Annotated in this window: 102 protein-coding genes, 1 riboswitch and 1 other annotated feature (1 of these 104 running past the window's edge); of the genes, 74 read left to right on the top strand and 28 right to left on the bottom strand. The window is 52.5% G+C overall.

Annotation, left to right across the window (positions count from 1 at the left end; genetic code table 11):
- Positions 1 to 150 precede the first annotated feature (150 nt).
- The 8 genes from FCN15_RS04585 (at position 151) to murI (ending at position 7038) form a co-directional block, all read left to right on the top strand.
- Positions 151 to 915 carry a MerR family transcriptional regulator gene (locus FCN15_RS04585; protein WP_138493794.1) on the top strand — a complete coding sequence of 255 codons (765 nt, stop codon included), beginning with the start codon at positions 151 to 153 and terminating at the stop codon, positions 913 to 915.
- A gap of 108 nt (positions 916 to 1023) precedes the next feature.
- Positions 1024 to 1494, top strand: coding sequence for a VOC family protein (locus tag FCN15_RS04580; protein ID WP_138493793.1), 471 nt, complete (start codon positions 1024 to 1026; stop codon positions 1492 to 1494).
- Between the two features lie 112 nt (positions 1495 to 1606).
- Positions 1607 to 2221, top strand: coding sequence for a hypothetical protein (locus FCN15_RS04575; RefSeq protein ID WP_138493792.1), 615 nt, complete (start codon positions 1607 to 1609; stop codon positions 2219 to 2221).
- 28 nt (positions 2222 to 2249) lie between these two features.
- Positions 2250 to 2738: an NUDIX hydrolase gene (locus FCN15_RS04570; protein ID WP_138493791.1), complete on the top strand. Its 489-nt coding sequence runs from the start codon at positions 2250 to 2252 to the stop codon at positions 2736 to 2738.
- A gap of 78 nt (positions 2739 to 2816) precedes the next feature.
- The gene (locus tag FCN15_RS04565) at positions 2817 to 3521 is read left to right on the top strand and encodes a YjjG family noncanonical pyrimidine nucleotidase (RefSeq protein ID WP_138493790.1); all 705 of its coding nucleotides are present in this window, start codon (positions 2817 to 2819) and stop codon (positions 3519 to 3521) included.
- A gap of 69 nt (positions 3522 to 3590) precedes the next feature.
- Entirely contained in the window at positions 3591 to 5315 is a 1725-nt protein-coding gene (poxB, locus tag FCN15_RS04560) for a ubiquinone-dependent pyruvate dehydrogenase (protein WP_138493789.1), read from the top strand.
- A gap of 279 nt (positions 5316 to 5594) precedes the next feature.
- On the top strand, positions 5595 to 6239 hold the full coding sequence (locus tag FCN15_RS04555) for an HD domain-containing protein (protein ID WP_138494031.1): 645 nt from the start codon (positions 5595 to 5597) through the stop codon (positions 6237 to 6239).
- A 25-nt stretch (positions 6240 to 6264) separates the two neighbouring features.
- The gene (gene murI, locus FCN15_RS04550; protein WP_138493788.1) at positions 6265 to 7038 is read left to right on the top strand and encodes a glutamate racemase; all 774 of its coding nucleotides are present in this window, start codon (positions 6265 to 6267) and stop codon (positions 7036 to 7038) included.
- 93 nt (positions 7039 to 7131) lie between these two features.
- Here the strand turns inward: murI and FCN15_RS04545 are convergent, their stop codons facing one another.
- Together FCN15_RS04545 and FCN15_RS04540 are read right to left on the bottom strand one after the other, a co-directional pair.
- Positions 7132 to 11589 (bottom strand): bifunctional nitrate reductase/sulfite reductase flavoprotein subunit alpha, encoded by a 4458-nt coding sequence (locus FCN15_RS04545; protein ID WP_138493787.1) that lies wholly within the window; start codon positions 11587 to 11589, stop codon positions 7132 to 7134.
- A gap of 32 nt (positions 11590 to 11621) precedes the next feature.
- Positions 11622 to 12854, bottom strand: a complete 1233-nt coding sequence (locus FCN15_RS04540) for a nitrate/nitrite transporter (protein WP_138493786.1) — start codon at positions 12852 to 12854, stop codon at positions 11622 to 11624.
- A 420-nt stretch (positions 12855 to 13274) separates the two neighbouring features.
- On the opposite strand from FCN15_RS04540, the gene FCN15_RS04535 reads away from it, so the two are divergent.
- The gene (locus FCN15_RS04535) at positions 13275 to 13457 is read left to right on the top strand and encodes a hypothetical protein (protein WP_138493785.1); all 183 of its coding nucleotides are present in this window, start codon (positions 13275 to 13277) and stop codon (positions 13455 to 13457) included.
- Between the two features lie 35 nt (positions 13458 to 13492).
- Here the strand turns inward: FCN15_RS04535 and FCN15_RS04530 are convergent, their stop codons facing one another.
- The 4 genes from FCN15_RS04530 to FCN15_RS04515 are packed head-to-tail and all read right to left on the bottom strand — an operon-like array spanning position 13493 to position 17896.
- Positions 13493 to 14458, bottom strand: coding sequence for a polysaccharide pyruvyl transferase family protein (locus FCN15_RS04530; protein WP_138493784.1), 966 nt, complete (start codon positions 14456 to 14458; stop codon positions 13493 to 13495).
- Complete coding sequence (locus FCN15_RS04525; protein ID WP_138493783.1) at positions 14442 to 15824, bottom strand: lipopolysaccharide biosynthesis protein; 1383 nt, start codon at positions 15822 to 15824, stop codon at positions 14442 to 14444. The genes FCN15_RS04530 and FCN15_RS04525 overlap by 17 nt, the downstream gene beginning before the upstream one ends.
- A 46-nt stretch (positions 15825 to 15870) precedes the next feature.
- Entirely contained in the window at positions 15871 to 16803 is a 933-nt protein-coding gene (locus FCN15_RS04520) for a glycosyltransferase family 2 protein (RefSeq protein WP_138493782.1), read from the bottom strand.
- 16 nt (positions 16804 to 16819) lie between these two features.
- Complete coding sequence (locus FCN15_RS04515; RefSeq protein WP_138493781.1) at positions 16820 to 17896, bottom strand: glycosyltransferase; 1077 nt, start codon at positions 17894 to 17896, stop codon at positions 16820 to 16822.
- Between the two features lie 229 nt (positions 17897 to 18125).
- Here FCN15_RS04515 and FCN15_RS04510 point away from each other — a divergent pair, with 229 nt between their 5' ends.
- Positions 18126 to 18527: an RDD family protein gene (locus FCN15_RS04510; RefSeq protein ID WP_138493780.1), complete on the top strand. Its 402-nt coding sequence runs from the start codon at positions 18126 to 18128 to the stop codon at positions 18525 to 18527.
- Positions 18528 to 18594: 67 nt separating this feature from the next.
- Here the strand turns inward: FCN15_RS04510 and nagZ are convergent, their stop codons facing one another.
- Positions 18595 to 19944: a beta-N-acetylhexosaminidase gene (gene nagZ / locus FCN15_RS04505; protein WP_138493779.1), complete on the bottom strand. Its 1350-nt coding sequence runs from the start codon at positions 19942 to 19944 to the stop codon at positions 18595 to 18597.
- A gap of 219 nt (positions 19945 to 20163) precedes the next feature.
- Between nagZ and FCN15_RS04500 the strand changes: the two genes are divergently transcribed.
- Complete coding sequence (locus FCN15_RS04500) at positions 20164 to 20580, top strand: GNAT family N-acetyltransferase (RefSeq protein WP_238996506.1); 417 nt, start codon at positions 20164 to 20166, stop codon at positions 20578 to 20580.
- A gap of 59 nt (positions 20581 to 20639) precedes the next feature.
- Positions 20640 to 21890, top strand: coding sequence for a multidrug effflux MFS transporter (locus FCN15_RS04495; protein ID WP_138493778.1), 1251 nt, complete (start codon positions 20640 to 20642; stop codon positions 21888 to 21890).
- 99 nt (positions 21891 to 21989) lie between these two features.
- Here FCN15_RS04495 and FCN15_RS04490 read toward each other — a convergent pair whose 3' ends face one another.
- Positions 21990 to 22559, bottom strand: a complete 570-nt coding sequence (locus FCN15_RS04490) for a nucleotidyltransferase family protein (protein ID WP_138494029.1) — start codon at positions 22557 to 22559, stop codon at positions 21990 to 21992.
- A gap of 157 nt (positions 22560 to 22716) precedes the next feature.
- On the opposite strand from FCN15_RS04490, the gene FCN15_RS04485 reads away from it, so the two are divergent.
- The 16 genes from FCN15_RS04485 (at position 22717) to thpR (ending at position 38425) form a co-directional block, all read left to right on the top strand.
- Positions 22717 to 23643: a permease gene (locus tag FCN15_RS04485; protein WP_138493777.1), complete on the top strand. Its 927-nt coding sequence runs from the start codon at positions 22717 to 22719 to the stop codon at positions 23641 to 23643.
- Positions 23640 to 24590: a TIGR03943 family putative permease subunit gene (locus FCN15_RS04480; protein ID WP_138493776.1), complete on the top strand. Its 951-nt coding sequence runs from the start codon at positions 23640 to 23642 to the stop codon at positions 24588 to 24590. Before FCN15_RS04485 ends, FCN15_RS04480 begins: the two co-directional genes overlap by 4 nt.
- 234 nt (positions 24591 to 24824) lie before the next feature.
- Positions 24825 to 26729 (top strand): LTA synthase family protein, encoded by a 1905-nt coding sequence (locus FCN15_RS04475; protein WP_138493775.1) that lies wholly within the window; start codon positions 24825 to 24827, stop codon positions 26727 to 26729.
- A 260-nt stretch (positions 26730 to 26989) separates the two neighbouring features.
- Positions 26990 to 27199, top strand: coding sequence for a hypothetical protein (locus FCN15_RS04470; RefSeq protein ID WP_138493774.1), 210 nt, complete (start codon positions 26990 to 26992; stop codon positions 27197 to 27199).
- Between the two features lie 95 nt (positions 27200 to 27294).
- A complete protein-coding gene (locus FCN15_RS04465) occupies positions 27295 to 28776 on the top strand; it encodes an amidase family protein (RefSeq protein WP_138493773.1) in 1482 nt (493 codons plus the stop codon).
- Between the two features lie 97 nt (positions 28777 to 28873).
- The gene (locus FCN15_RS04460) at positions 28874 to 29353 is read left to right on the top strand and encodes a heme-degrading domain-containing protein (RefSeq protein ID WP_138493772.1); all 480 of its coding nucleotides are present in this window, start codon (positions 28874 to 28876) and stop codon (positions 29351 to 29353) included.
- 132 nt (positions 29354 to 29485) lie between these two features.
- Entirely contained in the window at positions 29486 to 30607 is a 1122-nt protein-coding gene (locus FCN15_RS04455; RefSeq protein WP_203232079.1) for an MBL fold metallo-hydrolase, read from the top strand.
- 69 nt (positions 30608 to 30676) lie between these two features.
- Positions 30677 to 30786, top strand: a riboswitch (TPP riboswitch).
- A 151-nt stretch (positions 30787 to 30937) separates the two neighbouring features.
- Positions 30938 to 31813, top strand: a complete 876-nt coding sequence (locus FCN15_RS04450) for an ABC transporter ATP-binding protein (RefSeq protein WP_138493771.1) — start codon at positions 30938 to 30940, stop codon at positions 31811 to 31813.
- The gene (locus tag FCN15_RS04445) at positions 31810 to 32565 is read left to right on the top strand and encodes an ABC transporter permease (RefSeq protein WP_138493770.1); all 756 of its coding nucleotides are present in this window, start codon (positions 31810 to 31812) and stop codon (positions 32563 to 32565) included. The genes FCN15_RS04450 and FCN15_RS04445 overlap by 4 nt, the downstream gene beginning before the upstream one ends.
- Positions 32566 to 32666: 101 nt before the next feature.
- Positions 32667 to 33626, top strand: coding sequence for an ABC transporter substrate-binding protein (locus FCN15_RS04440; RefSeq protein WP_238996505.1), 960 nt, complete (start codon positions 32667 to 32669; stop codon positions 33624 to 33626).
- A 7-nt stretch (positions 33627 to 33633) separates the two neighbouring features.
- Complete coding sequence (locus tag FCN15_RS04435; protein ID WP_138493768.1) at positions 33634 to 34644, top strand: ThiF family adenylyltransferase; 1011 nt, start codon at positions 33634 to 33636, stop codon at positions 34642 to 34644.
- A gap of 141 nt (positions 34645 to 34785) precedes the next feature.
- Positions 34786 to 35421, top strand: a complete 636-nt coding sequence (gene thiE / locus FCN15_RS04430; RefSeq protein WP_138493767.1) for a thiamine phosphate synthase — start codon at positions 34786 to 34788, stop codon at positions 35419 to 35421.
- A complete protein-coding gene (gene thiS, locus FCN15_RS04425; protein ID WP_138493766.1) occupies positions 35412 to 35609 on the top strand; it encodes a sulfur carrier protein ThiS in 198 nt (65 codons plus the stop codon). The genes thiE and thiS overlap by 10 nt, the downstream gene beginning before the upstream one ends.
- Positions 35610 to 35612: 3 nt before the next feature.
- Positions 35613 to 36443 (top strand): thiazole synthase, encoded by an 831-nt coding sequence (locus tag FCN15_RS04420; RefSeq protein WP_138493765.1) that lies wholly within the window; start codon positions 35613 to 35615, stop codon positions 36441 to 36443.
- 27 nt (positions 36444 to 36470) lie between these two features.
- On the top strand, positions 36471 to 37592 hold the full coding sequence (gene thiO, locus FCN15_RS04415) for a glycine oxidase ThiO (protein WP_138493764.1): 1122 nt from the start codon (positions 36471 to 36473) through the stop codon (positions 37590 to 37592).
- A gap of 212 nt (positions 37593 to 37804) precedes the next feature.
- Positions 37805 to 38425 carry an RNA 2',3'-cyclic phosphodiesterase gene (thpR, locus tag FCN15_RS04410; RefSeq protein WP_238996504.1) on the top strand — a complete coding sequence of 207 codons (621 nt, stop codon included), beginning with the start codon at positions 37805 to 37807 and terminating at the stop codon, positions 38423 to 38425.
- A 30-nt stretch (positions 38426 to 38455) separates the two neighbouring features.
- On the opposite strand, the gene FCN15_RS04405 is transcribed toward thpR, so the two are convergent.
- On the bottom strand, positions 38456 to 39298 hold the full coding sequence (locus tag FCN15_RS04405) for a class I SAM-dependent methyltransferase (protein WP_238996503.1): 843 nt from the start codon (positions 39296 to 39298) through the stop codon (positions 38456 to 38458).
- Between the two features lie 135 nt (positions 39299 to 39433).
- Between FCN15_RS04405 and FCN15_RS04400 the strand changes: the two genes are divergently transcribed.
- Together FCN15_RS04400 and FCN15_RS04395 are read left to right on the top strand one after the other, a co-directional pair.
- Positions 39434 to 40681, top strand: coding sequence for a cation:proton antiporter (locus tag FCN15_RS04400; protein ID WP_138493762.1), 1248 nt, complete (start codon positions 39434 to 39436; stop codon positions 40679 to 40681).
- Positions 40682 to 40699: 18 nt separating this feature from the next.
- The gene (locus FCN15_RS04395; RefSeq protein WP_238996502.1) at positions 40700 to 42178 is read left to right on the top strand and encodes a TrkH family potassium uptake protein; all 1479 of its coding nucleotides are present in this window, start codon (positions 40700 to 40702) and stop codon (positions 42176 to 42178) included.
- 138 nt (positions 42179 to 42316) lie between these two features.
- On the opposite strand, the gene FCN15_RS04390 is transcribed toward FCN15_RS04395, so the two are convergent.
- From FCN15_RS04390 to FCN15_RS04380, 3 genes are read right to left on the bottom strand one after another with little or no spacing between them, the layout of a single operon-like run.
- Positions 42317 to 43231, bottom strand: coding sequence for a carbohydrate ABC transporter permease (locus FCN15_RS04390; RefSeq protein ID WP_238996501.1), 915 nt, complete (start codon positions 43229 to 43231; stop codon positions 42317 to 42319).
- Complete coding sequence (locus FCN15_RS04385) at positions 43231 to 44166, bottom strand: carbohydrate ABC transporter permease (protein WP_138493761.1); 936 nt, start codon at positions 44164 to 44166, stop codon at positions 43231 to 43233. The genes FCN15_RS04390 and FCN15_RS04385 overlap by 1 nt, the downstream gene beginning before the upstream one ends.
- Before the next feature lie 32 nt (positions 44167 to 44198).
- Positions 44199 to 45554 carry an ABC transporter substrate-binding protein gene (locus FCN15_RS04380; protein WP_238996500.1) on the bottom strand — a complete coding sequence of 452 codons (1356 nt, stop codon included), beginning with the start codon at positions 45552 to 45554 and terminating at the stop codon, positions 44199 to 44201.
- A 216-nt stretch (positions 45555 to 45770) separates the two neighbouring features.
- Between FCN15_RS04380 and FCN15_RS04375 the strand changes: the two genes are divergently transcribed.
- Both FCN15_RS04375 and FCN15_RS04370 read left to right on the top strand, forming a co-directional pair.
- The gene (locus FCN15_RS04375) at positions 45771 to 47372 is read left to right on the top strand and encodes an acetate--CoA ligase (RefSeq protein ID WP_138493760.1); all 1602 of its coding nucleotides are present in this window, start codon (positions 45771 to 45773) and stop codon (positions 47370 to 47372) included.
- 83 nt (positions 47373 to 47455) lie between these two features.
- Positions 47456 to 48577 (top strand): DNA alkylation repair protein, encoded by a 1122-nt coding sequence (locus FCN15_RS04370; protein ID WP_138493759.1) that lies wholly within the window; start codon positions 47456 to 47458, stop codon positions 48575 to 48577.
- A 103-nt stretch (positions 48578 to 48680) separates the two neighbouring features.
- Here the strand turns inward: FCN15_RS04370 and FCN15_RS04365 are convergent, their stop codons facing one another.
- Both FCN15_RS04365 and FCN15_RS04360 read right to left on the bottom strand, forming a co-directional pair.
- Positions 48681 to 49910 carry a sugar efflux transporter gene (locus tag FCN15_RS04365; protein WP_138493758.1) on the bottom strand — a complete coding sequence of 410 codons (1230 nt, stop codon included), beginning with the start codon at positions 49908 to 49910 and terminating at the stop codon, positions 48681 to 48683.
- Positions 49911 to 50215: 305 nt separating this feature from the next.
- Positions 50216 to 52075 carry an LTA synthase family protein gene (locus FCN15_RS04360; RefSeq protein ID WP_420819540.1) on the bottom strand — a complete coding sequence of 620 codons (1860 nt, stop codon included), beginning with the start codon at positions 52073 to 52075 and terminating at the stop codon, positions 50216 to 50218.
- 297 nt (positions 52076 to 52372) lie between these two features.
- Between FCN15_RS04360 and FCN15_RS04355 the strand changes: the two genes are divergently transcribed.
- Positions 52373 to 54211, top strand: coding sequence for an assimilatory sulfite reductase (NADPH) flavoprotein subunit (locus tag FCN15_RS04355; RefSeq protein ID WP_138493757.1), 1839 nt, complete (start codon positions 52373 to 52375; stop codon positions 54209 to 54211).
- Between the two features lie 49 nt (positions 54212 to 54260).
- Positions 54261 to 55985, top strand: coding sequence for an assimilatory sulfite reductase (NADPH) hemoprotein subunit (cysI, locus tag FCN15_RS04350; RefSeq protein ID WP_138493756.1), 1725 nt, complete (start codon positions 54261 to 54263; stop codon positions 55983 to 55985).
- Between the two features lie 121 nt (positions 55986 to 56106).
- Here cysI and FCN15_RS04345 read toward each other — a convergent pair whose 3' ends face one another.
- The 3 genes from FCN15_RS04345 to FCN15_RS04335 all read right to left on the bottom strand — a co-directional run bounded on the left by FCN15_RS04345 (position 56107) and on the right by FCN15_RS04335 (position 58416).
- Positions 56107 to 56865 (bottom strand): spermidine synthase, encoded by a 759-nt coding sequence (locus FCN15_RS04345; protein ID WP_203232078.1) that lies wholly within the window; start codon positions 56863 to 56865, stop codon positions 56107 to 56109.
- 78 nt (positions 56866 to 56943) lie between these two features.
- Positions 56944 to 57723, bottom strand: a complete 780-nt coding sequence (locus FCN15_RS04340; protein WP_138493755.1) for a Cof-type HAD-IIB family hydrolase — start codon at positions 57721 to 57723, stop codon at positions 56944 to 56946.
- 141 nt (positions 57724 to 57864) lie between these two features.
- Positions 57865 to 58416 carry an NADPH-dependent FMN reductase gene (locus tag FCN15_RS04335; protein WP_138493754.1) on the bottom strand — a complete coding sequence of 184 codons (552 nt, stop codon included), beginning with the start codon at positions 58414 to 58416 and terminating at the stop codon, positions 57865 to 57867.
- Between the two features lie 248 nt (positions 58417 to 58664).
- Here FCN15_RS04335 and tpx point away from each other — a divergent pair, with 248 nt between their 5' ends.
- A complete protein-coding gene (gene tpx / locus FCN15_RS04330) occupies positions 58665 to 59183 on the top strand; it encodes a thiol peroxidase (RefSeq protein WP_138493753.1) in 519 nt (172 codons plus the stop codon).
- Positions 59184 to 59318: 135 nt separating this feature from the next.
- On the opposite strand, the gene FCN15_RS04325 is transcribed toward tpx, so the two are convergent.
- Complete coding sequence (locus tag FCN15_RS04325; RefSeq protein ID WP_138493752.1) at positions 59319 to 60794, bottom strand: MFS transporter; 1476 nt, start codon at positions 60792 to 60794, stop codon at positions 59319 to 59321.
- A 251-nt stretch (positions 60795 to 61045) separates the two neighbouring features.
- Between FCN15_RS04325 and FCN15_RS04320 the strand changes: the two genes are divergently transcribed.
- Positions 61046 to 61504, top strand: a complete 459-nt coding sequence (locus tag FCN15_RS04320) for a MarR family winged helix-turn-helix transcriptional regulator (RefSeq protein WP_138493751.1) — start codon at positions 61046 to 61048, stop codon at positions 61502 to 61504.
- Positions 61505 to 61614: 110 nt separating this feature from the next.
- Here the strand turns inward: FCN15_RS04320 and FCN15_RS04315 are convergent, their stop codons facing one another.
- Positions 61615 to 62199 carry a P-loop nucleotide/nucleoside kinase family protein gene (locus tag FCN15_RS04315; RefSeq protein ID WP_238996499.1) on the bottom strand — a complete coding sequence of 195 codons (585 nt, stop codon included), beginning with the start codon at positions 62197 to 62199 and terminating at the stop codon, positions 61615 to 61617.
- Positions 62200 to 62439: 240 nt separating this feature from the next.
- On the opposite strand from FCN15_RS04315, the gene FCN15_RS04310 reads away from it, so the two are divergent.
- From FCN15_RS04310 to FCN15_RS04300, 3 genes are all read left to right on the top strand, one after another.
- Positions 62440 to 62862 (top strand): cell wall hydrolase, encoded by a 423-nt coding sequence (locus tag FCN15_RS04310; RefSeq protein ID WP_138493749.1) that lies wholly within the window; start codon positions 62440 to 62442, stop codon positions 62860 to 62862.
- A gap of 72 nt (positions 62863 to 62934) precedes the next feature.
- Positions 62935 to 63363, top strand: coding sequence for a spore coat protein GerQ (gene gerQ, locus FCN15_RS04305; RefSeq protein ID WP_138493748.1), 429 nt, complete (start codon positions 62935 to 62937; stop codon positions 63361 to 63363).
- A gap of 280 nt (positions 63364 to 63643) precedes the next feature.
- Positions 63644 to 64963, top strand: coding sequence for a hemolysin family protein (locus FCN15_RS04300; RefSeq protein ID WP_138493747.1), 1320 nt, complete (start codon positions 63644 to 63646; stop codon positions 64961 to 64963).
- 265 nt (positions 64964 to 65228) lie between these two features.
- Here FCN15_RS04300 and FCN15_RS04295 read toward each other — a convergent pair whose 3' ends face one another.
- Positions 65229 to 65816 (bottom strand): TraR/DksA C4-type zinc finger protein, encoded by a 588-nt coding sequence (locus FCN15_RS04295; RefSeq protein WP_138493746.1) that lies wholly within the window; start codon positions 65814 to 65816, stop codon positions 65229 to 65231.
- Between the two features lie 158 nt (positions 65817 to 65974).
- Between FCN15_RS04295 and FCN15_RS04290 the strand changes: the two genes are divergently transcribed.
- The gene (locus FCN15_RS04290) at positions 65975 to 67210 is read left to right on the top strand and encodes an MFS transporter (protein ID WP_138493745.1); all 1236 of its coding nucleotides are present in this window, start codon (positions 65975 to 65977) and stop codon (positions 67208 to 67210) included.
- A 104-nt stretch (positions 67211 to 67314) separates the two neighbouring features.
- Here the strand turns inward: FCN15_RS04290 and FCN15_RS04285 are convergent, their stop codons facing one another.
- Positions 67315 to 68547, bottom strand: a complete 1233-nt coding sequence (locus FCN15_RS04285; protein ID WP_138493743.1) for an aminopeptidase — start codon at positions 68545 to 68547, stop codon at positions 67315 to 67317.
- 70 nt (positions 68548 to 68617) lie between these two features.
- Positions 68618 to 69163, bottom strand: a complete 546-nt coding sequence (locus FCN15_RS04280; RefSeq protein WP_162515285.1) for a PadR family transcriptional regulator — start codon at positions 69161 to 69163, stop codon at positions 68618 to 68620.
- 167 nt (positions 69164 to 69330) lie between these two features.
- On the opposite strand from FCN15_RS04280, the gene FCN15_RS04275 reads away from it, so the two are divergent.
- The 8 genes from FCN15_RS04275 (at position 69331) to FCN15_RS04240 (ending at position 78649) form a co-directional block, all read left to right on the top strand.
- A complete protein-coding gene (locus FCN15_RS04275; protein ID WP_138493740.1) occupies positions 69331 to 72159 on the top strand; it encodes a CHASE3 domain-containing protein in 2829 nt (942 codons plus the stop codon).
- Between the two features lies 1 nt (position 72160).
- The gene (locus FCN15_RS04270) at positions 72161 to 72430 is read left to right on the top strand and encodes a hypothetical protein (protein WP_138493738.1); all 270 of its coding nucleotides are present in this window, start codon (positions 72161 to 72163) and stop codon (positions 72428 to 72430) included.
- 46 nt (positions 72431 to 72476) lie between these two features.
- The gene (locus FCN15_RS04265; RefSeq protein ID WP_203232077.1) at positions 72477 to 73559 is read left to right on the top strand and encodes an AI-2E family transporter; all 1083 of its coding nucleotides are present in this window, start codon (positions 72477 to 72479) and stop codon (positions 73557 to 73559) included.
- A 105-nt stretch (positions 73560 to 73664) separates the two neighbouring features.
- On the top strand, positions 73665 to 74132 hold the full coding sequence (locus tag FCN15_RS04260) for a hypothetical protein (protein ID WP_138494020.1): 468 nt from the start codon (positions 73665 to 73667) through the stop codon (positions 74130 to 74132).
- Between the two features lie 104 nt (positions 74133 to 74236).
- Positions 74237 to 75376 (top strand): zinc-dependent alcohol dehydrogenase, encoded by a 1140-nt coding sequence (locus FCN15_RS04255; protein WP_138493736.1) that lies wholly within the window; start codon positions 74237 to 74239, stop codon positions 75374 to 75376.
- 188 nt (positions 75377 to 75564) lie between these two features.
- The gene (locus FCN15_RS04250) at positions 75565 to 76212 is read left to right on the top strand and encodes a TVP38/TMEM64 family protein (RefSeq protein WP_138493734.1); all 648 of its coding nucleotides are present in this window, start codon (positions 75565 to 75567) and stop codon (positions 76210 to 76212) included.
- Positions 76213 to 76278: 66 nt separating this feature from the next.
- Complete coding sequence (locus FCN15_RS04245; RefSeq protein ID WP_138493732.1) at positions 76279 to 77187, top strand: aldo/keto reductase; 909 nt, start codon at positions 76279 to 76281, stop codon at positions 77185 to 77187.
- Between the two features lie 193 nt (positions 77188 to 77380).
- Positions 77381 to 78649, top strand: a complete 1269-nt coding sequence (locus tag FCN15_RS04240; protein WP_138493730.1) for an alkaline phosphatase — start codon at positions 77381 to 77383, stop codon at positions 78647 to 78649.
- Positions 78650 to 78731: 82 nt separating this feature from the next.
- Here the strand turns inward: FCN15_RS04240 and FCN15_RS04235 are convergent, their stop codons facing one another.
- Positions 78732 to 79100 (bottom strand): winged helix-turn-helix transcriptional regulator, encoded by a 369-nt coding sequence (locus tag FCN15_RS04235; RefSeq protein ID WP_138493728.1) that lies wholly within the window; start codon positions 79098 to 79100, stop codon positions 78732 to 78734.
- 133 nt (positions 79101 to 79233) lie between these two features.
- On the opposite strand from FCN15_RS04235, the gene FCN15_RS04230 reads away from it, so the two are divergent.
- From FCN15_RS04230 to FCN15_RS04210, 5 genes are all read left to right on the top strand, one after another.
- Positions 79234 to 80172: an aldo/keto reductase family protein gene (locus tag FCN15_RS04230; protein WP_138493726.1), complete on the top strand. Its 939-nt coding sequence runs from the start codon at positions 79234 to 79236 to the stop codon at positions 80170 to 80172.
- A 190-nt stretch (positions 80173 to 80362) separates the two neighbouring features.
- The gene (locus tag FCN15_RS04225) at positions 80363 to 81037 is read left to right on the top strand and encodes an SGNH/GDSL hydrolase family protein (RefSeq protein ID WP_138493724.1); all 675 of its coding nucleotides are present in this window, start codon (positions 80363 to 80365) and stop codon (positions 81035 to 81037) included.
- Positions 81038 to 81290: 253 nt separating this feature from the next.
- Positions 81291 to 81956, top strand: a complete 666-nt coding sequence (gene fsa / locus FCN15_RS04220; protein ID WP_068694937.1) for a fructose-6-phosphate aldolase — start codon at positions 81291 to 81293, stop codon at positions 81954 to 81956.
- Positions 81957 to 82162: 206 nt separating this feature from the next.
- Entirely contained in the window at positions 82163 to 83017 is an 855-nt protein-coding gene (locus tag FCN15_RS04215; protein WP_138493722.1) for an EAL domain-containing protein, read from the top strand.
- 20 nt (positions 83018 to 83037) lie between these two features.
- The gene (locus FCN15_RS04210) at positions 83038 to 83994 is read left to right on the top strand and encodes a GGDEF domain-containing protein (RefSeq protein ID WP_138493721.1); all 957 of its coding nucleotides are present in this window, start codon (positions 83038 to 83040) and stop codon (positions 83992 to 83994) included.
- Between the two features lie 41 nt (positions 83995 to 84035).
- Here the strand turns inward: FCN15_RS04210 and FCN15_RS04205 are convergent, their stop codons facing one another.
- Entirely contained in the window at positions 84036 to 84632 is a 597-nt protein-coding gene (locus tag FCN15_RS04205) for a GNAT family N-acetyltransferase (RefSeq protein WP_138493719.1), read from the bottom strand.
- Positions 84633 to 84860: 228 nt separating this feature from the next.
- Between FCN15_RS04205 and FCN15_RS04200 the strand changes: the two genes are divergently transcribed.
- The 12 genes from FCN15_RS04200 to FCN15_RS04145 all read left to right on the top strand — a co-directional run bounded on the left by FCN15_RS04200 (position 84861) and on the right by FCN15_RS04145 (position 96089).
- Positions 84861 to 86075, top strand: a complete 1215-nt coding sequence (locus FCN15_RS04200) for an SGNH/GDSL hydrolase family protein (RefSeq protein ID WP_238996498.1) — start codon at positions 84861 to 84863, stop codon at positions 86073 to 86075.
- A gap of 204 nt (positions 86076 to 86279) precedes the next feature.
- Positions 86280 to 87911, top strand: coding sequence for a helix-turn-helix domain-containing protein (locus FCN15_RS04195; protein ID WP_138493717.1), 1632 nt, complete (start codon positions 86280 to 86282; stop codon positions 87909 to 87911).
- Positions 87912 to 88003: 92 nt separating this feature from the next.
- Positions 88004 to 89062 carry an ABC transporter substrate-binding protein gene (locus tag FCN15_RS04190; protein ID WP_138493715.1) on the top strand — a complete coding sequence of 353 codons (1059 nt, stop codon included), beginning with the start codon at positions 88004 to 88006 and terminating at the stop codon, positions 89060 to 89062.
- A 28-nt stretch (positions 89063 to 89090) separates the two neighbouring features.
- On the top strand, positions 89091 to 90107 hold the full coding sequence (locus FCN15_RS04185) for a FecCD family ABC transporter permease (RefSeq protein ID WP_138494018.1): 1017 nt from the start codon (positions 89091 to 89093) through the stop codon (positions 90105 to 90107).
- A gap of 10 nt (positions 90108 to 90117) precedes the next feature.
- Entirely contained in the window at positions 90118 to 91152 is a 1035-nt protein-coding gene (locus tag FCN15_RS04180; RefSeq protein WP_138494017.1) for a FecCD family ABC transporter permease, read from the top strand.
- Between the two features lie 65 nt (positions 91153 to 91217).
- Positions 91218 to 92075 (top strand): alpha/beta hydrolase, encoded by an 858-nt coding sequence (locus tag FCN15_RS04175; RefSeq protein WP_138493713.1) that lies wholly within the window; start codon positions 91218 to 91220, stop codon positions 92073 to 92075.
- A gap of 13 nt (positions 92076 to 92088) precedes the next feature.
- On the top strand, positions 92089 to 92412 hold the full coding sequence (locus FCN15_RS04170) for an antibiotic biosynthesis monooxygenase (protein ID WP_138493711.1): 324 nt from the start codon (positions 92089 to 92091) through the stop codon (positions 92410 to 92412).
- 240 nt (positions 92413 to 92652) lie between these two features.
- Positions 92653 to 93720, top strand: a complete 1068-nt coding sequence (locus FCN15_RS04165) for an HD-GYP domain-containing protein (protein ID WP_138493710.1) — start codon at positions 92653 to 92655, stop codon at positions 93718 to 93720.
- Positions 93721 to 93885: 165 nt separating this feature from the next.
- Entirely contained in the window at positions 93886 to 94335 is a 450-nt protein-coding gene (locus FCN15_RS04160) for a DMT family transporter (RefSeq protein WP_138494016.1), read from the top strand.
- 24 nt (positions 94336 to 94359) lie between these two features.
- The gene (locus tag FCN15_RS04155) at positions 94360 to 95076 is read left to right on the top strand and encodes a Crp/Fnr family transcriptional regulator (RefSeq protein WP_138493708.1); all 717 of its coding nucleotides are present in this window, start codon (positions 94360 to 94362) and stop codon (positions 95074 to 95076) included.
- Positions 95073 to 95549 (top strand): DMT family transporter, encoded by a 477-nt coding sequence (locus tag FCN15_RS04150; protein WP_138493706.1) that lies wholly within the window; start codon positions 95073 to 95075, stop codon positions 95547 to 95549. Before FCN15_RS04155 ends, FCN15_RS04150 begins: the two co-directional genes overlap by 4 nt.
- Positions 95550 to 95612: 63 nt before the next feature.
- On the top strand, positions 95613 to 96089 hold the full coding sequence (locus tag FCN15_RS04145) for a GNAT family N-acetyltransferase (protein ID WP_138493704.1): 477 nt from the start codon (positions 95613 to 95615) through the stop codon (positions 96087 to 96089).
- On the opposite strand, the gene FCN15_RS04140 is transcribed toward FCN15_RS04145, so the two are convergent.
- Complete coding sequence (locus FCN15_RS04140; RefSeq protein WP_238996497.1) at positions 96073 to 97071, bottom strand: YheC/YheD family protein; 999 nt, start codon at positions 97069 to 97071, stop codon at positions 96073 to 96075. The genes FCN15_RS04145 and FCN15_RS04140 overlap by 17 nt on opposite strands.
- A gap of 37 nt (positions 97072 to 97108) precedes the next feature.
- Here FCN15_RS04140 and FCN15_RS04135 point away from each other — a divergent pair, with 37 nt between their 5' ends.
- Complete coding sequence (locus tag FCN15_RS04135; protein WP_138494014.1) at positions 97109 to 98587, top strand: amino acid permease; 1479 nt, start codon at positions 97109 to 97111, stop codon at positions 98585 to 98587.
- A gap of 42 nt (positions 98588 to 98629) precedes the next feature.
- Here the strand turns inward: FCN15_RS04135 and FCN15_RS04130 are convergent, their stop codons facing one another.
- Complete coding sequence (locus tag FCN15_RS04130) at positions 98630 to 99259, bottom strand: LysE family translocator (protein ID WP_138493702.1); 630 nt, start codon at positions 99257 to 99259, stop codon at positions 98630 to 98632.
- A gap of 229 nt (positions 99260 to 99488) precedes the next feature.
- Here FCN15_RS04130 and FCN15_RS04125 point away from each other — a divergent pair, with 229 nt between their 5' ends.
- The 5 genes from FCN15_RS04125 to FCN15_RS04105 all read left to right on the top strand — a co-directional run bounded on the left by FCN15_RS04125 (position 99489) and on the right by FCN15_RS04105 (position 109482).
- Positions 99489 to 101162: a ribonuclease J gene (locus FCN15_RS04125; protein ID WP_138493701.1), complete on the top strand. Its 1674-nt coding sequence runs from the start codon at positions 99489 to 99491 to the stop codon at positions 101160 to 101162.
- A 190-nt stretch (positions 101163 to 101352) separates the two neighbouring features.
- Positions 101353 to 104487 (top strand): copper amine oxidase N-terminal domain-containing protein, encoded by a 3135-nt coding sequence (locus FCN15_RS04120; protein WP_138493699.1) that lies wholly within the window; start codon positions 101353 to 101355, stop codon positions 104485 to 104487.
- A 114-nt stretch (positions 104488 to 104601) separates the two neighbouring features.
- Positions 104602 to 104867, top strand: a binding site (T-box leader).
- 58 nt (positions 104868 to 104925) lie between these two features.
- A complete protein-coding gene (locus FCN15_RS04115) occupies positions 104926 to 106590 on the top strand; it encodes a 2-isopropylmalate synthase (RefSeq protein WP_138493697.1) in 1665 nt (554 codons plus the stop codon).
- A 314-nt stretch (positions 106591 to 106904) separates the two neighbouring features.
- Complete coding sequence (locus FCN15_RS04110; RefSeq protein WP_138493695.1) at positions 106905 to 108530, top strand: methyl-accepting chemotaxis protein; 1626 nt, start codon at positions 106905 to 106907, stop codon at positions 108528 to 108530.
- 238 nt (positions 108531 to 108768) lie between these two features.
- Positions 108769 to 109482, top strand: a complete 714-nt coding sequence (locus tag FCN15_RS04105) for an SDR family NAD(P)-dependent oxidoreductase (protein ID WP_138493693.1) — start codon at positions 108769 to 108771, stop codon at positions 109480 to 109482.
- Positions 109483 to 109621: 139 nt separating this feature from the next.
- Here FCN15_RS04105 and FCN15_RS04100 read toward each other — a convergent pair whose 3' ends face one another.
- Entirely contained in the window at positions 109622 to 111349 is a 1728-nt protein-coding gene (locus FCN15_RS04100; protein ID WP_138493691.1) for a cellulase family glycosylhydrolase, read from the bottom strand.
- 495 nt (positions 111350 to 111844) lie between these two features.
- Here FCN15_RS04100 and FCN15_RS04095 point away from each other — a divergent pair, with 495 nt between their 5' ends.
- The 3 genes from FCN15_RS04095 to FCN15_RS04085 all read left to right on the top strand — a co-directional run bounded on the left by FCN15_RS04095 (position 111845) and on the right by FCN15_RS04085 (position 114596).
- Entirely contained in the window at positions 111845 to 112480 is a 636-nt protein-coding gene (locus FCN15_RS04095; protein WP_238996496.1) for a hypothetical protein, read from the top strand.
- Positions 112480 to 112965 carry a hypothetical protein gene (locus FCN15_RS04090; RefSeq protein ID WP_138493688.1) on the top strand — a complete coding sequence of 162 codons (486 nt, stop codon included), beginning with the start codon at positions 112480 to 112482 and terminating at the stop codon, positions 112963 to 112965. Before FCN15_RS04095 ends, FCN15_RS04090 begins: the two co-directional genes overlap by 1 nt.
- A gap of 113 nt (positions 112966 to 113078) precedes the next feature.
- On the top strand, positions 113079 to 114596 hold the full coding sequence (locus tag FCN15_RS04085) for a methyl-accepting chemotaxis protein (protein WP_138493686.1): 1518 nt from the start codon (positions 113079 to 113081) through the stop codon (positions 114594 to 114596).
- Positions 114597 to 114682: 86 nt separating this feature from the next.
- Here FCN15_RS04085 and FCN15_RS04080 read toward each other — a convergent pair whose 3' ends face one another.
- Positions 114683 to 115343 carry the 3' portion of an amino acid permease gene (locus FCN15_RS04080; protein ID WP_138493684.1) on the bottom strand. Its footprint extends 689 nt past the window's final position, so the window shows 661 of its 1350 coding nt (coding positions 690-1350); the start codon falls outside the window, past its right edge; the stop codon is at positions 114683 to 114685.

The raw sequence follows: 115343 nt of genomic DNA, 5'->3' as shown, positions 1-115343 counted from the left end.
AGAAGATAAATATATAAGATAAATATATATTTTTTCACGAAGCTAGCCCCGAAAGATAATTTTCCGAAAAATTCTCTTTGACCTTCACGCAGCGTCAAGCTGTAAGATTTGAACTGCAGGCAAGATAAGCACGATAAGGAGGTGGACTGGTTGGAATACACGGTACAGGGGCTTGGAAGGCTGGCAGGAGTCAGCACCCGGACGCTCCGCTACTATGATGAAATAGGGCTACTAAAGCCTGCGGGGCTGACAGAGTCCGGGTACCGGCTGTACGGACAAACCGAGGTCGACCGGCTGCAGCAAATTTTATTTTACAGAGAGCTGGGGGTTGGACTGGAGAGGATCAGAGCCATATTGGATGATCCGTCTTTTGACCCGGCCCGGGCGCTCAGGGAACACCGCGAGCAGCTCCTGAACCGGAGACGGCAGGTGGATCAGCTGATCACAAATGTAGAGAAGACGATTGCCCAAAGAGAGGGGAGAATGGAAATGACGGACAAGGAGAAATTTGAAGGCTTCAAGGATCAAATGATTGAGGAGAATGAGCGGAAGTTCGGCAGAGAAATCCGGGAGCAGTACGGGGATCAGGCGGTTGAGGCATCCAACGCCAAGCTGAAGGGCATGAGCCCGCAGGAGATGGGAGAAGCGGAGAGGCTGGCAAAAGAATTGGCTGGCTTACTGGCGGAAGCCGTCAAGACAGGAGACCCGGGCGGCGAGCTTGGACAGCAGGCGGCGGAGCTTCATAAGCGGTGGCTGATGTTTTACTGGCCTGAGTACAGCAGGAAAGCTCACGCCGGACTGGCTGACCTGTACGTGAATGACGAGCGTTTTACTGCTTACTACGACAAGGAGCAGCCTGGAACAGCCGCTTTTCTGCGGGATGCCATTCATATTTATACAGGAGTGAACCAATAAGCGGGCAAGCAGCGATTAAAGCAGGATTTTGCCATCCGGCCTCGAAGTAATGTAAACGCAACCATTATGCAAAATCACTCATCCATTACGCTGCGAGGAGGAAATGCAATGAGCACATCTAGTGAAACCGGGCTCCTTGGGACTCAAGTTGTAACGCAAATCGGATTCATCGTTAAAGACATCGAACAGGTATCAGCAGCCTACGCGGAATTTCTCGGGGTAGAGAAGCCAAAGTGGTTCTGGACCGACCCGGCAGAAATTGCCCAAACGGAATACAAGGGAGACAGCTGTCCGGCGCGCGCCAAGCTTGCCTTCTTCGATTGCGGCCAGCTGCAGATTGAACTGATTGAGCCGGATGAGCATCCCAGCGTCTGGCGGGATTTTCTGAATGAGCATGGCGAGGGGCCTCACCATATTGCGTTTGTCATCAAGGGGATGAAGGAGAAAGTTCTCCAGCTCGATGGCAAAGGCTTCCCGCTCCTTCAAAAAGGCGAATATACCGGCGGGCGTTACGCGTACATGGATACCTCCAAAGAACTGAAGGTTCTCGTCGAATTACTGGAGAACGATTCGGATTAATCTCTTCACCTGCAGCCTGCAGCTTTGGCTGCAGGTTTTCTTTTTTGCAGCGATATAAAAGTTCCCGGCCAAAAATGCTATAATCAGGAAAAAGGCGAAGGAGGCGTCCGGTATGCGTCAAAGCACGATTTCAATGCCTTCGGCGTGGGGGCGGAATGCCGCGCACCGTTATTTTGCAGGGGACGGGGATACGCTGGTGGTGCTATTTCCGGGACTGGCTTATTCCTGCGACCTTCCGCTGCTGCATTATGCGGCCCAATGCGCCCTTGAGCACCGGCATAGTGTGCTGCAGCTGGAGTACGGGTTTCAAAGCGCCAGAACGTCCTTTAATCCGGGAGATCTGAATATTTTACTGTATGAATGCAAGCACGCTGTGGATCAGATCCGCGATAAATACCGGCAGCTCATATTTATAAGCAAGAGCCTGGGAACGCTGGTGGCCGGGCAGATCGGCGAGATGCAGGGCGGGACAGGCGTGCGGCAGCTCTTTGTGACTCCGGTTGATGATACGCTGCCTTATATTGAATCCATGGAATGTACGGTTATTTACGGAACGGGCGACCCTTTGTTCAGCCGGGCCAGCGTTCAAGCGGCCGAAAAGGCGGGGAAAGCTCTGCTCTGCCCGGTTGAAGGCGCCGACCACGCGCTCGCGCTTGGTTCTGTTGAGGAGTCGCTGCGGGTGCTGCGTGAGACCTGTGTCCTTTACGACCGTTTTTTTGCAGGATAAATTTGATAGTGGAGAGGAAGGACAGGTTATGTTATCCAGACTGATCCGCAAACTTCCGAACCGCTGGCTGGTCTGGATGTACGTTCATTTTCCCGGTAAAGGGCTGAAAGACTGGATGGTTTATCGGTCGCAGGCCAAGTTTCTGATGGCGGTTCTGGCGGTCGTGACCAATGAGAAGGGCGAAATTTTGCTGCTGAGGCACACTTACCGGAAGGAGCCTTGGGGAATTCCCGGAGGCTGGATGCAGTATGAGAGTCCGAAGCGGGCGCTCGAACGTGAAATTTATGAGGAGACTTCCTTCAAAGTAAAGGCCCTGGGGGAGGCCATCCCCATTTATGCCGAGAAGCCGCACCGCATTGAACTCCTCTACCGGGCCCGGCTCATCTCCGGTACCTTCAAGCCGAATGAGGAAATATCGGAATGCCGCTTCTGCCGGTTCGGAGAGTGGCCGGAGGGGCTGCCGGACAGCCAGATTCAGCTGATTCGGATTGCTTTAGGGAAGCATGACCACGATTGACAACACAAGAACATAAGAACATAAGAACAGAAGAACACAAGAACAGAAGAACATAAGGAGAAGGAGACTATACTGCCCATGGGAAAATACACAACGATCTTATTTGACGCAGACGATACGCTGTTTGATTATGTCCAGTCCGAAACCTACGCTTTGGCCAAAACCTTTGAAGAGGCAGGGATTGAAGGGTCGGAGCAGCTGACTGCCAGCTACAAAATGATCAACAGCCAGCTGTGGAGAGATTTGGAGCAGGGGCTGATCAAAATCGGCGAGCTGCGGACCGAACGGTTCAGAAGGCTGATGGAGCACGAGCAGCTTGTGATTCAAATGAATGCGGACGAGCTTAGCGGAGCTTATGTGCGTTATTTGGGCGAAGGCTTCTTTCTGATTCCGGGCGCAGTAGAGCTCTGCCGGTACCTGGGGGAGAACGGTTACCGGATGGCGATTGTGACGAACGGAATCCGCGAAGTGCAGCTCAGCCGGATTGCCGGCTCGGATCTGCGGGAGACGTTTGAGGAGATCATCGTGTCCGAGGAGACGGGGTATCAGAAGCCGCAGACTGGATTTTTCGATTATGCGTTCAAGAAGCTGGGGCTTACAGAGGCAGACAAGGAATCTGTGCTGGTTGTGGGCGACTCTCTCACTTCAGACATTCAGGGCGGGATCAACTACGGAATCGACACCTGCTGGTATAACCCGAAAGGGAAGCCGAACACGCTGGCTGTTTCGCCGAAATATGAAATTAAGGAGCTGAGCGAGCTGATTCCGCTGGTGACCGGTTAACCCGGCAGGAGAATAAGCCCAGCTGCGGCAAGGAATACTATCAGCACCAAGCTAAGGAGTGGAAGGCCTATGAGAACCATTGCAGAAGCTGTTGTTGAGGTGCTGATTAAAGCAGGTGTAAAAAGAATTTATGGCATCGTCGGGGACTCCTTGAATAACATGCTCGATGCCATCCGCAAGAATGGACAGATCGAGTGGATCCATGTCCGCCATGAGGAAGTGGCTGCCTTTGCTGCCGGGGCGGAGGCCCTGCTCGAAGGCAGTCTTGCGGTGTGCGCAGGCAGCAGCGGTCCGGGCAATCTGCACTTGATCAACGGCCTTTATGACTGCAACCGGAACCGCGTGCCCGTGCTGGCCATAGCGGCGCATATCCCGAGCGACGAATTCGGCACCGAGTATTTCCAGGCGACACACCCGGAGCAGATCTTTGCCGAGTGCAGCCATTACTGCGAAGTCATTACGACGCCGCGGCAGATTCCCAGCATCGTGACTATCGCGATCCAGCAGGCGATTGCGAACAAGGGCGTGTCGGTCATCGTCCTTCCGGGGGATGTGGCCGGGCTGGCAGCGGAGAAGAATCCCATTCCGGAGCAGGTCAGCCATAACAGCCATCCCCTTGTATATCCCTCGGAAGCCGAGCTGGAGAAGCTTGCTGCTTATCTCAATAACGGGAAGCGGATTACTCTGTTCTGCGGGGCAGGCTGCAGGGATGCTCATGCCGAGCTGATGGCCTTGTGCAACCGGCTGAAATCGCCGATGGTGGCGGCGCTGCGGGGCAAGGAATTTTTAGAGTTCGACAACCCCTATTATGTTGGCTTAACCGGCCTGATCGGTTATTCCTCCGCCTACCATGCGATCATGGACTGCGATGTGCTGCTGATGCTGGGGACGGATTTTCCGTACAGGCAGTTCTATCCCGAGCACGCTGCCGTGCTTCAGGTAGATATTAATCCGTCCCATCTCGGCAGGCGGACGCATGTGGCTTACGGGGTCTGCGGCGATGTACGGTTAACGGTAGAGCGTCTGCTTCCTTATCTCACCGGAGAACGCGATCCTTCTCATCTGCAGCAATACGTGACGCAGTACGCGAAAGTTCGGGAGGACCTGGACGCGCATGCGGCAGGGAAACCTGGCAGAACGCCTATTCATCCTCAATACCTGGCGAAGCTGGTCAGCGATCTTGCCAGTGAGGATGCCATGTTCACCTGTGATGTCGGTACGCCTACCGTCTGGTCCGCCCGTTATTTGCAGATGAACGGGAAGCGGAGGCTGCTCGGTTCTTTCAACCATGGAACGATGGCGAACGCGCTGCCGCAGGCCATTGGCGTCCAGGCGGCGCAGCGCGGGAGGCAGGTCGTGTCCCTGTGCGGTGACGGCGGTCTCGCTATGCTGATGGGGGATCTGCTGACCCTGAAGCAGTACAACCTGCCGGTTAAAGTCGTTGTCTTCAACAACGGCGCGCTTGGATTTGTGGAGCTGGAGATGAAAGCGGCCGGCTTTCTCGAAACCGGCACAACGCTTGTGAATCCGAATTTTGCGGAGGTGGCAGCCGCAATGGGGATTACCGGAATACGAGTCGAGGACCCTGCCGACCTGGAGCAGGCGGTTGCAAGAGCGTTTCGGGAGGAAGGGCCGGTTCTGCTGGATGTCGTTGTGAACCGCCAGGAGCTGTCGATGCCGCCCAATATTACGTTCAAGCAGGCCCAGGGCTTTAGCTTGTGGATGATGAAGGCCGTGCTGAGCGGCCGCGGCGATGAGCTGATTGAGCTGGCCCGGACAAACCTGATTCATTAGGGCTCCGAGAAGGCGATGGCACCGACCGGGATAGACCGGGATAGACCGGGGAGCAGCGAGGGCGGTTTCTGGCATTCTGCTCTGTAAGGGCTTATTTTCTTTCATGGAAAATAAGGCCCTTTTTTCATTTTGGGCGCCGGCATAGGCGACAAAAGGTTTCTCTCTCCCTCATTTTGCGTTAATATGGATAACAGTGGTTTTCCCGTGCGTACTCTGCATGCTTTTATTAGTTTAAACAAGCCATAGAAGGGGGGATGGCGAGGCGTGGAACGGCATAAAATGATTCTGGAACAAGCCGAGCGTTTTGTACAGGATACTCTGGGCTCCGACCGGAGCGGCCATGACTGGTGGCATATTTACCGGGTTCGGAGAATGGCGCTGGAGCTCGCCGCGCTGGAAGGCGCTGACCTCTTCGTCTGCGAGCTTGCCGCCCTGCTGCATGACGTGGCGGATGAGAAGCTCAATGCCAGCAAAGAGGCCGGACTGGAGAAGGTGAGCAGCTGGCTTAAGCGTCACCTGGATGATCCCCAGGACGAACCGGTCATTTTGCATGTGATGTCGATTATCTCCACGATGTCTTATAACGGCGGCAAGAATCCGCCTGTAACAACGCTGGAGGGCAAGGTCGTGCAGGACGCAGACAGGCTGGACGCGATCGGAGCTGTCGGCATTGCGCGAACCTTCGCCTATGGCGGCTCGAAAGGGCGTTCGATTCATGAGCCCGGCCGGGATTTTTCAGAGAATGGATACCGGAGTGAGGAGAACACAACGGTGCACCATTTTTACGACAAGCTGCTGAGGCTCAAGGATTTGATGAATACCGAGCATGCCCGCAGGCTGGCTGAGAACCGGCACCGGTTTATGGAGCAGTTTCTGGATCAGTTCTACAAGGAATGGGAAGCGCTCGACGGCAGGGATGCTTAATTAATAACAGACACAGGTGATATGAGTGAGAATTGCTTTTTTTGATTCAGGCATTGGCGGCATTACCGTACTGCACGAAGCGATGAGAAAGCTGCCTGCCGAGGATTTTCTATATTTTGCAGATACGTTGCACGTTCCTTACGGTTCGAAGACCTTGGAGGAAGTGAATCATTACGTCAAGGAATCCGTTCATACGATTATGCAGGAAGAGATCAAAGCGCTTGTTGTGGCCTGCAATACCGCTACCAGTGCGGCGATTGGCGAGCTGCGGCAGATGTATTCGATTCCGATCATCGGCATGGAGCCTGCGGTCAAGCCAGCCGTAGCCAAAAGCCTCGAGGAGGGCCGCCGGGTGCTGGTGTTTGCCACTCCGCTTACTTTAAGCCAGTCCAAATATACGGATCTTGTTGCCCGGGTGGATGATCATTCGATCGTGGATTCTTTTCCGCTGCCTGAACTGGTGCAGTACTGCGAGAACCTGAACTTTGATCCGGAGGAAATCGGCCAATATTTCAAAGCCAAGCTGGCGCCTCTTGATCTCAGCCAATACGGGACGGTGGTTCTGGGCTGCACGCACTATCCTTATTATCGAAAAATCCTCCATGACCTGCTGCCCCCGCATATCGAGCTGATCGACGGAAGCCACGGCACCGTCAAGAGGCTGATTACGGTCATGAGGGAGCAGAACCTCCTGGGCAGCCAGGGAACGAATGACATTAAATTCATCTGTTCGGGCTCTCAAATGGAGTATGTAGACAAAATGAAGCAGGCACTGGCCTTTCTGCAGAACGGACAATAAAAAAATACAGGGCTGATGAGCACCCCGCAGGCCTGAATAGGCAAAAAAGTAGACGCAAACGCCGTCCGGCATTTCGTCTACTTTTTATTATTTTCAATATACATCCCTCACATAGCGCTTGCTCTGCTTAAGCTGGTTCACATAACCGGCGGCTTGATCTGCCTCCATGCTCCCGTACTGCTGAACGATCTTAAGCAGCGCCTCATCGACGGACTGCGCCATCTGGCCGGCATCCCCGCATACATAAAGGAACGCGCCTCCATCAATCCAGCTCCAAAGGTCGGCACCCTGCTCCGCCATCCGGTGCTGCACATAAACCTTCTCTTCCTGATCCCGGCTAAAGGCCGTGTCCAGCCGGTGCAGCAGGTTCCTCATCCGGTATTCTTCCAGCTCGGCCTTATAATAATAATCCGTTGCCGCATGCTGCTCCCCGAAAAATAACCAGCTGCGGCCGGCCGCGCGCACGGCCTCCCGCTCCTGCAGGAATCCCCGGAAGGGGGCAATGCCCGTTCCCGGGCCGATCATAATGATATCCTTGGAAGGATCGGCCGGCGGCCGGAAGCGGGGATTCCGCTGGATAAAGACCGGAACCTCTCCGCCCGGAGGCACCAGGTCGGCGAGATAAGTGGAGCAAACCCCTTTGCGCCATCTGCCCTTATGCTCATAGCGGACAGTGGAGACGGTAATATGCACTTCACCAGGATACCGCCTGGAGCTGGAGGATATGGAATACAGTCGGGGCTGCAGCGGACGGAGCTGCTGAACCCATTTGTCCGCAGACAGTCCGCTAGCCGGGAATTCCTGCAGCAGGTCCAGCAGCCGGGTCTCGCGCAGCCACTGAGCCTGCTCCTCCGCGTTCATGGTCCCGAGCAGCCGATCCAGGCTTTGGTCCACGGAATGGTTCACGGAATGGTTCATGGAATGGTTCACGGAATGGTTCATGGAATGAACCCTTAGCTCATCAAGCATGCCCGGCGTAATCCGGTGGATGTCACAGCGGTGAAGGAGCGCTTCGGCAAGGGTCATGGAGTGACCGTTGACTTGAACTGGGCTGAGTCCGTCTAATCTAGCCAGCCGGATCAGTTCCTCCACAAGTTCCGGGCAGTTCGACGGCCAGACGCCAAGCGCATCTCCCGCCTGGTAGGTTAACCCGCTGCCGCTCAGATCAAAGACATACTGCCGGGTTTCTTTGCGGGAACCCGGTTCGCTCAGCAGCCGGTTGAGCAGCAGGCGGGCCGGAAACGGATGGGCCCGGTCATACCCGCCGGATGGCTCGGCTTCCCTGGACAGTGCGGCAGCAGCCTGGAGGTTTCCTGGCAAGGTGCCACCGGGTTCTTGTTGCAGCGACAATTCTGCTGGCTTGGCTTCCGGTGCGGAGATAAGCGGTATAACAGCCTCCAGCCATTGTTCGACATCAGCCATATATTCGCTGTCACAGCAGGTACATTCCAGCAGCCGTGCTGCGCCAAGCTCACTTAATCTGCTGTCCAGATTCTTCCCAAATGCGCAGAAGGTTTCGTAGCTCGAATCACCGAACGCAAGCACGGCATATTTCAGAGAACCGAGAGACAGACCGACGGCAGAATGACCCGATTGAATGGATTTAATAGATTGAATGGATTTAATAGATTGAGTGGATTGAATGGAATGAATGGATTTAATAGATTGTATGGATTGAATGGCCTGGAAAAAGGCCTGCCCCTGATCCGGCGGATCTCCCGCACCAAACGTGCTGACTGCAAACAAGACAAGGGGATGCTTCGTCAATTCTTCCGGCGTGACCGCATCCATTCCGGCAAGCGTTACACTGATGCCTTTCTCCCGCAGACTGCCAGCCGAGTAGTTCGCCGCCTCTTCCGCATTGCCCGTCTGCGAGGCCCAGACGATGAGAACAGGCTGAACCGGAGCGGCGAGGGAAGCCGGGCGGGAAGCATCAGAGAAGGAAGCGGAGAGACCAGAGGAAATGGAGGAAGTGACGGAACCGCCAGAACCACCAGAACCACCAGAACCACCAGAACCACCAGAACCACCAGAACCACCAGAACCACTGGCATAACCGGCAGCGACAGAGCTGCCGGAACGATCGGAACCATCGGAACAGTCGGAATCATAGGAACCGTAAGAACCATCAGAACGAACAAAACCCTCATCATCCCCTGACGCGCCAAAATCCTTGGAGTAGATCCCGGCAAGCAGCCCGTTTACCCAAGCCCGCTTCACAGGCTCTAAATCAGCCGAATGCGGCAACACCGGAATCCTGGACGGGGAGCCATTGCTTTCAATAGCCTGCAGGAAGCCGGAGAGATAAGCCTGCTCATGCTCGGCAAGCTCGATCTTCTCAGGCAGAGAAGAGGGAAGTCCCAGCAAGCTGCTGAGGATTGCCGCTTGCTTCGCCCCGGCTGCCGCAGGAGCCGAAGGCTGCATTTTTGCTTTGGCCAGCGACACGCTGCAGTGCTTCAGCTCGGGCTGCAGGGAGATCGAGTCCACCGCATCATTGGTCACTTCGTTAATGGCAAGCTGGCTTCCGTACCTGTCATTCCAATGGATAGGTGCAAAGCAGCTGCCCGGCTGTACGCGGTCTGTAATCACAGCCGGGAGCACTGCGCGTCCTCTCCGTGATGTCAGCTCCACAGAGTCTCCCTCCTGCAGGCCGAGATGTTCAGCGTCAGCGGGATGAATTTCGAGAAAAGGGCCCGGATTCAGCTTGTTCAGCTTGGCCACTTTGCCTGTCTTGGTGAGCGTGTGCCACTGATGCTGAACCCTGCCGGTATTCAGAACGAAAGGGTATTCGTCGTCAGGCAGCTCCGCTGGCGGAAGGAAAGGACGCGCCCAGAACACGGCGCGGCCCTGTCCGGCAGGGAAGCGGAGCGATTCAGGTCTGCCGTCCCGGGACGGCTTGCGGTAACGGATGGGATTGCGCCTCTGCGGAGCTTCCGGACCGCACGGCCACTGCACCGGACCTTCCCTGAGCATGGAGTAGTCTGCGCCTCTCAAATCGTAACCCGTGGCCGGATTCCATGCCTTCTGAATTTCGGCATAGACTTCACTCGCCGAGCGGTAGCCGAACGCCTCGGTATAGCCCATGGCGCAGGCAACCCGAGCGATAATCATCCAGTCGGGCATGGCGTCGCCCGGCGGCTCAACCGCCTTTTGCATCAAGGTCATATTCCGTTCCGAATTGATCATGACGCCTTCGCCTTCCGCCCACAAAGCGGCGGGCAGCATGATGTCTGCATACGGGCTGGTTTCCGTCTCGCTGAACGCATCCTGGGTAATGACCAGCTCAGCTGCCATCAGGCTCTCGATGACCTTCCGCCGGTTGGGAACCGTTGCAGCCGGGTTCGTACAAATGATCCAGCAGGCTTTGATGTCTCCTGCACGCATTCGTTCGAACATGGAGACCGTTCCCGGCTGAAGCTCCGGACGAAGCGAGCCTTGGGGAAGGCTCCACAATTCTTCAATCCGGAAGCGGTCCTGCTCTTCCAGCAAGGAACGCTGGCCCGGCAGCCCGGGGCCCATGTAGCCCATTTCCCGGCCGCCCATGGCGTTGGGCTGGCCGGTGAGGGAAAAGGGCCCGCTGCCCGGCCGGCAGATGTCGCCGGTTGCCAGATGCAGGTTGCAGACCGCGTTGGTTTGCCAGGTCCCATGGGTGCTTTGGTTCAGACCCATGGTCCAGAGCGACATCCAGTTAGCCGAGCTGCCGATCCAATCCGCAGCTCTCCGGAGATCTTCCTCAGGTATTCCCGTCCAGGCTTCTACCTGCTCCGGACGGTAATCCTCAAGAAACTGCGGCATCGACTCGAAGCCGGTCGTGCAGCTCGCAATAAAGGCTTCGTCGATCTGCCCCTGCTGAACAAGCAGGTGAAGCAGGCCGTTCAGGAAGGCCAAATCGGTCCCGGGCTGTATCGGCAGGTAGAGATCGGCTTTGTCTGCCGTAGCCGTCCGTCTGGGGTCAACGACGATCAGCTTGGCGCCGGCTTTCACCCGGTCCATCATGCGAAGGAACAGGATCGGATGGCAGTCGGCCATATTGGCGCCCATAACGAGGAATAAATCTGCCTGATCAATGTCCTCATAGGAGCCCGGCGGCCCGTCGGCGCCCAGCGACAATTTATAGCCGCTGGCCGCGCTGGCCATGCAGAGCCTTGAATTGGCTTCGATATTGTTCGTGCGGATGAACCCTTTTGCCAGTTTGTTAATTAAATATTGAGCTTCAAGCGACATTTGGCCGGATACATAAAAAGCAATGGAGTCAGGCCCATGCTCCTGCAGGATCCGCTTCAGCCGGCTGGCTGTCTCCTGGATTGCATAGTCCATCTGGGCGGCTTCGGGCTCTGAATCCCGCGAGCGCCGGATGTAAGCGGAGGACAGGCGGTCCGGAGCTGTCAAGGGGATGGCAGCCGTGCTGCCTTTGGTACACAGCCGCCCATAGTTGGACGGATGGGCCGGATCCCCTTTTATCCGGACAACTTTATTGTCTTCCACCTCCATAAGAATTCCGCAGCCGACCCCGCAATAAGGGCATACGCTTCGCACTTGATTGGTACTCATCAGTCATCACCACCTGGAGCAAAGGTTTTGGGTTAGAGGTTGACGCCGGTCTGTGTGCGTGCCCAGGACTTTTTCCAGGAACGGGTAACAGCGAAGAAGATGAGGGTGGTTAGAAGAACGATGGAGCCGACAACCAGGAATCCTGTCTCCTGCGAACCGGTGGCCTGCTTAAGCGGCCCGAGCACGTATGAAGGCAGAAGATAGCCGCCCAGACCGCCGGCTGCGCCTACGATCCCTGTTACCACACCGATTTCGCTCGAGAAGCGCTGCGGAATAATTTGAAAGACGGAACCGTTCCCCATTCCGAGGCTGGCCATCATGACGCTGGTATAGATCAGCATTACAATAAACGAGCTGGGCATGGAAGCAATCGCAAACGCAGAGACGGTAATGACGCTGAAGAGAATAAGCAGCAGGCGGATGCCGCCAATCCGGTCAGCAATCCAGCCGCCGATCGGCCGGAAGAAGCTTCCAGCGATTACGGTAATGGTGACGAGGTAGCCGACCTGAATTTTGCTCAAACCGTCTGGGTGAACGTTATCTCCGTAGATATCGTAGAAGAAAATGTTGGCATAGTTGGCGAAACCGACAAAGCCGCCGAAAGTGATTGCGTAGAACATGGAGAACCACCAGGTGTCCGCATGCTTGAAGACGCTGAGATATTCCTTGAGCGATTTGGGAGCCGGAGCGTTAGGAGCATCTTTGACCAGAACCGCGAAGACGATCATGATGATGACCAATGGAATCAGGGCAAGGCCGAATACGCTGTGCCAGCCGTAAGCCTGGGCGATGTGCGGGCCGAAGAAGGTTGCCAGGGCGGTTCCGCTGTTGCCGGCTCCGGCGATGCCCATCGCGAGCCCTTGATACTGCGGCGGATACCAGCGGCTGGCGAGCGACAGGGCGACGGCGAAGCTTGCTCCGGCGAAGCCGAGCAGAAACCCGATCATATGAACCTGGAGAAGGCTGGTTCCGCCAAGCCATCCCCAAAGCAGCGGGATAATCGTGAGGGACATCCCCGTCAGCCCGGCTTTCTTGCAGCCGATCCGGTCAGCCAAAATGCCCATCGGGATGCGAAACACGGAGCCTCCAAGCACAGGGATCGCGACCATGGCGGCTTTCTGCGTATCGCTTAAACCAAAGTCCTTGGTAATGTAGAGGGATAGTGCCCCGCACATTACCCAAATCATAAAGCTTACATCAAAGTACAGGAAAGCTGACAATAAACTGGGAAAATGACCTGCTTTACGAAAATTTTGTGCCTTCATCTCCAAACTCCTCCTTGTTTTCTCTGTAATGGGATGTTCATTTTGCAACCGATAAAAAAAGCCGACCAATCTAACCCGTTTAGTAACGGATTTGATTCATCGGCTTCGTTGCCAAACCCAGACACGTCATTGTGACTGGCTTTTCTTATTTACTTTAGTAAATCTCCATCCTTGCGAGGCCGTACAGCATTGTACAGGGGAACCGTCGCAAACTTTGCAAGACAGCTTAAATCTTTAATGACAATATACGGGTGTTTTAATTTTGTGTCAATATTTTTAACATCAATTTTCGGAAAAAAGCTAATTTACTGAAAAATCACTCAACTGTGTAAGGTAATATGACACATAGGACGGAAGACGGGTGAGAAATTGCGTGCCTTAGGGGGCGAGAGGGCAAAAGGTGAGAGGCAAGGAGGGGGGATGAGGAAGAGGAACAGGGGCAGAAACCAGAACCAGAACCAGAACCAGAACCAGAACCAGAACAGGGCAACGACGCAAGCCGGAGCACGAATCAGAAAAATGGGGCGCTCGCGGCTTGCATCCGGCTTCTACAGTCAAAAAGCAGCCGATACCGTCACTTGCCCGGAATTGGCCGCTGTTTAGAGTCTGCTGTCTGCGCGCACTGCTCCGACCGGCACCTAGCTGCCGACCGGAATTGGTGTAATTGGCTCATCCTGCACCAGCCTGGCGTTGCCGAAGCTGTGCGTCCAGGTGCGGTAATACAGCGAATTCTTGCCGTAGGAGTTGTCGAGCAGCACATGCGGTTTGTCCATCAGGCAGGCCAGGATATGACCGTGCAGGCGGGAGGTATGCACTTCGCGGTAGGAGCCGAACAGATTGACCGCTTTGCCGATCAGGTAATCGGTATATTTGTACCAGAACAAACGGGTCGGCAGAGAGCCGCCAAGTTTCTTATCCAACCGGCACACCCGGCTGAGGTGGTGCGTTACCCGGCTTTCGGCATGAGTGAACAGCGAATCCCAGTCCCGGCAGTCGCGCGGGTCTAATTGGCCGGCATGCGGCTGAGCGTCTCCGGCTTCGATATCCGTGCGGAGGAAAAATAAAGTGTCCTTCTCGGCCTTGCGCGAGGACACAATAGGCCAAAGCTGATGGGCCATATCGGGGGACAGGTAAACGTGGTTGCGGTAAAATTTCCGCTTGGCCAGCTCATATCCGGGCTCATCGCGGACAAACAGATGCAGGTCGCTGTGCGCGTTAAAAATGGCCGCCGATTTGTCATAATTCTCCTCGCTGGTGAAATAGATCGTCTGCGGCAGGATCACGATCCGGTGATCCGGGAACTGCTGAACGACCCGCTCGCGGATTTCCTGATGGTGGACATACAAATCCCCGAAGTTGCCTCCTCCTTGCAGGACGAAAATACTGCCGGGAGCCGCCTTTAATTGATCTGGAAAATCAAACAGGTTATAGCGCCCCAGAATGCGGATGCCATAGTCTTTAAAAAATTTCTCCGTGCCTTTCATGATCAGCATGTCGCCGCCGTTATTGTACAGAGGATAATCTACATAATAGATCTCCGAGCCTGCAGGAACAGCCTGCAGAATGCCTTGGAGCTTTTCCTTTAATTCAGCCATTGGATGCATATTCCAAAACCTCCTCGTTGGTTGGTTTGCGTCTGCCTTTCCTGATCATCTGCATGACAAACTTGAAGTCGCTGGCATCAAACAGGATGCGGCCGAGCGGAACTTTGAAGAAGACGGGGAAGGACAGAACCGATACGGCAAGGCGCACAAGCGCTCCTGACAGCAGCGCCAGGGCAATGCCCGGCAGACCCAGCCATGGTGTAAAGACGAAGAACAGGGCAGCCGTAACCAGGTAAGCGGCAATCTGCCGCACCAGCACAAGCCCCGGCCGGCCCAGCGCGTTAAAGGCGGACGCCAGTATCCAGGACCCCCCGCCAATGATGCATTCAAGCGACAGCAGGTAAAATGTTGAGGAACCGGCCAGAAAAGTGCTGCCGTAGAGCAGGCCGAGCATAAAATGCCCGATGAACAGGCTCGGTACGATGATGACCGCCATTCCGAGCATGGAAATCCGGAAGGCCCGGCCGATTTTTTCAATAATCACCTCGTTGTCCATCCCCGTCACTTTAGGAAAAATGACGTTCGTTATGGCGTTCTGCACCACGTTAAACACCCGCGAGAGGGCATAGACGACGGAATACAGGCCGAAATCGGCGGGGGACAGAAGAGCAACGATTACGATTTTGTCCGTCTGGCTGCTGAGCGTTCCCATCAGCTCCATGCCGTAAACTCTCGCGCCGTAGCTGTAGAAAGGGCGGTAGCTGCTTCGGCTGACGGACCACCGGATGTCTTTGAGAAGAAGCTGCTTTCGCAGGCGGAAGGCAGCCCAGACAAGCGTTATCAGGCCGGCGCCGAAGCTGACGGCAGAAGCCCCTGCTACGTCCAGCAGGCCCAGCTGCCAAATGACCGTAAGGACGCAGAGGTTGACAAACGGGACAAAGAACAGCATGCCATTGTACACGCCAAAGCCGTCGAGGCTTTGCGCCAGGGCGATGCACAGATTGGTCAGCACGGCGAGCGGAACGGCAGCCAGTGTATAGATCTGGGCGACGGCAATGACAGAAGCGTCATAGTTGGCCAGCCAGAGCGGCATGCAGAACCAGGCAGCGGCTCCCGCCAGGAGAGAGACGGGTAGCTGGATGCGCAGGGCAAGGGAGAGGAGCTCGGGCACGCTGCCTGTTTTATTTTTCACATTGTAAATGAGGGAGGTAGGAAGCCCAAAGCCGATGAGGCTGCCCAGCAGGGCTGGCCAGAACAGGACGGCGGACAGCTCGCCCTTGCCATCCGCTCCCAGCATGCGGGCCGTTAATATCGAAGTCAGCGTTGTAATAATTAGCACGAAGAAATTGTTAAAGCTGGTACGCATAATGGTCTTCGCTAGACTATTGCCGCCAAACATTTGCTTGGCAGCCGCTATGGCATTCATCGCGGAAGAACCTCCTTTATAGGGACGTCGGTTGAGATCCGTCTGCTCAGTCGGTCAAAAATTCCCGGTACTTGTTCTTGAGCGGATTCAGCACGAAACCGATACCCTTGATGTAACCGAGCGCAGCACCCAGATTGCGTTTCAGCGCTGCTTTACCGGTCAGATAAAGCAGTGTCCACATTAAGGCCAGGTATCCGCCGGCTCCTGACTTTCTCATGTTAAGCAGGTAATAGTGATTAATAGCGGTAGCCATGGCCACTTTGGCGGCTCCGTCCCGAGAGCGGGGGGATTCGTGGTGCAGAATCTTCAGCTCGGGGTTAATCACCAGCCTGCCGTATTTCGAGGCAAGAGCGCACATATACAGATCATCGCCTACCGCATAGCTGGTCATCCACGGATAAGGGAGCATATCGCGCAGGGCTTCCCGCTTAAACGACATATTGCAGCCATGAAAAATTTCCGTATCGAACATCGTGTCCGTCTCGTTCCAGTACAGCAGCGACCCGGCCAGACTGCTTGGGGAGAGCTTCCCGGGCGATGTGGACATCTGGCAGGTCAGCACCCCGAGCAGCCGTCCAAGCGTGCTGGTCTGCAGGCCTTTAGCGATGCCGCCTACCCCCACGATGCTCTCATCCTGCTCGTAGGTGTCAATGAGTTTGCGCATGTAGAAGGGGTCGTCCAGCTCCGCATCATCGTCAAAATAAAGCGCGATATCATGATGGGCGAGCGTCAAGGCTTCGTAGCGGGAGAGCCAGACTCCCGGACGTGTCTTCTTGTAATAGACGAGTTCAGTGTGTGCCAATTGAGCGGCAATTTCATAATAATAGTCCAGCACTTCCTCCGGGATGTCCCCGTCATCGACAATAATAAGTTCAAGTCTTGTATCTTCGATCCCCTGCTGGGCGCCGATCGATTCGATGCAGCGGGTGAGATCCGGCACCCGGTTTCGGGTTGGAATAATGATCGATACATCGAACATGCTGAGCGGTCCTCCTTTAAAGCCTTGCGGCGGCCGAGCCGGCAAGCCGTTTGTATTTAAGTTCCGAGAATAGTCCCCACAGCCGGAGCATGCAGCAGACGGCAAAGAAGCGGCCAAACAGCTCGCTGGACAAGCTGCCGCCGGTTCTGGCTCTGTAATGCGCAATGGACTTGCTGAAGGCCAGCTTCCGCATATAGGCTGCAAAACGCGGGGGCTGGGAGCCGGATGTCAGCCGCAGCGCCTCGCTGATTCTGTCGCTGCCGCCGCCGGACTTATAAATCTGGGTGATACAGGCGTTGATCAGATCATATAAAAGGACTGGCAGCACTGGTTCAACCTGCGCCTCCAATCCCTGGCGCGCCGCGTACTCGCGAAACCGTTCGACCAGCGTCACATAACGCGCGCCCATCTCCGGATTCGGAATCTGCATAATGGAGCCTTCGCGCTGCAGGTAATAATAGAAGGACTGATTAACGGCTGCGATCCGTCCGGCATGGCAGAGGACATATAAGTTAAACATCAGGTCCTCAGAGAAGATTTCCTTGTTCGGTTCAAACCGGATGCCGTTTCGTTCAATCACTTCACGCCGGTACAATTTGTTCCAGACCTCATGTCCATGCTCATAGGTGAAGAGGCAGCGGTACATGTACTCGGCAATCCCGAGTTTCTTCACGTCTATAATTTCTTCCCGCAGCTTCAAATACATCCGCTCCGTATGATCGGCATACACTTTGTCGTAGTTGCAGACCACGACATCGCTGTTCTCTGCTTCGGCCGTGCGCACCATCTGCTTAATCATGTCAGGTGCGATCCAGTCATCCGAATCAATAAAGGCCAGATAGTCGCCTTCTGCAGCATCCATCCCCGCATTGCGGGCAGAGGAAAGACCGCCGTTTGCCTTCATCAGCGGGCGGATGCGCTTGTCATTGCGTGCATATTCATCAATGATAGCCTGGCTTCCGTCCCGGGTTCCGTCGTTGACGACAATGATTTCAAGCCGTGAATAGGTTTGCCCGCAGATGGAGTCGAGGCATTTACGCAAATAGGACTCCACATTGTACACAGGTACGATGACACTTACCAGCCGATCCATAGTCCACTCCCTCCGATCCTGTCCGGATTCTCCGCCCGGTTATTTTAGAGTCAGTTTACTATCAACCTATCAAAGCGTACATACCACTTTTGTGTACTTTTGGAGGCGCTGATTGGACCATCCGGAAGTCCGTTTTGCTTTGTTTTCAGGGCCAAAGACGTTGTTGCAGCCAGCATCATAACATAAAATGGAATAGCGGCAGTGAGCCGTGCCAGAAGGAGGAGATGGAATGAAGGAACCCGCAGGCTTTTGGATTCGGTTCGCGGCATCGATTGTGGACAGTCTGCTGTTATGGATCGGGGGGATGATTTTATCCTTGATTATTTACGGGGAGATTGGGGGTTCCCGGTCCAGCGTTACAGACACTCTCACGTTTCTCTACATGCTGATTGTGCCGGTTGTCTGGGGCGGGTTTACCGTCGGCAAGCGGATGCTGGGCATCCGGATTAGGAGAATGAACGGCGGCAGTCCGGGAATTCTTAACATGCTGCTCAGGACGTTGGCAGCAGGACTGGTCTACACGATAACCTTCGGTATTGGCATCATCGTCAGCGCATTCATGGTTGGCATGAGAGAAGACAAGAGGGCGATTCATGATTTCATTGCAGGCACCCAGGTCGTGTACGATTGACGGGTGCTTATGCGGATGGGCGTCTCCGCCTCACCGGAAGGTGAGGGCGGGGACGTTTATTTTTATATTAGTGTTCCAGCAGCTTCTTCACCTTCGCATTCACCGTATTTACGCTTACGGCAGAGAGGGGCTTGTCGCTCAGGCTGTATTTCTGCTTCAGCTTCAAAATGCGGCACACATGCTTGTCAATCGCGTCGGCGGACAGTGTACCCTTCACGGCTGCTTCTTTCAATGACGTGATGACTTCGGTTTCGCGGGCTGTATCGTGCCCGACCAGCACAATGTCGCTTCCGGCGAGAATAGCCTGCACAGCGGCCTGGCCGATCGGATAATGCTTGACAATGCCGCCCATGGTCAGATCGTCGGTAATCACAACCCCTTCATAGCCTAATGTGCCCCGCAATAGGCCGGAGACCATTTTCTCCGATAATGACGCAGGATGGTCCGGATCAATACCGGGAACCAGCAGATGGCCGACCATAATCATGTCCGTCCCTTGCTCTGCAGCAGATTTGAACGGCTTAAGCTCGAAGGCTTGCAGCTGCTCCAACGTTTTATCGACCACCGGGAGCTCCAGATGGGAATCGACTGACGTGTCACCATGCCCTGGAAAATGCTTCACAACCCCGGCAATGCCCTCGGATTGAAGGCCCTTCAAGACCGCCAAGCCGCTTCGGATCACCGTCTCGGCGTCTGCCCCGTAAGACCGGTCTCCAATCACCGGATTATCCGGATTGCTGTTGATGTCCATCACGGGCGCAAAGTCCAGATTAAACCCGAGCGACTTCAGCTGCTCCCCGATTGCCTGGCCTGCGCTCCGGGAATAGGACGGGCTGTCCTCCTTCCCGATCTCGGCGGCTTTCGGGATTTTGAGATAGGATTCGGGCATCCGGCTTACCCGGCCGCCTTCCTGGTCTGTGCTGAGCCAAAGCGCAGCCGGATTGGAGCTGTTGGCTGTCTTGAGCTGGTTCAGGAGCTGAAGCGTCTGCCCGGCGCTTGTAATGTTCGGTTTGTACAGAATAAAGCCGCCTACTTTATAGGCTTCAATCATTTTGCGGGTTTCTGTCTGCAGGCTTGTCCCGTCGAGACCGACGATGACCAGCTGCCCGAGCTTCTCGTCAAGCGTCATGCGGTCCAGCATATCCTGGACAGGATCGGCGGAAGCTGGCGTAAGCGGCGCCTCTGAGGCAGGCGCTGGAGAAGCGGCCCCCGCAGCGGACGAAGAAGCGGAATTCACCGGAGCGGACCCGGCGGAAGAGGAGGGGGCAGAGGCTGCAGAGGACGAGGCAGGCGGCGCCTGCGAAGCGGAAGACGCGCTTTCGTCAGAATTCGCGCAGCCGGCTGCAGTCAGGCAGAAGGCCAGAACAGCAATCAGGCCGCAGACTTTGGAATGTGATTTTACAATGCTCCGTTTCAAATATAGAACCTCCAGTTCTCCGGCAGAGTCAGGTTATTTTTTTCTATAAGGAAGCTTTATCCAGATCATTATAACCAAAAACAGCACCAGCACACAGGCAGAACCTTCAGGGCTATTCGCCGGGCGGCTGAATCTGTTCTTGTAGACAAGCTCAGCGGGGAATGCGACAATAAGAACTATTCTTTTTGCCGAGGAATTCCATAAGAAGGAGTGAGCGAAGTGTATACCTTATCAGAAATGACGATGGAGGATTATGACGGGGCATACCGGCTTTGGCAAAATACAGAGGGAATGGGCCTCAGCTCCGCCGATTCCCGGGAAGCCATTGCCGCCTATCTCCGGCGCAACGAAGGTTTAAGCTATGTCTGCAAATACGGCGGGGAGATTGTCGGCACGGTGCTGTGCGGCCATGATGGAAGGAGAGGCTTCTTGTATCATGCAGCCGTTGCGGAGAGCCACCGGGGCAGATCCCTTGCGGGCCAGCTTGTCTCTTTAAGTCTGGCGGGGCTCAGAGAGCAGGGGATTGAGAAATGTCACTTGATGGTAATTAAAGACAATGAAATCGGCAAACAATTTTGGGCGAGAGCAGGCTGGAAGCGCAGGGACCAGATTTTGCTGTATTCGCAGGATACCTAAATTTCTGCATACCTAAATTTGCTGCATATCTAAATTCGCTGCATAAGGAGGAGCTTGTCATGAATGTCCATAATTCTCAGGCAGCACCAGAGCCGTCTGCGCCGCCGGTGAGCCTCTCCAAATCCCGGAGAAGCGTGTTTGTTGTTGTGCTGGGTATGCTGTCCGCGATTGGTCCTTTCTCACTGGACATGTATCTTCCGGCACTTCCAAAAATGTCGGAAGAGCTTCAAACGGGCACGTCGGCGATCCAGCTCAGCCTGACCTTCTGCATGCTGGGTCTTGCGCTCGGCCAGCTTCTGGCCGGCCCTCTCAGCGACCGGATGGGCCGCCGGAAACCGTTGATCGTGGCGATGATCATTTACGCTTTGTCTTCCCTGCTGTGCGCGTTCAGTCCGAACATTACTGTGCTTATTCTGCTCCGGTTTGTTGAAGGCTTGTCCGGGGCGGCTGGAATCGTGATCTCCCGGGCGGTCGTAAGAGACTTGTTCTCCGGCAAGGAGCTGACGCGGTTCTTCTCTCAGCTGATGCTGATAAATGGAGCAGCTCCAATTATAGCTCCTGTGCTCGGCGGGCAGTTCCTGCGGTTTATGTCCTGGAAAGGCGTATTCGTCTTTCTCTTCTTCCTCGGAGTAGTTCTGCTGCTTGCGGTTCTGTTCGGACTGCCGGAGACGCTCCCGAAGGAGCGCCGGCACAGCGGGGGGCTTGGAAGCACGCTCCGTACGTTCGGAGCTTTTGCAGCAGACCGCCTGTTCCTTGGATACGTCTTATCGATGGGGCTGGTTTCAGCCGGGATGTTCTCTTACATTTCGGGCTCATCCTTTGTGCTGCAAAATTTATACGGGGTATCGGCACAGGGATACAGTCTGATCTTCGCCCTTAACGGGCTTGGAATTATTGTCGCTTCGCAGCTGACCGGCCGGCTCGCCCTGCACAGAGATGCCCGGAAGCTGTTTATGACCGGACTTGGCATTGCTTTAGCGGGCAGCGCCGGTCTGCTGCTGTCCATTCTGCTGGATGCCGGGTTAATTGCCGTGGTCTGCTTCTTGTTCCTGGTGGTGGCCAGCGTCGGTATTGTCAGCACGACTTCGACCTCTTTGGCTCTGCAAAATGCAGGAGCGGCCGCAGGCAGCGCGTCGGCGCTGCTGGGACTGCTCCAGTTCGTGCTCGGCGCCCTCGCTTCGCCTCTAACAGGACTTGGCGGCAGCGGAACGGCCGTGCCAATGGGGCTGACGATTTTTTCGGCAGAGGTGCTCGCTGTTCTGAGCTGCATCATTCTGGTGCGTGGCCGCAGACAGGGCACCCAGCATTAATATTCAGCACTAACAAAGACAGAAAGGAAGGCCGGCGGACCCGCCGGCCTTCCTGCCGTCTGCAAAGGAATGCCGTTCAGATTTTGATTTGAATGACGTTCAAATTCCGGTCACTTCTATCCTTGGCCACTGCGCAGGCCAGTTCTTCCTGGCGACCCTTTTGCGATAGACTTCCAGCATTTGTTCATGCTCAGCAAAATACGGAGTAGGCTTGACGAGCATATTCAGCGCGTCCTGAATCCCGCAGGGAGCTGCCAGCCGGACATGCCCGGCTGCGCCCAGGGTAACTCCAAGGGCGGTTGCTGTCTCGGGGAATTTGGAGATCGCGTCGACGGAAGAGGTGTACGGCGGATTGCCGTTAATCGCGTGCATCCGGGCCTGGTTCTTGACAGACCAGGGAACTTCTGGCCTCAGCAGGCGAAGCCGTGCTTCCAGTTCCTTCTCTGTCTCCTCGCTTGTGCAGCTTCTGTCGAAGAATACGACATCTACATCGGGCAGCGGCGTCGGCTCCTCATATCCGTGCAGGGTATCCCAAATCTTGGACCGGACGAAACCGGCGCAGATCCACCAGTCCGGCAGCCCAAGCTGCGCGGCGGTATGCAGAATGTCCATCATCCAGGCGTCCTGCTCAACAAGCCGGATGATGCCGCGTTCACTGCTTAAATGAATATTCAAAAGGGAAGCTCTCCTTTCTGCAAACATATATTCCCATTATATACGGAGCTGGAAGGGAGCACATCTTTTATTTGCATAGTATTAATTGTATGATAGATAGTTGTAAATATATTGATCTTATTCGTTCATCCTGGAAAGTGAATTTAACAAAATGAAAACATTTCTGCAATTGAATACGATTTTCCTCAGCATGATTATGGAGGCAATTCCCTTCGTCCTGCTGGGTGTCATTGTGTCCGGCGTTATTCAAATCTATCTCAAGGAACAGACTATTTCAAAAATCATGCCCAAAAACCGGCTTCTGGCTGCCTTGTTCGGCTGCGGCCTCGGGCTGTGCTTTCCGGCGTGCGAGTGCGGAATCGTGCCGATTACAAACCGGCTGCTCCGCAAAGGCGTCCCGCTGCAGGCGGGGATCGCCTTTATGCTCACAGGTCCGATCATTAATCCGGTGGTTCTCTTCGCGACCTACATCGCTTTCGGCAGCGACTGGCGGATGGCGGCCATCCGTGCGGGCGCAGCGATTGCTGTGGCGTTTGTAACCGCCGTTGTGCTGTCGCTTCTATTTCCGTCAATTCCGTTTCGGAATGGTGCTCTGACGCTTAATGAAGGTGAAGAGCAGGCAGCAGCGGCGTGCGAGATGCAGGCTTCCGAACCGCGCAGGATGACGCGGGGCCGGGAGCTGATGCGGGTGATGGAGCACGCGGTTGAAGAATTTTTCTCAGTAGGCAAATATCTGGTCATCGGCGCCTTTATCGCCGCAAGTATGCAGACCTTTCTGCCGACCTCGGCGCTCCTGCATCTGGGCAGCAATCCTGTCGCTGCTTCGCTGGTCATGATTGTGCTGGCCTTTGTCATGTCGCTCTGCTCGGAGGCCGATGCGTTTATCGCTTCGTCGTTCCGCAGCACTTTTTCCACCGGGGCTTTGTCTGCCTTTCTGGTGTTTGGGCCGATGATCGACATTAAGAACACGCTGATGCTGCTCGGCGTCTTCAAAGGCAGGTTTGTTGCGGTGCTGATCGCACTTGTGGCGGTATGCACGCTGCTGTCTTCGCTTGCTGTGGGGAGGTTGTTTGGATGACAAGGCTTTATGTGCTGCTTGGATTTATTTTTCTGTTTGTGCAGCTTCATCTGAACGGGAATTTAAACAAATACATTAATTTGAAGTATTCGTATCTGTCGGTGAGTGCCATTGTGCTGCTCAGCCTGCTTGCCTTATTTGAGCTTCTCCGGCTAGTAATTCGGGAACGCGGAGAGGGCCAGCGCCGTCATCGCCGGGTCCTTGCTCATGATTACGATCATGATAATGTTCAGGACCACGATCATGCTCAGGACCATACTCATTCTCTTAGTCATGCTCATGCTCACGCCGGTTCTGAGGAGCATGCCCACGGGCACTCCCATGGCCCATCCTCCAAGTGGGGGAAAGGCTTAACCTATCTCGTGCTGATTGTTCCGGTTCTGACGGGAGTTCTGCTGCCGGTCGCGACTCTGGACTCCAGCTTTGTCAAAGCGAAGGGATTCTCATTCCCCTCGGTCGACAACAGCGCGGACAATCCGGGCTTTCATCAGTTTCTGAAGCCTGACACCAGCGTGTTCTACGGCAAGGACAGCTACGCCAAGATTTCCCGCAAAGAGTTAGAGGAATTTGAAGGTCTTGCTTCTGTTGATCTGAACGATACAACCTATCTTAAAGGGATGGAAGCCATTTATAATTTTCCGGATCAATTTATGGACAAGACGGTCTCTTTCGACGGGTTTATCTATAAAGGGGAGCAGATCAGCGACCATGAATATTTTGTGTTTCGCTTCGGGTTCATTCACTGTGTGGCCGATTCCGGCGTGTTCGGGATGCTGGTCGATTTTCCGCAGGGGACAAAGCTGTCCGACGATCAATGGGTGCATGTCTCCGGCAAGCTGGATACCGAGCTGTACCAGCCTTTTAAACAGACGATTCCTGTGCTGAAGGCCGAGAAATGGGAGACCATTGAGGCGCCGGACGATCCGTATGTGTACCGGATTTTTTAGTTTAAAGAGACTGAACTTGTGAATTTCATGCAGGGGGCAAGTACGTAAAAGGTTTCTGCGATCGCTGTTGTTCCCGGATTTCTTTATCGAAGAAGAATTGAGGTAGAAATCCACTTACAAAGGCGAACATTACCGTTTCTTCGGAATCCTTTTCCTCCCTTGCCGGCATTACTTTCTGTAGTTCTGTCTATATCATCTTTTATTTTTAATTTTAATCACTTGAAAGGAACGATCATGAATAAGTTAACTATCCGGCCGCTGACCTCGCGGCCCGTTCTATACAACCTGATCCTGCTGCTGTTCAAGCTTCTGCTGCTGAGATATTTCCTATTTCACGACATTATGTGGAGCCGGTTAGGCGCCGACCTGTTTGCGCTGTGGATTCTGCTTGCGGTATTTGAGCTGATTACCCCGGCGAAGTGGGGGAAATACGTATTTTTCGTACTGAATATTCTGGTCTCGCTCATATTGTTTGCCTCTACCTTGTACTATGCGCACTTCGGCTCGATGCCGACTTATACGGCGCTTCAGCAGCTGCATCAGGTGCTCCAGATCAAGGCCAGTGTGCAGTCTACGATTCGCCCGGAATTCTATCTCTATTTCCTTGATCTGCCGATTCTACTGATCGTCTGGCTGATCCGCCGCAGGAAGGCTGCTCCGGCAGCGCGTAAAACGGTGATCTGGCGGGCAGGCGTTGTTGTTACTGCTATAGCGTGCTTTTTCCTGTCCGAACGGAGCATTCAGGCCAGTGATTCCATCGTGAACGAAATTGTCCAGGTGGAGCATTTAGGGTTTCTGGATTATCAGGTGGCGGCAGCGATCAAGACGAGCAAAGAGGATGCGATCATCCGGAATGGTAATATCCAGGATACGATCAAGAAGATCAGCGACCTGCAGAGCACCTATGTTTATAACGACAAAGCCTCAGGTGTATCAGCCACGGTAACTCCCGCTCATTTCGGCGAGGCCAAAGGGAAAAATCTGATCATCATTCAGATGGAGGCCTTCCAAAATTTTCCGATTAATCTAAAGGTTGACGGGCAGGAGGTTACGCCAAACCTGAACAAGCTGATCGGCACCAGCTATTATTTTCCTTATATGTATCAGCAGATCGGGCAGGGCAATACCTCCGATGCGGAGTTTATGTCCAACACCTCGATCTACCCGACCGGGACGATTCCCATGTCCACCGGGTACGGGGACCGGGCTCTCCCAAGCTTGCCGCGCCTCGTGGAGAAATACGGCTATGAGGCGGATACCTTCCACGTCAACGACGTGACATTCTGGGACCGGATCAAGCTGTACCCGGCGCTGCATTTTGACCATTATTATGATAAGCCTTATTACAATAACGATCACTTTAACGACTTTGGTGCATCCGATGAGGAGCTGTACCGGGTAGCGGTGAACCGGATGAAGGAAATTGCTGACAGCGGCAAGCCGTTTTACACCCAGCTGGTAACCGTATCCAGCCACTTCCCGTTTAAAGTGCCGGATGACCTCAAGAAAATTCAAATGCCGGATTCTCTTGAAGGAACTCAGCTTGGCGATTATCTCACCGCTGTCAATTATACGGATTACGCGGTAGGCACCCTGATCGACCGTCTGAAGAAGGAAGGCCTGTGGGACAACTCGGTGCTGGTGCTGTACGGGGATCATTTTGGACTGCAGCCTGACCAGAACGACCCGGCATGGATCGAGTCCCAGCTTGGGATCAAATATGACTCACGGATCTCCAGATTTAATATTCCGTTCATTATCCATTTGCCAGGCGAGCAGAAGGGCCAGGTCGTCGACCAGGTCGGAGGCCAGCTGGATATGATGCCGACGATTGCCAATTTGATGGGCATCTCGCTGAAGCAGGAGGGTTTTACGGCTTTCGGCCATGACCTGCTCAATATCGACCACAACGTCTTTGGCATGCGGTATTATCTGCCGACAGGCTCCTTCTTTAATAATGATATTATGTTTGTTTCTGGCACGGGCTTTGACGACGGGACGGCGATTTCCCTCAAGACCCTGGAGCCGGTGACAGACTTCCAGAAGTATCGGTCAGACTACGACTATGTGCTCAAGCTGATGAGCTTGTCGGATGAGTACGTGAAGCTGCTTCCTAAACGGCAGCCGGGGAATGAATAGTATATATGAATAGCAAACATGAATAGCATTCATGAATAGCATGAAACCGGGTAGCCTGCGCATGGAAGGGCATACCCGTTGACCAGCTGCGGATCTCCTTATGGGAGGTCCGTTTTTTTTTCGCCAAGAAGGAACAAAAGAAGGGACAACGTGCATTACATTCCGGGTGCATTACATTCTGGCGGTCGCTGCAGGGCAGTATGCATAATTTTACAGCTAAATTGGAATAATGCGGAAAATTGGGGCGGGGAGGAACTGCGGTGGAGCCGGTTGTGGAGCAATTGCAGGCTGAACGCGCGGGAAGCAAGGATGTCGTCTACCAGACCTTTCAGATCTGCGGCTGTCCGGTGCTGCTGGCTCTTATTTCTTCTATTGTCGACAATGCAGTGGTCAACCGGGGGATGATCCCGAACAACAGCAGGGGCATCCGCAGAAGCAGCCGAAGCCGCTGGCCTCCTAACGCCGGGTAAAGTCTCTTATAAACGGAATTAGCTCTTGAAGCCGAAGACTCTATCCGATACGCTAAATGAATTAATGGCGATAAAAGGCAGGAGGAAGCAGGATAATGGAGCTGAAAGAATGGGTAGTTGAAGCAGAGATTTCTTCCATGCAGGAGGCAATGGAGAAAGGGGATTTTACCTCAGAGCAGCTGACCCGGGCTTACTTGGAGCGTATTGAAGCTTATGATGCTGGCCTGAGGTCCATCCTAGAAGTCAACCCGGATGCGCTGCTCATCGCGCGGGAGCTGGACAAGGAGCGTCAATCAACCGGCAGCCGGGGGCCGCTGCACGGGATTCCGGTTCTGCTCAAGGACAACCTCGATACCGCGGACCGCATGCATACCAGTGCTGGCTCGCTTGCGCTGGCAGACTCGTCTGCGGCGGCGGACTCCTTTGTGGCTGCCCGGCTCCGGGCGGCCGGAGCCGTACTGCTCGGCAAGACAAACATGACCGAGTGGGCCAATTTCATGTCCGGGTCCATGTGGGCCGGATACAGTGCAAGGGGAGGACAGACCTTGAACCCTTATGGCGCTGGGGAAGTCTTTATCGGCGGTTCGAGTTCAGGCTCGGGGGCGGCGGCTGCTGCAAATTTTGCAGCTGCCGCAATCGGCACGGAAACGTGCGGGTCCATCATTTCCCCAGCCAGCCAGAACAACCTTGTCGGCATCAAGCCGACAGTCGGCCTGGTCAGCAGAAGCGGCATCATCCCGATTACAAATTCGCAGGATACCGCCGGTCCGCTGGCCAGAACGGTTGCAGATGCGGCGCTGCTGCTAAGCGTCATAGCCGGAGTGGACGAAGCCGACAAGGAGACTGCGGCAGCTGCTCCCCATATTGGACAAGATTATACCCGGTTCCTGGACGCTTCCAGTCTCAAGCAGGCACGGATCGGAATCCCCAGATATTATTACCGGCAGCTTGATCCTGCCCGATTGGCTGTCGCGGAACAGGCGATCCAGGTGATGAGGGAACAGGGGGCAGTTATTGTGGATCCGGTCTCCCTGTCCTGCGAAGGAACTGCGTTTAACGGCGACGTTCTCCGCTATGAATTCAAGAAATATCTTAATGAATATTTGAACAAGCTTCCTCCGCACCTCCCCGTCCATTCGCTGGAAGAGGTTATTGCTTATAACAACAAACATGCGGAAGCAGAGCTGAAATACGGCCAGGGAACTCTGATTTGGTCGGAGGAGACAAGCGGAACCTTGACCGAACTGGAATACTTGGCCGCGCTGGCGAATAACGCCAAGGCCCGGGAGGCACTCGATAAAGTGCTGGACCAGCATCAGCTGGATGCAATTATGCTGCTTGGCTGTGAGGACGGAGTTGATCTTGCCGCAATGGCCGGATATCCAAGCCTTACCGTTCCAGGCGGGTTTGCCTCTGAAGGCGTGACTGCAGCAGGGGGCTATAATACGAAAGGCCCGCAGGGCATTACGCTGATTGGGCGGGCCTTCAGCGAGCCTGTCTTGATTAAAATTGCCTACGGATTTGAACAATGCACCAGACACCGCACACCACCGGTCTTGCGGCAAAGCGCAGAATAAACCTGCCGGACACTCTTTTACATCAGCCGTTTTCTCTTTATACTGAATCTGGACTACCTACTATAAATTCCATATTTGGAGCAAAGGAGTGCAGGACATGGAGAATTACGCCCCGCTGCTGGAGAAGCTGCTTCGTCAGGAACAGGAGCTGCAGTTTACGGAGTTCAACAACAATATGGCCGTTAAGCTGGGAAACCTGATTCTGGATAAGGCTTTCCGGGAGGGAAAGCAGATTACAGTGGACATCCGGAAGAACGGGATGCTTCTGTTTCACGCCAAAATGAATGACAACGGTTTAGGCCACGACAGATGGATCACCCGGAAAATCAACACCGTTCACCACTTTGAGCACAGCTCGTATTACATGCATGTGTTGTTCAAGTCTTGGAATACAACGATTCAGGACAACGCCTTTGTTGATCCGCTTGAATATGCGGCTGAAGGAGGCTGCTTTCCGATTCTGATCAGAAATGCGGGAATGGCCGGCACGATCACAGTATCAGGCTTGGAAGGCCATGAGGATCACGAAATGGTTACGGCTTCGCTGGAGCAGCTGCTGCTGAACACACCGGTTTGATGACCTGTTGCCGGATGCGGCGCAGAAGCTCTGCTGGAGCTATCTGGTTAAAAATCCTGTGAACAGCCAATACTGGCTTAATACCATTTGACAGTGACAGGTAGAAACTACTTATCCTAAGGGGAAAATATGATGCTGGCTGCTCTCATTATTGTTGGACTGCTCGCCCTGATTGCCGTTTCGGCCGCTCTATTTATCCGGATTTATCCGGCTTTTGGAGACGGACCCGGCCAGATTAAATTCCGTAATTATGAAGAATCCGAGCATTATGCGGACGGAAAATTCCACAACCGGCTGCCGACCAAAGCGCTTGATACGTCTATGCGGAGCCTGCTGTCGCTCTTCACGGACAAGTTCAAGAACCAGTCCAAGCGCACACCGCCCGGAGAGCTGCCGGTATTCCCCCTCGATGCGGAACGCTTGGCCGCCTTAGGTCCGACATCCGTCATCTGGCTGGGTCATTCGACCTCTCTCGCTGCCATAGACGGAAAAATCCTGCTGCTTGACCCTATGCTCGGCTCCAACTGCTCACCGGTGCCCGGCTTCGGAGCCAAACGCTTCAAGTACAAGCAGACCATACATACGGAACAGCTGCCGCTTCTTCATGCGGTTCTGATCTCTCATGATCACTTCGATCATCTGGATTATACGACCGTACAGAAGCTGCAAGGCAGGGTCGGCCGCTATTTCGTGCCGCTTGGCGTCGGAAGCAGGCTGGTGCGCTTCGGGGTGGACCGGAGCCTCATACAGGAGCTTGACTGGTGGGAAGAAGTCGAATGGGAGGGCCTCCATTTGGCCTGCACGCCGGCAAGGCATTTTTCAGGACGGGCACTGACCGATAAGAATGCGACGCTGTGGTGTTCGTGGGTAATCAGAGGGAAGAACGAGCGGATATTCTTCAGCGGAGACAGCGGGTATGACAGCCATTTCAAGCGGATCGGCGAGCTGTACGGCCCCTTTGATCTGACATTGATGGAGTGCGGTCAATACGACCCCCGCTGGGAGAATATTCACATGACACCGAAGCAAACCGTGCAGGCCCAGCTCGATGTGAAGGGCAAGATGATGATCCCTGTCCACTGGGGTGGATTCTCTTTAGCTCCGCATGGTTGGACGGAACCGGTTGAGCTGGTGCTGGAGGAAGGCCGGCGCCAGGGGATAAGCATTGCGGTCCCCCGAATCGGGGAGCGGGTAGCGGGTGGTGAAGACGCTAAAGCCCATCCTGGAGAAAAATGGTGGAGAACCGTTCAGTAGGACTGCAGAACGAATATCAGGAAGACACTTGCCAATATCAGGAGATTCCGATATATTAATTTTGAACTTCATAGTGAATACGGGTGCTGGATAAAGTCCGGCTGAGATAGGAGCCTTATGCTCCTGACCGTTAATCTGATCCAGGTAATGCTGGCGTAGAGAACTTATTCGAATTGTAAGGCCATTCGTGTATTCTCGAATGGTCTTTTTTATTTCGAGAGGGAATACTGACGTACCGTTCCGGGCTGCTGCAGCCCTTGTGCGGCATGTCATTCCTGATTCCTCATTCTCCGCCCAGCTTACCGTGGGAATAAGGGAGGAGAAAGGATCATGAATCACGCAGCGCCTGATGCCGGGCAGCAGGGGCGGCTTGAAGAGCTCTGTCTATCGGTCCGGAATTTGAATTTTGCTTTCCCCGGGAACAAGCCGCTGTTTCACCATTTGAGCTTTGATCTTCGTGAGGGAGAATTTGTATCTCTGCTTGCGCCGAGCGGACTTGGCAAAACAACGCTGTTCCGGCTGATTGCCGGTCTTCTCCCGCCTGACGGCGGAGAAATCCGCTTGGCGGAGCAGCGGGAAGAAGCGGCGGGCTGCGGCGGAGTCCCTGCATCTGCATCCGGCAAGAAAGGGCGGGCCGGCTATATGCCGCAGCGCGACTGCCTGATGCCCTGGCGCTCTGTACTTGACAATGCGGCTGTCGGTCTGGAGATCGGCGGGATGAGCAGCCGGGACGCGCGAAGCCGGGTGCTTGCGCTGCTGCCGGAGTTCGGGCTTGAAGGAGCGGCTGACCGGATGCCGCATGAGCTGTCCGGCGGGATGCGCCAGCGGGTCTCTTTCCTGCGGAGCATGCTCGCCGGCGGGAGGCTGCTCCTGCTGGATGAGCCATTCAGCGCTCTGGATGCCATGACGCGCATCGGGATGCAGCAGTGGCTGCTCCAGGTATGGGAGAAGCGGCGCGTCACGATCTTGTTCATCACGCATGACGTGGATGAAGCGCTGCTGCTGTCCGACCGGGTGCTGATCGCTTCGGAAGCGCCGGTGTCCCGGCTGGCGGAGGTGGAGGTTCAAGAGCCGCGTCCGCGCAGCTATGACAGGCTGATGACCCCGCCATTTATCGAGCTGAAACGGCGGGTGCTCGGGCTGCTGCCCGGAGGGATCGGGCCTCCCGAAAGAATGTGCACTGTCGAGTGGGAGGCGGAGCGATGAGATCTGTCCGCCGCGCCCTGCCTTTGGGGATTCTGCTGCTTGTACTGGCGGTTATGTGGGAGGCCGGAACGTCGTTCCTGAATATTCCGCACTATATCCTTCCTAAATTATCTGACGTGCTGTACTCCACCTGGGACAATCGGGCGGTGCTGGTGAAGCACCTTGGCGCAACACTTGGTGAGGCGCTGCTGGGGCTGGCCTTTTCCGTCATATTCGGCGTCGTGGCCGCCATAGGGATCGAAGCCTCCGGTTTAGCCAAACAAACGCTCTACCCGCTTCTAATTGCCTCCCAGAGCGTTCCGATTATTGCGCTTTCGCCGATCATGGTCATGTGGTTCGGATATGACATCTGGAGCAAGGTGGCTGTCGTTATTCTGTTCTCGTTCTTTCCGCTTGCCGTGAATACCGCAGACGGCTTTCGCAGCGCAGATCCGGGGATCGGCGAGCTGCTCCGGACGATGGGGGCGGGAAAGCGTCAGCTTTTTCTCAAGTGGAAGCTTCCTTCAGCACTGCCGGGCTTCTTTACAGGACTCAAGCTTGCAGCCACATTCAGCATAGGCGGAGCGACGCTTGGAGAATGGCTGGGCGGGGAAACGGGGCTTGGCGTCTATACCAAGAGGGCGTCGAACATGCTGCGCGGGGAAGCGGTATTCTCGGGCGTGCTGCTCCTTTCTCTTACAGGCGTACTCATGTTTGCCGCAGCCGGGCTGCTCGGCCGGATGGTGCTGGCGAAGCGCGGGCAGCAGCGCTAGATGATTTTTCAAGGTGAAAGGGGAGCGTCTGCTTCATGAAGAATTTAAAATCTGCTGCCGGAAGGCGGAGAAAAAGGTTAATCTTATCAATATTGCTTTGTTTGTCCATAAGCTTGAGCGGATGCTCGGCCGGCGGCGGACCGGATCAAGAGCTGACAGAGGTTAACGTGCTGCTGGACTGGTACCCGAATGCGGTGCATACTTTTTTGTTTGCTGCCCAGCAGGAAGGCTACTTCGAGCAGGAAGGGTTAAAGGTGAATCTGGAGACCCCGGCGGATACCAACGATGCGATTAAGCTGGTTGCAGCAGGCAAAGCGGATTTGGCGGTCAGCTATCAGACGCAGGTGGCTCAGTCCCGGGCGGAAAAGATTCCGGTCGTGTCCGTAGCTGCGCTCGTCCGTCATCCGCTGAACCAGCTGTTTGTGCGCAAGGATTCCGGCATCACAAGCCCCAAAGATCTGGCAGGGAAGAGGGTCGGCTATCCTTCCACGCCGCTGAGCGAAGCTATAATAAGTACGATGGTTGAGAGTGACGGTGGAGACCCGTCCAAGTTAAACTTTACAGACATCGGCTGGGATCTGATCCCGGCAATGACCACCGGCAGAGTGGATGCCATCATCGGCGGTTATATCAATCATGAGAAGCTGCTCATCGAAAAAGAAGGCGTTCAGCTCCTTACGTTCAATCCTTCCCGATATGGGGTGCCGGATAACTATGAACTGGTGTTGACGGCAAGTGAGGATGGGCTGTCGAAGCATGAGGAGACGATCCGCCGGTTCCTGAAGGCCGCTGCCAAAGGGCAGGCTTACACCGTGCAGCATCCTGACGAGGCGCTTCAAATGCTGCTTAAGCATGAGAGCAGGGATTTTCCGCTCGATCCGGATGTCGAGAAGCAAAGCCTGCAGATTCTGCTTCCGCTCATGGATGACGGCACGGAAGGATTTGGAGCGCAGACGGAGGAATCATGGAATGCGGTGATTCAGTGGCTTAAGCAGCAGGGACAGATCAAAGCCGGCAGTACGATAAAAGCACAGGACGCATTCCGGAACCTGGGAGAGTGAGGTACAGATGCAGGAGAGATATTCAAGACAAATGCTGTTTGCTCCGATCGGGGAGCAGGGGCAGCGGATTTTGATGAACCGCTCGGTTCTGATTGTAGGCATGGGCGCGCTGGGTACGGTGCTGGCCAATCATATGGTGCGCTCGGGCATTGGCCGTGTCCGGATGGTGGACCGGGATTATGTGGAGCCAAGCAATCTGCAGCGGCAGATGCTGTTTGATGAAGAAGATGCGGAGCAGGGGCTTCCCAAGGTTATTGCCGCAAGAAACAAGCTGGCCCGCATCAACTCTTCGGTTGAGCTGGAGGCTGTCTTCACGGACGCAACCCCGGAGAATATTGCCGGACTGCTCGAAGGGGTTGATCTGGTGCTGGACGGCACCGATAATTTTGAGACTCGCTTTCTGCTGAATGATGCCTGCTTCAGGGAGGGAGTTCCGTTTCTTTACGGGGGAGCGGTCAGCTCGCGCGGAATGACGGCGCTGTTCATCCCCGGTCAAACCCCCTGTCTGCGCTGCCTGATTCAGTCGGCGGACTCCGGCGGCCAGACCTGCGATACGATCGGTGTCATCTCGCCAATCGTGGACATCGTCGCTTCTTATCAGGCGGCGGAAGCGCTGAAATTTCTGGTCGGCGCAGCGGATAAGCGGCGAAGCAGCCTGCTGACGCTGGATATTTGGAATAATCAGTACTATGAAATGAAGCTTGGCAGAGCGAAGGACAGCTGTCCTTGCTGCGGGCTCAGGCAGTATCCGGCCCTTGAGCGGAAGGCGGATGACCTCCTGTCGCTCTGCGGACGCGAGTCGGTGCAGGTCAGCGGCCATGAGCCGTTTGATTTGGACATCTGGAGCGGCCGGCTGGCTCCGGCTGTGAAGAGTGTCAAGCTGAATCCGTATCTGCTGCGGGCAGAGCTGTCCGAAGGTGAACGGCTGGTGCTGTTTGCCGACGGCCGGGTGCTTGTGCAGGGAACGAGTGACATCATCCGCGCCAAAACGCTGTATGCCCGGTATATCGGCAGCTGAGTATCGGCAGCTGAGCCGGCTGGGAATGGCTGGCGGCAGATGGATGATATAAGGCTGGCATACGGCTGGCATACGGCTGGCATACGGCTAAGATACATACGCGTTAAACTTAGTCCTGAATTTGAAGGAGGGGAAGACGAAATGAAGGATTTTCGGTTATATGCGATTACCGGCGAGCAGTTCCACCCGGGCCGGGACATGATCGAAGTGATGGAAGAGGCGATCCTCGGCGGAGCCGATATCATCCAGCTTCGTGACAAAGACGCAGGCCGGGAAGAGCTGCTCCGCAAGGCGAAGGCTCTTCGGACCCTGACCCGGAAACATGGCGTAACCTTCATCGTGAACGACCATGTGGATATTGCCATGGAGGCGGATGCGGACGGCATCCACCTGGGACAGGGCGATATGCCGCTGACAGCAGCACGCCGGCTTGTGGGGGATAAAATAATCGGCATTTCAACGCATAACATCCAGGAAGCACTGCTCGCCCAGCAGCAGGGGGCCGACTATATCGGGGTTGGCCCGGTTTATCCTACAGCAACGAAAGCGGAGGCGCAGCCGGTTACTTTAGCTTATGTACGGGAGGCGGCAGCGCGAATCCGCATTCCTTGTGTAGCGATTGGCGGCATTAAGCTCAGCAACGTCGACGCGGTGCTGGAGGCAGGAGTGAAGCGGATCTGCGCCGTCAGCGAAATTGTCGGCAGCAGCGACGTGATCGGAACCTGCCGGGCTTTTATCCAAAAGCTGGAGGAAAGGAAGCGGCGTGTATGGAGCTGATCATCAACGGCAGCCTCCGGGAGCTGGAAGCGGAGAATCTGGCCGAAGTGGTCGGGCTGCTTGGCCTGACCGGCAAACCGGTTGCTGCGGAAGCAGACGGCCAAATTGTCTCTTCTGAAGAATGGAAGCAGATGGCCGTAAGGCCTGGAATGAGAATCGAGCTGGTGCATTTTGTGGGAGGGGGCTGAAGAATGAGCAGTTATACAGGCGGCAGAGCGGGTCTGACCGGTGCTGAACGGACAATTGAGGCAGATAGCTGGAGAATTGGTGAAACGACGCTTACGTCCCGTTTCTTCCTTGGGACAGGGTTGTTTCCTAACCCTTACGTCCAAATGGAGGCTATTGAAGCATCAGGAGCGGAGGTGCTGACGTTCGCCATACGCCGGGTCAATCTGGACGCAGCTGAAGACGACTCCATCCTGCAGCATTTGCAGGGACATTCATTTATCTACCTGCCTAATACATCTGGAGCGCGCACAGCTGATGAAGCCGTGCGGATTGCCAGATTATCCAGAGCCTCCGGTCTCAGCGACTGGATCAAGGTCGAGATCAGCGCCAATGAGCGGACGCTGCTTCCCGACCCTATCGAGACCTTAAAGGCGACAGAGATTCTGGTCAAGGAAGGATTTACGGTGCTTCCTTATATCTCGGATGATCCGGTGATCTGCAAGCGACTTGAAGAGGCCGGGGCTGCAGCGGTCATGCCGGGTGCGGCGCCGATCGGCACAGGGCTCGGCCTTCTTAATCCTTATAACATCGGGCTGATAGTGGAAGAAAGCACGGTTCCCGTCATTGTGGATGCAGGGCTCGGAACGGCGAGCGATGTAACGAAAGCGATGGAGCTTGGCGTATCGGGCGTGCTGATGAATACGCCTGTCGCCAAATCCAAGGACCCGGTCCGGATGGCGGAAGCAATGAAGCATGCCATTACAGCCGGAAGACTGGCGTATTTATCCGGGCGGATGGCCAAGAAGCGCTACGCTTCAGCAAGCAGCGGGCTGGACAGCTTCAAGCTGCAGTAATAAAGTCACAGGTCGGGAGTGTAACCAATGAAGCAGCGCATCCTTGTTATGGGCGGCGGAGTGATTGGTCTGGCCAGCGCCTTTGAGCTGGCTGGACGGGGATATGAAGTTACAGTGCTTGAAGCAGGCCGCTGCGGAGGCCAGGCTTCCGGAGCTGCGGCGGGGATGCTGGCGCCTTATTCGGAGAATCTGGAGTCTCCGGATGATTTTTTCCAGCTGTGCCGGGCAAGTCTGGAGCTGTATCCGGAATGGCAGAGACGGGTCAGGCAGGTGTCGGCCTGCGGTTTTGAATACACGGCCTCCGGCAGCCTGTATGCGGTCTGCCATGAAGCGGATATGCTCGCCCTGGAGAGCCGCCGCCTGTGGCAGCGGGAGCATGGCTCCTCGGCCGAAATCCTCGAGGGGGACCGGCTGTTCGCGGCCGAGGCCCAGCTGTCCCGGCAGGTGCGGGCGGCGCTTTGGACGCCGGAGGAGAGCCATGTCTATGCGCCTGACTATGTCAAAGCGCTGGAGCAAGGCTGCCGCAGGCTGGGCGTGCAGATCGAGGAAGACCTGGGCGGAATCCGGCTAGGAGACCTGGATGAGCGGATTGAAGCAGCCGCAGCGGATGGCCGGTTCTTCACCGGTGACCAGCTGGTCATCGCTGCCGGAGCATGGGCCGGCGAATGGTCTGGCCTGTTAGGCATTCGCATTCCGGTGCGCCCGATCAGGGGGCAGATCTGCGCCTATCGTGCAGAAGGCAGTGATCCGCCGCTCAGGCACATGGTGTTCAGCAGCCAGGGTTATCTGGTGCAGAAAGAAGGAGGGACACTGGTGTGCGGAGCGTCCGAGGACATGGCCGGGTTCGACACTTCAGTAACGGAGAGAGGCATCGACCGCCTTATTCACTGGAATAAGAAAATGATCCCGGCTCTGGAGGGGCGGAAGCCCTTCCACCGCTGGGCAGGACTGCGCCCGGCCACCCAGGACGGGGCGCCGCTGATCGGGCGGCTGCAGGGACACCCCCGCGTGCTCCTAGCGGTAGGTCATTACCGGAACGGCATACTGCTCAGCCCGGTGACCGCGAAGCTGACCGCCGACTGCATTGACGGGCGGGCGCTGCCGGCCTGGTGCGCAGCATTCCGGCCCGAACGGTTCGGCCCGGTGTGAGGGTTTAGTGATGATTTGAAGTTTGATTATCATAAACGGAGCAGCACAGCGGCAGATTCTACGCCTCAGACCAGGCTGGTCGGGGCGTTTTTTTTGTTGATGGAAACGTTAATGAGCGTGGAAGGTTCTTTTTCAGCCGGGATTTTGATCCCTGCAGAAACTATATTATGATAACGGAAATGAGATCAATGCGAAGAGATGGGGGATTAGGCGTGGATACAAGCCATGAACATTTCCAAAACAGCGGAACGGATGCTTCGAATGAACAAAGGGAGCAAGCGCCCTGGCGGTTATTCGCTGCCGTGCCGCTTCCGGCTGAGATAAAGCAGCGCCTTGACGCCTGGTGCCGGGAGCAGCGCGGCAGGCTGAAGTTTCAGAAATGGGTGTTTCCGGAGGACTACCATATCACAGTGCAGTTTCTCGGTGATGTTGCTCCTCCTGCTGTCCCCGGGATCGAACAGGCCCTGCACGCAGCTGCCGCAGCAACAGCTCCTTTCGAGCTGGGGCTGTCCGGAACAGGCATATTTGGCCGTCCCGAGAGCCCCCGCGTGCTTTGGGCAGCGGTGACCGGAGAGAGGGACAAGCTGGCTCATTTACACGAGACAGTGGTATCGGCATTGGAGCCGCTTGGCTTTGTTCCCGAACAGCGGCCCTACAGTCCTCACGTCACACTGGCGCGCAAGTCCGCCCACGGTGCCTCTTTCGACGGTTCCATCCTTGACCAGCCGTCTGATTTCGGCGTCTGGCAAGCCGATTCGGTTGTGTTGTACCGCACCCGAATGGGCAGGCAGCCGATGTATGAAGCCGTTGCACAAGTACGGTTTGGAATATAGCAGACGCTTGCCAAAGCGCCTGCCTATTTTTTATTTAACCCCGATCCGCATCCGGTAGCTGATCAGCAGATCCCGGGATTCCCCCGCAAAAGCCGCCTCGGCTTGCACGCGAAAGGCTTCCACCGCTTCCGGAAGATCCGGTGCGCCCAGCTTTAAAGCGGTTTGGATGCCGCCTTGGCTTAGAGCCAGATTCACGTAGCGGCCGGCATCAAATTTTTCCGTCTGATGAAACACAATCTCCCGGGCATACCGGAACAGGCCGGATTCCCGGATATGCTTGAGATGCTCGTCCTTGCTCCATTTCCTGGCCTGCTGGTCCTGCGGAGCCAGCTCACGGGCCAGATGATCCCCAAGCGCATGCAGCTTTAAATACTGGTCTTCGATCTCCCAGCGGAAGGCGGGCGGCCAATCGCAGTCGTAAGCGGCGAACACGCCGCCGGGCTTCAGGACACGAGCGAACTCGGCAAGCGTGCTCTCCGGCTCCATCCAATGAAAGGATTGTGAACAGGTGATCACGTCTGCCGAATGTCCGGGAAGCTCCAGCTGATGGGACAGTCTTCTTACAAATTGAATGCCTGCTGGCTCGCCCAGCCTTCTCCATTTGTCCACCGCAGCAGCGCGCATGTCGTCGTTGGGCTCGGCACCTATGATCTGCTGCGCTTCGCCGAGCCAGATAAAGGAGGACAGGCCGGTGCCGCAGCCGACATCGACGACCGTGTTCGGTACGCCGCCCAAATAACCCTCAATAATCGGAATAATTGCGGCAGGCGCCTGCGGCCTGTTCTCATCGTACAGCTGTCCGAATCCGTTAAAGCGGTTAATATTGTTGTTTCTTGTCTGTTCAGATTCCAGCATTCGGTCATGTTCCAGCATCAGGTTATCCCCTTTCTATCAAACGAAATCGTGTGGATTCCCTAATTATAGCAGCACTTCCCGATTCATCAGAATGGTGAGCGGCTATTTATGTATATACTGTACCTAATAATGGTGTTTCTGCCGGGAGGTCTAATGCATTCTTTTGATTCTGTGTTTATTGAATTGCTGGTACTGCTCGCCATATCGGTTTTTGTCATTGCACTTTCCAAGAAAATAAACCTTCCTTACTCGATTGCTCTAGTTATTGTAGGCTTGATTATTGGATTAGCGGATATTCCTCCTCTGGAGGATGCGAAGTCCTTTATTACACAGTCACATATTTTTCAGGGGATCATCATCTCCCTGTTCCTGCCGATCCTGCTGGGTGACGCAGCCATTAAGATGCCCGTGTCACATTTAAGGGAACAAGCGAAACCCGTCGCAGCGTTGGCGTTTGGCGGGACCTTGATCTCTTTTGCGGTTATTGCTCTGCTTAGTTACTATCTGCTGAAGCTTCCCCTGCCTGTTGCTTTTACTTTTGGGGCACTAATGAGCGCCACGGACCCGATTAGTGTAATCTCGATCTTTAAATCGATGGGGGTTCCAAAGACCATTGTGACGGTTATTGAAGGAGAATCCCTGCTCAATGACGGAATTGCGGTCGTGCTGTTCCAAATTTCTTCGGTGTATCTGTTTACCTATCTGGAAATGGGCTGGGCAGGTCTTGGACATGGCTTGCTCCTCTTTTTCCAGTTTGGATTGGGCGGTCTGGCGCTGGGTGCTGTTCTTGGCTATGTGTTCTCGCAGCTTCTCCGCCTGTATGACGACTATCCGCTGGAAATTGCTTTCTCCATGCTGCTCTTCTTCGGCTGCTATTTTATTGCGGAGCATTTTCGCGTATCTGGCGTTATTGCGGTTGTAACAGCAGGATTGATCTTTGGAAGCTATGGCGCTAAAGTGGGAATGTCGGATAAGACCCAAATGAACATCAATTCGTTCTGGGACACCATCACCCTGCTTGCCAATTCCTTGATCTTTCTGATGATCGGGCTTGAGATTCAATGGATTACCTTTGGCCGGCAGTGGCCGCTTGTGTTAGCCGCCGTGCTCATTGTGCTTGCGGGCAGAACGATAGCCTTATATGTAAGTACCGCCCCGCTTAAAGCCTTTCCTTCTTCCTGGAAAATGGTTCTTAACTGGGGAGGACTCAAGGGGAGTTTGTCGCTCGCGCTTGCACTGAGTCTTCCCGAAACGTTTGAGGGCAGAAGAGATGTCCTTGTTCTTACTTTCAGCGTGGTGCTGTTCTCACTGCTTATACAAGGCTTATCCATCAAACCTTTGGTGATCAAGCTCGGTTTAAGCCAGCCGGAATCAGACAGCGCTGCAGCCAGGCAAAAATAATTTACAGGAGTAACACGCATGTTTCAAACTAAAACGCATAACGAATTCCAGAACCAAAACCAGAACCAAGACCAGAACCATAACCCAAATAAACGACTAAACAAAATGCTGCCTAATCATCAGCCCAATAATCAGCCCGGCAATCAAAACAGGCAGTTGAAGCGCATTAACCAGATACGCTTCAGTCCTCCTCAAACTTTATCTTTAGGCTTTCTGATCTTGATTGTACTTGGCGCTCTGCTCCTGATGCTTCCCGTTTCTCTTAAACCCGGCAAGGCCATTACTTTTCTCGATGCCTTGTTTGAAGCGACATCAGCGGTATGTGTAACCGGGCTTGTCGTGACCGATACCGGAACAACCTTTACAGCGTTTGGCCAGATCGTGCTATTGCTGCTTATCCAGGTCGGCGGGCTGGGCTTCATGACCTTTGGTATTCTGGTTGCGCTGCTGTTGGGCAAGAAGATCAGCTTATCCAACCGTTTAATGGCACAAAGTGCGCTGAACCAGTTTAACCTGTCCGGCATTGTCAAGCTGGTCCAAATGGTGCTGATGATGACACTGATTGTTGAAGGGGCGGGGGCGTTGCTGCTTGCATTGACTTGGGCAAGAGACATGCCGTTAGGCTGGGCGGTTTATTACGGGATTTTTCATTCCATCTCTTCATTTAATAACGCCGGGTTCGATATTATGGGCAACTACGCAAGCATGACGGCTTATGTTGGCAGCTGGCCGGTTAATCTGGTCTTGTCCTCTTTATATATTATTGGGGGGCTGGGTTTTACGGTTATCCTGGAAGTGCTGCAAAAGAGAAACATCCGGCAATGGTCCTTGAATACCAAAACGGTAATGGCAGTGACCCTTCTGCTGAATGGGGCTGCTTCCGTGCTATTTTTCCTGCTGGAGCGCCACAATCCATTGACCTTGGGCTCTCTGCCGTTAAGCGATCAGATTATAGCCTCTTATTTTCAGGGAACAGTCCCCAGAACTGCCGGCTTTAATACAATCGATTTAACTCAAATGAACAGTGATTCGGTTATGCTGATGATGGGATTGATGTTTATAGGCGGGGCTTCCGGTTCAACAGCGGGCGGTATTAAGATCACGAGCTTCTTCCTGCTGCTGCTGGTTGTTTGGACATTCGTCAAGCAGAGAGAGGATATTACTTTCCTGCGGAGAAGAATTCCCAAGGATTTGGTCTTCCGGGCAATGGCCATTGCCATGATCGGGATCGGGCTTGTCTTTACGGCAAGCTTCCTTCTGCAAATTACGGAAACCGGCATTCCATTAATGAATCTTGCTTTTGAAGCGGTGTCTGCATTCGGTACAGTTGGTCTCACGCTGGGAGTAACTCCGCATTTAAGCGATTGGGGCAGATGCATCATTATGGTGCTGATGTTTGTCGGCCGTTTGGGACCGCTGACCATTGCATTAGCCCTGACCCGCTCACGCAAAGCTCCAAATCTCAAGTATCCGGAAGAGAAAATATTAATTGGTTAGCCAGGGCCAAAGGCCAATATTCATGTGAAAGAAGGCCAATATCCATGTAAAATCGAACAAGCCGAATGCTGGTTCAGCATCCGGCTTGATTGTTTTTGCAGCAAACGTTTGTGACGAGCCAAAGTTCTAGGCTGATGCTCAGCCCTTGGTTCCCGAAGAAATGTTCATGCCTTCGATGAAATATTTTTGAAAGAGGAAGAACAGAAGAACTACAGGCAGCAGCACGATGACCGAACCGGCCATTAAATAATGCCACTGCGTCGTTTCGGTGCTCTTGAAGGACTGCAGGCCGATCTGCAGGTTGAACAGCGACTCCGAATTGATGTAAATGAGAGGGCCGGTAAAATCGTTCCATGCCCCCTGAAACGTCATAATCGCGATCGTCGCAATGACGGGCAGGGAGAGGGGGAGCATCAGCTGGCCCCAAATTCGGAAATGACTGGCACCATCCACCTTGCCGGCTTCGATCAATTCATTCGGAATCGTCAGGAAGAACTGTCTCACCAGAAAAATCTGAAAGGCGCTCCCGAAGAACCCGGGCACCGTCAGCGGCAGGTACGTGTTGATCCAATGAAGCTTTGAGAACAGGATATACTGCGGAATCAGCGTCACAAAGCTTGGAATCATCATTGTGCCGAGCATGACGGAGAACAGCAGCTTCTTGCCTTTGAACCGGATCTTGGCGAAGCCGTAGGCGACAAACGTATTGGACAGGACGTGAGAGAGTACGCCAATTCCGGCGAGAAAGAGCGTGTTCAGCGTGTATCGCCCGAAGTGTCCTTTCTGCCAGGCATGAATATAGTTATCCCAATGAACGTGCTCCGGCACGATTGTCGGCGGATATGCCATAATCTCCCGCATGGACTTGAGTGAGGTTGAAATCATCCACCAGAGCGGGACAAGCATCATTACACCGATCAGCGTCATCAGCAGCAGCATGAACAGGGTCATCAGCTTATCACTGAGGGGCTTGCGCCGGGATAAGGCAAAGAATGCAGCCTTGCGCGCCTGCCCGCTGGGATACTCCCTTTTGCTGAAGGCGGTCATATTCATTATTGTTCCCCTCCTTCATAATGCACCCAGAATCTGGACAAGGTCAGATTAATCAGCGTGAGCAGCAGTACGATCAGGAACAGGAACCAGGCCATCGCCATCGCATATCCCATGTCAAAGACTTTAAAGGCCTTAAGAAACATGTGCAGATTGTAGAAGAGAAGGGAGTTCATCGGCGCACCGGGATCATTGCCGTAGCCCATGACGTATCCTTCCTGAAAGATTTGAAACCCGCCGATAAGACCGGTAACAATCTCGAAAAAGATAACTGGCGTGATCATCGGCAGTGTAACGTGCCAGAATTTGCGGAGCCTTCCCGCACCGTCCAGCTCCGCCGCCTCGTACAGCTTGCGGGGGACGCCCTGCAGGCTGGCCAGATAGAGCAGCATCATGCTGCCGGCGCCCCAGAGCTTCATCAGGATGATGGCGTTCTTCGTCCAGGCCGGATCGGTGAGCCATGCCGGACCGTCAATGCCGAACCAGCCAAGAGTCAGGTTCACAAGACCCGCGCTTGGGGAGAGCAGCATCATCCACAGCACATAAACACCGACGCCGGACAAAATGGACGGCAGGTAGAACACGGTACGGAAGAGCCGGATGCCCGGCATCTTCCGGTTCAGAATGACCGCCAGCACAAGCCCCGCTGCGGTTTGCAGCGGAACGCTTACGACGACGAAATAAAGCGTATTGCGCAGCGATTTCCAGAAGAGCGGATCGTGATTGAGCATCGTGTCATAGTTATGAATGCCGATCCAGGCCATCTGCGAAGTGATGTCATAGTTGGTGAAACTGGCATAAAGCGAGAACAGCATCGGGCCGGCGGTAAAGAGCAGGAAGCCGATGATCCAGGGGCTGACGAACAGATACCCCTGGAGCGCTTCACGTCCGGCTAACGACCAGCCTTTTCCGGCTTCTGCTGGCTGATGGTGTGCCATGTGCTGCACCTCTTTCTAGAATGTTTTCTTGTTTATTTGCTGCCTGATACCAGCTTCTCCACATCGGCCTGCGCTTTGTTCAAGCCGTCCTGGATCGAGGTTTGTCCAAGCATAATGGTATCCCGCTGCGGATTAATCAGATTCATGTAATCGGGTGCGTTGAGCGGGTTCGGTGTCAGCTTCGTATATTTCAGATTGTCAACGGATGCTTTGTAGACCAGGTTGGACTGCAGCTCCGGCGCATTGGAAGCTTCCACGTTGGCCACGTTGTCGAAATTCTTCTCTGCCCAGTACGTCTGAGCCTCCACATCGGTCATATACTTGAGGAATTCCCAGGCCTCGTCCGGATGCTTGGCGCCGTAAGGAATTTCGATGACAAAGCCGCCGCCGACGCTCCAGTGCCCGGCGCCTTCTGTGGTTTCAGGCAGCGGTGCTACACCGAAGTTGATGCCTTCGCCGTAATCTCGGATCTGCGTGTAGAAGTTGGTGACGTCTGTCCAGATGGATACTTTTCCGGATAGAAAAGGGTTCGCCTGCTGGCTGCCGAAGTCCGCTTTAAAGGCGTCGATGTTCTTTTGCCCGAGCCGTTTGGCGTTGTCCAGGATGTACTGCAGCGCCTCGGCTTTAGCTGGAGCGTTGACTACGGGATTTCCGTTCTCGTCAAAGAAGTTGCGGCCGCCGTCAAAGTTCAGCTGGAGAAGGGTCCAGTCGGAGTTAAACTGCGGTGAATACCCGATATGCGTGTACGTGTTACCGTGCTTCTGATCGAGCTTCTGGGCCGCCTGTTCCAGCTCATCCCAGGTATCAGGGAACTTCTCCGGATCCAGGCCGGCATTCTTGAAGTCATCCTTGTTGTAGAACATCATGCGGGTGTCGGTATTAAACGGCAGGGCGTAAGGATCGCCATTGTATAGCACCGTGTTCCACAATTCCGGGAAAAAGCGGTCCTGAACCTTGTCGCGTTCCACATATTTGGACAAGTTCATAGCCTGGTTCTTGCTTGCGCGCTGCTGAACTGTATTGATGTCGTTCATCATAATGTCAGGCGGGTCGCCGGCCGATACGGCTGCCAGCTCTTTGGTGAAAATATCGGAGTAAGGATAGTAGGTATGCTTCACGTAGATTTTATCCTGGGACTTGTTGAAGTCGTCGACCAGCTTCTCGATAATCGGCCTGCGGGTTTCCGAGCCCCACCAGGTCCAGTAATTCAGCACCACCCGTCCTTCGGGGCTGACGGATGAGCCGGTATTGGCCGCGGCTGCTGCAGTATCGCCTGCGGCGGCGGGGCCCCCGGAAGTGCCGGAGCAGGCTGCAAGCATGGAGACAAGAGCTGCGACAGCGCCGAGCTGCAAGGATTTCTTTAATCTTTGGAGTGACATAAACGGCATGTAGATAATCCCCCTTAAATGAAGTCAATAATGAAGTAATGATGACACTTATTTAACCGAAGAAAGCAATTTTGCAACAACCGGAGAAATAAATGTAAGAAGTTGGCGAAAGACAGCAGGATAATAGCGCTTCTTATAAATTTAGTACCAGATACTAATTTAAAGTGCTATAATGGAGCCTAAGCAGTGAATTGGATAATAAAGGAGAATAACTGGATGAGCGTACAAGATTGGGTCGCACCGGAAATTTACAATATAACGTCGGAGATGGAGAAGCATCCTTCCGCCAGAACAGCGCTCAGATGGCTGAACGAAAGCGGGGCCTCTAAAGAAATTACTTATGGAGAACTGATGGCGCAGACGAACCGGCTGGCGTCCGGTCTGCAGAAGCTGGGCCTTGTGCAGGGAGACCGGGTTTTGGTCATGGTACCGCGCACGATTATCGCATACGTGATCTACCTGGCTTGTCTGAAGCTGGGGGTCGCGGTCATTCCTTCCTCGGAGCTGCTGCGGGCCAAGGATCTGCTCTACCGTCTGCAGCATGCGGAAGTTAAAGCGGTGCTTGCCTGGAGTCAATTTACGGGCGAGGTGAACAAAATCGAAGAGCCGCTCCCTGATCTGGCTCACCGGATTGCGGTTTCGGAGGAGGCGGCAGAATCGCAGGAGGGCTGGTTAGACATCCAACAGATTATGGAAGGGCAGCCTGACACCTTTGAAGCGGCTCCGACGCGGCGGGAAGATATGGCGATTCTTGCTTACACGTCCGGCACAACCGGGAATCCGAAAGGGGTTGTTCACAGCCACGGCTGGGGATACGCGCACCTGCGCATTGCGGCTGAGAATTGGCTTGATATTCATGAAAATGATCTGGTCTGGGCTACAGCGGCGCCAGGCTGGCAAAAATGGATCTGGAGCCCCTTCCTGTCGGTGCTCGGCCGGGGAGCTACGGGCTTTGTGTACAGCGGATCCTTCTCGCCAGAACGTTATTTGAAGCTGCTTGAGCAGTACCGGATTCAGGTGCTCTGCTGCACGCCTACCGAATACCGGTTAATGGCCAAAACGGGCGGCCTTGAACAATATGACCTGGGCGCGCTTCGCAGCGCGGTGTCTGCGGGTGAGCCGCTTAACCGCGAAGTGATTGATATTTTCAAGCGCCTTCAGGGCATCACCATCCGGGACGGCTATGGACAGACGGAGAGCACTCTGCTGATCGGCGCACTGAAAGACGCTCCTCTGCGCATCGGTTCAATGGGCAAAGCCCTGGCGCCGGGAATTGTGGAGATCGTCGACGATGAAGGCCGTCCCGCTCCTGCCGGAGAAGTGGGGAACATTGCGGTTCATCAGGACATGCCGGCTTTATTCGGGACGTATTACAAGGAGCCTGAGCGGAAGGCTGCGAATATGCGCGGCGAGTATTTTATTACCGGGGACCGGGCATCGAGGGATGAAGAGGGCTACTTCTGGTTTGAGGGCAGAGGCGACGATATCATTATCAGCTCCGGCTATACGATCGGGCCGTTTGAGGTTGAGGAAGCGCTCATGAAGCATCCGGCTGTCAAGGAATGCGCGGTTGTAGCGAGTCCGGATGAAATTCGCGGCCATATCGTCAAGGCGTTTATTGTCCTGAGAAATCCGGAGGACGCTTCCCCTGAGCTGGCCAAAGAGCTGCAGAACCATGTCAAGCAGGTAACGGCTCCCTATAAGTATCCTAGAAAAATCGAATTTACATCCGATCTGCCGAAGACAAGCTCAGGCAAAATCCGGCGGGTGGAGCTAAGGCAGCAGGAGAACCGGCTGGCCGGACTCGACAAGAATTAAATCCAGCTCTGGAGGTGTTCCGTCCACGAAGCCGCCGAGAATTATCCCCGCCGCGGCGGGAAGTTTAGAGAGGAGCGCTTGAATTGGCAGAACCTTTGAAAAATATGTACAACGAGTCCTTTCTGAACCAGCTCGCCGGCAGGCTGTCTGGTGCTTATCCGGCCTTCGATCAGGAAGGCTTTGTGTCTGAAGCCATGGCTTCAGACTGGGAGGAGCTGGAGCTGAAAGGCAGGATGCGCCGGATTACCGGGACGCTGGGCCGCTGTTTGCCGCAGAATTACAGGGATGCGATTGAGGTCTTATTTGCCATCAATGAGGAATGCAGCGGATTTCCATATTTGATTTTTCCCGACTTTGTTGAGGTCTATGGACAGGCGGAAGAGGATTGGGAGCTGTCGATGCAGGCATTAGAGCGGTTCACGCCAAAATCCTCCGCAGAATTTGCGGTCCGGCCTTTCCTGCTGAGGGACTCGAAGCGGATGATGAGCCAGATGCTGAAATGGGCCGGGCATGCGGACGAGCACGTCCGCCGGCTGGCCAGTGAAGGCTGCCGGCCGCGCCTGCCTTGGGGACAGGCACTGGGCATGTTCAAGAAGGACCCTTCGCCGATCCTTCCAGTGCTTGAACGGCTGAAGGCAGATCCTTCCCTCTATGTGCGCAAGAGCGTGGCTAACAATCTGAATGACATCGCCAAGGATCACCCGGCGCTGGTACTGGAGACAGCACGCAGATGGATCGGCAGCGATCCCAATACCGACTGGATTGTCCGGCACGCCTGCCGGAATCTTGTTCGGCAAGCCCATCCCGAGGCGCTGGCCATCTTTGGCTATGCGGACCCGGAGGCCGGAGAGCCGCTCGCGGCTGCCGCATCGCTGACCGTTCATCCTCAAGCTGCCGCCATTGGCGAAAGTTCCGAGCTGCAGTATGAGCTGCGCCTCCGTGACGGCGAGGACATCCTAATCCGGCTCGAATACGGCATTGACTTTGTCAAATCAGGCGGGAAGACCTCGCGCAAGCTCTTCCTGCTCTCAGACAAAACCGTGCCGGGCGGAGCCCGGATTGCCGGTACCCGCATCCACAGGTGGGCAGACCTGACAACGCGGCGCCATTATCCGGGCCGCCACCGCATTGTACTGCTGCTCAGCGGGCAGGAGATTGCGGAAGCCTGGGTGGACCTGGCGGAAGCCGGACCTGCGAGCCTGTAGCGAGCAGTGCAGGAGAACATATTAAACAGCTGTCCCCGGCCGGGGACAGCTGTTTATTTTTGCGTCCGTATAGAGGATTACTGAACTCCTCAGTGTCAGGCTGTCAACCCGATTTGACGGCGGTTTGACGGGATTGCTTCGCAGTCGCCTTGGTCCGTGACAAGAGCACAAACGAAACCAGCACCAGCGTCAAGCAGACCCAGTAGACATTGCGGAAGCCGGCAACCTGCGCAACCGTACCGCCAGTAAGATTGCCGCCGACCTGTCCGAGTGTTGAAGCGTTTGTATAAAGAATGGTCGCGAGCCCGGGCAGTGCCGGCAGCAGGTCCTGAAAATAACTGAGCGCAATGGCGATCACCATGGATACGAATGAAGCCTGCAGCAGCTGTCCGGCGATAATCTGCCACAGATCATTGGCAAGGAGCAGAATGATGTGGTAAAAGGCAGCCAGCACGCAGCCAATCATCATCATGGCCCGGTTGCCGATTTTTGCAGCCAGTCCGCCAAGGCCGATCATGAGCGGAATTTCCAGTCCGGCACTCAAGGCGATGACAAATCCGGCCTGGCTTTCCGTGCCATGCAGCTGATTAACGATGAACAGCGGAACGGTCTGATTATAAATGGTGTTGCAGCCGTTAAGCAGGATAAGCGTGATAAAAGGCAGCAGCACGAGCTTATTGCGAAGGCCAAGCGTACCGTTCATATTGTCCGAAATGGCTTTCACGTTGACAGCGGGTGCCACGGTCTTCCTTTGGTTCAGGAACAGCACAACAAGCAGACCGACACAGATAAAGGTCGCAGACGTACCGAGAAAGACCCCCTTGTAACCAACGCCCACCAGCAGGAGGCTGCCGATCAGCGGGCCAATCAGGAACCCGGCGGAGAATAAGGAGCGGAGCAGGGAATTAGCAAAGGTCGTATCGACCTCTTTATTCTCGTTGACCGCTTCGCGTGCAGAGGCAAAAATTTGCGGCACCGCTGGTGCGCCCAGTCCGATGAGCAGCGATACGCAGATCAAGAGCACAATATATTGGTGAAAAATCAAATAAGAACCATAACCCATAGCCGAGCAGAATACGGCCGCAATAATGACGGCCTTGCGGTTCAGCCCGTTATCTGAAAATTTGGCTAATATCGTATTAACCGTAACACCGCTCATGGCGAGGATCGCCATAAACAAACCGTACGCGCCGGTAGTCATGCCAATGACCTTGGTGCAGTACAACGACAAATAGGGGCTGGTCATTCCGACTGAAACGCCGATCAGCAGCATAGTGACCACATACATCCCGTAATTTCTTATTTTGAACAAGCTTCTTATCCGGTCAATCAAGAATTTCCCTCCAGTTGCTGTAAATCAAGAATAGTGAGTGTTGCGATGAATTCCCAAGGAACTATTCTAGCACAAGTTGAAGGGAAGCACAGCGGCAAATAACGGTGACTAGCGCGTGTGAACGCATCTTTCCATAACCAAACATAACGAAACGGACACCGGCTGCAGTCTATTATAGAAAAAGAACAAAGCGTACGTCCGCAGACGTACGCTTTCGTTATACGCCCAGCACGGGCGATATCTTTAGAGATTGCTGTCTTGGCTGCTCCGCAGCATCAAGTAGCATCGGGCAGCGGCAAACAGGGCTAGTCCTGGCGCTTCGGAAGCGAGGAGACATAGCTGTCAGACATGCTGATCAGCTTGTGAGCCTCATCGTATTCCGTTTTATCTTCAAGCGGCTTGTTCACGGTTGTGCCGTCGAGTTTATACGTCTTGCCGTCGCTGTAGCCCGTACCCGGAACAAACGCGCCCTGTTCGGTAACAAAGGAGCCGGATGGGAGGTAATAGCGCTCTGGCAGTACATTATCCGTATGATTCAACAGATCTTGGCCAAAGACGACCTGATCCTTAAGCGAGACTCCGATCAGGTTGGCAATCGTCGGATAAATGTCCGACTGGCCCCCGACCTGCTCCAGCACTTTGGCGCCTTCCCCGGGGATCGACATCACAAGCGGGATATTCATCATATCCGGAACCGAGTAAGTCCTGCCGTATATTTCCTTCATCAGCTTCTGCTCGGCATTGTTCAGCGAGTAGACCGGAAGGCCCTGATGATCTCCATACAGGACAATTACGCTGTTGTCCCAGACGCCGTTAGCTTTAAGCTCCTGAATGAATTGTCCAAGTGCATAATCGGCGTAGTTCTGCGACTGGATGTAATCGCCTACCAGCGTTCCTTTAAAGCGGTCCGGCAGCTCCATTTTGTACTTCGCTTCCGGAATCCGGAACGGATGGTGGCCGGACATGGAGATGATCTGCGCGTAGAACGGCTGGCCTTCCTGCTGATATTTGGCCAGCTCTTCCGCCGTCTTGGCATAAAGCACCTCGTCAGAGGAGCCGAATGCTACCGGATCGCTGTCGCCGAAGAAGGTGTTGTCGTAATATTTTTCCCAGCCAAGGGCTTTGTACAGCTGATCCCGGTTCCAGAAAATAACGCTGTTTGTATGAAAGGTAGCCGTCCGGTAGCCGTTTGCGGCGAAGGTTTTGGGCATGCTTGGCAGCACTTTATCGGCATACACCTCGGAAGCGGCGCCGTTAGGCGGCACATAGAGAGAAGTATTAACGACAAATTCAGCATCAGCTGTGTTGCCCTGGCCGACCTGCTGGAAGAAATGCGGGAAATAGTAGGTATCCTTCACCAGAGCATTCATGTTCGGCGTGATTTCCTGGCCGTCGATCTTCAAATTAATAAGAAAATTCTGAAAGGCCTCCAGCTGGATAATGATGACGTTCTTGCCTTTCGCCACACCTGCATAAGCCGGCTGAGCCGGCTCAGGATTGCCTTTAACCTCAGTCACCTTCTCCGGTGTTACCGAATCGGGATTGATATTCAGGTCTTTGGAAGGGGCAAAGGCGACGTAAACTTCATAGTTAATAATGCCCATGTCCTTGGCCTGCTGCAGCTCGTTCATGCCATTGCGGAAAGGCCAGATAATGGCAGCGCACAGGACCAGCATGAGAACCTGGCCGGTGCCGAAGATCCCGCGGTGACCGCGGACGCGCAGACTGCGGCCGAAGGCTTTGAAACGGTTATTGGAGAGCATCAGAACAAAGATAACCACGATATCCGTGAAGATGAACAGATAATAAGGATCCATCAGAGAGAACACGCTGCTGTTGACCTCGGACACCTGATTGACCTGCCGCAGCTCGTGATAAGTGACAATGACGCCAAAATATTTGTAATACATAATGACCGCGAAATAGATAATGGTCAGCAGCAAATCGGCAATGAGATAAGCGCTGAGCTTTCTCTTGTAGGCATAGGTCTCCAGGAGACTGAAGATAAACCAGACCGGCGGGATGCCGGTAAGCAGTGTAAGCACGAGGCTGCCCTCGCCTTTAAACACAACGGCCCAGACAAGCACCATTTTTAAAATCATGACAATGGAGAAAAAGAGGAATGGCTGCAGCGAGATTTTTCTCCAGGACAATTGGTTCAACAAACTTGATCGCTCCCTTAAACGTATGAACTGGTTGTGCAAACTAATACTGGCAAAGAGCCGAACTCATCAGTCTATTATCTTACAAATCTGAGGAAAAATCTATTTCTTTAACACCAGCTTTACCGTTAAGCTGAATTGCATTTATAACGATTACTAATGATCTTTATAAGAGGAAGAGAATTGACCGTCTATGCCTTATATGGTACGTTCAAATGAGCGATACGTTGAATAGATACAATGTTGATCAATTTAAGCGGAATTACAAAAAAACAAGCATGCTTTGCGAGGTGGATTTTGTTGGAACTTCTAGTCACAAACAGTCCTTTTACCGGGGAGCAGGTGGAGCTGCTTAACAAGCTCCTGCCCACTTTAACCGATTCGCAGCGAATCTGGTTAAACGGCTACCTGTCTGCCATGCAGGGAGGAGCGGCAGCCTCTGCTGGATCTGCAGCTGCCCCTTCTTCCGAATCTGTTCCCGCTGCCGCAGCGCCTGCTGCAGCAGTTCCTAAAGAAGCAACGGTGCTGTTCGGATCCCAGACCGGTAACAGCCAGGGGCTTGCCAAGAAGCTGACCCAGAAGCTGGAGCAGCAGGGCTTTAGTGTTACTTTATCCTCTATGAGTGCGTTCAAGACGAACACCCTGAAGAAGCTCCACCATTTATTTATCGTTGCCAGTACACACGGTGAAGGAGATCCGCCGGACAACGCTCTTTCTTTCCACGAATTCCTTCACAGCAAGCGGGCTCCGGAATTAAAAGAGCTGAATTATTCGGTATTGGCGCTCGGCGATACGTCCTATGAATTCTTCTGCAAGACCGGCAAGGATTTCGACCAGCGCCTTGAAGAGCTCGGCGCGAAACGTCTCGTACCTCGCAGCGACTGCGACGTAGACTTTGATGAGCCTGCTGCAGAGTGGATGAATCAGGTTGTTGCAGCCCTCGGGCAAGCCTCGGCAGCACCTGTAAGCGCCGCGGAAGCAGGATCAGCCCCTTCGGCTGAGGTGCAGTCGGAATATTCCAGAACGAATCCGTTCCATGCAGAAGTGCTTGAGAATCTGAACCTGAACGGGCGGGGCTCGAACAAGGAGACGCGTCACCTGGAAATTTCCCTGGAAGGCTCAAACCTGACTTACGAGCCGGGCGACAGCCTCGGAATCTTCCCGGAGAACCATCCCCAGCTTGTGGACGAGCTGATTGCGGCAATGGGCTGGAACCCGCAGGAGTCCGTGGCTATCGGCAAGAAGGGAGAGACCGGACCGCTGCGTGATGCGCTGCTCCGTCATTATGAAATCACTGTACTGACCAAACCCCTGCTCGAACAGGCGGCCAAGCTCGCTCCGGGCAGCAGTCTGAACGAACTGCTTGCAGCCGGACGTGAGCAGGAGCTGCGGAGCTATCTGCATGGCCGTGATTTGCTTGACCTGGTTCAGGACTACGGTCTGAAAGGCATTGCGGCAGGCGAGTTTGTTTCGATTCTCCGCAAGCTTCCGGCCCGCTTGTATTCCATTTCGAGCAGCCCTTCGGCTACTCCGGATGAGGTGCATATCACGGTTGGAGCGGTGCGTTACGAGAATGGCGGCCGTAATCGTTACGGAGTATGCTCCGTCCATCTGGCTGAACGGATTCAGGCGGGAGACAGTCTGCCGGTGTATATTCAGCAGAATCCGAACTTTAAGCTGCCTGCAGATGCAGAGGCACCGATCATTATGATCGGTCCGGGCACCGGCGCTGCCCCGTTCCGTTCCTTCCTTGCGGAAAGGGAAGAGCAGGGTGCGGGCGGCAAGAGCTGGCTCTTTTTCGGGGATCAGCATTTCGCCACAGACTTCCTGTATCAGGTTGAATGGCAGCGATGGCTGAAGGACGGCGTCTTGAACAGAATGGATGTCGCTTTCTCCAGAGATTCGGACCAGAAGGTTTATGTACAGCACAAAATGCTTGAACGCAGTGCGGAGCTCTACAGCTGGCTTCAGGACGGCGCGTACATCTATGTATGCGGTGACGAGAAGCATATGGCGCATGATGTGCACAATACCCTGCAGACGATTCTTGTTCAAGAGGGCGGCATGAGCCCGGAAGCAGCAGCGGACTATTTGTCCAGCCTGCAGGATCAGAAGCGTTATCAGCGTGACGTGTACTAAAGCTAAGAGTATTGAAGAGCAACCCGGCTGCGAAAGGAGATAAAGGTTTATGTCAGAAAATAATTTGTTGTCGCTTAACAGCGCACCACACAGCGACGTTGAAGAAATTAAACGCAGAAGCAACTATCTGCGCGGCAGCTTGACCGAGACATTGGCCGACCCGATTACCGGCTCCATTCCCGAGGATGACAACCGGCTGATGAAGCATCACGGCAGTTATATGCAGGACGACAGGGATCTTCGCAATGAACGCGCGAAATCAAAGCTTGAGCCTGCGTACCAGTTCATGCTTCGGGTGCGCGCCGCAGGCGGCGTGGTCACACCTGAGCAGTGGCTGATGATGGACCGCGTTGCCCAGAAATACAGCAGCGGATCGATCCGTTTGACGACGCGCCAGTCTTTTCAATTGCATGGTGTCCTGAAGTGGAACCTGAAGAATACAATCCGTGAGGTCAATGAGGCTCTCCTGAGCACACTCGCCGCCTGCGGGGACGTCAACCGTAACGTAATGTGCAACCCGAATCCGTACCAGTCTGAAATTCATGAAGAGGTCTATGAATGGGCGACTAAGGTGAGCAACCATCTGGATCCCCGGACAAGAGCCTACCATGAAATCTGGCTGGACGAAGAGAAGGTAATCGACAGCCGCGATCTGGATAACGAGGAAGAGCCGATCTATGGACCGGTCTATCTGCCGCGTAAATTCAAGATCGGTATTGCAGTACCGCCGACGAACGATGTGGACGTCTTCTCCCAGGATCTTGGCCTGATTGCCATTGTGGAGAACGGAAAGCTTGCCGGCTTTAACGTAGCGGTTGGCGGCGGGATGGGCATGACCCATGGTGATTCCAAGACGTATCCGCAGGTCTCCAAAGTCATCGGCTTCTGCACGCCGGAGCAAATGATCGACGTTGCAGAGAAGACGGTGACCATTCAGCGGGACTACGGCGACCGGTCTGTCCGCAAGCACGCCCGTTTCAAATACACAATTGATGACCGGGGCATCGACTGGTTTGTGGAAGAACTGAAGAAGCGTCTGGGTTACTCGCTGCAGGAAGCGCGTCCTTACCGTTTTGAACATAACGGGGACCGCTACGGCTGGATCAAAGGAAGCGACGGCAAATGGCATATCACGCTGTTCATCCAGAACGGCCGTGTGAAGGATTTCGAAGGTTATCCGCTGATGACCGGCCTGCGTGAAATCGCCAAAATTCATGACGGCGACTTCCGCCTGACCCCGAATCAGAACCTGATTATCGGTAATGCCAGCAGCCAGAAGAAGAAGAAAATCCAGAAGCTGATCGAGCAGTACAGCCTTACGGACGGCGCACATTATTCTGCACTGAAGCGGAACTCCATGGCCTGCGTGGCTCTGCCTACCTGCGGACTTGCCATGGCTGAATCCGAGCGCTATCTGCCGGCCCTGCTGGAGAAGCTTGAGCCTATGCTCGATGAAGCGGGCTTGCGTGAAGAAGATATTGTGATCCGGATGACCGGCTGCCCGAACGGCTGTGCCCGGCCGGCGCTGGCGGAGCTTGCGTTTATCGGCAAAGCGCCTGGCAAGTACAACATGTACCTTGGCGGCGGATTTGCCGGCAACCGTCTGAATAAGCTCTACAAGGAAAATATCGGCGAAGAAGAAATTCTGGAATCGCTTCGCCCGATCTTTAACCGTTATGCCAAAGAACGGCATGAAGGTGAACATTTCGGTGATTTTACCGTTCGTGCCGGCTATGTGAAGGAAGTGCTTGACGGACAGGAGTTTCACGCGTAATTGATCTCATAAACTTTTGACTGCATGTAGTCAAGATTATAGGAAAAAGGCGTTCCCGCGGGAACGCCTTTTCTATATTTTTTACATTTTTCAGTCCGTATTCCCTATTGCTGGACGGCACTCAAGCCCGCTGCTGCCCGTCCCGGAGGACATAACCCGCGGGCAGCCTTGTTTCACTGAATCCGGCCATCCTGCGGGCCTGGCAGAACAGAGGCTGTTTAGAGCCGGCGAGAATGAAGTTGGTCGGGTCACCGCTTTGGTCTGACTTAAGCGAGAATATTTTTGTGAACGGAAAGGCATTATTCAGTGTTTCAGCCACTGCGCTGAGCAGGCGGTCATTGCCGCTTCTGCCGGTAACATTGAGAATGATTGCCCCGTTTGCATTCAGCTTGGCAGAAGCGAGCGCAAAGAACTCGGAGGTCACGAGATGCGCCGGCGTGCCCTGCTCGTTGAAGGCATCAAGGATGATGTAATCCAGTTCTCCGGACGGCTGGTGCTCAAGCAGCTTTCTTCCGTCGCCCACAATCACGGAATCGGCGTCGTATCCGAAATATTCCCGGCTTAGCCGGAGGACCAGCGGATCCAGCTCGGCGATTTGAATTCCCCTGGCGGAGAAATACCGGGAGAGGGTTCCGGCGCCATGACCAATGGCGAATATCCGCTCAAACGCAGGCGCATTGTGCTCGATCAAATGAATGATTGCCTGGGGATATTCAAACAGAATACGGGAGGGGTCATCAAGATCTATCGCTCCCTGGCTGGCCTGACTGGCGAACTGCATCACCCGGAAGCGGCCTTTCATGCCGTCCAGTTCATCTGTATCGAATATGGTTATTTCATGATAATCGGACTTGCCATGAAACAGAACCTGCTCCTGCACACCGCAACCTCCTGACTGGATCCCGTTCCGGCGGATACGCCGCGGATTGACTTTGTAAAATGGCCAGGGCCTGGTTCTTTACAGAAGCCCTACCATTTTTAACCCATGGAGAATGCCGTCTTCATCAGAGGACTTCGTTACATACTTGGCTGCGGCTTTGGCTTCCGGCACTCCGTTGCCCATTGCCACGCTGTTGGAGATCAGCTTGAGCATTTCAAGGTCGTTCAGCCCGTCGCCAAAGGCGTACTGATGCTCCGCAGGAATGCCCAGCTGTTCGGTTATTTTTACGAGGCCTTTTGCTTTAGAGCCGCCTGCGGGAACCACGTCGACCGAGTAGGTATGCCAGCGGATGAAATCAAATGCGGGGCATGAAGCTTCATAGAGCTTCTCTTCGCCTTCCACGCAGAACAGCAGGGATTGATAGAGGTCCCGGTTCTGATAGTACAGAGGGTCGTGGGCGGGAAACCCGCTGATTTTTAAACTTGCCATACTGGATGAAACATACTCATGATTCGGAATCGAAACTTTCATATCTTCATGGTCCATGTAGACGATCGGATGGTTATGGTTCAGAGACAGGTCGGTTAAGGACTGGAGGGCCTTTTTATCCATCGGGTTCTTATAAACCGCCTCACCCTGCAGCACGACATACTGCCCGTTATAGCTGACATAGGTGTCGATCTCAAGCTCCTTGCGGATCTCTTCGAACATAAATGGAGCACGCCCAGTTGCGATCGCAACCTCATGTCCAAGCCTCTTCAGCGCAAATACCGCTTCTTTGGTGGAAGCCGGTAGTTTCTTGTCCGAGCCGAGCAGGGTTCCGTCGATGTCGAAGAAAATAATGCTTTTTTCTGTCATTTTTTCACCATTCTTTCAGAAATTTAACTGTAATTTCATGCTGTAATTTCAATCAGTAATTCTCATTATAACAAACCTTCTTTATTCTTACTGCCTTTCTTCTAACCGGCTTATTAATGCTTAGTGCCCAGCCTTCGTCAATTATACCCGCCAAGCGCCGGATTCCATCCACTCCAGAAAGTTATCTGTTACAGTCTCAAGGAAACGAATCGTCGGTTCATGAATAAGCTCGCCCTGCTTGTTAAATTTGTCGTGAGCCGTGCCGATGTAGACCTCATTGCCAGCGAAGAAGGGAGAGGCGATGTTAGGGGAGAACAAGATCTCTCTTAAATGCAGCTGAGCTCTCACACTTCCCAGAAACCCCATGGAGGAGCCGATAATCCAGGAGGGCTTGCCTTTCATGACCTTGTCACCGCGTGAGAGCCAGTCAATCGCATTCTTGGTGACACCCGGAATCGAGTAATTATACTCCGGCGTTATCCATAACACAGCGTCTGCCATATCTATAGTGTGCTTAAAGCTCCTGACACTTTCCGGGGGATCCATTTCAATGTCCTGGTTAAAAAAGGGAAGCTCCCCGATCTTCACAAATTCAATCTCAAGCTTATTCTTGAAATGCTCCTTCATAAACTGGCCAAGCTTCATGTTAAATGAATCTTTCCTCAAACTTCCGATAATAGCCGCAATTTTCAAAGGGCCATTCCTCCTTATTCCGAAATGCTTGCTGTTCTCTATGTATTTTTCTATTTGGATAGCTGCATTTGAATTTTATCATTTTTTTCAACTAATTTCTCTATCTGGGGAAGAGAAGCACGGGCTGACTATATTGGATAGGAGAATTCAGCTTGACAGAAGCTATTAAGTTGTGTATAAATTAATTGTGCGCAATATAAATAAATGCAGCGGTTACTCTTAATTAAATGACATTGGAGGAATTTGAAATGACACAAGAACGCACTGGAGCAGCAACTTTTGCAGGCAGCCCGATTACGCTAATCGGCCCGGAGCTGAAAGCCGGCGATAAAGCGCCTGATTTCCGGATTAATAAGGATTTGGTAACGGAGGGCGGGTTGTCGGATTACGCGGGCAAAATCAAATTGATCTCGGTGGTGCCTTCCCTGGACACAGGTGTTTGTGACGCGCAGACCCGCCGGTTTAATGAAGAAGCTTCCAAGCTGGGAGACGACGTCGTGGTGCTGACCATTTCGGTCGACCTGCCGTTTGCCCAAAGCCGCTTCTGTTCCGCTGCCGGCATAGACCGAGTGGAGACGCTCACGGATTACAAGCACCGTTCCTTTGGCACAGCTTACGGTGTTCTGATCAAGGAGCTGCAGCTTGATATGCGTTCGATCTTCATCATTGATGCTGACGACACGATCCGTTATGTAGAATACCTGGGTGAAATGACGGACCATCCTGATTATGACGCGGCTATGGCAGCGCTGCGAGAGCTGGTTTAATCTATCAAGCCTGCAGCCCGTATTATTGAGTAAAAATAGAACAGCCCCGGAGAGCAGCACGCCTTGTTTAGGCGCATGGGCTTGTCCGGGGCTGTATTTATTTTTCAAGAGTGCTCATGCCCGATCCGTCCCTGTTCAGGCTTCGCTCTGCTTCACGCTTGACGCCCGTCTGGAATTCAGCAGTCGGAAGCCGGTGAGCAGGGCGGCCAGTGTACAGATGGATGCAGAGACCATAAAGACGACGTGCATGCCGGTGATAAAAATCTCCGGTTTCCCTGGAATCAATCCGGTTACCCGGTGTCCCGCCTCGGAGCTCATGACTCCAAACAGCGTCGTTGTCGCGAGCGTAATCCCGACCACCATGCCGACATTCCGGATCAGTGAATTGATGCTGCCGGCGATGCCAAGCTGTGTCTTCGGAATACGCGACATGACGAGCGAGTTGTTCGGCGACTGAAATACGCCGTTGCCTAACCCGAGCAGCGCAATCCATACGCCGACGACCGGCACGGAGCTGCCTTCATGCAGATTCGCAAACCCGACCTGGGCGATAACGGAGACGATAAGGCCGATAAAGGTCAGGAGCTCGGAGCCTATTTTGTCCGACAGCGCCCCGCTGAGCGGAGCTACGACCACCATCACAATCGGAAACAGCATGAGCAGAAATCCGGCGTGGGACGGCGAAAGGTTCAATATGCTCTGAGCGTAGAAGGGAGCAATGATGTTGTAGCAGAAGTTGGCAACGAAGACCAGAAAGCCGCAGGTGATGCTCAGCGAGAAGAGCGGGTTCTTGAACATGGACAGCTGCAGCAGCGGCGCCTGCTTGCCCGATTCCATCCATAGAAATACCGCGATCAGCAGGGCAGCAAGAATCAAAGCAGTGATAATGCCGGTATTCCCGTACCCGTACTGCTGGCCGAGCAGCAGGCCGGAGAATAAAGCCAGAATGAACAGCGTAAACAGCACGCTGCCGGAAGCATCCATTTTGACCTTGAGTCGGGTCAGATCTTTAGGCAGAACTTTTACCCCAAAGATGAAGGCGATTATACCGACCGGCAGGTTAACCCAGAAAATATATTCCCAGCCCAGCGCGGATACAATAACCCCGCCGAGACTTGGACCCGCAATGCTGCCTAACGAAACGAAAGTTCCTACAAGCCCAAGCGCCTTCCCCCGCTCAGTCGAAGGGAAGATGTCTGTAACAATGCCCTGGCTGTTCGCCATCGTCATGGCCGCACCGACAGCTTGAATAACGCGGGAGGCAATCAGCAGGGGCAGTGTCTGGCTGAAGCCGCACAACGCAGAGCCGATAATAAAGATGACCATGCCGATTTTAAAAATCTTGATTTTGCCGGCAATATCGCCTAACTTGCCAAAGAACAGGATGGCAGCGCATATGGTCATCAGGTAGCTGGTCACGACCCATTCCGTCTTTGCTACAGGCAGATTCAGGTTCTTTGAAATAACCGGCAGGGCAATATTGACGATACTTCCGTCCAGCGTAGACATGAAGGTAAATAAATTCATTACAATCAGAATGATCCAGCGTCTCTTTTGAATTTCGGGATCGTCCTGGTAGGTCCTGCGGGGAGCAGCCGACAATGGATTCATGAATGCAAACACCTCGAATCAAAGATAGTAGCAAGTTAGTTGCGTCCGCAACTAACGAATCTCTTCCTAGTGTACTTCGAATTTGTTGCGGATGCAACTAATTTGAGGTAAACTTTTTCTAAAGCAATGGAGTGTACGGAAGCCGTTGAGTATGCGTAGAGTGTGCGTAGAGTATGCGTACGCGCCCAGGTTTCTTAGAATAATATGATCTATACTTGTATGATCTATGCTCTTGAAGAAGAGGTGCCTATATGAGACAGCCATCTTTAGGGAAACTACTATCCCTCATTAACCGCATGAATCAGCGCAGACTCGCAGGCCGGCTGAAAGAATACGGGATTGGCGGGGGCGGTGTGCACAGCTATTTAAAAGTCATCCTGCACAATCCGGGCCTGACCCAGGAGGAACTGACAACCGATTTGAAATTTGATAAAGCCACCACAACCCGCTCTGTAAGGCAGCTTGAGGAAGCAGGCTACATCGAACGAAAGGTGGATGAGAAGGACCGCCGTTCCTACCGGCTGTACCCTACCGCCAAGGGCAGGGAGTTTGCGCCGGTGCTGAGTGCGATTTTGAAAGAATCCAACGACCGGCTCAGCCGGGACTTGACAGAACACGAACAGGAGCAGCTTCTGAGCCTGCTTCTTAAAGTATATGAAAGTATGAATCGTGAGTCTGAAGAAAGCCTGCCGCCCGGGCAAGAGAAATAGCATTACCGGACATAACCGGACATTACCGGGCATTACCGGACAATAAGAAGGACCCTATCCTTTCTGACGAAGGGGCAGGGTCCTTGCTTCTGGGCTGTTAATCCTACTTATCAGCTGTAAATAAACCTTTCAATTGCCGCGGCTGCTTCCCGGAGATCCGGGTCAGAATTGTCGACGGTCAGCACGTTCGTATGCGGGATCGGCCATGCGATTGTCCGGCTGCCGAGCGACCTGCGGAACTCCTCCCAGTGGGACAGCTTCCATTCATCAAGCACCGACTGCCTGGCTTCAATCCGTGAGCGGTACAGCGCTTCGCCGGCAAGCTTCACAAATACCACCTTGACCTCAACATCAGCAAGCGTCAGCCCGATTCGTGCCAGCTCGCTGCTGATCCAGCCCGGGTCTGAGGTCTCCTTCGTGAAGGGACCTACGACAAAGACATCGACACCAATCCCCAGATTATCGAGCGCAGCATCCATCGTTATCCGGTACCCCAAATCCCGGCAGAGCCGCTTGTATTCCGCAGAATCCCGGTCTGCAGGATCCAGGCCGTGCAGCGTCATAATGGCATCAGCGGCTGGCCTGAGCAGGATATCCATGTCCAGAAAGGCCGCTTTGCTCCGGGCACACACCGCTTTAGCCAAAGTAGTTTTGCCAGCGCCGGCAGGACCCAGAAAGAAAACAAGTTTGACCATTGTGATTTCCTCCATTAGCTTGTCTGTTTAGCTTGTCCGTTTCTTGCAGGCTGCCTTACTTATCTTAATTTATCATATATAAGAATCAGGCGAACCATAAGAATCAGGCTAACTGCCACACAAAGCCGTGTATGCTAACTCGCCGGCAGGCTGCTGCCCATAAATTTTTACCAAAAACAGTAACGTGGATAGGCATCCGCACATACGATAAATCGACTAGGATTTGAAGGAGGAAACGTCTTGGCAGTCATTAAAGCTAACTCAGAAGACGTTAAACTGCTGGCCCGGCTGATGCGGGCGGAAGCAGAGGAGGATCTGGATCCGGGAATGCTGATGGTAGGCAACGTTGGGGTCAACCGTATTCTGAGCAACTGTCTCGATTTTAAGGGAATCCGGACGATGAATCAGATGGTCTTTCAATCGCCCGGGGGATACGAGTCGACCAGCAAGGGCTACTTCTATCAAAGGGCGCGCGATCGGGATATCCGTTTGGCCAGACGGGCGATTAACGGCGAAAGAACCTGGCCGGCGACTAACGCCCTATGGTTTTTCCGGCCGACAGGCGACTGTCCAGCCACCTGGTTTAACCAGCAAAATATCGGCAGATACAAAGCGCACTGCTTCTTTGCCCCGACGGCGGAGGATTGCCCTTCCGTGTATTAGGCGCTTCACCTGGCACCAGTAGTATGCATGGCGATTCAGCAGATACTTAACTATTAAGGAGGAAATAAACAAATGTTTAATCCGACATACCGTCCGGTACATCCTTATGGAAACGGGCAAAATGGAATGATGGCCCAGCCGCAGGCAGGCATGAACCCGCCTTCCCTGAGCGGAAGCCCAATTACGCCTGGAGGAACTGTAGTCACCTCTCCGCAGCCGGTCTTCGAGCAATCTTACATTGAGAATATTCTGCGACTAAACCTGGGCAAGATCGGCACCTTCTATATGACTTATGAGAATAACAGCCAGTGGAACGCGAAGATTTTCAAAGGCGTACTTGAGGCAGCGGGGCGCGACCACATCATCATCAGCGATCCGGCAACAGGGCAGCGTGTGATTCTGCTGATGGTCAACCTTGACTATGCTACCTTTGACCAGCCGCTTGTTTATACTTATCCGGGTGTAATCGGCAATCCTCCAACCGGGACGAGACGCGCTTAAAAAGGCGCAATATGACGAACCTTCTCCGCTTATGGGGGAGGTTCTTTCGGTTACATGCGAAAAACAGTACTATTACAGGGTTTGACTGTGTAGTGTATAAATATATAATGAAAATTAAGATTATGAAAAAGCATGTCACAACTTTCAGAAATAAGGGGGGGTGAAACCGTTGGGAAGTTGACGCTTAAGCCTACAGCTGTCTGCGCATATGATTTACATTTCAATCCGCGAAGGAGGTGCTCCTATTCACCGCCTGCACGTGCGGGAGTAGGACTACGTATTGAGTGACCCTTTACCGAGTATATGGCATTTGGGACTGATTTTTATATTGGTCGTTTTGAATGGATTTTTCGTATCAGCCGAATACGCGCTTGTCAAAATTCGAGGCGGGCGGATTGATACGCTTGTTGAAGAAGGACGAAGAAACGCGTCTGCGGCCAGAAGCATCATCAACCAGCTGGACGGATACTTGTCCGCCTGTCAGCTTGGCATTACACTGGCGTCTCTTGGTCTGGGCTGGGTCGGGCAGCCGATCGTCGCATCCTTTTTGCAGCCCTTGTTCGATAATTTTGGCTGGAAGCAGGGCTGGACCTACGGCGTTTCCTTTACACTGGCTTTCTTATTTATCGCGGTTCTCCATATCGTTCTTGGCGAGCTTGCCCCCAAAACCATCGCAGTCCGGATGGCAGACGAAGTGACGCTGCTGTCGGCTAAGCCGATGAAAGTATTTTATAAAGTGATGTACCCTTTAATCTGGATTGTCAACGGCCTTGCCAATAGACTGCTGAGCCTGCTGCGGGTCAGACCTGCAAGCGAGCAGGACTATCTGCATACGGAGGAAGAAATCCGGATCATGATGAAAGAGAGCAGTGAAAGCGGCCTGATCGACAGCGCCGAAATGAAGCTGGTTGACAACATTTTTGATTTTGCGGCAACTACGGCACGGGAGATTATGATCCCCCGCACTGAAATGATCTGTTTATACATGAATAATTCGCTGCAGGAAAATATCGATATTTCGATCGGCGGCATGAGAACGCGATACCCGCTTTGTGATACGGATAAAGATAACATTATTGGCTTTATTCATATCAAGGATATGCTGCGTTCGGACTGCAATGATCTGCGGGAATTGCTCCGCCCGATCCTGGCCGTGCCAGAATCGATTTCGATCAGCGATCTGATGAAACGCATGCAGAAGAGCAAAACGCAAATCGCAATCCTGATAGATGAGTACGGAGGTACATCAGGATTAGTCACGCTCGAAGACATTATGGAGCAAATCGTAGGCGAAATTCAGGATGAATTTGATGAAGAACGTCCGGCAATTGAGCAGATTGAAGAAGACGTTTATTCCATTGATGGTTTGATGCTGATTGAATCGGTCAATGAGCGGTTTCATCTGGGAATGGATTCAGAGGACTACGACACGATTGGCGGCTGGCTGTATGCGCGAATAGATGCCCTCCCTCCAAAAATAGGGCAAACGGCCGAATTTGACGGCTATTTGTTCACGATTGAGGAGACCGACGACAAGAGAATTTCGCGCGTCAGACTGCTCAAACAGCAGTTTTTACCGCTTGAGGAAGCGGGCGCTTGATGCACTATACAGCAGTACCGGGGGTTCGGGGATTCCGCGAATTCCGGGAATTCCGAAAAGCTGGAAACGGCCGGCTGACGGCCTGCTATTGGTATAATTAAGTTATATACAATGCACTAATACATGAGGTATAACTGGAACGTAGATATGAAAAGGTATAGAAATAAAAACGGGCCGGCCAATTCCGTTGATATAGGGATTTGGCCCCCGGAACACACAAACGCGCCCTGGAGTTCTAATCAGGGCGCGTTTGTGCTGTCAAAGCCTAATCTTCATCGGGAGTCGTATCGGACGCCATGTCATTATAGCTCTTCACATTCCGTTTAGCGGACATTGCGGGGGAATCTGAGTTGCCGTAGCTCTCGAGTGTCTTCCAGGCGCTTGCGTCATCGAACCGCCCGGCATCCTGCTGCCGGTGCTGGCCCGCTCCGGAAGGCGGGAGCGTCATCACTTCCTCTTCCACCGGCCGCGAATCCGGAACCCGCTGTTCAGGCGAATTGTCTATGGTAAATGTGGTGTAAGGAAGGGCTTCAAGCCGCTCGTAAGGAATTTCTTCACCGGAAATTTCATCAATGCCGTATTGGCCGGTCTCCATGCGGCGCAGCGCTTCGTTAACCTGGTCCAGCTGATGCTGCAGATTCTCATCAATTGCCAGATCGCGGCTCCGTTCGAAGGTTTCGGTTCCCTCATCGGCAGGATGATTATCAGCGGTGCTGAGATCACCTGTTGACAGCCTTAAGGATTCGCCTAGCCCCGAGCCGTTATCCTCTTTAAAATGCTCTTCCAGATCGCTCTTCATTTCCAGCAGGCTATGTTTCAGCTTATCCAGCTGTTGTTCGGTTAAATGCTTCATGTTCATTCCTCCTCAGCTTGGCTCTTTACTTTCTTATCTCGTACTTTCTTACCCGGTTAAAAGGGAGAATGACGCAAAGGCTCCATTTCGTGTACAATGTGTGAAGTGAAATGTTATCGATTTCATCAAGAAAGTACACAAACCAAAGGAGCAGAATGATGAGGAAATTAATTTGGATCAGCGGACTTTCTTATTTGCTTATCGGATTCGCGCATGTCATTATCGGTTCGATTATGCCTGTCCTGCTGGAGCATTACGATCAAGACTATACGGCAGGGGGCACTCTCATATTTGCGCAGTTTGCCGGCTTCCTTATCGGGGTGCTGGTGTCCCCGTGGCTGATCGGGAGGATGGGGAACCGGAAGGCCCTGCTGCTTGCCATGGTGTTCTTGTTCGCAGCGGAGCTGGCTTACACCTTCCTTCCGGCCTGGCACTGGATGTACGTGATCGGGGCCTTTGCCGGATTTGGCTTCGGGATGATTGAAGCGGTAATTGGAACGCTAATCATCGCGGCAGCAGCCGATCAGGCGGCTATGGCCATGAGCCGGATAGAGGTGGCTTTTGGAGTCGGCGCCCTGCTGATGCCGCTGATCTCCGGCTGGCTGATCCGTTCGGACAGCTGGAGGTATGCCTTCCTGATCATCTCCATGTTCTCGCTCGCGATGATTGTGGTCTGGTTCAGCAGCCGGTTCGGCGCGCTTCAGGAGAAGATAGACAAGCGCCCGGCAGGGGATAATAACGGGGAGATTGCTGCTCTGCAAACATCCTCCTCACAGCCAAAATCTTCTTGGCTTGCCTTATATTCCGGGCCAAGAGCGCTGCTGCTGATTGTATTCGTCTTATTCTTCTTCCTATACGTCGGAACAGAAATGGGCTTTGTGAACTTTCTGCCGTCCATGCTGATCGAGAAGACCGGCAGCAGCGAAGCTTCAGCCGCCTATGGCGTTACGGCTTTCTGGATTGCGATGTCTGCAGGCAGAATTTACGCCGGAGTGCTCGCTCAGCGGATTGGGTTTGCCAAATACATCGTTTCAGGTATCGTGGTAGCTCTTATATTTATGGCGTTATTTACCCTGGTTCAGCATGAAGCTTTGCTGTTTGGAACTATTCTTGTCATTGGCTTGTTCTTATCCGGCATATTCTCGATATCGCTTGTTTATGCTACCCGGCTGCTTCCCGGCAGCGAGGAAACAACGCCAAGCCTCCTCATCGCATCAGGCGGGGTAGGGGGTGCAGTACTGCCGCTTCTGCTGGGGAACAGCATGGATGAGCAGGGCGCCCGATTCTCCGGGTGGCTGCTGGCGGGCGTTCTGGCCTTGATGCTGGTTCTCAGTCTGGTTATTGTATTGATCAATCGGTTAGAGAAGCCCAAGCTGCTAACTACGACAAAATAACAACAAGCGGGTTCCTCTGAGGGAGGAGCCCGCTTGTTGTTATTTTTCATAGATATAAATCACAGGTATGAATCACTTACAGGAGAAGATAGAAGAGAAGAAGGTTAGATCGCCCAGCTTCCCTGTTTGAATATTTGAATCTCCGTGCCATCCTCCGCGATGCCGAAAATGTCCATTTCACCGGAGCCGATCATAAAGTCGACATGAGTGATGCTGGTGTTCAGGCCGCTCTGCTCGAGCTGCTCCTGGTTCATTTCCTTGCCGCCTTTAAGGTTAAACGCATAGGCGCTGCCGATCGCCAGGTGATTGGATGCGTTCTCGTCGAACAAGGTGTTATAGAACAAAATGTTCGATTCGGAAATCGGAGAGTTGTGCGGCACAAGCGCCACTTCGCCCAGATAATGTGCGCCTTCATCCAGGGACACGAGCTGCTTCAGCACTTCTTCGCCTTGTTTGGCGGCAACATCCGTAATTCGTCCGTTCTTGAACGTAATTGTGAATTCATCGATAATATTTCCGCTGTAGCTGAGCGGCTTCGTGCTGGACACTTTGCCGTTCACGCCGGTTTTGAGCGGAGCCGTAAAGACCTCTTCCGTAGGCAGATTCGCCAGGAAGGTGTGGCCCTTCTGGTTGATGCTGTCCGCTGCTACCCAGAGGTGGCCTTCAGGCAGCTCGATGGTCAGATCGGTGCCCGGAGCTATGTAATGAAGTTTTTTGAACTTCTTGCCGTTCAGGTATTCTGACTTGTCGTTCAAGGTCCGGATATGCTCATCCCATGCCTCAAACGTGTCTTCACGGTCAATCCGCGTCGTATGGAAGATCGCGTCCCACAGCTTCCCGATTTGTTCGGCTTCCGGAACGTCAGGGAACACTTTGGCTGCCCAGGCTTTGGAAGGGACGGCTACGATCGACCAGCTGAATTTGTCAGCCTGCTGGTATTGGCGGTATTTGCTCATCGCTTTCCCCGTCACCTTCTGCAGGTTGGTAATTCTTTCATGGTTAACGCCCTTCAGCAGATCCGGGTCGGAAGAGATTACATGCAGCACTGCTGCGCCGTTCTCCACGAGCTCCAGCATCTCGCCTGCATACCATTTCGGTTCGTCCTGGAAGGACTCATCTGCGGCCATATCATATCTCAGGCGGGTTACGGTATCGTCGCTCCAGTTCACTTTGACCAGACGCGCGCCTCTTTCATACGCTTTCTTGACGATCAGGCGGGTAAGTTCTGCAGAATCTAATGTGGCATTAACGACCAGCGTCTGTCCGGGCTGGACATTTACGCCGACCTTGACGGCGAGCTCTGCGTATTTTTCTAACTTTTGCATAAAATCAGCCATGGGTTATTTCCTCCATTCTCCAAATCAATACGTACTTATTGTACAGGAATTAAATCTGAAAACCAAAAAATTATTTCGCTGGCAGGCCAAGCAAACCGAGCACCCAGTTGCACCACGCAATCTCTTCTTCTTCCATTCTAAGCTTGCGGTTATGCACGATATAACGGCCGAACTGAAGCTCGCCAAACTGCGGGACTTTACCGCCGCACTCTTCGATAATGCCAGCGATTTTTTGCCTGCGCGCCTCGCTGCTGTGCTGATAGTAGGCGATCCGGTCATGGAACAGACGTTCAGCCATCTGAAGATTGGACAGGGATAACGCATAGGCCTTGATCAGGAATTCATCTCGGGTAACGGGCAGGGCAGGGGGCTTGGACGCCCAAGTCTTCAGGATGTCCCGGCCGGTGTCAGTGATATAGTAAATTTTCTTGTTGGGTTTACCGGTTTGTTCCACATTTTCAGAGGTCAGAAGGCTTTGATCTTCAAGCTTGGCAAGCAGAGGATAGATCTGACTGTGTTTGGCCTGCCAGAACACTTCCATCATTTTTGCCAGTTCATAACCTGAGCAGGGCTTTCTGACAAGCATAGCAAGCAGCGCATAACTAAGTCCGTTCATGAAAGAATTACTCCCTTTCTTTTTATCAAAACAAATGCCTGTCTGTGCAAAAAATGATAGTATAAAGCAAGACATATCTTAAAATTACCACACAAATCTCTTCTTATGTGAGCAGAATGCCATTTTTGATCAAAAATTCACGATTCGTTACATGGAGGTAGACAGGATTGATTCGAAAAATATGGAATATCCGCAGTAAAATCTTGTCCGGCTACATTCTGATTGTGGTATGTCTGGGCCTGCTTCTGCTTGCCGTCTCATACAGGCTGGATGACCTGCAGAAGGAAACTGATTATGTCAGTGATCACGACATTGCGGTTCAGAATCAGACCCATACGATCGAGAAGCTCGTTCTGGATATGGAGACTGCCCAGCGGGGATTTATTCTAACCGGCAATGAGGCTTACCTTGAGCCCTATAACAATGCCATGGACACCTGGAAGACAACGATGGACAATGTGAAGAGCCTCGTATCCAAGGAACCGGCCCAGCTAAACAGCCTTGCTAAAATTGAGCAGGAGATTTCAAACTGGATCGAGACGGCAGGCAACACAAGTATTGCATATAAGCGGCAGAACAATGATGATGCTCTGCAGACCTTTTTCAATAACGATCCCGGCAAACCGATCATTGATCAGATCCGCCAGGATTTTGACGATTTCCGGGCCGTGGAACAGAGCGCGACGAGCAGCCGGGCAGCCGCATTGGCGGAAGGCAACCGCAAACTGGTTAACTTTATTTTGCTGCTCTGGATCCTCTTGACCGGGATAGCAGTCATTACAGCCCTTACCGTCTCTAATAATATAGTTAACGCCATTAAACAAGTGACGGGCGCGATCCGTGACATCGGAACAGGCGGGAATCTGACGAGAAGGGTTGCCGTCAAGTCCAGGGATGAATTTTTCACCCTTGCTGCAGTGACCAATGAACTGTTAAGCAGTGTCGAGAGTGATAACTGGCGAAAGGAGCAGCTCAAGAACACCGCGCTTAGTCTGCAGAATTTAACTTCGGCTGAAGAGCTTGGAAATATTCTGCTGGACAAACTGGCAAAAATGATGGAGCTTCCGGTAGCTGCGCTGTACCTGTCTTCCAAGGATCGCAGCGAATTTACCCTGATTGCTTCTTACAATACGGACAAGGAGGCCCTGCCCGGGACATTTAGAGAAGGGGAAGGGCTGGTTGGACAATGTGCCGCAAGCAAGTCAAGAGTTCTGGTGCGTTCCATCCCTTCGGACCGGCTCACGCTGAAGTCCGGCTTCGGGAGCGTAACTCCTCTGCATTTGGCTGCTGTACCTGTACTGTTTGAGAACGAAGTTGTATCCGTATTGGAATTCGGGACCATGGAGGAGCTTTCAGACAGCAGGCTGAAGTTCCTGGATGAACTCCTGAACGTCGCCGGCTCTTCCATCCATTCAATTACGATAAAAATGGAGCTTGACCAGCTGTACAGGGAATCCCTGGCCGTCAATGAGGAGCTGCAGGTCCAGACAGAGGAACTGCAGTCGCAGGCAGAGGAGCTTCAATCGCAGACCGAAGAGCTCATGATGCAGGCTGAAGAGATGTATAATCTCAACGAACGGCTGGAGTCCCAGAAAGCCATTGCCGAGCATTCGGCCCAAGAGCTGGAGAAGTTCGCGCGGGAGCTTGAGAAGAGTTCAAATTTCAAGTCCGAGTTCCTGGCGAATATGTCTCATGAGCTGCGGACGCCTCTGAACAGCATGCTGATCTTGTCCCAGCTTCTAGCGGAGAATCAGAACGGAAGCCTGACGAACGAAGAGGAGAATTACGCGGCCGTCATTCATTCATCCGGACAGGATTTGCTGCACCTGATCAATGATATTCTCGATCTGTCCAAAGTAGAGGCGGGGCAGATGGATCTGGAGCTGATGGACGTCTCCGTCAGAGAAGTGCTGGATGTGCTCTATCTCCAGTTCGAGAAGACGGCCCAGTTGAAAAATCTCACCTTCACCCTTCACTGGAATGAGGGAGTGCCGGACATGATCAGGACGGATTCCATGCGGATCCAGCAAATTCTGAAGAACCTGCTGTCCAATGCATTCAAATTCACCGAGAAAGGCGAGGTCTTGCTGTCGGTGGAGCAGGTGAACGGACTGCTTGTTCCGCAGCTCGGAACTCCCGTTGATTTGTTAGCCTTTACCGTCCGGGATACGGGGACCGGCATTTCGAAAGACAAGCAGGAGATTATCTTTGAAGCCTTCCGCCAGGCAGAAGGCAGCACTTCGCGCCGGTATGGCGGCACAGGACTCGGACTGTCGATCTCCCTTCAGCTTGCCCGGCTGCTCGGCGGGTTCATCACCCTGGACAGCGAGCCGGGAGCCGGCAGCGCCTTTACCTTTTATCTGCCGCTGCCGCCGGCCGGAGAGAAGGAAGGGAAGGACCTGGCAGCCGAGAACAACCGGTTCTCAGAGCGTCCGGAGCCGATTTTTATCACTCAGACTTCTATCGCTCAGACTGAAGCAGCTGCTGCGGCAGAATCCAATAGTGAAACGTTCGCGGCTGATTCTGAGGCTGCGGTGCAGGCGGGCCTGTTTGAGCAGAAAACTGTCCTCATCGTTGATGACGATATTCGCAACGTCTATGCGCTGACCAGCTTTCTGGAGAAGCTCAGAATGAAAGTGCTCATTGCCCAGAACGGCTACGAAAGCCTGGATGCGGTCTCCCAGGAACATGTTGATATTGTTCTGATGGATATCATGATGCCGGAGATGGACGGCTACCAGGCGATCCGGGAGATCCGGTCGACACTTGGCTTTACGGAGCTTCCGATTATTGCACTGACCGCGAAAGCCATGAAGGAGGACAGGGACAAATGTCTGGCCGCAGGGGCTTCGGATTATATCAGCAAACCGCTGGATATCCAGCAGGTGCTGCGCATTATGCAGTTCTGGATGGAGAAAGCTAATTCAAGTATTCTAGCTGATTCAAGTATTCTAGATAACTCAAGTATTCTAATGAACACGAAGGAGAATCATTAACATGGATATAATCATCAAAGCATCGCAGATCGGCAAGGATTCGGAAGGAGCGTTCCTGGGTAAAACCGTATTTGAAGTCGAAGGACATGCCCAGCCTTATGAGATTACATTTTACAGTAAGAACGGGCGCGATTGGGATTACAGCCTTCATTTTCATGCAGAACCGGGGGATGAAGACAAGCTCCTTGCGGTGGATGCGTTCATAGAGGAAAGCGATGAGGCTTTCGACAACCTGCTGGACGCAGCTTTAGATTCTGATCCAGAGCTGTAGCCAGAGGTGTTGCCTGGCCTTGGTTGGTTAACGAGGGGGAATAGGCTTGCCGCAAAATACTTTTTTCAAAACATCTCTAGGCATTATCATGGTGCTGACAATTGTGTATCTGCTTCATAAGATCAGCTTCGTCTTTAACCCGCTTGTCACGCTGGTTTCGATTCTGATTGTACCGGTCAGCGTCTCGGTCTTTCTCTATTATCTGCTGCGTCCGGTCGTTCATCTGCTCGACAGAAGGATAGTGAACCGGGTCGTGTCTGTGCTGCTGATTTATCTGGTGATTGCACTGCTGCTGACGCTCTTCTTCCTGGTGGTCTGGCCGCCCCTGCGCAATCAAATTCAGGAGTTTATAGAAAATGTTCCGAGCCTGATTAACGGATTGACCGCGCAGATGAATGAAATTCAGAAGAGCAAGTATTTCTTGATGTTTAACAGCGGCAACCCCCAGCTGACCAGCCGGATTACAGAATACCTGAATCAGCTGCTGGAGACGATCAGCGGCTACCTGTCGCAGATCTTTTCGTTCCTGAGCGGATTTATGATTGTTGTCGGGACCGCTCCGATCGTCCTGTATTATATGCTTAAAGAGGACGGCAGGATGGCGAACGCGCTTGTCCGTATTATCCCTTCCAAATACCGGAAGGACGGGAAGCAGGTTACGGAAGAAATTGACAGCGCCCTGAGCGGATTTATTGCCGGGCGCATGATCAGCAGCTTTCTGCTCGGCGTTCTCTGCTTTATCGGATTCGTGATCATCGGGCTTCCTTACCCCTTGATGCTGTCCATTATCTGTGCCGTGTTTAACTTTATTCCATACTTTGGTCCGCTGCTCGGTGCCATTCCCTGCGTGATTGTCGCTCTTACGGAGTCGCCGGGCATGGTGATGTGGGTTATCGTGATTATCTTTGTATCCCAGCAGATTGAAAGCAATTTGATTGCTCCTTATGTGTATGGGAGAACGATTAATATTCATCCGCTGACGACCGTTGTCCTTATCCTGATTGCAGGTGAAGTGGCCGGTATTCTGGGGATGCTGCTTGCGATTCCTCTCTATATGATTGTTAAAGTGATTGTTATCCGCGTTTACCGGATTTTTCTAGCCGGCAAGGTCGAGGAATTTGTCGATTAGACAGTTCATTTGTCAGGAGTGACCGATGTCATATCTGCTCTTTGCGGTATGGGGGATGATGGAGATACTTACTTCGAGATCTCTATACTACCGGGAGGCGATATGATGTCAATGACTGCTAAAGGCGGCAAGTTTATTTATGCTTGGAGCCTGATCGGCCGAGACGGCTCCCTTCATTTGCCGGAGCAGGCTCTTCAGGAATACGGTATTGCTCCGGGCCCTATTATTCTCATGTCCGGAAGGAATACGTCCAGCGGGTTTAATGTAGTATGCAAGGAGCTCATCCCCAATTCTCCGCTTGCTGCCGTATTCGCGAATCTTCCTGAACTGCAGAGCTACTCCATTAATGAGGGAAGCATCATCGAGTTCAAAGAACGGTTATTCTGCTGGGCAATGCTGCAGAGTGATCATAACCTGACCCTGCCGCTCGAAACTTTGAAACAATGGGGATTGAAGCCCGGGGACAAGCTGCTCTGTCTGCGGAACAGCCATTTGTCTTTCTCCTGTCTGGCCAAGGGGCCGTACGTGGACCGGGCACAATCCAGCTATGGAATTAAAGTTTACCGGATTTGAATGAAGGCCGATCAGTCACTGATCGGCTTTTTATTTTGCTTAGAGTGGGTAATCTATTCATGAGTGCTTATTAAATCCATTAGATCCGGCAAAGGAGCGAGCGCATGAGGGCAGTAACCTATCAAGGCAAACGGAAGATGAAAGTGAAAGAAGTAGCGGACCCGAAGCTGGAAACGAAGCAGGACGTGCTGGTCAAGATTACCAGTACAGCGATTTGCGGCTCTGATCTTCATATCTATAATGGGGAAATTCCGGGGATGCACGATGATTATATCGTTGGCCACGAACCGATGGGCATTGTGGAGGAGGCTGGTCCGGAAGTTACGCATGTTAAGAAAGGCGACCGGGTTATCATTCCCTTTAACGTGTCCTGCGGCGAATGCTTCTTCTGCAAGAATCAGATGGAGAGCCAATGCGATAACGCTAACGATGCCAAAGATACGGGAGGCTACCTGGGGTATTCGGACAGCTACGGCGGCTTTATGGGCGGGCAGGCTGAGCTGCTGCGGGTTCCTTACGGCAACTTTATGCCTTTCGTCATTCCGGAAGATGCGGAGATGGAAGACGAGAAGCTTCTGTTCCTGTCGGACATTCTGCCGACCGCATACTGGAGCGTCATCAGCGGCGGGGTGAAGCCCGGGGATACCGTCATCATTCTTGGATGCGGACCGGTTGGACTGCTGGCCCAGAAGTTTGCCTGGCAGAAGGGCGCTAAACGGGTTATAGCGGTGGATCATATCCCGTACCGGCTTGAGCATGCCAAGAGAACGAACAATGTGGAAGCGTACAATTTCGAGGAGTTTGGCGCAGGCTTTGCGGATCATCTGATCGAGCTCACGCGCGGAGGCGCCGATGTCGTTATTGATTGTGTCGGCCTGGACGCCAAGAAATCCGTGATGGAGAAAATAGAAACCACCCTGATGCTCCAAGGGGGATCACTGTCCGCATTCGAGCTTGCCTCCAAGGTTGTCCGGAAATTCGGCACCATTCAGGTTACAGGCGTATACGGACTGAAATATAATATGTTTCCGTTTGGACACCTGTTTGAACGAAACATCAGCCTGAAAATGGGACAGGCACCGGTCATCCATCTTATTCCAGAGCTTTATCAGCAGATTAAGCAGGGGAAAATTGACCCGACGGATATTATTACACACCGCCTCGATCTGGAGCAGGCTGAGCGAGGTTATGATATTTTTGATAACAAGGAAGAGGACTGCATCAAAGTCATTTTGAAGCCTTAACCGCCTGGTCACATGCTGGAAGCCGCAATCGCGGAATTGCTGAGATGCCGCCCGGGAATGCTCCCAGGCGGTTCTTCTGGTTGTATGGCGGACTTGTAGAATCTGGCACATATATCAAAATTGCTGTTTTTGAGTTATGATGGATCAGTACGTAACCTGATAAAGCCTATACTTGGAGCGGGATGCTTATGGAGAACTACCCCGAGGAATTTATAGACTGGATCATTCAGTCCCTGCAGTTGAACGGTTATTCCATTCTGCTGGTAACAATTCCTTTGGCCCTTATTCAGGCCTTTGTCGGCCTTTATCCTTTCGCGGCCCTGATCATGCTTAACATCTCAGCCATCGGCCTGGCAGAAGGTCTTCTGGCGAGCTGGGTGATGGGGACATTGGGCACGATCGTCGTGTACGTGGTCTGTGAAAGATTTTTATCCGACTGGATTAAACGGAAATGGCTCAAGAAGATGAAGCGGTATGAGAAATGGCAGAAATATACCGATCATTACGGCGTCTGGGCGATTATTGTGCTGCGCACTTTGCCTGTTATGCCGAATAATTTGATCTGCCTGATGGCATCGGTTTCTTCGATAAGCTTTGGAAAATACTGCTGGTCCTGCGTCTGGGGCATGCTGTCCTATATCGGTCTCATTGGCATTCTGGGATCGGCAGTTTTTATGCCTGAAATAAATGTGGGTCTGCTTATTGGCATCTATATCGCCTTCTGCGCCGTGCTTCTGATCGTGTTCATGTGCCAGCAGCTGCTGTTCGTGAAGCACAAGGGCGGAGCAGGCCGAGGCGCTGAACAAGAGCCTCCTTCCACCAATCACACGGCATAAGCGTCACACAATGAATTGATGAATGTCCGGGACATCTTGAAGAAGAGGGATATGAGGAGGGATACGATGAGAAAAAATCAGCTTGGGAACTCGGATCTGTTCGTTTCAGAAATCGGCTTCGGCTGTATGTCCATCGGCACGGAGGAGCAGACCGGCGTCCGGCTTATTCATAAGGCTCTTGATTATGGAATCAATCTGCTGGATACAGCGGATTTATACGACGGGGGACTTAACGAAGAGATTGTCGGCAAGGCTGTCAAAGGCCGGAGGCAGGACGTTATCATCGCCACCAAAGTCGGCAACCGCCGCTATCCCGGACAGGAAGGCTGGGTTTGGGATGCTTCCAAAGCTTACATTCTGTCAGCTGTTAAGGAGAGCCTGCGCAGGCTTCAAACCGACTATATTGATCTGTATCAGCTTCATGGCGGAACGCTTGAGGACCCGATCGACGAGACCATCGAGGCTTTTGAGCAGTTGAAAAAGGAAGGGGTTATCCGTCAGTACGGAATCTCCTCAATCCGGCCGAATGTCGTGAGGGAGTACGCCTCACGCTCTTCCATCGTCACCGTCATGAACCAGTACAGCATTCTCGACCGCCGCGCAGAGGAAGAGATATTGCCGCTGCTGGAGCAGCGCGGGATCAGCGTAATTGCCCGCGGGCCTGTGGCCAGCGGCAATCTGGCTGCCGGCGGAGAACGCAAAGCGGAGAAGGGTTATCTCGACTACGCCAAAGACGAGCTGCTCGAGCTCCGCGGCAAGCTGTCGGATATGGCCGCAGGGAAGTGCACGCTCAGCCAGCTGGCGATCCGCTACAGCTTGTCAGCGCCGGCTGTGGCCTCCGCCATCGCAGGGGCCAGCTCGCTTGAACAGCTGAAGGAGAATGCCGGCACAGCCGGGATTCCGCCGCTCAGCGAAGAGACCTTGGCCGACATTCGGCGGATCAGCCATGCCAATCAATATACCCAGCACAGATAATCAGATAATGGACTATGGATAGTCAGCGGACCGCTTATGGCGGTTCTTTTTTTATCCGATTATCAGCATGTTCTATTCTCCGGGAGCAGAGGATTGGTAAAATTTATTTTCTTTTTACATAAAAGATACATTCTCATAATCTATGGGTTCTATTCTAGTTCTGGAGAAATTACTCATATTAGGAGGGTATTACATGAAACGGATTCAGAAAAGCCGCCTCACCAGAACTGCAGCGTTAACCGCGGTTGCCGCGCTGACGATCTCGGGTTTTGCCATTCCGAAAGCTTCAAACAGTGTGCAGGCAGATACTCCGAAAGCGAAGAACGTGATTTTGTTTGTGGGTGACGGCATGGGAGCGGCACAGCGTGATGCCATACGTCTATCTACTGTCGGCCTTAAAGGCGACCTTGCCATGAACGATATGCCTTACTCCGGCTTGATTCACACCAGCTCCACAGTGCCTGTAACGGATTCTGCAGCTTCTGCTACAGCTTATGCCAGCGGCGTCAAAACCTACAACGGGGCAATCGGCATGGATGCCGACAAGCATTCGGTTCAAACGATTATGGAAACGGCAAAGGCCTCCGGCCTGTCTACCGGCGTAGTAACGACCAGCCAAGTGACAGACGCAACGGGTGCGGCATTCGGCGCCCATGTTGAGAACCGTTCGGCGCAAAGCGATATTGCGCTGCAGTATTTGAATGACAGCAAGCTGGACGTTATTCTCGGCGGCGGTGAAGATTTCTGGTTCCCGGCAGGCAGCCAAGGCGCTTTCCCGGATGAAACGGCTGAAGATCCATCCGAGAAGAGCAAGGGAACGCAGGGCAACCTGGTTGATAAGGCGAAAGAGCTTGGCTACAGCTACGTGACGAGCAAAGACGAAATGGATAAAGCTCAGGGAAGCAAGCTGCTGGGGCTGTTCGCCAATGAGGAAATGTTCCAGCAGAACGAAGAAGGCAAAGGCGACCTTTATAACCCGATTGTTCCTTTGGCGGATATGACTCAGAAAGCGATTGATACCCTGTCCCAGAACGACAAAGGCTTCTTCCTGATGGTAGAAGAGGAAGGGACGGACGAAATGGCGCACAATAATAATGCCAAGCTGACGATTAAAGCCGGCCAGGAGCTTGATAAAGCGGTGCAGGTAGCCAAGGATTTTGCGAAAGAGCATCCGGATACGCTTGTATTGGTGCTGGCTGACCATGAAACAGGCGGATTCTCCATTGAACCGGCTAGTGACACTGAGGACGAATCCGGCGACGGAATCTCCATGGAAGACGGCCCATTCAGCATCGTGGGATCAGACGAGCAGTTTATGGTGGACTGGACGACTTCCGGACACACGGCGGTTGATGTACCAGTAACGGCTATGGGCAAAAATGCGGTCTTGTTCTCGGGTATGTATGAAAATACCGAGATTTTCAATAAATTATTGATGGCGATGGGCTTGAACAAGAAATAAGCCTGTACAGCTGCATAAGGCCCCCGGTTTCCCGGGGGCCTTTATTATTTTTATACAGAACTGAGAACTGCCAGGCAATCTGCTACGTCCAGCGGGCGGCCCACAGCTTCATTTCATGACAGATGACATGCAGATCGTGGCCCTTCGGCGTGAGTGAATATTCTACCGTAACAGGAACGGTCGGGAATACTTCGCGTTCGAGCACACCCTGTTCTTCAAGATGACGAAGGGTGCTGGTCAATGCGCGGGGGCTGACATTTGGAATCCGGCGCTGCAGCTCGCCGAAGCGGAGTTTGCCGCAGAAGAGCTCACGGATGACGAGAAAGGCCCATTTTCCGCCCAGAACGTCTAATGTTTTTTCAATGTTGCATTCAATATGTACGGGGTTTTTGGGAATGTAGCTGCTTGCCTTTTTGGCTGTGGTCACAGGCTCTCCTCCTATTTGAAGCATTCGCTATACTTAAGTATAGTAGCTATCCTGGATATAATTAAGTGAACAAGTTTTCACTTCTTTAAATGATATATGAAGTTATATAGAATGGAAAGGGACATAATAGTCACATCACATAATGGAGGTACAGGAAATGAAATACCGGAGATTAGGCGGAAGTGGACTTAAGGTTAGTGAAATCAGCTTGGGAAGCTGGCTTACATATGGCGGTTATGTAGAGCGTGAAAATGCCGTCAACTCAATCAAAACAGCTTATGATTTGGGAATCAATTTCTTTGATACAGCGAATGTGTACGAGAAGGGTGCGGCCGAGGAGCTGGTAGGCAAGGCGCTTAAAGCTTATCCGCGCGAATCTTATGTGCTCGCAACCAAGGCTTTCTGGCCGATGGGCGAAGGTCCGAATGACCGCGGATTGTCCCGCAAGCATGTCACCGAACAGGTAAACGCCAGTCTGAAGCGTCTCGGTCATGATTATGTGGATATTTTCTACTGCCATCGTCACGATCCGGAGACGCCTTTGTATGAAACGCTGCGTGCGATTGATGACCTGGTGCGCCAGGGCAAAGTGCTGTATGTAGGCGTAAGTGAATGGCAGGCCTCCCAAATCGCTGAAGCGCTGGGTGTTGCAGACCGTTATCTGCTGGACCGCATCGTAGTCAACCAGCCGATCTATAATATGTTTGAGCGCTATATTGAAAAAGAAGTCATGCCGCTCAGCGCACGCTCCGGCATCGGCCAAGTGGTGTTCTCTCCGCTTGCGCAGGGCCTGCTGACAGGCAAATACACCTCGGCTTCCGACATTCCTCAAGACAGCCGGGCCGCTAAACTGGATTGGATGCGCAAGGGCATTACAGAAGAGAAAATTGCCAAAGTCCGCCAGCTGGAGGAAGTTGCCAGAGAGCTGGGCGTTTCTGTGGGCAACCTGGCCCTTGCCTGGATTCTGCGCAACGACAACGTAGCGAGTGCGCTCGTAGGCGCCAGCCGTCCGGAGCAGGTCACCGAGAACGCCAAGGCTTCGGGTATTGAGCTCAGCGCAGATGTGCTGGAACGCATTGAAGAAATTTTGAAATAACGGAGTTTTGCTTACTATTCGCTTATAATTCGCCTATCAAGAAGGCCGTTCCCGGGTAACCGGGGCGGCTTTCTTAAGGTTTGGCCAAAAAGTAGTGCCAAGAACGGAAAATTCCGGTATAAAGAAGAGGAAGCAGAGCGAGGGGCGGCAGTGAGCCCGGCTAATAGGAAATAGGTTGGGAGGATGAAAGATGGGAGACAAGGATTTGCAAACCCGGCAAGGGAAGATCATTTTGTTTCAGGGGGATTCCATAACCGATGGAGGGCGCAGCCGCAACGATGATCCGAACCACTGGCTGGGTCACGGGTATGCTTATCTCATTTCAGCCAAGCTGGGGAATCTGTGGGCAGAGAAGAAGCCGGTATTCTATAACCGCGGGGTAAGCGGAGACCGGATGTCCGATTTGTATGGAAGATGGAATGAAGACACGATCGCCCTCAAACCGGATATTTTGAGCATCTTGGCTGGCGTCAATGATATCATCAGGACACTCCGTGCAGAGGAGCGCGGCTTGACGGACCGGTTTGAACGCGCTTTCCGCCATGTGCTGGAAGAAACCGCAGAGGTTCTGCCGGACACGAAGCTCGTGCTGTGCGAACCGTTTATTCTGAATACCGGAGCTCCAGCGGAGCATTGGGAAGAGTGGCAGGCCCGGATTCGGCATTATCAGCAGGTGGTGCGGACGCTTGCCGGTGAATTTGGCGCTGTATTTGTGCCGTTTCAGCACGTTCTGGATGAAGCCGAGCAAAGGGCTGAAGCTTCTTATTGGCTGTGGGACGGGGTGCATCCGACTGCAGCCGCGCATGACCTTCTGGCCGAGCAATGGCTGGAAGCTGTGACTGCGAGCGGCATTTTGAACGATTAAATGCACAATAATATCGGTTTATAGCGTTTAAAATGGATAAAGCAACCAAGCAATCACCATTTTTTATGGAAAAAGAATCGTATTCGGGCGAAATCAAGGAGGTTTGTCTCCAATCAGCGGTTTTAAAGCTGTATTTGTCGAAATTCTGTAACATGTGAGGATTTTGCAAATTGACCTCTCCAAAGTGCGGGAGTATACTTGTGAAAGAAACTTTCAAAAGTTAATTAATTAAATTTTGTGGAGGTTACCGAAAATGAAATTTTTCATCGATACTGCCAATCTGGACGACATCAAAAAAGCTTACAAGCTTGGTGTTCTCTCCGGCGTAACAACAAACCCTTCCCTGGTTGTTAAGGAAGGCGTTAAATTTGAAGACCGCATCGCAGAAATTTTGCAGGCTGTTCCTGAAGTGGAATCCGTTTCCGCTGAAGTTACACCGGATGCTGAATCTGCTGAAGATATGATTGCTCAAGCTCAAGAGCTGATCAAGATCAACAATGGCGACAAGAACATCACCATCAAACTGCCAATGACTTTGGCTGGTCTGGAAGCTTGCCGCGCTTTGACTAAACAAGGCGTTAAGACAAACGTAACTTTGATCTTCACTGTGAACCAGGCTTTGCTGGCTGCACGTGCAGGCGCAACTTACGTTTCTCCGTTCCTCGGTCGTCTGGACGACATCTCCGAAGACGGTGTTCAACTGGTTGCTAAGATCGCTGAACTGTTCCGTGTTCACAACCTGGATACTCAAATCATTGCGGCTTCCGTTCGCCACCCTGACCACGTTACCCGCGTAGCATTGGCTGGTGCGCATATCGCCACTATTCCATTCAGCGTTATTGACCAATTGACTAAACACCCTCTGACTGAGCAAGGTCTGGCTAAATTTGCTGCTGACTGGAGCAAAGCCGTAAAATAATAGAGCCTTCCATTCGGATAGGCTTGACGAGCACTGCGTTGCAAACGCAGTGCTTTTTTCATGGAAAAGTGCGGTTTTGATTTATTTTACATAACATTAACATTCGCTTAACGCTTGTCCACTTGCAGAATGATACGATGGGACTAAAGAGCCAGGGACATACGCACAGGACTCGCATCTCTCATGAATAAAGGGTGAAGCTGTAAATGAAAAAGCCGCTCCTTCCCTCAAGGGATAAAAGCGGTCTGTATAACTACATGACCTTCTTCTATCACATCACACGTCATTCATTTGTTTCTTACAAGCGTTTTAATGAGCTTCAGAGGATTATCCGGACGAGAACGTTAAGCACGGTCTTTCAGCCCATCTTTAACCTGCAAACCGATGCCTGTCTGGGATTTGAAGTGCTGAACCGCCCGCCGGTTAGTTCTTTCTTTCCAAATACCGAGTCCTTCTATGACTTTATCGGATGCACAGACCATGTGTTTGCTTTTGAACAATTCTGCCGTGAGCTTTCGCTGGAGCGCTTCAAGAAGGCAGCCGGGCTGGAGAATAAACAGCCTGCGGTTATTTTTCTGAATGTTCACCCCGAAGTGCTGTCAGACTCCAACTACCGAAGCGGAGAAACCCTGCAGCTGCTGTCCCGGTTTGGATTTGGACCTGAGCAGATCGTATTTGAATTAACAGAGCGTCAGGCCCTGCAGGATTATGAAGCGTTTGAACGGGTGCTGTCCCATTACCGGTCCCAGGGGTTCCGGATTGCAATCGACGATGCGGGGTCGGGATATAACGGGCTCAAAGCCATTGTGAGCTTAAAGCCTGAATTCATTAAGCTGGATAAGTCCATCATCCGCGGCGTCCACGTTCAGCCTAACCAGCAGCATGTGGTGAAGCTTCTTCAGGAATTCGCAGCTGCCTCCGGCACTCATATTATTGCGGAAGGACTTGAAAGCCAGCATGAGATTTCTTACCTGCGTGATCAAGGCATCGAATTCGGCCAAGGATATGCTTTGGGAAGACCGGCAGCCGAACTCCAGTATCGGCCATTATCCTTGTCTTAAGCGCGAGAGGGGATGAGAAGATGTTCACAAAAATCGGCGAAATTTCAGAAGGAATTCCTTTAGTAACGCCTGACACCCAATGCGGTGTTGTTAACAGCTTGTTTAAGCAGGATCCGAAGCTGGAAGGGGTAGCCATTGCAGACAAGGACGGACACCCGCAGCTCCTCATGCGTTCCCGCTTCTATCAGCAGATCGGGACGCAGTATGGCTACAATCTCTATATGGGCAGGCCGGTTCGTCTGGTCATCCACACACAGCCGCTGGTTGTCGATTATGATGAAGCAATTACAGATGTCAGTATTCAGGCGATGAACCGGAGCAACGAGGAACTGTATGACGGGGTGCTTGTCACTCGGGAAGGGCAGCTCCATGGTGCGGTGAGTATCCGGAATTTGCTGCTTGCAGTTGCGGATCTTCGCGCGGAGATGGCGATTTTTCTAAATCCGTTAACGGGGCTGCCAGGAAACCGCATTATTGATGACCGGCTTAACCAGTCGGTTGGGCAGGAATGCTTCAGCGTCTTATACATAGATTTGGATCATTTCAAGACCTATAATGACAGCTACGGCTTTAAGCTGGGGGATCAGCTGATCCAGGCCACAGCGGGCTTGCTGCGCAAGCATTTTGCAGAAGATTTTTTGGGCCACATTGGCGGAGATGACTTCATTGCTATTCTAAATCACCATGATTTTGAGCCGAGGTGCCGCCAGGTCATCGGAGAATTCGAGAAGCTGAAGCAGCTGTTCTACAATGAAGAAGACTGGAACAATCAGTATGTGATGGGGGAAGCGCGGAACGGAGACTACGTTCAAATGCCGTTAACCTCAATCTCTATAGCGGTAGTGACCAACCGGTTTGGTTCTTTCAAGCATATGGATGAAATAGTAGATAACGCCACCCGGATTAAGAAGGTATGCAAGGCGCATCCCGGCAGCGTCAGCTATGCAGATAGCAGACTGGAATCATTCCGGCCTTAAGCTCTACGATAAACACGGGTACGAGGTGGCGGTAAGATGAATTATTCAGGACGGATGTCTGATTTTCCGGTGTTGGAAAAAGTATTCCGGTAGGCCTTCTCATGAAAGGCTGTAATAGAGCGGAATAAGGATTGTCCCTCATCCTTAACCTCAAATTCGGGATCAAGCGGAAGGGCCAGCGCACGGTACGGCTCGGGAACCCAAATGTAGGTGTGTACATAGGCTGTTGAGATAAACCCGCTGCGCTCCCAGAAGCTTAAGCGGGCCCGGTTGATGTCACTGTCCTCAGCTTCAGCTTCAATAATGATCGCTTTAACTGCGTGCTTCTGAACCGCCCAGCCGCGAATCTGCCGGAGGAAGAGGGAGCCGAAGCCCTGGCCGCGCAGATCCTTCCGGACAGCCATGTAATCCAGAATGAGATTCCGTGCTTCCTGCGGCCCGCTGAGTCCCGTTACGGCCATGGCTGCAGCTTCATCCCCGATAAAACCGCCGTGCAAGGTGGCGATTCCTCTGCCAAGCATGCTGCGGAGAATGGATTCCGGCTTGGCTCCGTGCGGGAAAGCCTCCTTATAAATGGGCTTAAGCTTCTCCCACTCCTGCTGATTCCACTCCGTCAATGTTGTAAAAGACATATCCATATGCAATTCCTCCAGCTTGTTCACAAAGTCCATTCCTATTTTATCATACCGGATTGGCTATAAGACAATTTGGCCGCACGGCCAGGCAGCATTCTTGTTCAGATCAAAAAAGTACAAGAAAGCAGCGTGATTATCCAAGTTTCACTGGGCATCTGCCAGTATAATGAAAGTAATTGAACCGGGGAGCAGTCCCCGGTTTCCATTTTTCTGCGCCAGGAGGCCTTGCGAATGAACCACAATGACAGTATACAGCACAGCAGCCGGATGCCTGCGGAAGAGACCATGCCGATCCAAGACGGTTATGTCTCGGTTACGGCTTTATCTACGGCGGCGAATTTTATTATGAATCGGCAGGAGCCGTTTACCCATACTTACCGGGCTTACATTCGAGCTCAAGCAAGCGGCAGGCTGAAGCTGCGTTTGTGGCACAGCAATGCAGTGGATTCGACCTGGGACAAAGGCCAGGACGCTGCCGGAGGAGAGCCTGGGGGAAGATGGCGGATAGAAGCCGCCTATATCGGGGACGGCGGCCTGGAGCCGGATGGCACACTTGATCCTGCGAAGCTGTATCCTGTTACCTTTGGCGGGTCAGGAAGCAAAGAGGTGGAGCCCGGAGAGAAATTCAGCAGTGATGAGGTGACCGTAGACCTCGAAGAGGGGCATTACCTGGTGTTCAGCTGGACCCTGACATCGCCTGAGCCTGGCAAATCCTTCCCTTATAACGTGGAAGATTTGCTGGCCTCGGCATATGACGCGCCTGGGACGCTGGCAGACCAAGCTTCCGCAGAAGGATTTCAGCACTCGGCAAAGATTCTTGTACTGCCGAGCTTGATCGGCTGCTCCCGTCCTGAAGCCAGAAACCTGATCATGCTGGGGGACTCGATTACTCAAGGCGTCCGGACAGCTAAAGATGCCTATGAGTACTGGGCAGCACGCATCAGTGCGGAACTTGGCCCGGATTACGGGGTCTGGAACATCGGATCCGGCTGGGGAAGGGCTTATGATGCCGCAGCGGAGAACAGTCCTTGGCTCTATAAGGCAAAGTTCGCGGATGAGATGCTTATGATGCTCGGCGTCAATGATCTTGATATCGGTGAACGTTCCGCCGATGAGCTTTGGGAGGACTTGACGACCATTATCAGCAGAGTTAAAGCCTTTAACCCGGACATGAAGATTATGCTGAGCACTGTTCCCCCGTTTAATTTCGCCGAGAACAGAGAGAAAGAGTGGCGTTCCATTAATGAGCGGATTCTGAATGAACCGCCGGCCGGGGCGGACAGAGTGTTTAACGTTGGGGACACGTTGTCCTGCGCGAAACCGGAGGATCACCGCATTCAAGCTAAATATATGAGCAATGAATTTGATCCTCATCCAAATGGAGCAGCCGGGGCTGCGGTTGCGGAAGCTTTTTTGAAATGGTATAGAGCTGGCAGAATCGAATAAATCACTTCAACTTCAAAGCCTTGAGCCGCTTATGGTTCAGGGCTTTTTTTGCGTGCCGTGTAATGGAGTGGCTTAGCGTAGAATAGCAGGGAATGGTACTGTGCCCCGATGAGCACCGGATTGACATCTAGTCTACTGAGAATTATTCTCATATAGGAAAAGACAGAGACTCGCAGGTAAATTCTGCAGAGGAGGGATGCGGAGATGACTAAAACCAAGACAGCACCGGACCGGTGGATGCCGCGGCTGGAATCCGTGAAACGGATTGAGGATATTGCGGCCTGGGAGTCGGCCAGGCTCTTTACGGACAGCTACGTGCTCTTCGCCGTCATGAAGGGAACCGGCCGGCTGTCGATGGAGCGGGAGGAGTATGATCTGGAACCGAATCAGCTCTATCTCTGTGCACCGAAACGAGTCTATCAGATAACCGAGATTTTTAAAGGCCAGCTGAGGCTTTATGTGCTGAATTTTCAAATCTATGAATACGGGTTATCTGGAAGAGAGACTCTTCAACTGCTCAGTGAAGCCGATCCTCTATTTGTACAGCAGCCTTTAACCTTGAATCGGACGGACCCGGCTTATGCATGGATCGCTGATATTTCAGACAAAGCGGAAAGCGTGCAGCCGCTGGAACGGTATGAGGCCCAGATTCTATTTCAGAGACTGCTGCTTCACCTGCTGGCGCACCAGAATACGGCCCGTAATCCCGGCTCGGCACTGAATGAAACGAAGGCATACATAGACCTCCATTATCGGTCCAGTTTGAACATCGAGCGCCTTGCCCAGATTGCTAACTTAAGCCCCAATTATTTCGTTGAGCAGTTCAAGAAGACCTTTGGACTCAGCGCCATCGAGTATCTGACCTCGGTCAGGATGAAGGAGGCCAGGCAGCTGCTGGCGAGATCTGCCGTTCGCCCGCGCAAATTGAGGGAGATTGCAGCCGCAGTCGGCTATCAGGATGAGTTCTACTTCAGCAGAAAGTTCAAGATGCTGACCGGTGTGAGCCCCAGCCAATACGTCAAGAGCAGAAGGCGGAAAATTGCTTGCTGCGATGCTGCTTCAGCCGGGTATCTGCTCGCCCTTCAGCTCATTCCCTATGCTGCTCCGCTGCACCCCAAATGGACAGCCCATTACTATGACAGCATCAGAGAAGATGTTGCCGTACACCTCAGCGCCTACCGGAATAACCAGCATTGGGCGTCCAATCTGGGGCTGCTGGCACAAGCCGAGCCTGAGCTTATCCTCTATAAAGCCGGGATAAGTCCGGCTGAGCGGGAGAGGCTTGAGCAGCTCGCGCCTGCCTACGGGATCTCTCCGTATTCCATAGGGTGGAGGGAACAGCTTCTCCAGCTTGGAGAGATGCTTGATGAAAGGCCGGAAGCCGAGCATTGGCTTGGCAGCTATGAGAGGAAGGCGCGAACCGCTAAATCCTTGCTGAAGCATACCCTGAAAGAGGAGCGCATGCTCGTGCTGAGAATCTTTGGCCGCGAAATCCATGTCTACAGCAATCGGTCGGTTGCCGAGGTGCTGTATGGGGACTTGAACGTGCAGCCAGCCTATCAGCGCCCGGAGCCCCTGTTTGATGAGAAGGTGAGCCTGAGCAAGCTTCAGGCCATTAACGCCAGCAGGCTGCTTGTGCTGATAAGACAGGAGACAGAGACCCTAAAGTATTGGTCAGAGCTGCAGCATTCAGCAGACTGGCAGGCCTTGGAGGCTGTCCGGCAGAAGCGCGTTCACCTTCTCTCGTCCGATCTATGGTTTGAATATTCACCGGCAGCGCATGAGCGCATCGTTGATCGTATCACCGGCATGCTGACGGAAGATAGTCCAGATTAAAAACGGAGAATTGTACATGGACGGAGCCCTTATTCAACTTTAATATGATAATGATTATCAATATCATTTAGAGCGAGAGGGGAACCTTATTTATGTCTTTATCTTTATCAGTTAGAAAAATAACCAGCTTGATCATAGCAGGATCTTTGCTTGCCGCCTTGGCGGCCTGCGGAGCAAACAGCAATGATTCTACGAGCGAGGCAGCTTCCACGGCGCCGTCTTCATCCAGCAGCGGGGAGGCCGCTGGCGCAAACGCAGCAGCTTCGGATGCTGGCACTGGCACCTCCACAGAACCGGCAGCTGCTGGAACGCAGACGATCAGCTATCTCGGGAAGGACTATACGGTGCCTGCCCGTACCGAAAGACTGGTGATTACCGGCAGTCTCGAGGCGATGGAGGACGCTTTGGTGCTTGGGGTAAATCCGGTCGGTGCGATTTCCGTTGGAGGTAAATTCCCGGACATGTTCAAAGACATTACAGCCAATGCGGAATCCGCTGGGGAGAAGACGCAGCCCGACTTTGAAACCATTGTCAAGCTGAAGCCGGATGTGATCCTCGGCACTGGAAAGTTCCCTGAGGAGGTCAGTGCGAAGCTGGCCAAAATCTCGACGATGATCCCGATTTCCTATTCGGCCGCGGACTGGGAAGCCAACTTGAACCTGCTTGGAGCTCTGACCGGAAAGCAGCAGCAGGCCGAACAGATTATCAAGCAGTATAAAGATGATGCTGCAGCCGCCAAGTCACAGCTGGGCACCAAGCTGCAGGACAAGAAGGTGATGGTGGTCCGGATCCGGACAGGCAATATCATGATCTATGGCGCAGATCTCTTCTTTAATCCATCGCTGTATCAGGATCTGGGCTTTACGGTGCCTGCAGAGATCAAAGCTGCGAAATCGCAGGAGACAGTGTCGCTGGAGAAATTCAGCGAGATGAATCCGGATTACCTGTTCATCCAATTCTCCGAGGACGAGAACAAAGACAAGCCCAAAGCTTTGGAGGAGCTGGAAAATAATCCGATCTGGAAAACGATTAATGCCGTTAAATCCAATCACGTATATGTCAATGCTGTCGACCCGCTGGCACAGGGAGGAACGGCCTGGAGCAAATCAACGTTCCTCAAGGCTGTAGTTGAGAAGCTGTCGGCTGAATAAACGGGAACAAAACCGGAGGTAGGACATGATGCAGAACCGGAGAAAGAGATCGGCTCCTCTGATGATATTGGTATGCTCACCGATCGTCATCGCTCTAGTGGTCATCCTGTCCGTCACTTTTGGAGCCAAATCGATTAGCGGAATCACCGTATGGAATGCAATCTTTCATTTTAATCCAGATAATGTTGATCACCAAATTATTATTCATTCGCGGCTGCCGAGAGCCCTGGGGGCTCTCCTGATCGGGGCTTGTCTGGCTGTATCCGGCGCGATTATGCAGGGCATGACACGTAATTATCTTGCTTCTCCTTCCATCATGGGTGTGTCAGACGGAGCTGTCTTTGCCGTTACGCTCTGCATGATTGTGATGCCCGGCGTATCCTCGCTGGACCTGATCTTTTATTCGCTTCTCGGTTCAGCCGCGGCTTACGGCCTGGTCTTTGGAGCTGCCTCCTTATTGACTGACGGCCTCAGCCCGGTCAAGCTGGCCATTCTCGGCACGATCACCGGCACATTCCTGAGCAGTCTGGCTGCCGCAGCCGCTTCTTATTTTCAGCTGTCCCAGCAAATCAGCTTTTGGTACAATGCCAGACTGCACCAGCTGGAGCCGCAGATGATCAAGCTGGCGATTCCTTTTGCCGCGGCAGGACTTGTGCTTGCTGTCTGTGTGTCGAGATCGATTACGGTATTGTCTCTAGGCGAAGAAATCTCTGCCGGACTTGGCCAGCGGACGTTCTGGGTCAAAGGCATCGGAACCTTATCCGTTGTTCTGCTGACAGGAGTATCCGTTGCGCTGGCCGGCAATATCGGCTTTGTGGGATTAATCATTCCGCATATCACCCGTTATCTGACCGGAATTGATTATAAATGGATTATTCCGTGCTCAGGTGTGATCGGCGGTGTATTTCTGGCTGCCTCCGATGTCCTGGCCCGGTTCGTCAATTATCCGTTTGAGACGCCGATCGGGGTCATTACGTCGGTCATCGGAGTTCCATACTTCCTGTATTTGATCAAAAGAAAAGGAGCACGAAGGCATGCGGCGTAACTCTTCTGGAATGCGTTATAGAACGCGTTATAGAACTCGTTATGGAACGCTTCTGCTGCTGCTTGCCGGAAGCATCCTGGCCGTATTCTATATCAGCTTGACGAACGGATCCTTTGATATTCCTGTAAAAGATATCGTCCTGACCCTGCTGCGCATTCATCCGGCTGCGGACTACGATCTGATCCTGTTCGAGTTCCGGCTGCCGCGGATTGCGGCTGCTGCAATAGTCGGCTTTGGATTAGGCATCGCCGGTACGGTTATTCAAGGCGTTACTTGCAATCCGCTGGCCGATCCCGGAATCCTCGGCATTAACGCAGGGGCTGGAGCAGCGGTTGTGTTCTTCATGTTCCTGACCCAGGGACAAACGGACGCAGGAGACCTGTTCGGCGCTTTGGCTATGCCGGTGTTTGGATGGGCAGGCGGGCTTGGCGCGGCGGTATTTATATATTTTTTTGCCAGAAAAAACGGGGTTCTGGATACCCAGCAGCTCATTCTTGCCGGTTTGGCAGCAGGCTCCGGATTAGGGGCGGCAACCTTGTTTGTTTCGCTCAAGATGAATCCGCAGGATTATGAAATGGCGGCGGTATGGCTGGCCGGAAGTATCTGGAACAGCAGCTGGACCTACATTCTGAGCATTCTGCCGTGGCTGCTGGTATTAACGCCCATTGTGATTCACAAAGCACGGCTGCTTGATCTCTATCAGCTTGGTGAGAACACAGCTAAGGGCCTTGGCGTTAAAGTCGAACGGGAGAAAAATCTGCTGCTGCTCTGCAGTATCGGCATCATCGGCGCCTGTGTTTCAGTGTCAGGAAACATCGGCTTTATAGGTCTGCTGGCTCCGCATATTGCCAAGCGGCTTACAGGCAGCCGGCACTCTCAAATTCTCCCGCTCGCCGGCTTGATCGGAGCGCTTCTGGTTATGGCTGCGGATGCCATCGCGAAGCAGGTGTTCGCGCCTGTAGAGCTTCCTGTCGGCATTGTCATTGCCATTATCGGTATTCCCTATTTTATTTATTTGCTTTATTCCACACAGAAACGGCGGTAGTGAACCTATTTATTCATCTATTCATCTATTCATCTATTCATTCACAAGCAAGGAGGAATTGCGCAATGAATCTGCTGGGCTGCCGCAGAAGCTTTGAATTGCCAAATGCCTGGCAATGGGAGGTAACCTCGCAGACAAGCGGCCGGGAATACCGGATTTTTGCCTCGGTACCGAACCAAGAGCCGCCTGCGGGGGGATTTCCGGTTATTTATGTGCTTGATGCCAATGCGGTATTTGCAACTGTGACCGAAACGCTGCGCGTTCAGTCCCGGAGACCTGAGAAGACAGGGGTTGTGCCTGCTGTCGTGATTGGAATCGGTTACCGGACGGAGTCTCCTTTTTCCAATGAACGCACCTATGATTTCACTTTGCCGCGTGAGGACGGTCAGCCTTATTCGTTTAAGAATAGAACGTTTGCAGAAGAGGGCGGCGCGGAGCGTTTTATGCAATTTATTGAGGAGGAGCTTAAACCCGCAGTGGAGGAGGCTTATCCCATAAATCGCAGCCAGCAGTCGATCATCGGCCACTCCCTCGGAGGATTGTTTGTCCTGCAGATGCTGCTGCTTCATCCGCAGACGTTTCAGAATTACATTGCAGGGAGTCCGTCCATCCACTGGAATGAATCGTTTATCTTTGAAGAAGCGGAGCGGCTTGCCGGCAGGCTCCAAGGGTTGGCGGAGGAGAGAAGGCTGCTGGTCGCGGCAGGAGAGCTCGAAACGTCGCACCGGATGATTGAGAATGCGGAGACCTTGCACCGGAAGCTGACGGACCTGCGCAGCTCAGGCTTAACCGTAGAATACAAGAACTTTAAGGATGAGGCCCATGTCTCTGTATTGGCTGTGCTGATGAGCCAAGGGGTCAGATTTGCACTCCGGTCTGCGGGCAAGCCTGCGGAGAATCCGGACTTTGCCGACAACAAATAAGGAGGATGATGAAATGCTGGTTCAGACGAGATGCATTAAGGTGGCTAAAGGATATTTGGATGAGGTCACAGAGAAATTCAGCAAGCCAAGCCCTGTTGACGAATTCGAAGGTTTGATCGACCGGACGGTCATGGTGAGCAAAAGGTCCAAAGACTATGACGAAGTGATGGTTATGATCCGGTGGGCCTCGGAAGAAGCCTGGAAAAATTGGGAGAAAAGCGATGTGCACCTCGCTGGCCACCGGGCAAACCGCGGTAAAACAGAACCGGAGTACATCCTGGACAAGAAGGTTGCGATGTATGAGGTTACAGCGGTCACTGAAGGGGTGATCAAATAGAAGAACCAGCAGGAAAGCTGCCGCTTTTGCGGCGGCTTTTTTCATTTTGCTGTGAATATTCGGCTGAAAACAGGTATTAAGAACTATTTTAGCGGCCGAAATTTCAACTTTAAGGTCGCTAAGACTATGAAATCTCCCCGATTTTATAGCCGATAAAGGAATAAAGGGCCTTTATTTCACAGGGAAGGGCTGACAGGTTGCAGTCTTGGTTAGATAGATATTCTGCAGGAGGGGAATAGATTGAAAGTTTCTGTTATGGATCTCCAGCACGGCGACCGCCTTATTCAGGATACGTTCAACAGCGTGGGACTTCATATCCTGGGCAAGGGTGCGGTTATTAAAGCTGAGGACATCGCCCTGCTGCTCCGGCATCAGGTTGAACATGTCGAGATTGAAGAGAGAGCGCCGCAACCGGGCGGTGCTGCAGCAGAGGTTGACCCGGCAGCGGAGGAAGCGGTCCGGGCGGAGAAGACGATTAAACCGCGGTTTGATTTTACTGTTCAAAATTATCAGTCTGCGTTTCTGAATGCGCTGGTTAACGGCCATTTTGATTCAAGCCGTGTGGATCATGCCTATGCACCCATGGTCGATGAGCTTGCCGTACATAAGGATGTTGTCCGTTTGCTGCTGATGCTCGAGCGCGACGATGTCAATAATTACACGCATTCCATTCAGGTAGGAACGTTATCTTATTACATAGCCAGCTGGCTCGGTTATACGAAGGAAGAGTGCTACCAGATCAGTAAAGGCGGTTTTCTGCATGATATCGGCAAGTGCAGGGTTTCGCTGCGAATCCGCTACAAAGAGGAGTCCTTGACTCCGCAGGAATGGAAGGAATACCAGAAGCATACGGTCTATGGCTATGATCTGATTCAGAACTCAAACATGGATCAGACCACTGCGCTGATCGCTTTGCAGCACCATGAACGGGAAGACGGCTCGGGTTATCCGAACGGGCTGGTGAAGCAGGAGATTCATCCGTATGCGCAAATTGTCGCGGTGGCGGACGAATACGTCAGCATGCGCGAGAAGAACGATTCCGACAAACCGAACAATCTGATTGCGAATCTGAAGGAAATGTACGCCCTGAGCTTCGGCAAGTTAAATGAGAAGCCGGTGCATACCCTAATTCAGCACCTGCTGCCTAACTTTATCGGGAAGAAGGTTCATCTGAGCAACGGGGAGCAGGGAACCATCGTGATGAACAACTTATCCGACATGTTCCGCCCGCTCGTGAAAGTGGATTCCAATGTTTACCGCGACTTGTCCAAAAGCCGCAGTCTGGAGATCGAAGAGGTTCTGCTGTAAGGAACCTGCCGCTAAGGCAGGTTTTTTTGTGCGGATAAGACTGCAAATAAGTCAAGTTATATTCGTACATGCTAAGGTTAGGACATATGTCCTTCCCCTGACTCCCTTATCTATCTTTTAATAAGGTACAGGAGAACAGAAGGAGAGGGAAACATGAAAGGAAGTATTAAAGGGGCCGTCTTTGCTTTTATTGGCGGAGCCTGCATTACGCTTCAAGGAGTGGCCAATACAAGAATCAGCAAAGATATCGGCACCTGGCAGGCTGCTGCGGTTACACAGATGACGGGTTTTGTGCTCGCTTTTTTGATTTTTCTGCTGATACGGATCCAAGGACGGCAGGGAGAGAGGGGCAGCAGCGGCGGGTTTCGAGCGGTCAAGCCGCTGTATCTATTTGGCGGGGCACTTGGGGCGGTCATTATCTTCAGTGAAGTAACGGCCATGCAAAAGATAGGCATCACGTTCACGATCGCCGCTCTGTTGATTGCCCAGCTGTTATCCGCTTTTCTGATCGACAGCAGGGGCTGGTTTGGCGTTGTGAAGCAGAAGATCAGGCTTCCGCAGGCAGCCGGCATCGGCTTGATGATTGCCGGTATCGTTATGATGAAGGTGTTCTAGGACAGAATTGGAGGCGCTGCAGGAATGAAAGAGGTTCAGGACCGGCAGATGCTGGCAGATTATCTCAGCGGGCATCGGCTGGAGAAGGTTTTTCCCGAGGCACTGCTGCCGTATCTTACGCTGCTCCGCTTTGAACGGGGGGAGCCGATCTGTTCGCAGGGGGACCGCGGGCACAGTCTGTATGTGCTGGTCAAGGGAAAGATTAAGGTGTTTACGACATCACCTGAGGGAAAGTCATTAATTATTTCTTTCACAACCCCTCTTGAGGTGATTGGAGATATTGAGTATATTCGGGGAATTGAAATCATCAATACGGTGGAGGCGGTTACTCCTGTCCTGATGATCGGCGTTCCGTTCCGCTGGCTGGATAAGTATGGAAAAGACTATGCGCCGCTGCTTCAATTCCTGCTGGATATTATTACGCACAAGTTCTACCGGAAGTCGAATTTCTTAAGCTTTAACCTGCTGCATCCGGTAGAGGTGAGGCTGGCGAGTTATCTTCTGTCGGTCTCCGACGATGATGCAGAATTGCACACGGGCGGGCAGATCAGCACCTCAAGCCTTAAAGATGCGGCGAATCTGATCGGCACCAGCTACCGGCATCTGAACAGGGTAATCCAGAAATTCTGCGAGTCCGGGCTTGTTGAGCGGAATAATGGATATCTGACGGTGATAAATAAAGAAGGGTTGAAGAAGCTGATCGGACACAGCATTTATGAGGAGGAGGAGCGTCATTCATGATCACCGGCATCGTGTTAGCCTTAATTGCAGGGGCGCTTGTAAGTCTGCAAAATATTTTTAACAATAAAGTCAATCAGCATGTCAGCTCATGGGCCACTACGTCTTTGGTGCTCGGCATGGGATTTGCCGCTTCGCTTGGCATCGGGCTGCTGTTTGAGGGCAAGCAGATGTTTCATTTGACGCACATGCAGTCCTGGTATTGGATCAGCGGGATGATCGGGGTAGGAGTCGTTATCAGCTTGGTGCAGGCCTTAAGGCATCTCTCGCCAACGTATGCCATATCCATCGTCATGACCTCCCAGCTGGGATTTGCATGTCTGTGGGATTCTCTGGGCTGGCTGGGGCTGCAAAAAGTTCCTTTCAAGCTCAGTCAGCTGCTGGGCGTCCTGTTGATCGTTGCCGGAATCGTTGTGTTTAAGGCCGGCGGCAGAGCGGATAAAGTGAGCCTGACCAGAACGAAACCGTCTAATTAGCTGCAGCAATTAAACGCAATCTTATTTGTTCGTATTGAAACACGCGGGAGGCATTCTTGAATAATGAAAATTCGTGAATTACAGTTTAAAGATAATGCGGCAATTGAGAAGGTGATCCGGGAATGCCTGATCGAATTCGGCGGGAACCGGGCCGGTTTGGCTTGGGAGGACGCGAGTATGTCCGATTTATATCACTACTACAACGAGCCTGGCCGGGCATACTGGGTCATTGAGAAGGAGAACGGTGAGATTGCTGGAGGCTGCGGCATTGCCCCGTTCGGGGAAGTGGAAGGCGTATGTGAGCTGCAGAAAATGTATCTGACACCTGAAACAAGAGGTACAGGCCTGGCGGGAGAGCTCCTGAAGAAAGCACAGGAATTTGCAAAGCTTCATTATTCGCAGTGTTATTTGGAAACGTTACAGAATATGCATGCCGCCAACCGGTTCTACCTGAAGCATGGCTTTACACTGCTTGGCGCGCCGCTTGCCGGATCGGAACATTTTGCCTGCGATGCCTGGTACCTCAAGGATTTGGGTTAATTAAGCCGTGAAATCTCTTCAGTTCGAGCATTCTCCGAAACATTGTCTTATCTTTAAGCTGTTTAAAAATAATACTGTTCGGCTTAGTATTGACTTCCAGAATCCATGGATGCAGCGACGCATCAAGGCCGATATCAACCCCCAGTTCTTTGAAACGGGGGTTTGTTTTGTTGAATTCATGGGCTGCTTTAAAGCTTAATTCCTTGAGCCTTGCAGTGAATTCAATCCTGTCTGCTCTTTGTTTGATAAAAGGGCTGAGCAGCGCCTTCATCGGGAGCGCTTTACCGCCTGCATGGTAATTGGTTACAATTTTGCGGGGATGTGCAAGCCGGCCGATGATGCCTGTAAATTCCCATTTGTTCTGCTCATTCCTCTGAATGACGATGCGGATATCGGTGAGCCTGTTTCTTAACCTGAGCAGTTTGATTCCAGCCTGAATAATGTAAATTCCGCTAAGCTTGTGAGCATTCAAAGCTATGAACATCTCGTCAAAACTATTGAACCTGAGCTGTTTAGTACCGCTCCGCATCCAATAACGGCTTATTTTCCCCCTGCTTACTCTAATTATGCCTCTGCCCGCCGATCCTTTATCGGGCTTAACATAGACCATTTGATGCTTATTGAGCATGGATGCCAGATTGGCATAAGAAAATAAAGACGTGTCCGGCACATACCTGGACAGCTCGGGGCTGCTCAGTAAGATCTGCGTTTTAACCCATTTACTGCCTAAGTTCGCATTTTTCTGATCAACCGGCATGGTTCTGTTCACCTCATTATATGAAATGGGAGAAATTTGAATGGGAGAAATTATTTTTAGAATTCGTCTCATTTTTGGAGTTCGTCTCATTAAGGTATGATAACCGGCTTCAGGTTGACCTTGGTAAAATCCTAGTCGTTCACGGTTAAAGTGCCCGGCTCGAAACCAAACTAGATGAAGGGATCTCCCCCAAAAATCTACGTACAAAGAGGATCTTTCCAACATGAACAACATGAACAGCATGAACAACAACAGGAGCAGCATGAACAACAACACGAGCAAGAAGAACAGCTCTTCAAATGCAAAAGGGACGGCAAAACAGGAAGGCAGGCTGAAGTGGTGGCAGCTTTCTCTGCTGGGCGTGGCGGGGACGATCGGGACAGGCTATTTTTTGGGCTCAAGTCTGGCAATCTCGATGGGGGGACCGGCGGTGCTGATCGCTTATCTTCTTGCTGCTGCGGGCACCTATATTGTCTTTGATGCGCTGGCTGCAATGACGGCAGAACAGCCTGAGGAGGGCTCTTTCCGTTCCTATGCGAAGAAAGCCTTCGGCGGGCTGGCCGGATTCGGCAGCGGCTGGGTGTATTTGTTCTCCGAGCTGCTGATTATGGGGAGCCAGCTGACGGCGCTGTCCATCTTTGCGCGTTTCTGGTTACCTGCTGTACCGATGTGGGCTTTCGCTGCCGGCTTCGGCCTGCTTGGGCTCGTCATCGTATTCTTTGGCAACAAAGGCTTTGACCGTGTTGAGAACGTTCTTGCCATCATTAAAATGGCAGCGATCGTAATGTTTCTTGTGCTCGCTGCCGCTCTGCTGGCAGGCTGGATTCACGGCGGAAAATATGAGCCTAAAGTTCCCTCCTCTTATACGGCGTGGTTCCCTTCAGGCTGGACCGGGCTTTGGTCGTCGTTTATCTTCGCTTTCTATGCGTATGGAGGCATTGAAGTTCTCGGCATCATGTCCAATCGGCTGGAGAAGCCGGAAGAGGCCCCTAAAGCGGGGAAGGTCATGCTCATTACGCTGGCTGTCGTCTATGGTTTGTCCATTGGGCTGGCTGTAACGATGGTTCCGCTAAAAGCTTTTAACCCCAAAGAAAGTCCGTTTGTACTCGCCTTAAGCAGTGAACATTTGGCCTTTGTACCGCATTTATTCAATGGCGTGTTGATTGTAGCAGGCTTCTCCACCATGACGGCGTCGCTTTATGCGGTCGCATCCATGATTAACACGCTGGCCAAGGAAGGGGATGCTCCCCGGTTGTTTGCCGTCAAATGGAAGGACAAATATCCTCTGTACGGGCTGGGTCTTATCGCGTGCGGCCTCATTGCAGCCATTATCACGGCTTTGCTGCTTCCGGGCAAGGTCTATGAATACATTACAACGGCTGCCGGCTTGATGCTGCTGTACAACTGGTCTTTTATTCTGCTGTCTTCCGGCAGACTGGTCTCTTCCGGCAGACTGGGCGCTGTCAAGCGGTGGATCGGTTTAGTGCTGATTGCTGCAGCAGTGAGCGGAACGTTGTTTCATGCGCTCAGCCGGCCGGGGTTCTTTATCAGTCTGCTGCTCGTTTCGGTCATTGCCATCTGCGGCTTTATTGTCGAGAAGCGAAGAGCCGGCCGGGAAGGAAGCGGACAGGGGGACAGTTCTGAGCGAGAGCAGCCGCACCATCCGTACCATCCGCAAAGATTCCGGCCGGATAAACCCTACCGGAGCAAAGGGATCATTCGTCAGAAGAGCAGAACGTAAGCTCCCCTCACTTGAGAGCTGGCGGACTCAAGGACTCAAAGCTCAAAGAAACAGCATGCGCGCAGCCTGCACTCCGAAATAAGCGCCAAAGCCGAGCAGCGAGATCCCGGACAGAATCGAAATGCTTCTCAGCACGCCTGAGGTCAGAAATCTCCGGAACATGCTTGAGGCGGCAGCCATGGAGAAATCCCAGATCAGGATCCCGATTACAATTCCTCCGCTGTAGATCAGGAGCTGGCTCATCGGGTAGGTGCTCGCTGCATCAGCCAGGATGGAGCCGTAAATCCCCAGCCAGAACAGGATCGAGAGCGGGTTAAAGAACGACATGAAGAAGCCGGATAAGAAGGACTTGTACAAAGGCGTGCTGCCGCCTCTCATTTGACGCGAAGTGATTTTTCCAGCGTCTTTGATGCTTTCAAATCCCGTGTACAGAAGCACCATAAACCCGAACAGCCACAGAAATGCTTTGACGTAAGGATTGTTCAATATTTGAACGACCCCGAAATAAACAAGGAACATATACGCAAGGTCGGCAAGCAGGGCACCCAGCCCCACGCACCAGGCATGCCAGAAACCTCCTTTAATGCCCTTATCCAGCTGAGCCGCATTAATAGGTCCGATGGGCGCAGAAAGCGAAAGTCCCAGAAGAATGTATCCGACTAACACGTTAATGGTGTTCTCCTCCCTTTCTTAGCACTGTATGTTAGTTATATTCAGCTTGTCAGGGGAATAGGACAAGACGCGGAAGCGGTCCCCCCTTGAAGCCCCTTGAAACGCGGAGAGCCTCCCTGAGAACCGCGGGATTTGATAGCGGCCTGCATGGGACGAATAAGTTAAAAGCGCATTTTCCAATAATAGAAGTAGTTTAAACCTTTCGTTATGGACAAGGGGGCTCTTAAGGTTGAATCCTAATGACCGCAAACTGTTGATTGCCGCACTTGGCGGTGTTAATGAAATTGGGAAAAATATGTATTTCATTCAATATAACAATGATATTGTCGTTATTGACTGCGGCTCTAAATTCCCGGATGAGAATCTTCCCGGAATTGACCTCATTGTTCCTGATATCACTTATCTGTTAGAGAACAGGGAGAAGGTCAGAGCCTTGATCGTCACTCACGGACACGAGGATCATATTGGAGGCATTCCTTATCTCCTTAAACAGCTCAATATTCCGGTATATGGCACCAAGCTGACCCTCGGGCTGATCAAGATCAAGCTGAAGGAGCACGGGCTGTTAAAGCAGGCAGAGCTGCACACCGTTGCTGCCGATTCGGTTATTGAGGCCGGCCGAATCGGGGTCTCCTTCTTTGCGATCAATCACAGCATTCCGGATTGCGTCGGGGTGTGCTTTCAAACGCCGGAAGGCGCGGTAGTGCATACCGGTGACTTCAAATTCGACTTCTCGCCCGTGAACGGACCGTACCCGGATCTGCACCGGCTGGCGGAAATAGGCAGGCAGGGCGTTAAAGTCCTGCTGTCCGAGAGCACGAATGCGGAAAGGCCGGGATTTACGCCTTCCGAGCGCCTGGTCGGGGGGCAGATCTTGGATGCTTTTGCAAGAGCGAAGCAGCAGATCTTTATCTCTACGTTCGCCTCCAATGTGAACCGGGTGCAGCAGGTCATTGATGCCGCTGTCGAAACCGGTCGCAAGCTGATCCTGCTGGGCCGGAGCATGGTGAACGTCGTCAGCGTTTCGATGGAGCTCGGGTATCTGGATGTTCCGGACGGCCTGCTGATTGAACCGGAGGAATCCGAAAGGTATCCGGCTGAACGGATCGCTGTATTGTGCACCGGGAGCCAGGGAGAACCGATGGCAGCATTATCAAGACTGGCCAGCTCCAAGCATTCGAAGATCGAAATTCTGCCCGGTGATACCGTCATTATTGCGGCAGGCCCCATTCCGGGCAATGAGCGCAATCTTGCCCAGGTTATAGATAACCTCTATGTGCTGGGAGCCAAGGTCATCTACGGATCCGGCACCGCCACGGGGATGCATGTTTCCGGCCACGGAAGCCAGGAGGAATTGAAGCTGATGCTGACGCTGATGAAGCCGGAATATCTGATTCCCGTACACGGGGAATTCCGGATGCTGTACCAGCACCGCCAGCTGGCTGAATGGGTAGGTATACCGCACGAGAACGTCTTTATCGTCAAGAACGGGGAGACGGTTCAGATCGAGAACGGACAAGCGCTGCTTGGGCCGAAAGTTCCTTCAGGAAACAGCTTTGTCGATGGCCTGGGGATTGGAGAAGTCGGCAACATCGTGCTCAGGGACCGGCGGCATTTATCCTCGGACGGCATGATCATCATTGTAACGACGTTAAGCAAATCCGAGAAGAACATGCTGGCCGATCCGGAGGTCATTTCAAGAGGGTTTGTCTTTGTCAGGGAATCCGAAGAGCTGATGGGCCAGATCCGGGATCTGGTTCTGACCACCATGAACGGGCTGAATGAAGCGGAGAAGAGCCAGTGGAGCGAAATCAAGCAGATTCTTAAGGATAACGTCGGCAGATTTATCTACAGCCAGACGAAGAAACGGCCGATGATTCTCCCGATCGTCATAGAGGTTTAGATCACAATAATGCAGGTCCGCAGCTCCACGCGAAAGCGTGGGCTATTTTTTTACATTTGGCAACATGAAACTTTTGGTAATTGGATTGCGTCTTATAACATACGGGAGGTGGAAGCTCTAAAATAAATTGTTAATTCACCAAGAAAATGACATCATTGGCAACGGAAGATTAAGTTGGAGGGTGAACTTTTTGAAGAAAATCATATCTGCATTTATGGCCGCTGTCCTCACTGCAGCTGTTATTGCACCGCCCCAAGTGCATGCTGCTTCCGCAATCAAAATTTATATAGACGGCACAGAGCTTGTCACCGACCAGGCCCCGGTCGTTTCGGGCAGCCGTACTTTTGTGCCGCTCAGAGGGATCTTTGAAGCCCTGGATGCGGATGTTCTGTGGGATCAGCGCTCCCAGACCGTCACCTCTTACAAGGATGACACCACGGTTGTGCTTACGCTTGGTTCCAGAACGGCAACAATCAACGGCGAGGTCGTCTCGCTGGATTCCCCGGCCTTCTCCCGGAACGGCAGAACGCTGGTGCCGCTTCGCTTTGTGAGTGAAGCACTGGGACAGACCGTTGACTGGCAGCCAGCCTCAAGAATCGTAATCATTCATACAAACGGAGATTCAGGAGAAGTGACGCCGGGGACGGTAGACAGCGTGTCTTATGTAAGCGCAAGGGTTACCGGACAAAACGGGAACGGCTCGGATGTAGTAGTGAACTTTGCCCGTCCGGACTATACCGCGAACATAACCGGCTACCGGATCTTTATCGTCAAGGCAGCTGATGCTTCGGGCTTTACTGAAGCGAAAGCTTTGCGCGTGAATGGGTCCAATTACACGGCGGTCTCGTCCGCGGGCGGAGACCAGTCGGTCAGCCTGACTGCCCAAACCCGCGATGTCGACGGCAATATACTTGCAGCAGATTCTTCCTATAAGGTATTTGTGATGACGCTCGGCAATTCGGGGGATTATGCCCTTTCCTCGCCTTCGGATACTTTTACATTGACTGGAAATTCGGTGCCTGCCGCATCAAACGTAAGCATAAGCGACGTTGCCGATTATGGGGATGGACGCGATTTGGCGGTCAGCTTTACCAAAGCATCAAGCGAATCCAACATCTCCGGCTACCGGGTGTTTATTGTGAAGACCGCAAATGCTTCCCGTTTCACGCTGTCTGCGGCTAATGCGGTTTCAAGCTCCAACTACACTTCAGTCGGCAAAGCAGGCAGTACGCTGAGCACGGTGCTGAATGCCGGCAGCCGGGATACTTCGGGTGAACTGCTCAAGAATGGAGTATCTTACACGGCCTTCGTGCTTTCGGTCAGCAGCAAACCGTCCGCATCTGCCAGCAGGCTCTCTGCGGCTTCCTCGCCGCTGATCCTGAGCGCCTCTAATCAGGCGCCGGTCCTTTCATCGGTAACCGATAATTCGAATTACGGCGACGGAAGAGACCTGCAGGTCAGCTTTACCAAAGCTTCGGATGAATCCAAAGTCGCGAATTACCGGATCTACGTGGTGAGAGCAGACAGCGCCGGGAGCTTTACTCTGAGCGCGGCAAATGCGGCTTCCAGAGACCGTTACTACGAAGTGTCCAAGAACGGGAATAAGACGCTTACGACCGTCCTGCCAAATACCTTGAAGGATGTTCAAGGCTATGCTGTGACGGAGGGAGTATCTTACAAGGTGTTTGTCATGGCGGTGTCCAATAACAGTTCCAAATATCCGAATTGGCTGTCAGCGCCTTCCGCGGCGATTACCTTGTCAGACAGCGGGGTTGCTGCGGTAAGCAGCTTAAAGGCAAGCGACACCAGCGACTACGGAGATGGCCGGGATTTGCAGGTATCCTTCACGGATGCCAAGAGTGAAAGCAGCATCAGCGAATACCGTGTATTTGTTGTAAAATCTGCGGATGCCGGCAGCTTCACTTTATCCAAGGCCAGCAAGTTGTCCGGCAGCTACTATACTTCCGTCTCTTTAAGCGGCAGCACGCATAACCTGAATCTCGATAAAAATGCCCGAAGCACAGACGGGGCGCTCATTGTCAACGGAACTGGCTACAAGGTATTTGTGCTTTCGGTCGCCAAGAACGGCAATGTGAACAACAATGTACTGTCCAGCCCGTCCTCGTCGATTACACTGTCCGTCAACAAAGGGGTTCCGGCAGTCAGCAATCTGAAAGTAAGCGATATTGCGGATAACGGAGACGGCCGGGATCTCCAGGTTTCTTTTGACAAAGCCTCCACAGAGACCGGCATAAATGGATACCGTGTATTTGTGGTAAAAGCGAACGAAGCCGGCAGCTTCACATTATCCAAAGCCTCGAGCTTGTCCAGCTCCTATTACACCAGTGTCCCCAAAACCGGCAGCAATCTGAGCTTGGCACTAAACAGCTATACCCGTTCGGTTGACGGCGACATTGTCGGCAAAGGCCAAAGTTATAAAGTGTTTGTGCTGACCGTAGGGAGCGGGACGAATGGAGCCTTGTCGGCTGCTTCTTCAAGCATTACGCTGACCGACAACAAATCGCTTGGAGCAGTCTCCAATCTGACAGTCAGCGATATTGCGGACAACGGCAATGCCGGCGATTTAAAGGTCAAGTTCTCTAAGGCGGCTGATGAGAGCCAAATCGGCAGCTACCGGATAATGGTTGTGAAAGATTCGGACGCTTCCAGCTTTACATTGGCCAAGGCAAACAATGTGACCAGTTCTTATTACAAGAAGGTCAGCACAACCGGCGGAGATTACAGTGTGAATCTGGATGACTGGCTGCGGACAGTAAACGGGGAAGCCATTACAAACGGCACAGCCTACCGGATCTTTGTCCTGTCCGTAGGCAAATCCGGCTATTCAGGCAGCAATAAGCTCTCTGCGGCGTCCTCGGCGATCACATTGACCCGCAATCTGACAATCAGCCCGGCGACAGAGGTCAAGGCGTCGCTGAACGACGATAACGCCAGTCTGAAGGTAACCTTCACGAAATCGGAATCCGAGAACCTGATCTCGGAATACCGGATTCTCGTTGTTCCTTCGGACCGCGGTTCCTTTAAATTAAGCGATGCTGAAGCGGTAGACGGAGCCGGCTATCTCAGCACCGGTAAAGAGGGAGCTGCAGTTACGAAGACTATTGCTTCCGATATTTCCGGAGCTGCCCTGAAGCCGGGAGCCGGCTACAAGGTATATGTGCTCGCGGTTTCAAACGGAACCGCCGATACGCCTGATGTGCTCTCTGCTGCCTCTGATACCGTCGAGATTCCAGCTCCCGCACCAGCTTCAGCGGCAGATTCCGATTCCTCAGTGGATTCCGGCCAGCAGCAGGCTCAGCCTTAAGGAGGAATGAACGGCCTGGGAGCAGCCAGCCGGTCCGAAAATAAAAATTTTAACAAGTCATGTTAAATAAGACTGGATTAATTGGCGAGTTCCTGCTATTATTATGGAAATATTTTAAATGCTTGGATGAGGAACAGTACCTGCCTGTCCGGTTTCAGAAAGCTGCTGGTTGATGCGAAGCAGCAGAAGGAGATCAGGGAACTCGCCTTGGAGCAGCCGCTTTGAAACCGGAACTATGTGTTCGGGGATTAGCTGCGGCCGGAATGCCCGCCGTTACGAGGGGCAGGATACGGGCTTGATCCCTTTATCCGCTGAGCGTATGAACGGTTGTTCATAAAACTGGAGTGGTACCGCGTAAGACATGGTCTTTCGTCTCTAATGATTGATTTGGAGACGAAAGGCCTTTTTATTTTTTCATTCGATATGGGAGGGAAATGTATGATGGATTACAGAAAGTACAAACGAGGATATTTTTTGCCGCCGGTGGTTACGCATGATTGGGTACATAAAGACTATATCGATCAAGCGCCTCTTTGGTGCAGCGTCGATCTCCGCGACGGGAATCAAGCTCTTGTTAAGCCGATGAATCTCCAGGAGAAGCTCGATATGTTCAAAATGCTGCTCAAGATCGGCTTCAAGGAAATCGAAGTTGCCTTTCCTGCAGCCTCCGACACTGAATTTCAATTCTTGCGCACCATTATTGAAGAGAAGATGATTCCGGAGGATGTAACGATCCAGGTCATTACCCAATCCAGAGAACATATCATCCGCAGAACGTTTGAAGCGCTGGAGGGTGCTCCCCGGGCGATCGTGCATCTGTATAATTCGACATCTGTCATCCAGCGTCAGCAGGTGTTCCAGAAGAGCAAAGAAGAAATCAAACAGCTTGCGGTGGACGGAGCAGTCCTGCTCAAGGAATTGGCTGCAACAACACCAGGAAATTTCATGTTCCAATACAGTCCGGAAAGCTTCCCGGGCACCGAGGTCGATTACGCGCTTGATATCTGCAACAGTGTACTGGAGATCTGGAAGCCGGACAGCGCTAACAAAGCTATTATCAATATTCCGACTACTGTGGAAAATGCGATGCCGCACGTCTTCGCCAGCCAGATTGAATATATCCATAAAAATCTCGCCTACCGCGACGGCGTCGTTCTGTCCGTGCATCCTCACAACGACAGAGGCAGCGGTGTAGCGGATGCGGAATACGCCATTTTGGCGGGAGCGGACCGGGTGGAAGGAACCTTGTTCGGCAATGGCGAAAGAACCGGCAATGTCGACATCGTCACACTTGCGATGAATCTGTATTCCCACGGTATTGATCCGAAGCTGGATTTCAGCAGCATGCAGGAGATCATCGAAGGATATGAGCGTCTGACCCAAATGCGGGTTGCAGAGCGCCATCCTTATGCGGGCGAGCTGGTCTTCACCGCGTTCTCCGGCTCCCACCAGGATGCGATTGCCAAAGGCATGCAGTGGCGCGAGAAGAACGATTCGCCGATCTGGGAAGTTCCTTATCTGCCGATCGATCCTAAAGATGTAGGCAGAAACTATGAAACCGACGTCATCCGGGTGAACAGCCAGTCCGGCAAAGGCGGGGTAGGCTACATGCTTCAGCAAAGCTACGGTATCCAGCTTCCGGCAGGAATGAAGGAAGAAATGGGATACCTGGCCAAAGGCGCCTCCGACCAAAGAGAGAAAGAACTGTCCGCGGAGGAGATTTACGACCTCTTCAAGGCCGAATATGTCGATAATACCCATAATTTCGAACTGCTCGATTACAGCTTCAAGAAAGAGGGCGGCTCTATCGTTGCTACCCTGGAAATTTCCAAGTCGGGTGAACGCGAGACCATCAACGCGCTTGGCAATGGCCACCTTGATTCTGTAAGCAATGCTTTCAAAGCCTATCTTGACGTCGATTATGAGCTGTCCTTCTATGAAGAACACTCGCTCGGACGCGAGTCTTCCGCGCAGGCGATTGCCTACGTGGGTCTGTCGACCGGCGGAAAAGTATATTGGGGTGCAGGCATTCACCCGGATATCATCCAGGCGTCCGTACACGCGATGCTGGTAGCCTTGAACCGGCTGGAAAATACGAAGTAACGGTTCCCCTCAGGGGACCGTTTGATCCGGCAGTCCATTTCCGAAAGGGAATGGGCTGCTTTTTTATAGAGCAAACAAGAAATGTGTAATATTTTGTTGAAATTTTCCGATATAAATAGGTGAATATTTATTGCGTTTGTAGATTTATCAGAAAGAGATAGAGAAAGAGAAAGAGAAAGAGAAAGAGAAATTGGATATTAGGGGAAGCTGGAGAACTAGAAAACGGAAGGGGGAGAGAAGTCGGGCGACTTAGACTAATGGCGTAACCAGAATCATTTACTTAGACACAAGTAATACTGCCGGGGGGCTATCCAATGAAAATAAAAACAAAAATCTATGTGTATTTCTCCATTTTGATCTTATTTCTTATTGCCGGGGTAGGGTATCAGACCATTAACACACAGAAGCAGTCCGGACGATTGGATAATGTCAAGACGGATTCGCTGAAATCCCTGCATTTTGCCGGAGACACGAAAGCCATTCTGTCCCAAATTCAGACTCAGCAGGTATTAGGGATTGCCCAATTGGGAGAACCCAAGAACATTCAAGCTCAAATCGATGACTTGTCTAAACAATTTAGCAGCGATCTGGATCAATATGTAGGGTTAAATCCAGAAGACAAAGCTAAAGTGGATGATATTAGAAGCAAAATGGATAAAGCGCTGCATAACGATCAAGCAGATATGAATGTTATTAATGATATTACGAGTGCAATCGACAACTTTTCACAAGCGGAAAATAACGAAGCGCATAACACCGTTACTGGCGTAATGGATGAAAATAACCGTTCCAATCTGTATGTCGCACTTATTCAATTGGGAGGCCTGCTGTTCAGCATCTTTGCGGCATGGGACTTGATCCGCTCCTTTAACAGACCTGTCCGCCAGCTGACTGCAGCAGCGCAGAAGATCTCTGAAGGCGACCTGAGTGAGCCGATCGTGAACAAGAAGAAAGACGAGATCGGGACATTAGCGAACATATTCGAACAAATGCGGCAGAGCCTTTCTTCCTTTATTGAAGCCGCTCAGCATACGTCCAGTCAGGTGGCTGTCTCCAGCCAGCAGCTGACGGATCAAACGCAGCAATCCCGGGAGCAGATTTCAGCCGCTTCGCTGACTGCCCAAAATATTGCCGAAGGCGCAAATGTGCAGATGGTCAGTATTTCAGAGACTGCCCGGGCTATGGAAGAAATTTCGCTTGGCGTACAGCGCATCTCCGAGACCACTTCGGCTGTATCCCAATTGTCCGTAACTAATGAACAGGAAGCTAAAGCAGGGAACGAGCAGCTTCAAGCCGCGGTTGTTCAAATGGATCATATCAACCAAGTGGTTGCTGAATTCTCAGAGATTGTCGGCAAGCTGAACGAACATTCGCAAAATATTAATCAGATTACCGATTTGATCGCGAGCATCGCCGCCCAAACGAACCTGCTGTCTTTCAATGCAGGAATTGAAGCAGCCCGTGCAGGTGAGCATGGCAAAGGCTTTGCGGTCGTAGCCGCCGAAATCAGAAAGCTCGCTGCTGAATCCAAAGCTTCGTCTGACCAGATCAGTGACATCGTCTCGATCATTCAGAAGGATACCCTTTATGCGGTAAAATCCATTGAAGCCGGCGTAACCCAGGTTGAGCAGGGGCGGGAATCCATCCACAGCGCGAATGAAGCTTTTAAAGCGATTAACAAATCCACCGGAGAAATCTCCATGCAGATCCAGGAAATTTCTGCTGCATCCGAGCAGTTATCCGCCAGCTCCGAAGAAGTCAGCGCTGCCATCAATGAGCTGGAGGGAATTGCCAAGAAAGCCTACACCGGCAGTGCCGAAATGGCCCAGGCATCCGAAACGCAAAACAGCTCTATTCAAAATATGGCACGCGCAGCCGAGCTGCTGAACGAATCTTCTCAGGAGCTGGGACGCTATATTGCAAAATATAAGGTTTCTTAAATGAATCCTAGAATCAGATATAGAGAGCAGATTAGGGGAAAAGGGTAAAAATTCGGGGAACAGGATGAGCGCATTCTTGTTCCCTGTTTTTTTTGCATAGGGCAGCAGGCTCGGTAATCTCTCAGAGTCGGGACTCTTTCTGCACCCTAGTTTGACAGCGCTTTCGAAACCTGCTAAAGATAAATCTGTATTCCATATTCTATCGTTACTTAATATGCCTAATTGGAGGTCATGAACCATGAACATTTTAATAGCCGGAGCGAGCCGGGGGCTGGGGTTAGAGCTTGTAATGGAAGCACTGGAGCGCGGTCACAGCGTCATAGCAGGGGTTCGAAATCCTGAAGAGAAGGGGAGCAGGCTTCAGCAGTTAGCCGGTTCAGACTCCGATCCTAATATTCGGGAACGGCTGCAGCTGGTTAAGCTGGACGTCCAGGATGAGAGCAGTATTGCAGAGGCGGCAGCAGACCTAAACAATAAAGGGATCAGCCTGCATGCGATAGTTAATAATGCGGCCATTTTAAATGCGCGGAATACCCCGATTGAAGAGCTGGATCTAAACGACGTACAGACCGCTTTCGATATTAATCTGTTCGGCCCGATCCGGGTGGTTAAACACATGCTGCCGCTTCTCTCGGAAGCTGAGGCTTCCATTATCAACGTGTCGTCAGAAGCTGGAAGTCTTACGAATGCATACCCGAACGATTATCCGTACGGCATGACCAAAACGGCACTGAACATGTTCACCCTCCAGCTTGGCAGCCTGCTGAAAGGCCGGGACACGCAGGTGCTGAGCGTGCACCCCGGCTGGATGCGGACCGATATGGGCGGGGAAGAGGCAGCTTTGGACCCCAGAGCAAGCGCCAAAGGGATACTGGATCTGATCGAGCGCAGAACCGCTGTCAGCTCCCGCTACCATTTTGTAGATTATACAGGAGCGGATATGACTATCTGACAAGTGAGATAAAGTTATACGAGCTATACGATATTCATCCGATCTGGACGGATCCATACGAGCCATACGCAAAGAACCGCAGGCAAATGCGCCTGCGGTTCTTAGTTTCGTCATAGCCGGTACAGCAAAAATCAGAGGATTAATTGGCTTGGCCTGTTACGGCTGTGCCATTTTTCGTAATAGTGTAAGTAACAATTTCACCGCTCCAGAAGTGGAACTTCAGCGTCACATCTCCATCTTTGACTTCATTAAAGAAGGCAGGGAGCAGGTCGATTGTTCCATTGTCATAATTCGGGTTGAAGGTATTGCCGAATTCTTTGTAGGCTGTCCAGTTCTGCGGACCTGCAAAGCTTCCGTCAGCGTATACCGCTTCCATTGTCGCAAGGCGGTCACCGTTGAAAGCAGTCGGAATCGAGAACGAGTCCGTTGTGCCGGAAGCACTTTGAAGCTGAGGAGTCTTATAGACAATGACGTTGACTTTCCATTCCGGACCTTTATTGAAGCTCAGGGTCAGAACGGCGTTAACTCCTGTCTTGCCGGAAGCGGTCAGGCTCTTGAGTGTATTGGCTTTCAAAGTGAGCAGCCCGCCGTCAGTCAGCGTGTAATCCTGATTCTTCTTCAGCTTCTTGCCGTTAACCGAAATGCTGTCAAATTTGGTTCCGTTTAGAGTTAATTGCAGGGAAGCATCTTTGACCTGCTGGCCTTGCTTGATGAAGATCTGATCGCTTGAAGCAGTTGCCGCAGCGCCATTGACCGTATCCATGATCATGTGATACAGCGAAGGATCGGACCATTTGAAAGTGGTGCGTCCAAAGTGCTGGCCGTTATCCCACAGCATGGCGGTAATGTGCTTATCCTTGAGCTTGTTCAGCAGGAAATTGAAGAACTTCAGCTTCTCGCCTTGTTCGATGACATTGGTGTTCTTGTCAAAGCCAAGCAGTCCGTATTCGCCAAGAATAACCGGAATCCCTTTGGCTGTGAATGTATTGTATACGTTATCGAAGGTTGTGGTGATATCGTTTTGGGTATCTTGTTCAAAAGTTGTATAACCCGCAATGTTCACACTGAAAGGCCAGAACCCGTAATAGTGAACGGTTGCAATCAAGTTAGGATCATTCAGGCTGGTAATGGTGCTGTAGAGCTCATCCATGTTCTCCTGAGTCGGTGAAGATCCCAAAGAAGGCAGTACCAGAGGACGAGTGGTGTTCTTCCCGCCGGAAGCGCGGACGATTTGGTGGAAGGAAGTATTCAGCTCTGCCAGCATATCAAACATTTTGGCAGTGTCTGTAGTTCCGCCATCCGTAAACCGCGGCTCGTTGATGCTTTCAAACAGCAGCTTGTCGGAAGTATTCTTGAAGCGGTCTGCGATTTGGGTCCAGGCAGCATTATATTGCGCGAGAACCTCATCATGCTTGCTCTCCATATAGCTGACCCACTGCCAGGAATCATGGTGCACATTGATCAGAACGTACAAATGAGCATCAAGCGCCCAATTGACCACTTCTTGAACACGATCAAGGTAAGCAGGATCAATGGTATAGTCCGGAGCACTGCCCATATGCTGGCCCCAGGTTACCGGAATGCGGATACTGTTGAAGCCCTGCTTCTTAATTTGCTGGATCAGCTGCTTGGTGACCTTCGGATTGCCCCAGGTTGTCTCATCAGCACCGGTGGCGTCCAGCGTATTGCCGAGGTTCCAACCGGGCTGCATGCTGTCGACATAGGACTGCAGCGCATTTGTCTTTGTCTTGGCAGAAGAAGCAGTAAGCTCCGCACCGGCTGCTGATGCGCCGGAAGCAAACATGGATAACAACAGGACAGAAATCAAAGTGAATGAGAATAGCGACTTGGCTGATCGATGCTTCATTTTGGTTCTCCTTTTGTCTAGTGATTTGAGTTTCGGCTTCTAGAATCTGGCTGCAGCGTCTGAAACTTGTACGTAATCACAAAGATGCCGTGCAGCACATCTGCGAGAATGCAAAGCGTAAGGAGCTATTCACCTCCGGCAGTCAAAGTGTAAGCGTTACCAAAATATAACTTAGCAAAACTTGGTCCAAGAAAATACCGTAATAATTAAAGTAAAAAACATATAAAAATTAGACATGAAAGCGGATTTGATTGACTAAGCATTCAAATCAAAGGAATGAATGGGCACCGATCCGGGAATGCTTAACTTTACCATAAAATGTAATAGTAAGAGGTGTTCAGGCATGTTCAATGACCAGGAGATTGACCGCAAGCGGCGTTACAGAGCTTATATCAATTTATTAGGCACGACCCAATAAGCTTAAGAAATCCATATATTATCGCCTGCTGGTCGATGGCTTTTCCCGGCTTCGGACATATTCTCCTCAATAAATATTTGCGGGGCTACTTTCTCATCTTCTGGGAGATGTTTATTAACCAGAAAATACAGCTAAACCAGGCTATGGTCTTCACGTTTAACGGCCAATTCCAGGCGGCGCGGGAGGTGCTGGACCCCAAATTCATGTCGCTTTATATACCCGTGTATCTATTTGCGATTTGGGACAGTTATCGTACGGCGGTGGATTTGAACAAGCTGTCCAAGCTGGTCTACCGCGAGAATTACCCCTTCAAAGAATTCAGTCTGGGACCGCTGGAAATTAATTATACCGTCAAGCGCAAGCCCTGGTTAGCCGTATTTTGGTCTATGTGTATTCCGAGTCTGGGGCAGCTCTATCTAAACTACGTTTTATTGGCATTGCTGATCATGATCCTGGCTGTTGTGCTCGTCTGGAAGTCCAGCATCGTTTTTGCCATTCACTATCTCCTATTAGGCGATATAACATCTGCTAACCAGGTTGTGGATTGCCAGTGGCTCCTCTACATGCCTTCGTTTTACTTTTTCGCAATCTATCAAGCCTATTGTGCTGCAATTGAGAATAACCGCTTATTTACGGACACACTGAAAAACCATTTAATCCGGAAGTATCAGCCGGCTGGCCACAGAATCACGGTCAGGGAAAAGGTGGACTAATGCAAATTTTTGCTGCGTTTGAATATTCAGAGTTTGTGGAGCTTGCCATTTCGGAGCTTGAGGCCCGCGGCATCACCGGCATATACGCTGTTCCACTAAACAGCCGTCCCAAAGATCATCCTCTAGTCAAAGAAAGCCAGCAGGAGATGATATCCACTTATTTTGAAAAAGGGATGGTACTGGCCTTCATGTTCTCTACCATCGGAGCAAGCAAAGGCTTCGTCTGGCCCGGGGGACCCGTAATCTGGGGACTGGCGGGAGCAGGGGCGGGGTTTCTGTGCGGGGTGCTGCTAAACCTGGTACTCCAGCTACTGAAACGAAAGAAAAGCAAGACGGGAAAGTCAGGACAGAGAGAAAAGACAGGCTTCCGCCCAGCCAGGCAGGAAGAAGTTATTCTGATCGTAAACTGTGAAGAAAGCCAGATCCCGCTTGTTGAAAATATTTTATGGCTGCACAAAGCTTTAGGAGTCGCTGCCACCAAATAGTAAAAATAGAAAATAAAAAAGTTTGAGATACCTGGAGAAAGCTATTCATTTTAAAAGGGGTTTTGTCGATATATGTCGTGAATTGCAAATTAAATAGTGGGGGAATTCCAGACATGGATAAACTAAACCAAATTGCAGACAAACCGCCCAAACGAGACCGGGATGCCGGGCTGACAGCCAGAGAGAAGGATATGGTCCGCCGCAACGGTATTGTTTTTATCGCGATCCTGATTGTGACCGGGCTGGCTTCACTCGCCATTCTAACGAACCTGAAGAACGGCCTGTCTTCTTCCACTATGGTTATGATGATTGTTCAACTATTAACCGTGGTATTAGTCGGAGTCTTCCATGCGAAACGGATCTTTATCATGAATATACGCTATATAGCGGTTATTGGCTCTGTGCTGAGCTCGCTGTATGTTTCGATTTCGAGCCCTGCTGCAACGAATATTCTGGGTCTCTTTTACCTCCTGATGCTGGCTTTAATTTATATGAGCCTTCCGATCGTCGCTGCAGTGGAGGTTTACGGGCTCGGGATGCTCATCTACATGCTGTACGGACAGTCGGACAAGGTAGATATTCCTTCAGATTCAGCCATTACATACCTGATCTATTACATCCTGATTTCGATTATGATCTTTTCGCTGCTTAAGATCAGCAATCATCTAATCAAGGAAACCAGCCATTCCCGGATGCAAAGTGAAGAGATGATGCAGCAGCAGCAGGTACAGCAGGATGCCATGTACAAGGTCGTTACCGAGGTATCCCGCAATGTCGAAGAGATGAACCAGTCGGGAGAGCAGTTCAATCATGCGTTCAAAGAAATGCATCTGGCCTTTCAGGAAATTGCCGGGGGTTCTGCAGCCCAGCTGGAGTCTACCGTAGCGATCGATCAAAGTGTCCAGAAGGTCAGCTCCATGGTGGTGCGGATGTCAGAAGCGATGGAGGAATTGAAGGCGGAGACGGCGTCGGCGAAGCAGCTGTCCGATGCCGGAGAGAGCAAGATCCGAAGCCTGACGGACACCATCGGGCGCTTCAGACAGGACATTGATTCGATGTCCGGCGAGATTTCACTCCTCATTGAGCAGCTTAGCCAAACCGACCAAGTAAGCAAGACCATTAAAGCGATTGCCGCCCAGACCAATCTGCTCTCGCTTAATGCGGGAATCGAAGCGGCAAGAGCCGGTGAGCATGGAAAAGGCTTTGCGGTTGTTGCATCCGAGATCCGCAAGCTCGCCGAGGGCGCGTCGGAATCCGCTGAGCAGATTTCCGAGCAGCTGTCCCAGTTCTCTGCCCAGTCGGAACAGACCCGCATCCGGATGTCGCACGTATCGGAGCAGATGGAAGTGAGCCAGGAGATTGTGAGTGAGACGGGGGCGGCTTTTGGATCGATCAGCAGCTCTGTTGAAATGCTGGATGAGCTGGCCGAAACAAGCGGCTCTTTGATGGGACAAATCGAAAGAGCGTTTGAAAGCGTCAGCGAATCTACCGGACAGCTGGCGTCCGTAAGCGAGCAGACGAGCGCTTCCCTCGAGGAGCTGTCGGCTACGGTGGATTCCCTGCATTCGGGCAACCACAGCAACCTGCAGAATCTGAAGACAGTCGAGGCAGCTCTTAAGCAGATCAGCTGACTCAGTCGTTGAATAAAACAAAGAAAATGCCGCACTCGCTGCGGCATTTTCTGTCTTTATATAACCTATTTAATTAAAAATGCGGGTTACCTATTTTTCCTTCTGAACCATAAGAAAGACCAGACTACAAGAACCAGCAGAACGATTAAACAGACGCTGATGCTGACCCGGTTTTCCTTGTCAAACAGGAAGAGCATGGCAATCACCGCCAGACAAATAACCGTGATGCCGCTGGTGTAAGGGTAGCCCCACAGCCGGAAGGTAGGCTTAGCCGGATAAACCGGCCGGAGCTTCAGCTGAGCCAGGCAGAAGGTCATCCAGACGAGCAGCACCACAAATCCCGGAACCGCCATCAGAACGCTGAAGAGCTGATCCTGGGCGAAAAAGCCTAGCAGTGCGCCGGCAATCAGAATGACGGAGACGAGCTTCAAGGTCTGGACAGGCACCCCTCTCCGGGACACTTGAGCCAGGGCAGCAGGCGCTTCGCCGGCAGAAGCCATCGAATGGAGCATCCGCGTTGCCCCGTACACGCCGGAGTTGGCCGCAGACAAAACAGCGGTTACAAGAATAAAGTTCATGATATGCGCCGAGCCTTTAAGTCCGGTATAATTAAGCACCTGAACGAACGGACTGCTTGTCCCGCCCAATTGATTCCAAGGAATCAGCGCGCAGATGACAAGGATAGGAAGCGTATAGAACAAGATGACACGCAGGATAAAGCTCCCTACAATGCGCGGCAAAATCCGT

It is taken from the genome of Paenibacillus pinistramenti, assembly GCF_005869875.1.
GTDB lineage: Bacteria > Bacillota > Bacilli > Paenibacillales > Paenibacillaceae > Fontibacillus > Fontibacillus pinistramenti.
The sequence above is the reverse complement of the archived record's forward strand: the minus strand, read 5'-3'. Positions and strand labels throughout refer to the sequence as shown.

Coding starts and splice junctions, on each gene's coding strand:
- FCN15_RS04405 (WP_238996503.1), bottom strand. CDS start 39,298: ATGCTGGAACATGACCGAATGCTGGAATCTGAACAGACAAGAAACAAC.
- FCN15_RS04390 (WP_238996501.1), bottom strand. CDS start 43,231: ATGAATATGACCGCCTTCAGCAAAAGGGAGTATCCCAGCGGGCAGGCG.
- FCN15_RS04535 (WP_138493785.1), top strand. CDS start 13,275: ATGAGGAAGAGGAACAGGGGCAGAAACCAGAACCAGAACCAGAACCAG.
- FCN15_RS04290 (WP_138493745.1), top strand. CDS start 65,975: ATGAGGAAATTAATTTGGATCAGCGGACTTTCTTATTTGCTTATCGGA.
- FCN15_RS04090 (WP_138493688.1), top strand. CDS start 112,480: ATGCAAATTTTTGCTGCGTTTGAATATTCAGAGTTTGTGGAGCTTGCC.
- FCN15_RS04250 (WP_138493734.1), top strand. CDS start 75,565: ATGGAGAACTACCCCGAGGAATTTATAGACTGGATCATTCAGTCCCTG.
- FCN15_RS04530 (WP_138493784.1), bottom strand. CDS start 14,458: ATGCATCCAATGGCTGAATTAAAGGAAAAGCTCCAAGGCATTCTGCAG.
- FCN15_RS04325 (WP_138493752.1), bottom strand. CDS start 60,794: ATGAATCCATTGTCGGCTGCTCCCCGCAGGACCTACCAGGACGATCCC.
- cysI (WP_138493756.1), top strand. CDS start 54,261: ATGTCAGAAAATAATTTGTTGTCGCTTAACAGCGCACCACACAGCGAC.
- FCN15_RS04110 (WP_138493695.1), top strand. CDS start 106,905: ATGAAAATAAAAACAAAAATCTATGTGTATTTCTCCATTTTGATCTTA.
- FCN15_RS04140 (WP_238996497.1), bottom strand. CDS start 97,071: ATGTTGGAAAGATCCTCTTTGTACGTAGATTTTTGGGGGAGATCCCTT.
- FCN15_RS04245 (WP_138493732.1), top strand. CDS start 76,279: ATGAGAAAAAATCAGCTTGGGAACTCGGATCTGTTCGTTTCAGAAATC.
- FCN15_RS04480 (WP_138493776.1), top strand. CDS start 23,640: ATGACAAGGCTTTATGTGCTGCTTGGATTTATTTTTCTGTTTGTGCAG.
- FCN15_RS04540 (WP_138493786.1), bottom strand. CDS start 12,854: ATGAAGGCACAAAATTTTCGTAAAGCAGGTCATTTTCCCAGTTTATTG.
- FCN15_RS04520 (WP_138493782.1), bottom strand. CDS start 16,803: ATGTTCGATGTATCGATCATTATTCCAACCCGAAACCGGGTGCCGGAT.
- FCN15_RS04545 (WP_138493787.1), bottom strand. CDS start 11,589: ATGAGTACCAATCAAGTGCGAAGCGTATGCCCTTATTGCGGGGTCGGC.
- FCN15_RS04575 (WP_138493792.1), top strand. CDS start 1,607: ATGCGTCAAAGCACGATTTCAATGCCTTCGGCGTGGGGGCGGAATGCC.
- FCN15_RS04455 (WP_203232079.1), top strand. CDS start 29,486: ATGCTGGCTGCTCTCATTATTGTTGGACTGCTCGCCCTGATTGCCGTT.
- FCN15_RS04150 (WP_138493706.1), top strand. CDS start 95,073: ATGATCACCGGCATCGTGTTAGCCTTAATTGCAGGGGCGCTTGTAAGT.
- FCN15_RS04175 (WP_138493713.1), top strand. CDS start 91,218: ATGAATCTGCTGGGCTGCCGCAGAAGCTTTGAATTGCCAAATGCCTGG.
- thiE (WP_138493767.1), top strand. CDS start 34,786: ATGAAGGATTTTCGGTTATATGCGATTACCGGCGAGCAGTTCCACCCG.
- gerQ (WP_138493748.1), top strand. CDS start 62,935: ATGTTTAATCCGACATACCGTCCGGTACATCCTTATGGAAACGGGCAA.
- FCN15_RS04555 (WP_138494031.1), top strand. CDS start 5,595: ATGATTCTGGAACAAGCCGAGCGTTTTGTACAGGATACTCTGGGCTCC.
- FCN15_RS04135 (WP_138494014.1), top strand. CDS start 97,109: ATGAACAACAACACGAGCAAGAAGAACAGCTCTTCAAATGCAAAAGGG.
- tpx (WP_138493753.1), top strand. CDS start 58,665: ATGACACAAGAACGCACTGGAGCAGCAACTTTTGCAGGCAGCCCGATT.
- FCN15_RS04420 (WP_138493765.1), top strand. CDS start 35,613: ATGAGCAGTTATACAGGCGGCAGAGCGGGTCTGACCGGTGCTGAACGG.
- FCN15_RS04085 (WP_138493686.1), top strand. CDS start 113,079: ATGGATAAACTAAACCAAATTGCAGACAAACCGCCCAAACGAGACCGG.
- FCN15_RS04105 (WP_138493693.1), top strand. CDS start 108,769: ATGAACATTTTAATAGCCGGAGCGAGCCGGGGGCTGGGGTTAGAGCTT.
- FCN15_RS04460 (WP_138493772.1), top strand. CDS start 28,874: ATGGAGAATTACGCCCCGCTGCTGGAGAAGCTGCTTCGTCAGGAACAG.
- FCN15_RS04510 (WP_138493780.1), top strand. CDS start 18,126: ATGAAGGAACCCGCAGGCTTTTGGATTCGGTTCGCGGCATCGATTGTG.
- FCN15_RS04315 (WP_238996499.1), bottom strand. CDS start 62,199: ATGGTCAAACTTGTTTTCTTTCTGGGTCCTGCCGGCGCTGGCAAAACT.
- FCN15_RS04385 (WP_138493761.1), bottom strand. CDS start 44,166: ATGGCACACCATCAGCCAGCAGAAGCCGGAAAAGGCTGGTCGTTAGCC.
- FCN15_RS04185 (WP_138494018.1), top strand. CDS start 89,091: ATGCAGAACCGGAGAAAGAGATCGGCTCCTCTGATGATATTGGTATGC.
- FCN15_RS04450 (WP_138493771.1), top strand. CDS start 30,938: ATGAATCACGCAGCGCCTGATGCCGGGCAGCAGGGGCGGCTTGAAGAG.
- FCN15_RS04320 (WP_138493751.1), top strand. CDS start 61,046: ATGAGACAGCCATCTTTAGGGAAACTACTATCCCTCATTAACCGCATG.
- FCN15_RS04570 (WP_138493791.1), top strand. CDS start 2,250: ATGTTATCCAGACTGATCCGCAAACTTCCGAACCGCTGGCTGGTCTGG.
- FCN15_RS04260 (WP_138494020.1), top strand. CDS start 73,665: ATGTCAATGACTGCTAAAGGCGGCAAGTTTATTTATGCTTGGAGCCTG.
- FCN15_RS04215 (WP_138493722.1), top strand. CDS start 82,163: ATGAAAAAGCCGCTCCTTCCCTCAAGGGATAAAAGCGGTCTGTATAAC.
- FCN15_RS04100 (WP_138493691.1), bottom strand. CDS start 111,349: ATGAAGCATCGATCAGCCAAGTCGCTATTCTCATTCACTTTGATTTCT.
- FCN15_RS04255 (WP_138493736.1), top strand. CDS start 74,237: ATGAGGGCAGTAACCTATCAAGGCAAACGGAAGATGAAAGTGAAAGAA.
- poxB (WP_138493789.1), top strand. CDS start 3,591: ATGAGAACCATTGCAGAAGCTGTTGTTGAGGTGCTGATTAAAGCAGGT.
- FCN15_RS04230 (WP_138493726.1), top strand. CDS start 79,234: ATGAAATACCGGAGATTAGGCGGAAGTGGACTTAAGGTTAGTGAAATC.
- FCN15_RS04525 (WP_138493783.1), bottom strand. CDS start 15,824: ATGAATGCCATAGCGGCTGCCAAGCAAATGTTTGGCGGCAATAGTCTA.
- FCN15_RS04280 (WP_162515285.1), bottom strand. CDS start 69,163: ATGAACGGACTTAGTTATGCGCTGCTTGCTATGCTTGTCAGAAAGCCC.
- thiS (WP_138493766.1), top strand. CDS start 35,412: ATGGAGCTGATCATCAACGGCAGCCTCCGGGAGCTGGAAGCGGAGAAT.
- FCN15_RS04435 (WP_138493768.1), top strand. CDS start 33,634: ATGCAGGAGAGATATTCAAGACAAATGCTGTTTGCTCCGATCGGGGAG.
- FCN15_RS04155 (WP_138493708.1), top strand. CDS start 94,360: ATGAAAGAGGTTCAGGACCGGCAGATGCTGGCAGATTATCTCAGCGGG.
- FCN15_RS04465 (WP_138493773.1), top strand. CDS start 27,295: ATGGAGCTGAAAGAATGGGTAGTTGAAGCAGAGATTTCTTCCATGCAG.
- FCN15_RS04210 (WP_138493721.1), top strand. CDS start 83,038: ATGTTCACAAAAATCGGCGAAATTTCAGAAGGAATTCCTTTAGTAACG.
- FCN15_RS04475 (WP_138493775.1), top strand. CDS start 24,825: ATGAATAAGTTAACTATCCGGCCGCTGACCTCGCGGCCCGTTCTATAC.
- FCN15_RS04445 (WP_138493770.1), top strand. CDS start 31,810: ATGAGATCTGTCCGCCGCGCCCTGCCTTTGGGGATTCTGCTGCTTGTA.
- FCN15_RS04225 (WP_138493724.1), top strand. CDS start 80,363: ATGGGAGACAAGGATTTGCAAACCCGGCAAGGGAAGATCATTTTGTTT.
- FCN15_RS04235 (WP_138493728.1), bottom strand. CDS start 79,100: ATGCTTCAAATAGGAGGAGAGCCTGTGACCACAGCCAAAAAGGCAAGC.
- FCN15_RS04195 (WP_138493717.1), top strand. CDS start 86,280: ATGACTAAAACCAAGACAGCACCGGACCGGTGGATGCCGCGGCTGGAA.
- FCN15_RS04240 (WP_138493730.1), top strand. CDS start 77,381: ATGAAACGGATTCAGAAAAGCCGCCTCACCAGAACTGCAGCGTTAACC.
- FCN15_RS04495 (WP_138493778.1), top strand. CDS start 20,640: ATGAATGTCCATAATTCTCAGGCAGCACCAGAGCCGTCTGCGCCGCCG.
- FCN15_RS04145 (WP_138493704.1), top strand. CDS start 95,613: ATGAAAATTCGTGAATTACAGTTTAAAGATAATGCGGCAATTGAGAAG.
- FCN15_RS04170 (WP_138493711.1), top strand. CDS start 92,089: ATGCTGGTTCAGACGAGATGCATTAAGGTGGCTAAAGGATATTTGGAT.
- FCN15_RS04515 (WP_138493781.1), bottom strand. CDS start 17,896: ATGGATCGGCTGGTAAGTGTCATCGTACCTGTGTACAATGTGGAGTCC.
- FCN15_RS04375 (WP_138493760.1), top strand. CDS start 45,771: ATGAGCGTACAAGATTGGGTCGCACCGGAAATTTACAATATAACGTCG.
- FCN15_RS04270 (WP_138493738.1), top strand. CDS start 72,161: ATGGATATAATCATCAAAGCATCGCAGATCGGCAAGGATTCGGAAGGA.
- thiO (WP_138493764.1), top strand. CDS start 36,471: ATGAAGCAGCGCATCCTTGTTATGGGCGGCGGAGTGATTGGTCTGGCC.
- FCN15_RS04340 (WP_138493755.1), bottom strand. CDS start 57,723: ATGACAGAAAAAAGCATTATTTTCTTCGACATCGACGGAACCCTGCTC.
- FCN15_RS04200 (WP_238996498.1), top strand. CDS start 84,861: ATGAACCACAATGACAGTATACAGCACAGCAGCCGGATGCCTGCGGAA.
- FCN15_RS04115 (WP_138493697.1), top strand. CDS start 104,926: ATGATGGATTACAGAAAGTACAAACGAGGATATTTTTTGCCGCCGGTG.
- fsa (WP_068694937.1), top strand. CDS start 81,291: ATGAAATTTTTCATCGATACTGCCAATCTGGACGACATCAAAAAAGCT.
- FCN15_RS04205 (WP_138493719.1), bottom strand. CDS start 84,632: ATGGATATGTCTTTTACAACATTGACGGAGTGGAATCAGCAGGAGTGG.
- FCN15_RS04580 (WP_138493793.1), top strand. CDS start 1,024: ATGAGCACATCTAGTGAAACCGGGCTCCTTGGGACTCAAGTTGTAACG.
- FCN15_RS04190 (WP_138493715.1), top strand. CDS start 88,004: ATGTCTTTATCTTTATCAGTTAGAAAAATAACCAGCTTGATCATAGCA.
- FCN15_RS04395 (WP_238996502.1), top strand. CDS start 40,700: ATGTTTCAAACTAAAACGCATAACGAATTCCAGAACCAAAACCAGAAC.
- FCN15_RS04400 (WP_138493762.1), top strand. CDS start 39,434: ATGCATTCTTTTGATTCTGTGTTTATTGAATTGCTGGTACTGCTCGCC.
- FCN15_RS04180 (WP_138494017.1), top strand. CDS start 90,118: ATGCGTTATAGAACGCGTTATAGAACTCGTTATGGAACGCTTCTGCTG.
- FCN15_RS04565 (WP_138493790.1), top strand. CDS start 2,817: ATGGGAAAATACACAACGATCTTATTTGACGCAGACGATACGCTGTTT.
- FCN15_RS04485 (WP_138493777.1), top strand. CDS start 22,717: ATGAAAACATTTCTGCAATTGAATACGATTTTCCTCAGCATGATTATG.
- FCN15_RS04380 (WP_238996500.1), bottom strand. CDS start 45,554: ATGCCGTTTATGTCACTCCAAAGATTAAAGAAATCCTTGCAGCTCGGC.
- FCN15_RS04285 (WP_138493743.1), bottom strand. CDS start 68,547: ATGGCTGATTTTATGCAAAAGTTAGAAAAATACGCAGAGCTCGCCGTC.
- FCN15_RS04295 (WP_138493746.1), bottom strand. CDS start 65,816: ATGAAGCATTTAACCGAACAACAGCTGGATAAGCTGAAACATAGCCTG.